The organism is Dyadobacter sp., from assembly GCF_039919315.1.
Lineage (GTDB): Bacteria > Bacteroidota > Bacteroidia > Cytophagales > Spirosomataceae > Dyadobacter.
On the sequence record NZ_JBDSFX010000053.1, the window covers coordinates 1 to 112381 of the forward strand.

A 112381-nucleotide genomic window follows, 5' to 3' on the forward strand; every position below is an offset into this window, starting at 1 on the left:
GGTACAGTTACTGAAAGCGGAACTGGAATGGAAAAAGGCAACAGGATCATTAATTCAAAAATAATCAACACCACAATAATCTATCAAAAGCCATATTATGAAACGTCTTTTTATATTTCTCGGTGTGATCGCCGTCATCGGCCTAACCGCGGCAAAGTTGCTGAGCAACAAGGAGCAAACAGCACAAAAAGTGTACATTCCGCATCCGGATCCAAAAGTAGGTGTTAAGATTGCTGTCGCAGAAATGCGCAAATTGTCACAGGAATCGGCTTTTCTGGGTTCATTTACACCTAACCGTAAGGTAGAGATCCGTCCACAAGCAGGTGGGGAGATTATTCGTCTGACGATCGAGGAAGGACAATTTGTGAGAGCGGGACAGCTGATCGCCAAGCTCGACGACGAGCAATTGAGATATCAGGTGGAAGCATTGCAGGTTACATTGGAAGGCTATCAGAATGACCTGAAAAGATATGAAGTCCTGGTGAAAGGCGATGCAGTTCCGGCGGTGAACCTGGAAAGGACACAGCTGAGCATTCGCAGCACGCAGGCGCAAATTAAGCAACTGAACAAGCAGATCCAGAATACCAATATTGTAGCGCCATTCGGCGGCATTGTTACAGCCAAAATGGTCGAAAAAGGCTCGGTAGTGAGCATAGGAACACCTATGGCTGAAATCACCGACATCTCTTCGCTGAAACTGGTAGTTAACATTCCTGAAAAGTCGGTTAACGAATTTCGCACGGGTAAATCCATTGACATTAAAACGGACGTATATCCTGGTGCTGACCTGAAAGGACGGGTAACAATGGTAGCGGCGGAAGGTGACGATGCGCATAACTATCCGGTAGAAATTACCGTGGCTAATTCACAAAGTCATCCGCTCAAAGCTGGTATGTATGGCTCCATTGCCAACTCGGCAGACGTAAAAGGGGAAGCGCTGGCGGTACCGCGTCAGGCGATCATGGGATCGGCCAAGCAGCCGCAGTTATATGTGGTGGAGAACGGAAAAGCAGTGTTACGTTCAGTAGGGATCGGTTCGACAACGAATGATTTCTATGAAATTACCAAGGGTTTGAAAGCGGGCGACAAGGTTGTAACAAGCGGACAGATCAATTTGCAGGATGGTACCTCCGTCATTGCCCAGTAATTCATTCCAACAGACAGTATTATGAAATTTGTTGAAACCATATTAAAGCGTCCGTCGATGATTATCGTGCTTTTTGCGATACTCTTCATCGGAGGATTGGCATCTTATACGCAGCTCAGCTACGTGCTGCTGCCCGAGTTTTCGGTACCAACCATTACCATTACAACATTATATCCAGGCGCGGCACCCACGGAAGTGGAAGCTGAGGTCAGCAAGAAGATTGAGGATGCGGTGTCCGGCCTGGATAATATTGAAGAGGTTACCTCCAAATCATACGAAAGTGCCTCGCTGGTGATCGTGCAGTTCAAAGCCGGTACCGACATTGACAAGGCATTGGAAGATGCGCAGCGCGATGTGAACAACATGCTGAGCGACTTGCCGGACGACGCGGAAACTCCTTCTTTATCCAAAATATCACCCAGTGACCAGCCGATTATGCAGCTGCTGGCTACATCCAATCTACCTAATGAAGTGTTTTATCAGCAGGTAGAGGACAAGTATCTGCCTGTTCTTCAACAGATTCCGGGAGTTGCCGAGATCAACATCGTAGGTGGTGACCAGCGTGAGATCCGCGTGAACGTGAATAATGATAAGCTCAATTTTTACGGGTTGTCGTTGTTGCAGGTCACGCAGGCGATCAACCAGGCCAATGTGGATTTCCCGACTGGAAAAGTAAAAAGTTCTTCCGAAAATATGACACTGCGGCTGGCAGGTAAATTCGCTTCGCTGGACGACATTCGCAGCCTGGTTATCACTTCGCCTGTCAACGGAAGCCCGATCAGGGTAGGTGACGTGGCTGAAATTACCGATGGGCTTACCGATGCGGAGAGTATCAGTCGGTTCAATGGTGTCAACGGGATTGGTATGTTTATCAAAAAGCAATCCGATGCCAATGCGGTTGAGATCAGTAAATCAGTTCAGGCGAAATTGGCGGCCATTGAGAAAGCCAATGCGAAGGATAAAATCAAATTTGCGATCGCATACGACAGCAGCATTTTTACATTGGAATCGGTGGAAGCCGTTACCCATGACCTGATCATCGCGGTGATTTTGGTAGCCGTGGTGATGTTGCTATTCCTGCACAGTTTCCGGAATGCATTCATTGTAATGGTTTCAGTACCAGCCTCATTGATCGCCGCATTCCTTTTTATGTATGTGATGAGCTACTCGCTCAACCTGATGACATTGCTTGCATTATCATTGGTAATCGGTATCCTGGTCGATGACTCCATTGTAATTTTGGAAAACATCCAGAGACACCTGGAAATGGGTAAAGATCGGTGGCGGGCCACGGTGGACGGTGTTACCGAAATCGGTTTTGCCGCATTGGCTATTACGCTTGTGATTGTGGTTGTATTTGTTCCGATCACGATGGTCAACTCGGTAATCGCGGATTTGCTGCGCCAGTTCTCACTGACAGTGGCATTTGCGACCATGGTCAGTTTGCTGGTAAGTTTCACGCTCACGCCCTGGATGACTTCGAAAATGGCTCGCATTGAGCACCTTGATCCTAAAAATCCTGTACAGGCATTTTTACTATGGTTTGAAAATGGATTGACCAAGCTGACCAAATGGTATCACGGCAGTCTGGAATGGGTACTGAGCCACAAACTGGCATTCTCCGGGATCCTGGTAGCGATATTCGCGATGACAGCCTGGGTAATGGGCCTCGGGATTATTGGCTCGGAATTCGTCGCGGAAGGTGATCAGGGTAAGTTCCTGTTAACCATGAAGCTCGATAAAAGCGCTTCGTTGCAACAGAACAACCTCAATGCGCGAAGTATTGAAGACTACCTGAGGACAAAACCGGAAGTGAAAACCATTTTTGCCAACGTAGGTGGTGCCAGTACCGGGCTGAACAGTTCTGGGCAGGGCGAAACCAATCGTACCGAGCTCACTGTGGAATTGATTCCTGTGGAAGAAAGGAAAAATGCACAACCTACTGAGGATTATATGCTTGCAGTGAGGAAAGAACTGGAACAAAAATTTGCGGGTGTGGAATTTAACTCCGCAGCAGTGGGTATGGTAAACTCCGGTACTGCGCCGATCGAGATTTTCCTGAGCGGCGATAACCTCGACAAGATCCTGGTTTCGGCCAATGACCTTGCCAATCGTCTGAGAAAAACACCGGGAGCCAATGACGTGAATGTATCGGTGGAAGCCGGAAATCCCGAAGTCAGGGTGGATATAGATCGTGAGAAAATGGCGAAGCTGGGACTGGATATTCAGACCGTCGGCGCCACGATGCAGAACGCATTTGCTGGTAATGATGATTCCAAATACCGGGACAGCGGTGAAGATTATGACATCCGTATCATGCTGGATGCATTTGACCGGAAAAATCCTGACGACGTGAAAAGCATTACTTTTTACAGTCCGGCAGCGAAACGCGCGGTACGTCTGGCAGAGTTTGCCGATGTTACATTGAGCACCGGCCCGTCGATCGTGGAACGAAAAAACAGACGTTCATCAGTGACTGTAACCGCCAATACATTAGGAATTGGTTCGGGAACATTGGTGAGCAATATTCAAGCGAGTTTGGTGCAACATCCCCTTCCTTCTGACGTCATTCTGACATGGGGAGGCGATGCCAAAAACCAGAGCGAGGGCTTCGGCTCACTGGGGCTGGCTATGTTGGCGGGATTGATGCTGGTGTACTTTATCATGGTATTGCTTTACGACAGTTTCATTTATCCGTTCGTCGTACTGTTCTCCATTCCGGTTGCCGTGGTAGGAGCGTTGCTGGCGCTGGCATTATCATCCTCAAATATTGGAATTTTTGCCCTGCTGGGTATGCTGATGCTGATCGGGCTTGTAGTTAAAAATGCAATTCTGATCGTTGACTTTGCAAACCAGCAAAAAGAACAGGGCATTCCGTTCCGCAAAGCGATATTGATCGCAGGGGAAGAACGGCTGAGACCGATCCTGATGACGACCATCGCGATGGTGATCGGGATGATACCGATCGCTACGGCGACAGGTGCCGGGGCTGAATGGAAGAACTCGTTAGCCTGGGTTTTGATAGGCGGATTGACCAGTTCTATGCTGCTTACGATCTATCTCGTACCGATGGCATATTATTTGGTTGACAGGTTAGGTGAGAAATGGGCGGCGTTCAGATTGCGCTCACCCAGGGTTCAGGAAAGTGTTGTTGTGGAGTAAATTAAGGAAACGTGCAGTGGGTTAACATCAAAAATTCCTGTTTTGCCTGATAAAAACTAACCAGTCATTGAAGTTTAAAGTTGGTCAGGACTTGACAATTACAGGTCTGGTCTGGGAAATAAGGCAAAACATTTTTTTTCATTTTAACGGTAAAATACAAAATGAAGGGCATTTTTTTGAACTAGTGGGGCGGGTATCGGGTTATCAATAAAATTAAATCCTTTCGTGCCGGGACATGCCCTTTTTTTCGGCCCCGGCTTGACGCTGTTACGACGGATTTTTGCCAACTCAACAAACAGGAAAATGACAATTTTTACATCACTCACGATTTTCTAAAAAACTTAAACCATGGAAAAGAAAGGCTACAATACCAACTGATCCTACTGATCACTCTTAATCAGACACCTGTCTGAGGCCTAGTCGGCACCCCACTAAAAGAGCTCTTGATCCTGACACTAATTATTATGGGTAACAAATTAAAAAAGCGCATCGCCGAATTTAAGGACGCGGCAATTATAAGAGAGAAAGGTCTTTATCCTTATTTCCGGCCAATCGAGTCCGGACAGGACACAGAGGTCATCATCAACGGCAAGCCAGTCCTGATGTTTGGATCCAATTCGTACCTAGGATTAACTTCCCATCCTTACATCGTTGAAGCATCACAACGGGCCATTCAGAAATACGGCAGCGGATGCGCGGGCTCACGTTTCCTGAACGGTACATTAGATATACACGAAGAACTGGAAAGAAGGCTAGCGGCTTACACAGGAAAAGAAGCATCTGTTCTTTTCAGTACCGGCTATCAGGCCAACCTGGGTGCATTGTCCAGCCTGACAGGCCGCAATGATTACCTGATCCTGGATGAAAGCGACCACGCTTCTATCATTGATGGCAGCCGTCTTTCATTTTCCAAAGTGATCAAATACGCTCACAACGACATGAAGGACCTCAGAAAGAAACTGAGCCTTTTGCCGGAAGAATCTGTGAAGCTGATCGCTACGGACGGGATTTTCAGTATGGAAGGTGATATCGTCAAACTTCCCGAGCTGAATGCCATTGCAGCAGAATTTGATGCTTCGGTACTCGTTGACGACGCGCACAGCCTGGGCGTGATCGGAAAGAATGGTGCCGGAACTGCTTCCTATTTTGGGCTGACCGAATCGACAGACCTGATCATGGGCACATTCAGTAAGTCGCTGGCTTCTCTCGGCGGATTTATCGCCGGTGATGCGCAGACGATTGATTATCTGAAACACCGCGCACGCTCATTAATGTTCAGCGCGAGCATGACACCCGCGGCAGTAGGAAGTACATTGGCTGCATTGGATATCATTGAATCAGAACCTCATCATATCGAACGCCTTTGGGCCAATACCAGATATGCAAAGGAATTGCTGCTCGTGAATGGTTTCGACCTGGGCAAAACAGAAAGTCCGATTTTGCCGGTTTACATCCGCGACAATGAAAAGACATTCCTGATGACCAAGCTTTTACAAGAAGACGGCGTATTTGTGAACCCGGTGGTTTCTCCGGCCGTTCGTCCCGAGCATTCCCTGATCCGTTTCTCATTAATGGCGACGCATACCTTCGGTCAGATCGAAGAAGCCGTTGACAAAATGGCCAAAATATATCGTCAAATCTGTCCAGAAGCTGTTACTGAAAAACTATGAAGCGAATTATCCCCGTAAACTCTCCCAAGGAACTGAAATTATTCATCGATTTCCCGCATGATCTTTATCAGAACGACAAAAATTATGTTCCGGAATTGTTCATTGCCCAACAGGATATGCTTACACCAAGCAAACATCCATTTTATGAACATTCGGTGGTTCAGACTTTCTTGGCATACGACGGGGATAAGATTGTAGGGAGGATAGCAGCCATTTTTAACCGGAACCACAATGCCTTCACAGGCAGGAACGATGGGTTTTTTGGTTTTTTTGACACCATTAACGACCAGGAAACGGTTAATCTGCTGATTGGAGCGGCTGTTTCGTGGGTAAAGGAACACGGGGCCGGATCATTAATGGGCCCGGTAAACTTGTCAACCAATGACACCTGTGGTTTACTGATCGATGGTTTCGACAGGCCTGCCATGGCGATGATGGGTTATAATGCGCCTTATTATCAGCAATTGCTTGAAAATACAGGGCTTGTTAAGAAGACGGACCTGCTGGCGTATGAGATCAATGTCAATACGGCGAATGATAAGTCGGTAAGGCTGATCGACGCGCTGGAAGGAAGGTTGGAGCGCAGCGGTATTGTGATCCGCAAGATCAATCTCAAAGATTTTAAGAATGAGGTGATCAAGATCAGGGAAGTTTATAACAAGGCCTGGGACAAGAACCTCGGTTTTGTACCAATGACAGAAAAGGAGTTTGATTACCTGGCGAAGGACCTGAAAATGATCCTGGACCCGAACTTCTGCCTGGTTGCTGAAAAGGATGGAGAGCTGGTAGGGTTTGTTTTGGGGATACCTGATATCAACCAGATCCTGATCAAGATCAAGCGGGGACGTTTGTTGCCGACCGGGCTCTTCAAGTTGCTTTTTGGTAAAAAGAACATTACCCGTATCCGCGTACTGACATTGGGTGTGATTGAAGGATACCGCAAAATGGGCATTGAGGCCTGTTTGTACGGTCATATCATCAAAAACACTTATGGTACCAAAATCACCGGAGGAGAGTGTTCATGGATGCTGGAAGAGAATTACCTGATGAACCACGCCATTGAGCAGATCAATGGAAAGCTGTACAAACGGTACAGATTGTTTGAAAAACCAATATGAAAGAATGTGTATTCATCACAGGGGCCAGTGGGTTCATAGGTTACCATCTGGTAGCGACCGCGCTCAAAGCAGGTATGGAAGTACATGCAGCGGTGAGGCCGTCCAGTGATCTGGCCTTTTTGAAACAGCTTCAAAAAGAGGCAGAACCCGGCACCCTGGTGTTTGAGAATATAGATTTCAGTTCAAAAGAATCTTTAAAATCGTTGCTGGAAAAAGGGGGCTATACCTACATCATCCATGCAGCAGGCGTAACGAAGGCAAAAAATGCTGCAGCATATAACCTCGTGAATGCCGAATACTCGCTCAATCTGGCGCAGGCAGCCATGTCGTCTGATATTCCACTAAGGCGGTTTGTGCTCCTGAGCAGTTTGGCGGCCATTGGCCCGCTGGCCTATGCCGAGGAGCAGCCTATCACGGAGAGCACTTTCCCCATTCCGGTGACGGATTACGGAAGAAGCAAGTTACTGGCAGAACAATACCTCGAAACCGTGAGTGGCTTGCCACTCAGCATTATCCGCCCGACAGCGGTATACGGTCCCGGCGAAAAGGATTTGTTTGTGCTTTTCAAAACACTCAGCAAAGGCCTCGACGCATACATTGGCAACGGCCCGCAGCGACTGAGTTTTGTATATGTAAAAGACCTTGTAGCCGCTACCATGGCTGCATTGACCGAAAGTCAAAAAGAAGTGACGGTGTACAACATCTCCGATGGAAATGCTTACGACCGTTACGCACTGGCTGACCGTTTCAGGGAAATCAGCGGAAGGCATATTTTTCGCACCCACCTGCCGATGGCACTGGTAAAACTGATAGCGGGATTTCTGGATTTTGTTTATGGATTTTCATCAACAACACCGGTACTGAACAAAGAGAAGCTGAAAGAACTGACAGCCTCCAACTGGATATGCAGCATTGACGCTGCGAGGAACAACCTGCAATACCGGCCGCAATATGATCTGCGACAAGGGCTTACGGAAACCCTGATCTGGTACAAAGAGAATAAATGGCTTTAAATTAAATGTGACCTTTTTGATCATGAGCCGGAGTTCCGGTGCAAATGATGAGACCAAACAAAGGGGCAGCAGGAAACACGTTATGAAAAAATGAAAACATTAATGAAGTCGGTATGGTTAAAGTTCTTGGTGATCCTGTGTGTAGCACAGATCGGATCGGGAGCGGCCATAGCGCAGACCACAACTATCAAAGGAACTATTACAGATGCGAAGACCGGTGAAACCCTGCCTTTCGTATCTATTCTGATACCCGGAACCACCATGGGAACCGCTTCCGATTCGGAAGGACGTTATGCTATGACTTTACGGGAAGATCACTCCACCATTAAATTCACCTACGTCGGCTACCTCAGCATTGAAAAACCGATTGAACCAGGGAAAAACCAGGTGCTTAATATCAAAATGTCAGTTGACGCTTCGATGTTGAAAGAGGTAACCATTAAAGGAAGGGGACGATACAGAAACAAGGATAATCCTGCTGTACAGCTGATCCGTGAAGTGATTGACCATAAGGACCAGAACAAAATGGCCAGCAATGAATTCGTGGAATATGAGCAGTACGAGAAGATTTCGTTTGCGCTGAGCAACCTTTCGGATAATTTCAAGGAAAAACGGATTTTCAGGAATTATCAGTTTTTGTTCCAGGACCAGGATTCCACTGCCATGGGTGGCAAAAATATTTTGCCTGCCTACATTCAGGAAAAACTGTCACAGGTTTATTTCCGCAAAAGCCCTTATTCGAAAAAACAATGGGTACTGGCCAACAGACGCGCCGAATTTGATGCCAAGTTTATCGATAATGATGGTCTGAGCGCTTATTTCAACAGGTTGTATGAAGATATTAACCTGTACGAAAACGATGTGTCGATCGCTACCAACTTATTGTTGAGCCCGATCGCTAACACGGCACCCACTTTTTACAAATACTTTATCAGGGATACCATCAAAACGAGTACGCCCTGGCTGGTAGAACTTGGATTTGTTCCCCGTAACAAAACAGACATGCTTTTTGAAGGCAAGCTGTTTATTACATTGGACGGTAACTACGGTGTTCAAAACGCGTATCTGACAGTCAATAAGGACATTAACCTCAATTTCATGCGTGACCTCGAAGCACGTCTGGAATATGAAAAAGGCCCGGACGGACGCTACCACCCGATTAAGACTACATTGGGAATGGAGTTTGCATTGGGCGAGAAAAATGCTGGTTTCTATGGTCAGCGCGTAGTGAATTTCAAAAACTACCTGATCAACCAAACCCGCCCGGACAGCGTTTACAATGGTCCGCGTGAGGAAATCGTGTTTAATCCTGAGGTGAAAACCGGCGAATCGTACTGGAATAGCGTAAGGCATATTCCACTGGAAAGAATGGAGCTGGATATCTACAAAAACGTAGATACACTGCAAACGATCCCGTCATTCCGCCGTACGATGGACATTGCGACCTTGTTTTTATCGGGTTACAAATCCTTTGGGAAAGTAGAAGTTGGTCCGGTCAATACATTTTACAGCTTCAACCCGATTGAAGGTTTTAGGCTTCGTTTTGGAGGAAGGACTACTACGGATTTCAGCAAACGCGTTTATTTCGAAACTTATGCGGCCTATGGTTTCAAGGACCGTAAATGGAAGTACTTTTTGAGTGGTACCTATTCATTCAACAACAAATCTGTTTACCATTTTCCATTGAACTATATCCGGGCGAGTTTTCAGCGCGATACTAAAATTCCTGGCCAGGATTTACAATTTGTTCAGGAAGATAACTTCCTGCTTTCGTTCAAAAGAGGCGATAACAACCGCTGGCTTTACAATGACATTTACAAACTGGAATACGTCCGCGAATTCGAAAGTCGCTTGTCTTACAAAATTGGTTTTACCCAATGGAGACAAACTCCCGCAGGCGTGCTCCGCTACGAGAACTTTGACAGAGACAGTGCCTTGCAAAATGTAGGCGGGCTGAGCAATACTGAGGCGAATTTTGAGCTGCGTTATGCGCCGCACGAGCAGTACTACCAGGGAAAATTGTACCGGACGCCGATCATTAACAAGTACCCGATCTTCACATTGCGTTACAATGCAGGTTTGAAAGGGGTTTTCGAAGGCCAAAACAAGTATCACAATGTTGCCCTTAATATTTCAAAACGCGTGTACCTGTCACAGTTTGGCTATGCCGACGTGACGACCGAGGGTAGTTATATTTTTGGTAAAAACATATTGTTCCCGTTGCTGTCCATTCACCGTGCCAACCAGACCTATGCTTACCAGCTGAACTCATATAACCTGATGAACTTCCTGGAATTCGTGAGTGATCATTATGCCAGCCTGGATGTGCAGTACTATATGAATGGTTTTATTTTCAATAAAATACCATTGCTGAAAAAGTTGAAACTGCGCGAGGTTTTCAGTTTCAAAGGACTAGTGGGAGGCTTGCGTGATGAGAACAATCCGGCATTGAATCCGTCACTGTTCCGCTTTCCGGTGGATGCGGATGGCAAGCCGATCAGCTATACTTTATCGCGGGAGCCATACATTGAAGGTAGCGTGGGGGTAGCGAACATTTTCAAGCTGCTTCGTGTGGATCTGGTCAAACGTTTCACATACCTGGACAACCCGAATGTTTCGGAATGGGGAATTCGGGCGAGGTTCAGGCTTGATTTTTAAGAGAGAAGCTAAAACACCAATTATATATGAATTATGCAATCATAGCGGCAGGAGAGGGTTCCAGATTGGCCAAGGAGGGTTTCACACTTCCCAAACCAATGGTAAGCCTCTACGGAGAGATGCTGATAGACAGGCTGATCGGGATTTTTATGCGTAATAATGCAGAAAGGATCAAGATCATCATCAACGAAGATTCGGCGAGTCTGGAAAGTCATTTGTCTGAACTGAGCCGGACTATGCCGATTGACATTGTAAAAAAATCTACGCCGAGTTCATTGCATAGTGTTTACGAGCTTTTGAAAACAGACCCTGAACTGGATTCAGTTTGCCTGACCACCACGGATACCGTTTTCAAAGAGGAGGAATTCAGCGCATTCATTTCAAAGTTTGAACAAAACCAGCAAATGGAAGGGCAAATGGCGGTTACGTCATTCATTGATGACGAAAGCCCATTGTTCGTGACAGTGGATGAAGAGAACCTGATTACTGCTTTTACCGACGACAATAGCACACATACGCCATTTGTTTCCGGTGGAATTTACTGTTTGAGGAAAAAGGCCATTGAAAATGTAAACCGGGCCGTGGAAGACGGACTGAGCAGAATGCGGAATTTTCAGCGGCAATTGCTGGAAAATGGCGTAAAACTCAAAGCATATCCTTTTTCCAAAATTGTGGATGTGGACCATGTGAGTGATATCCGTACAGCGGAACTGTTTTTAAGGCCAGAAAATGCGGCTTTGGAAATGATAACCAACTAATTGACACTAATTAATTAAAAGACCGGAGCGTTTTGCCGGTCGCCAGCGTACATGAATGAATTAGAAATACTGGGCGTTCACCGTAATAAAAAGTTTTCGCCTAACCATATTGGTAATGATGATGCGATTTTTTCTCTGACAGCAAAAGAACTTGAAAAACTAGGGTGCGATGTCACCATTTGCTGCGAAGATGAATTTTTGGCCATGGAGCACGTGGAGTATAAAAAAGTGTTCACCATGGCCCGTCAGAAAGAGGTGGTTGCCAAGTTGCAAGTATTGGAAAAGAATGGTGTCCAGGTTTTGAACTCAGCATTCGGCATTGAAAACTGTTTCAGAACCAACCTGACCAATGCATTGAATTTGAACAATATCCCGGTTGCGGAAAGTTACATTGTTCCTACGAGTTATCAGGATGATGAAGTTTTTGATAAAATAACAGGCAAGGGTTACTGGATCAAGCGCGGAGATTTTCATGCGATCCATAAAGAAGACGTTTCCTTTGCTGTTTCCAAATCGGAAGCGAAAGAGATATTGAGGGAGTATGCATTGCGTGACATTCCCGACGCGGTGATTTCCAAACACCTGATCGGCGACCTGGTGAAGTTTTACGGAGTGCGTGGTACTGACTTTTTCTTTTGGTTTTATCCCTATGATAACAACCATCATAAATATTCAGAATACCAGGACATCAATGGTGAATCGGTTTATTACCCGTTTGATGCATTGAAACTGAAAGATGTGGCGACAGATGCAGCTGGTTTTGTAGGGATTGAAATATATGGTGGAGATGCGATTGTCGGCAAAGACGGGAAGTTCAGGATCATCGATTTGAATGATTGGCCAAGTTTTGCACCTTGCCGCGACCAGGCAGCCGGCCATATTGCAGGCATGCTATATCAGAAATTTACAAGCGCTAATTAATGGACACAGCCAGCACCGGAAATACAGTCACAAAAGAAGCAGAAAAAGAGGTTTCTGCATTCGAAAGTTCGCTCAAATCCAACGACACGGAGGAGCAGATCGACATTTGGTTTTATCGCCCGATAGGGTATCAAATTGCCTTGTTTTGCGCTAAAATTGGTTTGCGGCCTAATCCTGTGACCATAATCAGCATATTTTTTGGTGTGGCAGCTGGGATTTTGTTTTACTACCAGGAATTGTGGATCAATGTGATCGGAATGCTTTTGCTGGTTTTTGCCAATTCGCTGGATAGTGCCGACGGACAGCTGGCCAGGATGACGAATGATAAAAGCAGGCTGGGAAGGATTCTGGACGGAGCGGCAGGCGATTTCTGGTTCATAGCGATCCACATTGCGATCTGTTTGAGAAGCCAGAATGAAGGATGGAGCGCATGGATATGGGTGCCCGGGGTACTGGCAGGTGCATCGCACGTAGTACAATCGGCGATGGCGGATTACTATCGGAATGTGCATTTGTTTTTCATCAAAGGAACATCTGGCAGCGAGCTGGATAATAGCGCGGAACTTCAAAAGGAATACGATAGCCTGAGCTGGTCGAAGAATTTTGGAATGAAATTCATCGCCCGTACTTATTTGAACTATACCAAATTACAGGAAAGCTTTTCACCCAACCTGCAAAAATTGCTGGCGGTGGTGAGAGGAAAGTACAAGAATGGATTACCGCAGACATTGGTGACCGATTTTCGTGCGCAAAACAAGCCGCTGATGAAGTATACCAACATTGTACAGTTCAACACCCGGGTGCTTTTTTTGTTCCTATGGCTGTTTTTGGACCAGTCGTGGATCTATTTTTTCTTTGACATGTTTGTCCTCAACCCGATCCTTGTATATATGATCGTGAACCAGGAAAAAGTGAGCCGTTATTTTTATCAGCAGATTTCAACTGACAAAACGAATGGGTACCAAGGCGTATAAAGCCCTTTTCATGGTGATCGGCATCATTTCACTGGGCTATATGATTTATAGCACAGGGCTGACCGTGATTTGGGAAAACGTTCAGAAAACTGGCATTTGGTTCGTTCCGGTGATGGGTAGCTGGCTTTTAATTTATATACTCAATGCATTCGCTTTCCGGGCGATCATTCGCGAACCTGAGTTACCAGAAAGCAACCTGTCATTTTGGGCGGTACTAAGGCTCACCATTTCGGGATATGCGATCAATTACATTACGCCATTTGTGGCGCTGGGTGGAGAGCCCTACCGGATTCTGGAATTGAAACCTGCGCTGGGGATACAAAAAGCAACATCGTCGGTGCTGCTATACAGCTTAATGCACATGTTTTCGCATGTGTTGTTCTGGCTGGCTTCGATCTTGCTGATTGTCGCGGTGGTTCCTTTGAGCAATGTAATGCTGGCGGGATGCGGCGTATTACTGGTTACCGGGCTCGTTTTGGGGTACTGGTTTATTAATGTGTATAAAAAAGGATTTACGGTCAGCACATTCCGTTTGCTTGAAAAAGTCCCTTTTATCAAAACCAGGGCGCGTGAGTTTGCATTGAAAAATGCTGAAAACCTGTACGAAGTGGACGAGCAGATCAGGGTACTGTATGCCGAACGAAGAAATGTGTTTTATGCTTCTTTGTTTTACGAGTTTTTGGCCAGGACGATTGGCTGTCTTGAAATTTTCTTCACAGCACATGCCATTGGTTTGGAAATGAGTTTGTCGCAATCGCTGATTGTAAGCTCAGGTTCATCATTATTTGCCAATCTGATCTTCTTTTTCCCCATGCAGCTGGGTACCCGCGAGGGCGGACTGGCGCTGGCTTTGAGAAGTGTAGGCTTGCCAGCGGCACAGGGGATTTTTATAGGAATAGTGCTCAGGATCAGGGAGATCGTGTGGATCATCATTGGTTTAGCATTGATTACTAAGAAAGTGAAGGTGAAGGAGGAGGTGGTTTTGCAGTGAGCTTTCGGCAGTCGGCTTTCGGCTGTCAGCTTTAATATTTGGATTAGTAAATTTTAAGAACTTAATAAATGTCTGACGGCTGACGGCCGACAGCCGAAGTACAAATGACAAAAGGAATTCTACTTGATTACGGCGGTACAATTGATACCAACGGCCTGCATTGGGCCAATGTGTTGTGGGAAAGCTACCAGCATAATCAGGTGAATGTGGACAGGGATGCGTTCGCAAATGCATATAAGTTCGGAGAGCGGGCATTGGCCATCCAGCCGATCATTGAGCCGCATCACGTTTTCTATGATGTTTTGTTCCTGAAAGTTGAGCAGCAATTCGCTTTTTTGAAAGAGAACGGACACCAGGTAAATGATGCTGCGATTGAAGCAATTGCGAATGAATGTAACCTTTTTGCACGCACTACTGTTGAAAAAGCTGCGCCGGTTTTAGCACAACTGTCGCAAAGTTACCCTCTCGTGATGGTTTCCAATTTTTATGGAAACATTCAGAACGTTTTGAAGGATTTTGGCATTGCCCATTACTTTCAGGCTGTGGTTGAATCTGCTGTCGTCGGTGTCCGGAAACCCGATCCGCAAATTTACAAGCTGGGAATTGATTCGCTCGGCTTTCTTCCTGAGGAATGCGTGGTGATCGGGGATTCTTATTCCAAAGACATTTTACCCGCAAAAGCATTGGGCTGCAAAGCATTATGGCTTAATGTGAAAGGCTGGGAAGATGCCGCTGACCACGAGCAGAAAGTTTCGGTTGCAGATGTTGAGATCACAGATTTTAACCAGACGCCGGACGCAATAAGAAGTCTGGATTAGTTGTCAACTTTTGTCATGGCAAGAAGGGCTATGATGAAATTAAATTAAAAAATTACCATGTACGACATTTGCACCATAGGGCACATTACACTGGATAAGGTAGTTACGGCCCAATCTGTCAAATACATGCCCGGCGGTACCTCGTTTTATTTTTCAAAAGCGCTCAGGCAATTTGACCTGAAATATATGCTGGTGACGGCATTGGCGGAGGAGGAAAGTCATATCGTAGCAGGTTTGAGAGACGAGAACATTGAGGTTTTTTCTCAAAACAGCCCCTATACCGTTTACTTCGAAAATATTTACAGTGCCAATCAGGACCACCGTGAACAGAATGTGCTGCACAAAGCCGCCCCATTCACAGTAGCGCAAATGCCCGCGATTGACGCCAAGATATTTCACCTCGGCCCGTTGCTTTCGGATGATATCGCTGTCGATCTGTTAAAATCACTCGCTTCCAAAGGAATGGTTTCACTGGATATTCAGGGATACCTGCGATATGTGAAGGACAAAAAGGTGTTTTACGAAGACTGGGCTAATAAAAAAGAAGCCTTGCAACATGTTTCCATTCTCAAAGCGAATGAATTTGAAATGGAGGTAGTAACAGGCACCAGCGATGTACGCGAAGGCGCACAGTACCTGGCCGACCTGGGAGTGAAAGAAGTGATCATTACGCTTGGCAGCAAAGGTTCATTGATCTTCAAAGACAACCATTTTTTCCGGATACCGGCTTTTAAGCCATCGGCAGTAGTGGATGCGACAGGTTGTGGCGATACCTATATGGCCGGATACCTGAGTAAAAAAGTAGCGGGAGCAGGTGTGCAGGAAGCGGGCGAATTCGGTGCGGCCATGGCTACATTGAAAATCCAGTCTTCCGGACCATTTTCGGGGGATACCGGAATGGTGGAAGAAGTGCTCCGGTATGGTGAATGTGACAGAGAAGTGATTGCCCAGGCAATTTATTTATAGACGCTTACAACAGTTATGAGATACGTAGTCAGCATGTTAATGGCATTGTGCCTGTTGCTTGTTTCGTATTCAGGTAGTTTTTCTTTGGATAAAAAATCGAGTGGAACGGTAGCAGAGCCAGACGAATTTCCGATACCGAAGAATGTCCCCGGATTGCTTTTTTATATTCAGCGTGACCCGAATACGAATACAATAGTTTACCAGCTTAACTTCGATCAGCAGGGCCGGTTAAGTGAGAAGAATCCTGTAAATACGTTCTGGATCCGTTATCCGGAAGGAGGAGGCCGGAAGGAGCTTAACTACCTGCAGCGGAAATTTGCTTATGGGATTAATTCCAAAGCAATCGGTAATGCAACGTATGAGCTCAGGTCTGTCGCTTACTCCAAGATGCCGCTGTATCTGCGCAGAGACAACAAGAATGAGTACCATGTTTATGCCAACATCGACAAAAAGGAGTGTATCCTCAGCCGGGTTTTTATCCGGATCGATGGTGGGACATTTTGGTCGCCCAATGTTTTATATATAGAACTGAAAGGCACTGAAACAGCCACGGGTAAAACCGTTATTCAACGTATAAAACCTTCGTGACATGGCTTGATGTTGGTGTTTCATTCTTCGTTTCGTACCGGTGATCATAGAAATCGTCGGTTATCGGGGTAAGTGGTATGATTTTATACCAAGGTTATGAGCTGCCTATGCTATCTTGTGCTCGGACAAATCTCACTCAATTTAACCTACTAACTTATGAAGAATGTTGGAAACGCTACTCAGGACCAGGTATTCAAGGACGAAATCATGAAAGTGTCCGATTTTAAATTCGGAACAACAGTGGTAAACGTCTTTGACGACATGGTGAGCAGATCAGTACCGTTTTACAATGAAACCCAGCGGATGCTGGCGGAAATTGCGGCTGATCATGTGAATGAAGGAAGTTTCGTGTACGATTTGGGTTGCTCTACAGGAACCACGCTCATTGAGGTGGACAAGCTGATACCCTCCGACATCCGGTTTATCGGCATCGACGAGTCAAAGGAAATGTTGGACAAATGTGATCTGAAGTTGCAAGAAGCTGGTTTTGCCCGCCCTTACGATCTCATACCCGCAGACTTGCATCAGGAAGAACTTCCGATCCACAATGCCTCGGTAGTGATTTTGTGCCTGACACTTCAGTTTGTACGTCCGCTTTACCGGGAGCGGCTGCTGCGTAACATTTACAATGGTCTGAATCCTGGCGGCGTGCTGCTGCTCGTGGAAAAAGTGCTGGCCGAAAGCAGTGTTTTTAATCGTGATTTTATCAAATACTATTACAACTACAAACGCCGCAATCATTACAGCGAAATGGAGATCTCGCAGAAACGCGAGGCGCTTGAAAATGTACTGATTCCCTATAAGTTATCTGAAAATATGCTCCTGTTGAAAGAAACAGGCTTCGCCGATTGCGAGGTATTTTTCAAATGGTATAATTTTTCAGGAATGATAGCTTACAAAAAATCATGATCACGATCGGTAATTTCTTTTTCACATATAGGAACATCTTATTCATAGTCCTGTATCTGTTGCTTTTTATACCCTCTCCAATGCTTTTCAGTCCGGAAGTATTTGGCGAGAAATATTATCTTTTTCCAATCATCCTGGGTTTGGCGGTCACTTTTGCCGGTGAGCTTATCCGTGGCATTACCATTGGGCTGGCCTACATTATCCGGGGTGGCAAGGACAGGAAAGTGTACGCCGAAAAGCTGGTGACTGAGGGTATTTTCAGGCATTGCCGGAACCCGCTTTATGTAGGGAATATACTCATGCTGCTCGGTGTAGGAATTTTGTCCAACTCGTTGATTTATGTAGCGATCGTGATGCCTTTGTTCCTTTTTATTTATCAAACCATCGTGCTGGCAGAGGAAAATTTCCTGCGCAACAAGTTTGGCGTGGATTTTGACAACTACTGCAAACGCGTAAATCGCTGGCTGATCAATTTTAATGGTCTTTCGGAAACATTCAGCGGTATGCAGTTCAATTACAAACGCTGGATCTTGAAAGAGTATAATACATTGCTGGTCTGGCTGATAGGAATTTTTGCTCTATTGCTGTTCACGTACCCGCAGGTCGTACCGGACGTAAATTCCAGAAATACTTTGTTTGGCGTGATCGTGGTTTTCTTGCTGTTGGTATACGGCTATATCAAATATCTAAAAAAGTCAGGGAAGATGACCGATAGCATGGCCTGAAACCTCAAACAACCCCCTATATTAATTAACTAAATTATGAAAATCGTAATCATTGGAGGAGGATTCGCCGGTGTAAACCTGGCGCTTGATCTTGCAAAAAGCAGCCAGTTCGAGGTGACGCTGGTGGATAAAAATAATTATAATTTTTTCCCGCCGCTGATTTACCAGGTAGCTACGGCCTTCCTAGAACCTTCCAGTATCAGTTATCCGTTCCGCAAGCTTTTTTCGGGAAAAGAAAACCTTCACTTCCGTTTGGGAGAATTATTGAAGGTAATTCCAGGCGAAAATAAGATTGTGCTGGATAATGGTGAAATGGATTACGATTTTTTGGTTTTTGCAACCGGGGCGGAGACCAATTTCTTTGGCATGGAGAATGTGAAAAGGAACGCCACACCCATGAAAACCCTGGAAGACGCGATTGGCATGCGGAACAAGATGCTCATGCAAATGGAAAAAGCCACGCTGACCGAAGATCCTGCGGAAGTTAAAAAACTGCTGACCGTCGTCATTGCCGGAGGCGGGCCAACAGGAGTGGAGATATCAGGCATGTTTGCAGAAATGCGCAATGGTATCCTGCGGAAAGAGTACCCCGAGCTGGCGGGTAAAGGAAGTGAAATTTACCTCGTGGACGGTGGCGACGCATTGCTATCACCCATGAGCGTCAAATCACAGAAGGATACCTACGAAGCGCTTCGCAAGCTGGGTGTCAAGATAAAGCTGAATACGCACGTAGCCGATTTTGTGGATGATAAAGTGTTCTTCTCGGAAGGGGACTCTATTGAAAGCAAAACGCTGATATGGGCGGCCGGCGTCACAGGCAAAGTATTTGAAGGTATTCCGCCGGAAGCGTACGGACGAGGAAGAAGGCTGATCGTAGACGCGTATAACAAAGTAGCTGGCTCTTACAACATTTACGCAATAGGCGATGCCAGCCTACAGACGACGGATGCAAATTTCCCGAATGGCCATCCGCAGGTGGCACAGGTTGCCATCCAGCAGGGCAAAAACCTGGCAAGGAATTTCGAGCTCGTGGCCGAGCATTTACCATTGAAGCCATTTGCTTACCACGATAAAGGTTCGATGGCTATCATTGGACGCGCCAAAGCCGTGGTCGATATGCCTTCGCCGAAGCTGCATTTCAAAGGAGTTATTGCCTGGCTTGCCTGGTTGTTCATTCACCTTGTTTCGCTGATCAACCACCGCAACAGGATGAAGACGCTGTATAACTGGATGATCGCTTATTTCACAAAGGATCAGTCGCTCAGGATGATCATTAAGCCGTCGGTCACCCAGGAGAAAGTCGAATCGGTTTAAAAGTATTCAATTTCAACGTTTAAGGTTGGGAGTTTGATAAAAAACACCCAATTTTAATTGCCGGTAAGCTACCAGTCAACACCGGTAGCTTACCGGCCTATACATATATTCCATGGAACCGATCACTATTGATGTTACACAAAACACACCATACGGTCTCCAGAAAATTGACTCTTCAATTTCTTTCGGAAAATTTATAGATTTTCTGGAAGGTAAAATAGATCAGGAACAAACGGTCAAAAGGACCTTTTTCTCGATGGCTCTCGAAAGACTGAAAGCCAATCCGGCATTTGAATCGGAAATAGAACTATCCGACATCAGCCAGTTTCAGGAAGAATTAGGGTTGATCTACGGCATGCTAATGCCGCCCATTGCTGACGAGAAGGACGTTTTCTGGGCTATGAGTGCCCCACTTACCCCTGTTGTATTTTACGGTACTACCGGTTTTTACAACCTCGTGACTGAAAACGAGACAAGGTGCATTAAATGCGACCTGATCGAGGACCAGGGCGTAAATATCAAGCAGAAAACCAAGATGCTGTACTCCTTTATTCTGGAACGCCTCTATCATTTTCCGCCATTGCACCAGAATGATATGATCATCACATTAAAGGATGATGTGTCAGGAATGCAGAAGTACTATCGCCTCAATCTCGACAACCGTTTCTGTGATGTGTACGCGAAAGGCAGCCTGCCTGAGCTGGATCTCGATTCGATTCGGGCGGATATGCAGGAATCTTTCGATATTGACACATTCACGACGCTGCTTCCGCATTCCTTGTTCAGGTTTGAGGGATTTTCACTGATAACCCTTACGGATGTTACCGCGGAACATGCAGTTGAAAATATCAAAAACACGATCCTGGATCGCGCTTCCTATGATCCCAAAACGTATTTCAACTACGTCGCCGGTGCATTGAAAATGGTCGTGGAAAACCCGCGCATTGATTTCGGCCTGATGGCCGTGCTGCGGGTCAATAATAAGCTTGTGTTCGACCGGAGCAGTATGCTTTTCAGCAAGCTGATGTCGGCGGCCACCGAGAGTGATATGGCGGAGGAAACCTACCTGAATATGGCAAACCATTATTTTCAGTCCCCGAAGCCATTGCTGATGCGTAGCCTGGGCTCCGAGGATGAGAACAAGCAGGATTTTATCAGGATACTGAAAAACGACGGGGTTGAATCCTATGCATTGCTGCCGGTTTACTACGATAATAAAGTCGTTGGCGTGCTGGAAGTGTATTCCAAGGAGCAAAAGGCCATTGACGAGAGGGTACTTGCCAAGCTGGATGTAGCATTGCCGTTGGTCGCTCAGATCATGAAAAACCACATTGACGAGTTCAATGCCGAAATTGAAAATGTGATCAGGGAGAAATTTACCTCTTTGCAGCCCGCCGTACAATGGCGGTTTCGCGAGACTGCCTGGCACTACCTCAGAGATAAATCGGTGAACCCGCAATCTGCCTCCATTGAAAATATCCATTTCAAAAATGTGTATCCGCTTTACGGCGCAATCGACATACGGAATTCCACGTTGGAGAGGAACAGCGCACTCAGGGATGATTTACAATTACAATTCAACTTATTGATAGAAACCTTTACTTTCCTGAAACAAAAACTGGGATTCGGGCTGGCCGATGAAATGATCTACAAATGCAAGAAATGGATTGCAGAAATAGGCGACGATTCCACGGACAATGATGAAATGAAAGTGAGGGATTTTCTGGAAAATGAAGCACATCCTTTTTTGCAGCATTTCAAGGAAGACAGTTTGCAGCGGGCCGTTTTTGGAAATGGTACCGCTGATCCTGCCGAAAAATTACTGAGGGATAATATCGATAAATATTTCGCGATCATCGATGAGCAAAATGGCGCTGCTTACACCAACAGGCGTGCATTGGAAGCGTCCATGCAGAAGATTAATTCGGCTGTCAATCTCTATCTGGACCTGTTCAGAAAGGAAATTCAGCAATCCTACCCCTGTTATTTCGAAAAATTCAGGACGGATGGCATTGAATATGACATTTACATTGGTCAGTCTATTGAACCGGAAAAAAAATTCAGCGAGCTTTATCTGAAAAATATCAGACTGTGGCAGCTTACCTCCATGGCGGCGATCGCGAGGATCACCCATTCGCTTATTCCGCAGATGGAGAAACCATTGGAAACCACGCAGTTAATATTCATTCATTCCAGTAGCATCGACATTAGTTTCAGGGATGATGAACGACGTTTTGATGTGGAAGGTGCCTACAATATAAGGTACCAGGTGATTAAAAAGCGCATCGATAAGGTACACATTAAAGGTACCGGTGAGCGCCTGACCCAGCCGGGTAAAATTGCATTGGTATATTTCAATAGTAAATCTGCCGAAGAATATGTAGGCTATATCCGGTATTTGCAGGAAAAAAATACTTTAATGAATGATCTTGAATTCCTGGATCTTGAAGAATTGCAGGGTGTAAGTGGTTTGAAAGCGCTGAGAATAAGTGTGAACCTGGATTCGGAATGGAGTTAATAGCAGCGTAACGAAGCGTTTATAATATATAATTGACCTTTCTATGAACTATAACCATCGGCTCGACAAAGTAAAGCACCACGTCCATCACTTTTTTGGAACCAAATCATTGGCGCAGTTGAGCTATCACAACCTCGTTCATACCGAGGCGGTAGTTTCCAATGCAGTGAAAATCGCCAATCATTACCGGTTGGAGGACAGGGAGACTTTTATTGTCGTGACCTCGGCCTGGTTTCATGATACGGGATATAGCAGCGGTGAGGCGGCAGGCCATGAAAAGAGAGGTGCCGAAATGGCGGAGGCGTTTTTGAGGTCTGATGAGATTGATGAAACGGTTATTGACGAGGTAAAAGGCTGCATTATGGCCACTATCTGGCCACAAAAGCCGGAGAATTTCCTGCAGCAGATCATGTGCGACGCCGACCTGTTTCATTTTGGAACACCGGAATTCGCTGACTGGAACAAGCTCGTGCGCAAAGAAGCCGAACAACGATCCGGTAAAAAAATTGACAAATCGGACTGGCGAAAGAGTACCATCAGGTTACTTGAAACCCATACTTTCCAGACTGATTACTGCCGTGACTTGCTGGATAAGCAGAAACAGAAGAATCTGGACAAACTGAGAGAAAAAGACCTCGAAGTGGTGGCCGAGAAGGAAAAAGAACGAGAAGAAGAGATCATAACATTGCCTGTCAGAGAAGAAGGCGTGTCCTTCCCTGAAATGGCCGAGGGGAAAAAGGTCAAAGCGGACAGGCCGGACAAGGGAATTGAAACCATGTTCAGGATCAGTTCCAATAACCACCAAAGATTGAGTGATATGGCTGATAATAAAGCACATATCATGATCACGACCACATCTATCATTATTTCAGTTTTGCTGAGTGTGCTCGTCAGGAAGCTGGAAGACAACACCTACCTGATCATTCCGACGATGTTGCTGCTCACCATTTGTATGATCACCATGGTGTTTTCCATTCTCTCCACCAGGCCTACCATTCCGCACGGAACATTCACGCAGGAGGACATTGATACCAAGAATGTCAACCTGCTTTTCTTTGGTAATTTTTACAGAATGTCTTTCACTGACTATTCCAATGGCATGCAGCGCATGATGAATGACCGGGAGTTTTTATACGGAAGCTTAACCAAGGATGTTTATTCTCAGGGTGTTGTGCTGGGCCGTAAGTATCGGCTGCTCCGGATAGCGTATAATGTTTTTATGTTTGGTATTGTGGTATCCGTGGTCGCATTCGTCATTGCCTCCGTCCTTTTTGAACATTAACCGTCGGCTATGGAAGCGTTCCGTTATTTTAATCGTGATATCAGCTGGCTTACTTTTAATGAACGGGTGCTGCTAGAAGCGGGAAATGTGACTGTTCCATTGATGGAGCGGATCAGGTTTCTTTCCATTTACTCTTCCAATCTGGATGAATTTTACCGGGTACGCATGCCCTACCTGCAAAAAAGCATGCTGGTGGATGGCGAAATAAGCGTCTACGAAAAGGCCCAGGCGATCATTAATAAGCAACAGGACCGGTTTGGAGAAATACTGGGCGGAACTGTCATTCCTGAGCTCTCCAAGCTGGGTTTTCTATTTTGTTATAAAGAACCCGTCCCCGAATCAGTTGCCGCGCAAACGGTCCGGTACTTTTACGCGCAGGTGGCGGGATTTCTTCAACCCGTGTTTCTGAGTGGGGATACCCAGTTTTTTCCCGAGAACAACATGCTCTACCTGGTGGTGATCATGAAGTTCCCACCAGACGAAGAACAGGTAGCATTGGTCAATATTCCTACGGCTCATCTCGATCGGTTTCTGAAAGTGACCGAGGGCAATGAAAACTACATTGTTTTCCTGGAAGACATTATCAAATACAATCTCAAAAACCTCTTTCCCGGCGCGACGGAAATTCAATCTTACAATATCAAAATAACCAGGGACGCTGAACTGGATTTGCTGGACGAAGACGGCGAGGATGTTACCGAAAAATTTGAAAAACAGCTCAGCAAGCGGGACTACGGCCTGGCGACGCGGTTGCTATTCCAACCCGGGCTTCCGGTACGCCATTTGCAGCAGGTTATCAATGTGTTTGACCTCAAAAGGGCGTCGGTTGTAGAGGGAGGACGTTATCATAATCTCAAAGACCTCGCATCATTACCGGTCAATTCGCCAGCTATTTCCTACCCGGCCTGGCCTGCGGTGCAGGGTATTGAAGGAGTGGATTTGAACACCACCCTGTTTGAAGCATTGGTTGATAGAGATTTGATGGTTCATGCACCATACCAGACTTACGACACGATTTTGCGGTTTTTTAATGAGGCTGCGATCCATCCCGCGGTGGAGGAGATTTATACGACCATGTACCGGGTTGCCCACGATTCCAAAATTGCCCACGCACTGATCAGCGCCGCCCGAAACGGCAAAAAGGTGACGGTACTGGTGGAATTGAAGGCGCGGTTTGATGAAGCCAACAACATTCGCTGGGCTAAAAAGATGAAATCCGCTGGTGTGAGGATCATGCACAGCATTAACACATTAAAAGTACACGCCAAGCTCGCTTTGGTCAAAAGGCAGCACACAAGCCATCCCTACCTTGGCCTGCTGGCGACCGGGAACCTTAATGAAGGTACCGCACGCTTTTATACCGACCACATTTTGCTGACGGCGCATCAGCCGATGTTGAAAGAAGCAGAACAGCTTTTTGGGTTTTTGAGAAAAAAGAAAAAGGCAGAAAAGACAGACGTTCTTACCTTCCGTCACTTGCTCGTAGCGCAGTTTAACCTGAAAGCGATGTTTCTGGAACTGCTCGATCGTGAAATTGAACATGCGAAAAACGGGTTACCCAGCGGCGTGACCATTAAGCTGAACAACCTGGAAGAAGAGGTATTGATCAACAAATTGTACGAAGCCTCCAATGCTGGCGTGAAGATCAATCTGATCGTCAGGAGTATTTGCAGGCTTGTTCCTGGTGTTCCCGGCCAGAGTGAGAACATTACCGTCAAACGTATTGTAGACCGTTATCTGGAACATGGGCGTGTGTTTGTATTTTTGAACAAAGGCGAGCACGAGGTATTTATGGGCTCGGCCGACTGGATGAACCGGAACATTTATCGTAGAATTGAGGTTTGTTTTCCGATCTACAATGAGAAATTAAAGAAGCAGCTCATGGAAATCCTGTCTATTCAATGGGCAGATACGGCAAAGGCAGTACTGATTGACAGTGAGTTAAATAATGTTACACTACCCAGCACTGCGGCAAGCATCCGGTCGCAGGAGGCTATTTACAAGTTTTTGTCGGAGACGGTACCGGATTTTAAACCGACCATTTAAATGAAAAGAAAACACTTGCTATTGAATTCGCTTGCATTCCTGGTTATGCTGGGCATTTCGCTAGACAGCTGCAACTCCACGCAAAAGGAGGAGGTTATTTACAAGGATTACGACCTGAGCAAGCCTGAAAAATTTAATATGCCGGAAAGCTTGTTCGAGATTTCGGGTCTCACGTTTGTGGATGGCAAGGCCGACACCGTATATGCCATACAGGACGAAGAAGGCAAGCTGTTCAGACTGGCGTGGGACATACCGAAACAACTACATACGAAATTTGGCAAAAAAGGGGATTATGAGGATGTAGCCATCATGAATGACCAGGCCTATATCCTGAAAAGCAATGGTGCCATCTATGCATTGCCGATGTCGGAGACCGTGTTCGAAGAGGCCGACGTAGTGAAGGAACTGAAAGGATTGCTGCCAAAAGGGGAATATGAAGGAATGTATGCCGATGCCGAGACCGGCGAATTGTATGTCATTTGTAAAAATTGCGCAGAGGACGATTCCAAAAGCAGTGTCACGGGCTATATATTCAAGCCTAGCCAGGATACTACCGGAGTGCCGCGCACCGGTGTGCCGCGTACATTCTCGATCAACGTAAATCAGATCAAAGCGATCACTGGTAAGGTTGCGAGAGGTTTCCGGCCGTCGGGTCTGGCGAAAAATCCGCTGACTAAGGAATGGTATATTATCTCTGCAGTGAACAAGCTGATGGTGGTTACGGATAGCCAATGGAAGGTAAAAGATGCATTTCCGCTGAATGGTAATATGTTTATACAGCCCGAAGGCATTGCCTTTGACAAAGCAGGCAATTTGTATATTTCCAATGAAGGAGACGATCTGTTCAGTGGAAATATTCTTAAATTCAAAAAAATAAAATAACGTTACGATCCTGTTACACGCACCTCATGCTTCTTGCCATATGAGGAGGGTTATCTATTCAACGATATGAATGCACATCTCCGATTCTTACTATTGGTCATTTTTGGGATTGGGGTTACTTCCTGCGCCAGTTATAAAACGCATTTTTCTAAGGAAGGCGCGCAATGGCAGGCATCGTCACCCGATCCAAACCTGGAACTGAAGCATACCATGTACCTGATCGGAGATGCGGGAAACGATAAGCCGGAAAGCCGCGCCCCTGTGTTGGAATATCTCAAAATCAAGCTGGCGACCGAGTCGAAAAACAGTTCTGCGCTGTTTTTGGGGGATAATATTTACGAATATGGCATGCCGCCGTCCGAGGATTCGTTGAACAGAGGAGTTGCGGAATACCGAATCAATTCGCAGCTGGAAACACTGGAACATTTTAAGGGACGGCCATTTTTTATCCCAGGAAATCACGACTGGCGTGGTTGGGGCGTGAAAGGATTGAAAAGACAGGAAAAATACATTGATAAATATCTCAATGAGCGTCGCGGGAAAACGGATAAGGAGGACTATGAAAATTACTTTCTGCCGCTGGATGGTTGCTCAGGCCCCGAGGTGGTTGAAATGAATGATAATGTGGTTGTGATCGTGGCGGATTCGCAGTGGTGGCTGACCGATTGGGACCGCGATTCGAAGATCAATGATGGCTGCGAAATCAAGAACCGGGAGCAGTTCAAATTTGTGTGGGAGAATGTGATCAGGAAGTACCGTAACAAAAATGTCGTGATCGCCATGCACCACCCGCCTTACACGTACGGCCCGCACGGGGGGAAATTTACAGTGAAGCAGCACATTTTTCCGCTGACCGAAATGAACCCGAAATTGTACATTCCACTGCCGGTAATAGGCAGTCTGAGCGCACTGTTCCGCGCCACGATCGGTTCCCGCCAGGATGTTGCCAACAAACATTATAAAGACCTCCGTACAGCTGTACTCGCCGGTGCTAAGAAAAACGGAAAATTCATTTTTGCCAGCGGCCATGAACATGCGTTGCAATTCATCGAAAATGACGGACAGGAGTTTATAGTTAGTGGCAGCGGCTCCAAAAAGAGTCCGGTAAGTCTGGGAAAAGGCTCATTGTATTCCTCATCGGCCCTCGGCTATTCCACGCTCAGCTTTTATGCAGGCGGTGAAACGTGGGTCAAATTCTGGGAAGTAAACCCGGATGGCAAGGATGTGAAACTGGTTTTTCAGCGGAAGATCAAAGACAAACAGGAGGCGGAAATACCGGATCCGACCATTGCATTTACAGAATATAACCAGCATAGCGACTCCACAAGCCGTTTTGTGACGAGCAATGTGATCAAACCGATCGGTGGTTTACACCGGTTTTTGTTCGGAGAGCACAACCGCCCACTTTATCTTGAAAAATATCCATTCCCGGTACTCGACCTTACTACTTGGAAAGGTGGTGTGGTTCCTGTGAAACAAGGTGGCGGTAACCAGACTAATTCGCTGAGATTGCGGGACAATGATGGCAAGGAATATTCACTGCGCGGCCTTACCAAAGATGTAAGCCGTTTCTTGCCATTTCCATTCAATCAAATGATCGCGGCCAAGTATCTAGTGGAGGATAACTTCCTTTCTACCAATTCATTTGCGCCATTATCGATGCCCACGCTGGCGGGAGCAGTGAATGTGTACCATACCAATCCGAGGCTATATTATGTTCCGGCCCAGCCAGGGTTGGCCACTTTTAATGCATTGTTTGGCGGTACGATGAACCTGCTGGAAGAACGTCCTGACGGTAAAAAGTGGAAGAAAGCAGATTTTTTTGGTAATCCCGACAAGATCGTGAGCACGCCGGAACTGGTGGAAGAACTGCTTGAAAACAGTAAAAATATCGTGGACGAGGCATGGGCGATCCGTACCAGGCTGTTTGATTTTGTGATTGGAGACTGGGACCGCCATGATGACCAATGGGCCTGGTCGTCGGTGAAGCAAAAGGATGGTACTGTACTTTACAGGCCCATCCCACGTGACAGGGACCAAGCTTTTTCCAAATACGACGGCTTACTGACCGGCGTAGCCAGACTAACATTGCCTTTCCTTCGCCAGCTTCAAAGTTTCAGTCCGGAGATACAGAGTATGAAATGGACGACGTGGAGTGCACGGCTTTTTGACCGCACATTTCTGAACGAATTGAGCTGGGAGCAATGGGAGGAGCAGGCTAAATTGATCCAGAAAAACCTGACAGATGACGTGATCGCCAAATCCTTCGCAGACTGGCCGCAAAAAGCACGTGAAATATCCTCGCCGGAACTGATCAAAAACATCCGTTCTCGCCGCGACGACCTCATTAAGATTGCCAAAGCACATTACGAGTTTGTGAGTGAGTCTGTCAATGTGATTGGTACTGAGGAGGAGGAGCGTTTTCTGATCGAGCGGCTGGACAACAACCGGACGAGTGTGACGGTATTTGAAACGGGCAAAGACGGCAAGATCAAACATCAGAACTACCACCGGATTTTCGATGGAAATGTTACCAAATCCATCAATGTGTACGGTAATGGTGATTCGGATGAGTTTATTGTCAAAGGTGATGTTGATAAGGGCATTAAGCTCCGGCTGATCGGCGGACTTGGTAAGGACGTGTTTACGGATAGCGCCCGGGTTACTTCCGGCGGCAAAAAGACGTTGATTTACGACGATCTTAAAAATAATACGATTAATCCAGGCCCGGATACGAAAGACAAAAGGACAAACTTATATCGATTCAATGTATACGACCGGAGAAGCGCGGACAGTAATTACGACATTACCATGCCCTTCCCCAACATTGGCGCAAACCCGGACGATGGTTTCATCATTGGGGGTAATGTGAATATGACCAAGTATGGTTTTAAAAAGGAGCCGTACGCGTCCGCGCAGAGTTTTGGCGGTAGCTATGCGTTCAGTACCAGGGGTTTCAAAGTCAACTACACGGGTGATTTTATCAATGCCTTCAAGAAGTTTGACTTCTATTTAGACACTTACTATCGTGGCCCGACCTATGCATTCAACTACGCGGGATTGGGGAACACCTCTGAGAGGACTGTGGACGATGCTGATTTTTACCGGGTCAGGCAGTCTATTCTGCACGTTTATCCAGCCATTAAAAAACGTTTCGGTGGTAACAGTGGGTTCATCACATTAGGCCCGGTTTTCGAGATATCTGACGTGCAGGCTACTGCGGGCAGGTTTATTACCAGCAAGGAGAACGGATTGGGCGACGATATTTTTAAAACCAAATATTTTAGCGGGGCGAAGTTTATGTTTGATTTCAACAGCGTTGACAATATCTTTCAGCCGCATTCAGGTATCCGTTTTCACACCGGTGTCAACTGGACGTCTGATCTGAACAGCAAAAACAACTTCGCTTCTTTACGTGCCCAGTTTGCTTTTTATAACAGTCTGGATCAGAACGAAAACTTTGTACTGGCGTCTCAGATCGGTACCGGTATTAATTTCGGAAAAGGGTACCAGTTCTTTCAAATGCCCACCATTGGCGGAAAGCAGGGACTAAGGGGTTATCGCACAGAAAGATTTTACGGGAAATCCAGCATTTGGCATGATACCGACCTCCGGGTGAAGATTGGCAGCAGCTACAACCCTACATTACCATTGACTTACGGCGTGTTCGGCAGCTTCGACTACGGACGCGTCTGGTATGGCGATGATGATCCTTCCAAAAACTGGCATTATGACTATGGCGGGGGAATCTGGCTGGCACCGGTCGACATTCTGACATTTTCCGTGGGGGTATTTATTCCGAGAGAAAAAAGCGAAGAAAAGCCCCGTATCGCTTTGCAGATCGGCTTCTGGTTCTAATCCAGGTCATGTTATTTTTCCAGAATACTCAGGTTACCGCTTCCTTCGAGGTAGCAGGCCTTTACTTTTTTGGGATCGTCAATGCCTTTTTCTCTGAGATAGCTCGCCAGATCTTCTTCCGAAATGAATTCCCGTCTCATATTTTTGAACTGAAATTCGCCGTCCTTAATCAGGATTTTTGGGTTGGCCTGAAAAAAACTACTGAACATTTTCGACTGATAACCCAGGTAGTCAATCGCCAGGTCCCAGAAGACGAGCGTGCCCACCAGTACAATGCCTTCCGTGATGCTCTTATAGTCACCTGCCATGGCATTCTGCGCCGCATCACCGATCAGTATAATGAGCAGAATGTCGCTCACGCTGAATTGGCCCGTTCCCCGCCGGAAAAACCTGAGCAGCAAAAAAATAGACCAGTATGTTAATGTTCCCCTGATAAATACTTCAAGCAGTGAAATATTAGGCGTCCACATGTCGTGCCAGTTGATGTCAAGGATTTTTTCCATAATGAAAAGGATTAATAGTAAGTCAGTAAGATTACTTAATAATCATAAAGCTATTCATTATTGAACAGAATCTTTTGCTGACTTTTTCCTTTGCTGATGGTCATAAATTCAGCCCTGATCAATTAAATATCGGCATAAGCCTGGAAAATATTGAAAAAAAAAGAGCCCAAAAGCTAGATGTTCAGCGTGCTTAATAGTAGTAATTCTACGATCACTACAAAAAAATAATTTTTGATTACGGCTTTTATTCGTTAGAATAGTAGCAAAAAGGAAAATTTTGTAAACACTATATCGCTACGGGTGATTAAGAAGTTTTGAATGAAGAACGATAAGGAGGTTGGTTTGGAGGAAACTGGACGGGTCTCGCCGGAAATTATATACCAGGATCTGTTTGAATACAACCCGCAGCCAATGTGGGTTTATGACGTGGAAAGTTACCGGATACTCGATGTCAATGAAGCGGCGATAAGGCATTATGGGTATACCAAGGAAGAATTTTTGATTCTGACCATCAAAGATTTGCGTCCTGAAAAGGACATTCCTATTATTACCGCGGCCGTTGAAATCGTGAAGAAACACGAACGCTTGTTCACCTCAGGGGTGTACAGACATCAGAAAAAGAATGGCGAAATCATCCAGGTAAGGATCCAGGGGAATATTATTTACATCAATGGACGGAAAGCAGAGCTGATACTGGTGACGGATATTACCGCGCTGATCGTTGCCGAGACTGAAAAACAAGTCTCGAATGAGAAATTTAAAGCGATATTTCAACAGACCAGCGATGCCATTTTGCTTGGCGACGATCAGGGATATTGCATTGATTTTAATCAGGCAGCAGTTGACATGTTCGGGTACTCATCAGCAGAACTGAAAAAGGTCAATTTGAATGAGCTGCTGATCTTGTCTGACGGTATAGCGTTTGCTCGGCTATGGCAGAACTTCCTCAACGGTGACATTCTCAACGGCGTGATGAAGCTCAGAAAAAAAGATGGCTCTGTTATTTTCGGTGATTTTAATGCCAAACCGCACATTTTACCAAACGTTCATCTCAGCGTGATAACGGATGTGACGGAGCGCATGGAGAAAAAAATAGAGCTCATTGCGAGTGAGAGGCGTTTTAAGGCGCTGGTGCAAGAGGGCGCCGATCTGATCGCCATTCTGGATATTGAGGGTAATTATATGTTTGTCAGTGAGAGTAGCGCACGGATTTTAGGTATTCCGCCGGAAGAATTTATCGGTAAAAATGCCTTTGATTATATTCATCCGGAGGATAGAGAGCAGGTGCAGGTATTATTTTCGACCATCACCGAGCAAAAGCAGATCCGGACAGAGCCATTCCGCTTTATTGATTCAAATGGTGAGTACAGGTGGATCACTACCATTGCAACTAACCTGACGGATGATCCGGCTGTGAGAGGCATCGTGACCAATTCCAGGGACATTACCGACACAGTAACGAAGTCGCAGGATCTGGAAAGAAGTAACGAGCTTTACAGATTGCAGAATGAAAAACTGAAAGAAATCGCATGGACTCAGTCGCATATTGTACGGGCACCCTTAGCGCGGCTCATGGGACTGATTGATTTACTCCAGATAGGGGAATGTGGCGATCTTGGGAAGGAAGGAGTACTTACACACATCAAAAGTTCGGCAGATGAATTGGATAGGGTAGTAAAAGATATTGTCCATAAAGCAGACTAAATCCAATGTCAATGAGTTCGGAATTGAAAATACTTTTAGTGGACGACGATAAGATCATGCTGTTTCTCCACGAAATGTTCCTGAAAAAGACTGGCGTACTGTGCGAAACGGTACTCTGCTACAATGGCCAGGAAGCCCTCGATTTTCTGGACACCCAGCAATCTACTCAGACCACCTTTTTGGTTTTGCTGGATATCAATATGCCTGTCATGAATGGATGGGAATTTCTGAGCTCGATCCGAGACCGGCCCCATTTGCCGCCCGTGCACATTGTGATGGTGAGTTCCGCTACTGAACAATCGGAACGGGAGCGGGCTTTCTCGTTTACCCACGTGATCGATTACCAGGCCAAACCGCTCACGATCGATAGCTGCAAAAAGATCATCGGAGCCGAACAGGTTCGCGGTTTTTTTGACGACATCGTATTTGATTAAACCCGTTACTAATAAGACGTTGTACAAATTAGAGGGCCTTATGCGTAAAGCCGCCACGGTTGATTATATTTAATTCCTTTTTGAGTTACATACTATACGAAAACCACCTCTTTGAAGAACGTCCCCAACACGGAACCATTTGAAAAGCTATGGCTGCGGGAGGCTGAGACGAAATCGCGACTGGCGAACAGGCTTTTTTGCATCACTTTTCTGATCTGTAATCCAGCGTCGTCGATCCCGTTTTACCTTGCCGGAGACCCGTTTTTTTACAATCTGTTTCGTACCCATCTGGTATCGGGCATTTTTATTATTGCACTGATGATCCTGAATTTTAAAAAGATTATTTCCGGTCAGCAAATGAGTTTTTACACCTACGCGATCCTGATCTTTTTCTACGCCTATCTGCTATCGTTTCCGCACCTATCATATGTTCAATCCTGCCTGAACCTCACGCTGGCGATCATTTTCGCGGGACTGGTTCTCAGGTGGCCGCTGAAATATGCGCTGATCATCTCAGGCCTTAGCTTAACGCTTTTTCCTATATCTATCTATTTTTTTAGTGATATTACGCTGAGCACTTTTTTCATACAGGGTGCCATGTTTTTAACGATTGCCAATTTACTGTTCCCGTTTATCGTCAGGGTGAGCTACCAGAAAGACAAACGGGAATTTTATTTCCGATATGCGTTGCAGGCGCATAATGAAGAGCTTGAAAAACAAAAAACGATCGCCGAGAATGTCACGAAGGCCAAGTCGAATTTTTTGTCAATGATGAGCCATGAGATCAGGACGCCGCTGAATGGGATTGTTGGAATAGTGCATTTAATGATGCTGGAAGAGACCGAGAAAAAAAAGGAGAATGAACTGCTTCATACACTCAAATTTTCTGCGGATCATCTCATGGCAGTCGTGAACGAGGTGCTCGATTTCAACAAGATCAATTCCAATCACGTGGTTTTGGACCCAGTACCATTTGATCCCGGCCTGCTTTTTGAAAACCTTCGGAAAACATTCGTTCCCAAAGCCAATGAGAAAGGGATTGAACTGATTTTTGACATTGACCCAGACCTGCCTTCGCAGCTCAATGCGGATACAGTCCGGCTGAACCAGGTCATTACCAACCTGATCCATAACGCTATCAAATTCACTGCTACCGGCTCTGTCAAATTTGTGGTGAAGGTAGCAGGTAAAGACGACGAGCGCATTTGGCTTGATTTTGAGGTGATAGATACCGGTATTGGCATACCGGCCGAAGAACAAAGTTCGATATTCGAGATCTTTGCACAAGCCAAGCCTACCGGCCAGCGAGAAAACCTGGGTACCGGTCTCGGTCTGGCGATTACGAAGGAGTTGCTCCGGCTTTTTGGTGGTGAAATTGCGCTCAAAAGCGAGGTAGGAAAAGGCTCGGTTTTTTCATTTCAACTCAACATGCCTTATCAGGATAAAATAGAACAGGTTATGATAGTACCGGAAAAAGAAATGGTCCCCGCGACTTTCCCTCATTTGAAAGTATTGGTTGCCGATGATAACAAGACGAACCTGTTGTTGGCGACATTGCTTTTGCAACGTAGAAACATTCTTTTTGATACTGCAAGCAATGGCCAGGAAGCCTTTGAAATGTTCCAGAAGAATAGCTACGGCCTCATTTTAATGGACCTGAGAATGCCGGTAATGGACGGCTTTGAGAGTACTGCCCTGATTCGGCAGGTGAATCAGCAGATACCCATCGTCGCATTGACCGCCTCGGCATTCGAAGATGAGCGGGAACGCGCCCTGGCCAATGGTTTTACAGGCTACCTCATCAAGCCATTTGTACCCGAAGATTTTTACAATTACATTTTTTCGTTTCTCAACAGCCAGGCATCCAATGCGGTTTGATGTGTTAATGTCACCAAAATGGAGATTACTTTTCAGATTCTGAAAGGCTAAGGAAAGAGGTTTTAATGGCTTGGTGGTGTTCCCAGTCGTTCTTTACGAATATAGAACCTATTCCCAGACCTGCCAGGTCAGAATCGTATTTTGAAACTCCAAACTCCACAATGTTTAATGCTTCTTTAAACCAAAGATCAAACAGCCTGTGTCGGCATTTGTCGCGGCCTTTGTGGGTATCGCAAATAACAATGATCCCTTGTACAGAAGTGCTTTTCAGGGAATCTGCCAATAAATATTGAATTGTTTTTTTCACCCTGGGATCAATCTGTTTAGCCAGGCCAAATCGTTCGTCCTTTGATAAAAGACGAGCTTCACCTGCAATGCCAACCGGCCCGAAGGTGAAGCTCAATATGTGATGATCGAATTCTGGATGATCTGGAAAATATCCCTCAGATGTGCTGAAATAGGCTTCGTATGCGATGTGCTGATCAGTGATGAACTCATACTTCAATGAGCCTATCTTAACTACATTATACTGGTGTGACGAATTTGATTCCTCTGGCATGTACCTCTTCGATGGATATTTCTCCGTTGAAAAAACGTTCAGTTATGTCCTTATCGTCGAGCATTTTCCTTACTGCTTCTTTCTTACTGAGTTTTTTAGCACCATAGGCAGCTTCTGCCACTGGTGCACTTGCCGTTTTGTTCATGGTCTCTTAGTAAACTGGTTGAGTTGTGGGCCTTATATTTCCACAACATACAAATATATAAAATTCGTTTCTCAACTGAAAAAACCTGGTTAATTGTTGAATTCACACTTCTCTGACTAAAATAATATTTATTAATTCATTCGTTATATATTTTCTTAACTTTGATTTTTGACAAGGGAAACAAAGTTCGGACGGCTGCATGATAATTGGTGGAACTTCCTCTCAACTTAGGGATATCCGGCTCTGGAAAGAGCTGATTCAGGGTGACGACCAGGCATTGGGTCAGCTGATGCACTTGCACTACAAGGCGCTGGTGAATTACGGATATAAGTTTGTGAAAGATGATGAATTTGTGAAAGACTGTATCCAGGATATTTTTATCGATCTGTGGAACAGCCGGACGCGCGTGGTCGAGCCTGATCATGTCAAAGCCTACTTATTCGTATCCCTTCGCCGCAAAATTTTCCGTAACCGTCGCAAACTCAGGTTAACTGAGGAAAGCAATACTGCATTGAATGATGACAGCCAGTTTCCAGTGGAATTTTCACCTGAATGGTGGCTGATCGAAGAAGAAACATTGTCCCACAAAACCAGGCTCGTCGCCGAAAAACTGAATGCACTTCCGGTGCGCCAGCGGGAGGTGATCTATCTCAAATATTACCAGGAATTGAGCCGGGAAGAAATTTCAGATATCCTGTCCATTACTCCTCAAACCGTCTCCAATTTACTCCAACTGGCTTACTCCACGCTGCGAAAACACCTGGATTTGTCCTCCATCAGCCTTTTTTTATTTATTTTATGCTCTTGAATGTCAAGTAGTTAAAAATAGAGTTATAAAAATTTCAAAAAAAAATATAAATATCATGGTATCTGTCTGGCTATTCCGGTATCTCGGTAATAACAGCACATATGCCCCCCATGATGAATTATCGTAAGTATAAGGCAACCGATTTTGTAACTGACCCCTATTTCCGTTCATGGGTAATAGAGCAGGATCAGGATGCAGCGAGTTTCTGGGTAGACTGGCTCAATGATAACCCCGACAAAAAGGAAGAGGTGGATGAAGCGCGCGCGTTTTTGTATGTACTGGCCGAAAAACGGGATCAAACCAATGATGCCGAGATTAGGGACCGGGTGGAGGCCACGTTGAGGATGATTCAGGATCAGGTGGAAGAGACGGACACATTGCCGGTTCGGAAACTCTGGTACCTGCGTTACGCACGCATTGCGGCTATGGTTACGCTGGCGCTGGGGCTAGGCTGGTTTGTAAGCCAGTACCGGCAGGGCGGATTGCCGGGACAAAAGCCAGTTTCGAGCAGGTACTACGCGGAATCGGGCATTGTGCATTACAATGATACTCCGAAGCCGGTTACCATTGTTTTGGAGGATAGTAGTACGGTGATTTTGCAACCTGAAAGTGAATTGGAATACCCCAAAACTTTTGAAAAAGACAAAAGAGAAGTGCATTTGAAAGGCGAAGCTTTCTTCCAGATCACACGCAATCCTAACAGGCCATTCCTGGTACTGACGGACGAGCTCGTAACGCAAGTATTGGGTACGAGCTTTACGGTCAAGTCATTTGAGAAAGATAGAAATGCCTCTGTATCAGTTAAAACGGGTAGGGTGTCTGTTTATTCAAAGCTGGAAGAGCAGTCGGCGAAAGAGTCATTATCCAAAGAAATAAAAGGCGTGGTGCTAAAACCTAACCAGCAGGTCCTGTTCGATAAAGAGGAATCAAGATTAGTAAAAGTGATCGTTAACAGCCCGCAGCGCATTTCTGATATTCCGGTTACTGCGCTGTTATTCGATGAAATTCCTGTTAAAAATGTTTTCAGGACGCTGGAAACGGAATATGGTATTGAGATAATTTTTAATGAAGAAGCGCTCTCGGCCTGTCTGCTTACTGCCAATCTTTCGGGATTGCCCATGTATGAGCAGCTGGACCTGATCTGTAAAATCATCAAAGCCCGGTATGAAATGATCGACGGGCAGGTGGTTATTTATAGTGACGGGTGTAAATGATTTTGTACAGAACTTAAACCACCATTAAAACCAGCGAGATATGAAAAAATAATTACGTCATGAACATAAAAAAAGCCAATGATGGTTGCGACATCACCGGCTTTCCAAATGCCCCACCTTGTAATACCCTCCGAATGCACGGAAAGGGTCCAGTGAGTTTTTTGCCCCAATCTTTCATTAGAACAAAAAGTGTTTAAAGTTATGCCCGGAATTTATTTTCTCAAAACAATTGTGTGGGATACTATGAAATTATCCTTATTACAGTTATGCATCGCGGTGGTATTCACGGGAGTGACGTTTAGTCATGACCGTTTATCGGCCCAGGAATTATTGGAGAGGCGGATCACGCTCAAAATAGAGGACAAGAGCCTGAAAAACGTGCTGTCTTCCATTGAACGGACTTCTGAAATCAAATTTATATATAACCCTAACGAGATCAGGTCGTCGGCCAAAGTGAATTTTAATGCCTCGAATGAGCCGCTGGCGGACGCATTGAATAAACTTTTTCGTCCCTTGGCAATCCGTTATGAGGTTGCAGGTAAGCAGGTTATGCTTTTTAAGGAAAATAAAAGCTCCTTTACCGAAGACACTGTTGAGCCGGAAAGCAATGTGGCTACCGAATCCACCGAGGCAGCAGTACTGGCTGGGGTAAAAGGCAAGGTATCCGACGAAAAAGGCGACGGTTTGCCTGGTGTAAGCGTGGTCGTGAAAGGCACACAACGCGGTACTACTACCAATTCAGCCGGTGTTTACGATCTTGAACTTGGCTCGGGAGACAACACGCTGATCTTTTCATTTGTGGGTTATCTGTCTCAGGAAGTGACTGTTGGATCAAGATCTGTAATCGACATTGCCCTCAAAGTCGATACCAAAGCATTGGAGGAAGTGGTCGTAGTAGGTTATGGTGAAATGAAACGCGCCGACCTGACCACTGCTCAAACCTCTGTAACAGCCAAGGACATTGCCAGAACGACGAATACCACTTTGGAACAAGCCATTCAAGGTCGCTCTGCGGGTGTGTATGTGACCCAGAACTCAGGCCAGCCTGGCGGGGGGATCTCGGTGAATATCCGCGGCGTAAACTCGATCAGCGGAAGTAATGAACCCTTATATGTAGTCGATGGAGTTCAGATCCAGGGACAGTCGGTTTCGTTCGGGCAGCAGAGCTCATCGAACCCGCTGGCAGGTTTGAATCCTGCTGATATTGAGTCGATTGAAGTATTGCAGGGGCCTTCTGCTACCGCCATTTATGGTTCCAGGGCTACGAATGGGGTCCTTTTGGTAACTACAAAAAGAGGTAAATCAGGCGATACTAAAATCTCATACGGATATCAATATAGCGTGCAGACGCCGCCTCCATCATTGAAAGTGATGGACCTGAAACAATATGCGCAGATGGTAGGCGAGTATCACCAGCTTGCCGGAGGCGATACACCCACTGAATTCCTGGACCCGTCACTGCTGGGCAAAGGAACAGACTGGCAGAAAGAGCTTTTTAAAAATGCCCCGATGAACAAGCATCAGCTCAGCCTGAGCGGGGGAAATGATAAGACAACTTACTATTTATCAGGAGAATATCTGAAACAGGAAGGTGTGGCGCTGGGTTCGGGATTTAACCGGTATGCATTCAGATTGAACCTGGACAACAAGCCGAGGGAATGGGCGACGATCGGAGCAAACCTGAGCTTTAACCAAACCAATGATAACCTGACCACCAGCCAGGAGAATGTGATTTCCAGTGCATTGCAGCTGACGCCGCAAGTACCTGTCAAAAACATAGACGGTACCTGGGGCGGTGGTGATGAAAACAACGGAGCGAACCAGTTTGCACCCGTTAACCCGATCGCCATTGCCAATTTGACTACGAATAAGCTGGTTCGAAGGCAGTTGTTGGGTGGTATCAATGTAGGTGTGAAAATAATGCCGGGATTGAATTTGCGGACTTCATTCAATACAAACCTGGGTTTTTCAAACTCGTCTTACTATGTGCCCACTTACAAGATCGGCTGGGCGCAGAATGTGACGGCATCGTATAACAATGGATCAGGCGTGAATACGTATTGGAACTGGAACCAGTTGCTGGAATATAACAAGCAGTTTGGCAAGCACAGCATTAATGTCATGCTGAGCCATGAGTCGCAGGAGTCGTCCTGGAAGAACCTGGGCGGTACCAGAACAGGTTTTTTAACCAACGACATTCTCGACCTGGCTGCGGGTGATGCATTAACAGCCAGCAATTCAGGAGGTTCGGGCGACTGGGCCATGGAATCATACCTGGGCAGGCTGAACTATAACTACGGCGACAAGTACATTGTGATGGGAACTGTGAGACGCGACGGTTCTGCCAATTTCGGAGCGGACAACAAATGGGGATTCTTCCCGTCAGTGTCTGCCGCGTGGCGGGTTTCGCAGGAAGCGTTTTTCCAGGTACCTGCTATCAGCGAGTTGAAACTGAGATTTGAAACAGGTATTACCGGAAACCAGGGCAGCGGAGGGATTTATTCACCAATGGGTACGGGTACTACACCAACGACAACCGGTTTCTTGCCAACCAAATACAGCAATGCAGGTTTGAAATGGGAGGAAACCAAAACCAATAACTTCGGTATCAACCTGGCACTTTTCGAAAACCGCATTCAGTTTGAATTTGACTATTATATTAAAAATACGGACAACCTGTTGATGGAGAAGCCATTACCATGGTATATGGGAACCAATGGTAATGGAGCGGTGGGTTCGCCGACTGTGAACATTGGTGCGCTGCAAAACAAAGGATGGGGTTTCACGGTGAATACCGTCAATATCAACAAGGGCGGGTTCAAATGGGAGTCCAACCTGAACCTTTCCAGTTTCAAAACCAAGATCAAGTCATTCTATTCCGACGCGGCTTTTGTAGACCGTACTTCGTGGTGGATGGCCGACTGGACACAGCGATCGGAAGTGGGAAAAGCACCATGGTTGTTCCGTGGATATGTGGAGGAAGGTATATTCCAATCCGTTGCTGAGATCGAGAGCAGCGCATTGCCTGTGGATAACAATGGTGTAAAACTGCCGGTTAATGTCAATAATATTTGGGTCGGTGATGTGAAATTCAAGGATATCAATGGCGACGGCATTATCAATGAAAATGACCAGACGGTGATCGGAAATCCTTGGCCGAAGTTGTTTTCAGGATTTACAAATACATTTTCCTACAAAGGCTTCGACCTGAGCGTTTTGCTGACAAGTACCTATGGTAATGATGTTTACAACTATCTCGGCAAACTGAATACCAATGCAAGCAACATCAATTTGAGCCGTAACCTACTGGTACATGCTATGGATTATGCCAAACCGATTACTAAGGATGACGGTACTGTAGGGTTGTCCAACCCCGGCACCGATGTGGCGCGGATCTCGAATGGTCCGAATGGCAACTTCGCGAGACATACCGATAAATGGGTGGAGGACGGTTCCTTTATCAGACTGAAAAATGTGTCGCTGACTTATAACCTGCCGGTATCGCTGGTATCGCGCCAGAAAGTGATCAGAGGGGCGAGATTTACGGTAGGTGCGCAAAACCTGGCCACTATTACGGGTTACTCAGGTTTTGACCCGGAGGTAGGTGCCTATGTATCACGTGATGCGAGCGCTTCCAATCAGGCCATCGGCCTCGACTACGGACGGTATCCTTTGACACCGGTTTACACATTCAGTTTAGGCTTGGATTTCTAAAAACTATCGAGATGAAAAGTTATCAAAAAATATATACCTGGTTTGCAATCATACTGCCGGTTGCATTGCTGTCGGCCTGTTCGGAAGACTTCCTGGAAAGACCTCCGAAAGACGCTATTGTAGACGCCGGATTTTACCAGACCAACGACCAGGTGCTGGCGAGTACCGCATTGCTTTACAGCAAGGTATGGTTCGATTACAATGACAAAGCTTCTTACAACCTGGGCGATTTTCGGGCTGGTACTGCATTTTCAGCATGGAATGACAGAGGGAATGTATTGTTCAATACTACCGGCAACACGCCTGAGAATGGCTCGTCATGGCGATCGTTCTTTATCGTGGTAGGGCAGTCCAACCTGGCCATCCAGAACATTAATAAATACGCAGGACCAGCAGTTACGCCGGAGATAAAGAAACATGCGATTGCCGAAGCGAGGTTTATGCGGGCATTGGCCTACCGTTTTCTGGTCATGAATTGGGGCGCAGTTCCGATCATTGAAAACAACCTGACACTGCTCTCAGACACCACGGTACAAAGAAATACGCCTGAAAGCGTTTGGAAATTCATTACCAGCGAAATGCGCCAGGTAGCCGAAGACCTGCCTGAAACACCGGTAAGGCCGGGCCGCATTACTAAATGGTCGGCAGAAGGAATGCTGGCCAGGTTCTACCTCACGCGTTCAGGGGTGGAGGCAAAAGGCTCAGGCACCCGTAACCAAGCATTTCTGGATAGTGCCAAATACTATGCCGAAAGGGTTATCACCACGAGTGGCGCTTCATTGGCAGGCAAGTATAGCGACCTGTTCCTATATCCTTACGACAACAATCCCGAGTCATTATTCTCATTGCAATGGGTGTATTCTCCCGGTGCCTGGGGGACGCAAAATTCTACGCCAGCATACCTCGCATACAGTTCCGACATTGCCAATGGCGACGGCTGGGGAGGCGACAAAAGCGCGACATTCTGGATGATGAAGCAGTATGACGGCATCAAGCAAACTTCTGAGACTGTATTGCAGGGACGGACTTTGGACCAAAGATTAAAAGCAACGTTCATGCTACCGGGAGCGAGTTATCCTGAAATCACCCAGACAATTCCGGGAGGTACGCAAAAACTGGTTTTTCCATTCACCGGATCTGACAATAATTTTCTTTCGATCAAAAAATACATTACCGGAAAGGCAGCTGATGTGGGCGGACAGGCCGCTCAGCAAAACTATGGGAATGATACCTACATGCTGCGTCTGGCTGAAATGTACCTGGTATATGCAGAAGCTGTGCTGGGCAATGCAACCTCGACGAGCGACGCGAAAGCATTGGCATACTACAATAAGGTCCATACCCGTGCCGGTCTGTCACCAGTTACAGGTGCGCTTACTTTTGATATGATATTCAAGGAGCGGATCGTAGAATTTGCGATAGAAGGAATGGCATGGTACGACCTCGTGAGTCTGCATTACTACAATGCCGCCAAGGCTTATGCGATCCTGAATGAGCAGGACAGAGGGCTTTTCTTCACCAAACCTGATCAATTCCCTAATCCTACTTCCTGGACATTTACCAAAACTTCCTGGGTAGCGGTGACGGACAGGATGATCAATGCAAACAGTGGCAATTTCCTGCTGCCGATTCCTTCTGCGGAGCTGAGCCAGGCGCCAAACCTGCAAAAGCCTGCCGTTGATTATTATTCCAAGTAACCCAATAATGGTCATTACAAATGCAAAATCACATGAAATTCATACATAAGTCAATGCTGTTGCTGGTCGTAACCATTGCCCTGGCAGCTGTGAGTATGTCTTGCCAGGAAGAGGACCTTCCGAACAATGGCGAGCCGAGTATCAAATATGTCCGCATTACCGATCCAGCCTCCGGTGACTCGCTGCTGGTGAGCGCGGGCCAGGGCAGCCTGATCGCGATCGTGGGGGAAAATTTACAAGGAGCGACGGAGATTTGGTTCAATGATCAGAAAGCAATTTTGACACCAACCTACATCACCAATAAGACCATTCTGGTAAGCGTTCCTACCTTGATTCCGGCGGTGATCGACAACAAAATGAAGATCATTTTTTCCAATGGCAAAACATTGGAACATACTTTCCAGGTAAAGATCAGCGAGCCGCTTATTTCGGGTATGCTCAGTGAATATGTACCTGAGGGAGGCGTGGCCACGATACGCGGAGATTACTTTTACGAACCATTGACGGTCACTTTTGCCGGTGGTAAAAAGGGGACGATCGTTTCCCTGAAAGACCAGGAAATACAGGTAACCGTTCCCGAAGGCGTGCAGCCAGGACAGATCACTGTCACTACCAACTTTGGAGAAACGAAATCAGACTTTTGGTTTGCCGATAACCGGAACATCTTCCTGAGCAGCGATCCGTTTACAGGCTGGTGGAATGCCGCCTACGTGGTTACCAAGCCAGCCGCAGGCGACCCGGTTGCTATTAATGGCAATTATATCCGGGTCAAAAAAGCCATCGCAGGCTGGAACTGGATGGAAGTGGCAGGCGGGCCACCGGATGCAATGGGTGCGATCAGCAAGAATATTCCTGATGAAGCGATATTGAAACCGGCTGACTATAACCTGAAATTTGAAGTAAATACAGTGAAGCCTTACAACAACAATGTGCTGAAAATCAGTGCCGGGCTGAGTACGGGCTTTGATGATACGCCTTATCAATGGTTGCCGCCTTACGATACCAAGGGGGAATGGCGAACAGTGGTCATTCCGTTTGAAGAAGTAGCGGGAAGCTACAAAGCGAAGCTGGAAGTGAACAAGAATGGGTACTATACCAGGCTGTTGTTCCACGGCGGTGGCGATCTGGATGCCGATATTTCGTTCGATAATTTCAGGATCGTACCCAAATCACTTCGTAAATAATCATTCAAAAGCGCTGTAAAAATGAAGATATTAATATTGAACAGGAGACTACTCTCTCTGATATGCATGATCCTGTCCGTCACTTTCATTACCGCTTGTAATGATGATGACGACGAAGTAAATTCCTCCGAGGTTCAATTGCTGAGCTTCGGGCCTTCGGGTGTGAAGCCGGGCGAGGAGATCAGTTTTATCGGGAACAATCTGGATAAAGTAACTTCCATAGAACTCACCGGTGCGAGCGTACCCAGTTCTGCATTTATAAAAAAGACGGCAGAACTGATCACGATTACAGTTCCAAAGGAAACCGAGGAAGGACTGGTCACATTGAAAACCACTGCGGGAGACATTGTTTCCAAAACAATATTGAGCTTCGAGGTGCCTGTGATCATTAAAACCGTAACTGCCGAGGCCAAGCCGGGCACTAATGTGACCATTACCGGGGAATTTTTGAACTGGGTAACAGGCGTAAGGTTCGCGCAGGATACTACCGTGACCAAGTTCGTGAGCCAAACATTGACCGAACTCGTGGTGACCGTACCTGTGAATGCGCAAACAGGCGCGCTCGTGTTGTACTCCGGAGGAACTGAGCCATTGAGCACTGAAACGGAAAAAGCGCTGGTCGTTACTTTACCTGCCATTGCGACTTTGGCCCCTAACCCTGCTGTGAAAGGCAAAAACCTGACGATCACAGGAACCAACCTGGATCTGGCGGAAGGCGTGCTGTTTACCGGATCGGCTGCGGCTGTAACCAAATTCGTGAGTAAATCGGCCACGCAGATCGTGGTGACGGTACCAGCGGACGCGGCCAAAGGGAAAGTATCATTGGTAACCTACTCCAAAGTAGAGGTGCCGTCGAAGGATGAATTGAAATTGTAGAGTGCCGTTTAGTTAACCACTTCATTGACAAGCTAAGGCTAGCGGAACATCGGTTTCGCTGGCTTTTTTTTTGTTTGAATGCAAAGGTATTTTCGTGAATTTTTGAATGTAAATTGGGATTTCAAAAACCTGAACCCATGAAACGCAGAAAACTTATAAAAAGCCTTTCCTCCATTCCCTTGCTGGGCGCATTACCATTCCTTTCTAAAAATGCCGAGGCTACTTCTGTGCGTAAAAAGAGAGATATTATTGAAGAACTCGGCATCCGGACATTCATCAATGCAGCGGGGACGCTGACTTATATGTCGGGCTGCATTATGCAGGAAGAGGTAGTGGAGACGATAGAAAATACTTCGAAACATTTTTGCATGATCGACGAAGTGCAGGATAAGGTAGGCGAGAAGATCGCCAAACTCGTACATTCCGAAGCTGCTATGGTGACCTGCGGGGCATTTTCAGCCATGACTCTCGGCCTGGCCGGCGTGCTGACCGGAACCGATGTCAGAAAAGTGGAACAGCTCCCGCATATTGAGGGTACGGGTATGAAATCAGAGGTGATTTGTCAGAAATCTCATAATGAACGTTACAATCATGCTTTTTTGAACACAGGTTGTACGGTAGTTGAGGTTGAAACCATAGACGATGTGGAAAGGGCGATCAGCGAAAAAACGGCGCTCCTTCATTTCCTGAACATTACTGCAAACCTGGGGCAGGTCAAGCATGAACACTGGGTTGCATTGGGCAAAAAGTACAACATCCCTACCTCTATAGACATCGCAGCTGACGTTCCTCCTGTTTCAAATCTTTGGAAATTCAATGAAATGGGTTTCGATATGGTTTTTATTTCCGGTGGAAAAGCCATGCGCGGTCCGCAGAGTGCGGGAATTTTGATGGGAAAGAAAAATATCATCGAAGCCGCCCGCCTGAACTCCCCTCCGCGGGGATTTACGGTTGCTCGCGGGCTTAAAGTGAACAAGGAAGAAATCCTCGGCATGTATGTCGCGCTGGAAAAATTCATTGCGGGTGATCATGAGAGAAAGTGGAAAGAGTGGGAATCTCAGGTAGCGCATATTGAAAATGCTGTGAAGGATTTGTCCGGCATTACCACACAAGTATCCATTCCCGAATTGGGAAACATCACGCCGACATTGACAATCAGCTGGGACGATAGCATCGTGAAATTGACAGGTCGGGAAATGCGGGACCGGCTACGAAACGGCAGTCCGTCCATAGAAGCAGGTTTTTCAGGATTGCCCTTATATCACTACCAGGCTGGCTCCGATTCCATAGACCCGACCGTAGCGGAGACCTTGAAAGGAGTAAACCTCGTAAGGGTAACCGCATGGATGCTCCAACCCGGAGAATTCAGGGTCGTTGCAAAAAGGATCAAAACAGAATTAGTGCTCGCAGGTGCAAGCTGAAAAAATGGAAGGAAGTTGAGTAGTAGGCTCCGGTCAGGCAGCGATTTGATTACCAACGGAAGATCGTAAGTCTTCTATCTGGTGCTGCAAAAGCCAGTTGCGGAAATCGGTAACATTCTGAGGCTCATAATGTACAATACGGCCGTCCGTTAGCATGATCGTAAATACTTCATGAGCATGGATGTACTTTCGTAGTTGAACAATACAGAATTCAAATCCAGGGAAATAATAGTTTGTTTGCATGCGTTTTCAGGGTTTGCAAAGGATTTTGATCATGTTTTTTGCTACATTTCAATATGTTAGCAACATGTAACTGGCAAAAAATATGCCTCTTTAACTACCTGGAACGTTTAAGCAGAGTCTTAGCTTGTAGTTGAGTATGGGGATCTTCGTAGCGAAATTTCTACAAAAAAATCGGATTTGGAACCGACGGGTCTAAGTTACTATTATTTTTATAAATGATAGCATTTAGCTAGATTTGAGATTTGTAGAATTAATTTATGTTATTGCAATTATACCATACGAATTGCTCTTGAAGAGGCTTTTTATCATCCTACTTTTTATTTTTTGGACGTCAGAAAATGTGTTGGCCCAAGCTGGCTACACGGTTTCTCATTTTACTGATGACAATGGTTTGCCGCAGAACAGTGTGAAAGGTCTGGCGCCCGACAACGACGGGTATATCTGGCTGGCGACTGAAAATGGCCTCGCCCGTTTTGACGGTCATCGTTTCTATAACATCGAGAAATCTGCGCTGGGAATCACCAGCAACCGTTTTTATCTTTTGATGCCTTCGTTGCAAGCCGATGGTACGGATGCAAAGGATCAACGAAACACGCTTGTGTATGCCGCGACGGATGCCGGTGAATATGCGAGGATTGGGAACGGGACGGCATTTTATGATTCAGCGTATACCAACGGAAGGATGAAGCGGCTCCCATTTATGCGAAATGGTGCCAGCAACACTTTCCTGGCCAGCGGTTTACCTACTTTCATGAGCAACATTGCAAAGCCGGAACACTACGTCATTCCCGTCGGATATGGAAACAGCAATGCGTATGTGATCGACAGTACATCCGTATCGTTTTACAATGACCAGCAGCGACTCTACAAAGTACCTTTCGCCGATCAATCCTTTTGGACATTCTTCACAATGGGCCGTCTGCTTTACCATATGGATGATGACGGTTTCATTGCCAAAGTCACCGGTAACGGTGTTTCGAAGGTTGGCATTTCCGGGGACCTGATCAGGGATAATGGCTATGACACTCAATTGACCGGGCTTACGTTATACTGGAACATTGCCAGCGATCAGGTTTGTTTTTATTTTCGCAAGAAACTGTATTCCGTTGATAATGAGCGGAATGGCAGGTTGGCAACCAAACTGATATTGCAGGATTTTGACCTGGAAGAATTGAATATACAAACAGTTCACCGGGACGCTACGAACGGGACAATTTTCATGGGCAGTATTTCGGATGGTTTTTATGTCCTGACAAAACATTCATTTGAGACGCTGCGGCACCAGGGAAAGGACATGGACAATGTGTTTTACGCGCAGCTGGATTATGGCAAAAACGCAGTCATGACGCCGACCGGGGTTATTTTGGAAAAAGACCCGGTAACCGGAAAGACCTTCTCCGGCAAACTGCCTTTTTTGGAAAAAATCAATCCGAATGATAAACGAACGCTTTTGAGAGATAAGGCGGGTTATATCTGGGTCAAGGCGGGGGACAAATTGTATCAGCTGGACATTGCTAATGAGAAAGTGATCCATGTATGGAGTTTTAGTGAAGAGGTCAAGCATATTTTTCAGGATAGCCGCGGCAACATCTGGATTGGTCTTGCCGAAAAAGGAGTGTACCTCATCGATCTCTCGCAACCAGACTTCAAACCAAGGCACATTCAGGATGACATCAGGGTAACGTATTTTGAACAGGATCGGGCTGGAAAAGTGCTAGCCGGAACCATCAACGGACTTTACACATTTGATGCCGACGGTCATAAGAATGGCTTGGTACCCGGCACGGAGGACCTGTACATCAAAAGTATGTTCGTTGATCGTGGTGATCGTCTCTGGATGGTGGTCAATCAGGAAGGGCTGGTTTTATACGAACATAAAAAATTGATCAGCTTTCCGCTCGACAAAAACAGGTACCTGGGCAGTCCGCATTGCATTGTGGATGATACCAAAGGGTTTTTCTGGATACCAACAGATAAAGGGTTATTCCAGGTAGCGATCGAAGATTTGCTGAACTATGCCAAATCGCCGGTTTCGGAGCTCTTCTATATGTATCATGCAAAGGGCGACGGACTGCTGACGAACGAGTTCAATGGAGGTTGCCAGCCTTGCTCGGCGAGAATAGATAATGGCTACATTTCGCTTCCTTCGTTGAATGGACTGGTCTGGTTCAAGCCTGAGCAGATTACAGCCAATGTTCCGGCAGGCCGCATTGTTTTAGACCGCATACAGGTGAACAATAGCTTTCTGGCCACTACCGGGGATACATTAACGTTGCCCGGAGAACCCGTCCAGACCAAATTTTACTTTTCAACGCCCTACTACGGCAATTCCAATAACCTGAGCTTATCCTATGCATTACTGAAAGAAGGGCATGCTGTCACACCAGCGGACTGGATTCCGATTTTAGGCCCCGATTTTAGCATTACATTTGCCAACCTGGATCCTGGGGCGCACAAGCTCATTGTGAGGAAAATGAATGGTTTTGGTAAAAACAATTACACCATCCGCACGATCTTGGTGATAGTTCCACCACTATGGTACCAAACCTGGTGGGTAAGGGTGCTGTTCCTGATCGGTGCGGTGCTCATTATCTATCTTTACAATACTTTAAGGCTTAGAAACATTTCAAACGAAAATGCGCGACTGGAAGAAATCGTGGCAAAACGTACCGAGCGCCTCAACCGCGCGCTGAGCGACATTGAAGAATCCAAAACCGAAATGAGCCGACAGATACACATGCTGTCGAGGTTGCTGGCTTCGATCACCCACGACATTCAATCCCCGCTTAACTACATTATGCTTACCTCCGGCGCGATACCTGCCATGGTGCAACGCGGCGAGCTGAATGAGGTGACCGAAATAGGACAGGTGATTTCCAATTCTTCGCAACGGATGAGCGATCTGCTGCGTGGATTGCTGGATTACATTAAGCTGCATGTTTACGGAAACAGTGTGCAGTTTGAAGATGTTAACCTCCGGATCCTTGTAGAAAACAAATACCAGATCTTTCAAAATGTCATTGAGCTCAACGGGAACCAGTTTTTGAACGAAATACCGGACCATCTCACCGTTTCTTCCGACTACCAGATGCTGGCCATCATGATCCATAACCTCATTGATAACGCAACCAAATTTACATGCAAAGGCGTGATCCGGGTTTTTTCTGAAATGAATGAGCAGGGCCAGGTCAGGCTGATGATTGCCAACACAGGAGAGGGGATATCCGATGAACTGATGGAGGTGATCAATGCTGCGGTAACGGAGGAGGCTGACGACGTGATGAGGCCTTTCGGACGAAAAACGGGGCTGGGGTTGCTGATCGTTAAAGAAATAGCGGAGCTGATACACGTTAAACTCTCATTGACCCGATCGCCCGAAACCTGTTTTGTAATGACGTTTCCATCCATGTAACTTTAAGGCATGGGAAATCAGCAAAAACAATTCGTGATGGGCATGCTGGCTTATGCCTCGCAGAGAGATTTGTCAGCAGAAAAATTGTGCCGACTGTCGGATATAGACCTTTCCACGTTAATGGAAAGCGAATATTCCAATTTCTCGACCAAGCAGCTCAACGATTTATGGATGAATGCGTGCCATTTAAGTAGCGATCCGCATTTCGGGTTACATCTGGGGAATCGGTACAGCTTGCGGCACTCGGTATTGTGGGCGAGATCGTAAAAAGCAGCACTACCGTGGGACAGGCCATTACCCAGGCAGCATCACTTACGGGGCTGATCACGGATATGTTTGCGATGGAGGTGGAGCAAGGGAAAAGTGACTTTACGATCCGTCTGATACCTGTGGAACCAAAGCGGAAGGACGCGCCGGTTGCTTTTGAGCAAACGCTACACTTCTTTATGGTATTCGTCATTCACGAGCTGGACGGATTGATACTCGCCAAAATCCAACCCAAAGCAGTACATTTTCCATCTTCGGCCATTGATTCGAAGGAACTGGAAAGGGTACTAAGATGCCGGCCTGTCAAAAAAAGAGAGGAGTATGCCATTACTTTTGACAATAAATATTGGGACCTCCCCATTCTCACAGCGAATTACGAATTACAAAAAAGCCTTCTTGAAAAAGTAGCGACAATCATCGGAAAAGACGCTGCGACAGAAACGTACCAGTCGAAGATCTACCAGCATTTGTTGAAAAACGCCTATCTTGGCATTGTCCCACTGGAAGAGATCGCGGCGAATTTCAATGTCAGCACACGCAGCCTTCAACGGAAATTAAAGGAAGAGAATGTCACGTACCAGGAGCTGGCAGACCAGGTACGCAAGTCGCTGGCTATCCATTACCTCGATTCCGGAAGCTACTATGTGAAGGAAATCTCCTACATGCTGGGCTACAATGAGCTGAGCGCTTTTTCCAGAGCCTTCAAGAGATGGACAGGTACGACACCAGCGTTGTATCAGAAGCAGGCGTAGCTTTTCGCAAAAGGCCCTAAGGGCTCGCGTGCAAGCCTTACTTCCTGTACGACGAGATCTTGGCGTACAATTCTGCCGGGCTGAAAGGTTTGCTGACATAATCATTCATGCCGACGGTGAATGCGATGTCCTTAATGTCGAGCATGGCTGATGCTGTGAGCGCAATGATCGGAAGCTCCGCGTATTTGGCTTCCGGCAATTGCCGGATTCTCAGAGTAGCCTCATAGCCATCCATTTCGGGCATTTGCAAGTCCATCAGTACCAAGTCGTAATCATTCTCCTGCACTTTCTGAAGAGCGATCAGGCCATTTTCTGCTACGTCATATTCTACCTCCCATTGTTTCATGAAATTCTTCATCAGAAAGACATTGATCGCGTTGTCTTCCACAATGAGAAGCTTCATTCCTTTCAGGCTGAATGTATTTTTAGAGATACCGTTTGTGTGCTCTCCGAGCGGTTTTTGGCCCACCTTAAAAGGCATGCTAAAATAAAAAACGGAGCCTTTTCCCTGCTCGCTCGTCACGTGGATGCTGATTTGCTGTAATTCCAGCAGTTTTTTGGTGATAGTAAGCCCCAGGCCGGAGCCGCCGTATTTTCGGGTCGTATCAGAAGTGGCCTGTGTGAAGCTGTCAAATATATTTTCAAGCTTTTCCTTAGGAATACCTATACCGGTATCTTCCACTTTGAAATCAATAGTAACCGTCTCATTTTCACGTTTTGAGATGGAGGCAGAAATGGTCACCTTACCCTTTTCGGTAAACTTAACGGCATTGCTCACCAGGTTGGTTAATATCTGACCGAGCCGTACGGGATCGCCTATCACCACCATGTTGAGATCTATATCAACGATCAGTTTGAGGTTGATCCCCTTTTCATTCGCTTTTTGCAGCACGCCAGAGCGAATATTTTCAAGTAAAAGAAGGATATTGAAATCCACCTCTTCAAACTCGATTTTGCCAGCTTCAATTTTACTGAAATCGAGAATGTCGTTGATCAGGACGAGCAGGTTTTCTGCGGAGAATTTGAGAATGTTCAGAAATTCCATTTGCTCAGGTTTCGGGTCCTGCTGCAAAAGAAGGTGTGTAAAGCCGATCACCGCATTCATGGGTGTACGGATTTCATGACTCATCGTGGAAAGAAACTGCGACTTGGCGACCGCAGCCATTTCAGCCTCTTCCTTTGCTTTGATCAGTTCTGCCTCAGTTTTTTTGTGTGTATCAATGTCCATGATCGCACCATACAGCTTCACAACCCTTCCGGCTTGATCCAAAAAAGGCTTTCCTATGGCATGGATAAACTTGATTTTACCGTCGGGCAGTACGATCCGCAGGTCAAAACTTGCCGGGTTGAGGTGGTTGATCGCGTCCTTAATGTGTGATTTGTAGAGGTGCAGATCATCCGGGTGGATCATCTTGGAAAACAGCTCCGTGTCAGGGCCGCCGCTGTCGGGTTCCAGGCCGAATATCCTGAAAGCCTCATCGGACCAGTAATTTTGCCCGGTAATGAGGTCAGCCTCCCAGCTACCTGAGTGGGTAAGCTGCTGCGATTCTGCCAGCATGGCTTCATTGCGGCGGATCACCTCTTCGGCGCGTTTTCTGTGGCTGATATCGTGCCATACCACCAGCAGTATTTTTTTGTTACTGATCAGTACCGGGTTCAAAGTAACCTCTACAGGAAACTCCTCCCCATTCATTTTTTTATGGATCCATTCAAACCGGTTGTACCCCGTTTCGTAGGCTATCCGATCCATTTCGGAAGCTTTTTCCGCGGATGTTCTGCCATCGGGCTGATACTCGGGAGAGAATCTGGCAGGGTGAATGGACAACAGCTCGCTCTTGTTTTTGCAGAGCAGCATCTTTACGGCCGCCTCATTACAATCCACAATACCGGTTTCATCCAGCAGCAAATGAGCGTCGGTTGAATATTGAAAGATAACGCTCAGCTTTTCCTCCACGATCTTTCGCTCCGTCAGGTCCTGCAACACACCGTCCAGCCTTGGGAGCTGGTCCTGATCTATTTTCTGATCGTGTATATCCGAAATCGAACCAACCATACGTTCGGGTTTGCCATTTTCAAACTTGGCTGTACCTCTGCATTCGAAGTGACGATAACCGTTTTTCTTGGTTTTAAGTCTCACCCTGACCAGGTAGGGCACATTGTTTTCCAACTGCGCTTTGATCGCCTCGGTCACAATGATGCGGTCGTCGGGATGAACAAACTTCTCGGTAAATACCCCGTAGCCGGGAGTTATTTCTCCTGGCTCGTACCCCAGCAGTTCGAAAAGACGGTCGGACCAAACCTGTTTTCCGGTCTGAATCTCCCAATCCCATATTCCGGCGTTGACGCCGGAAATAACCATCTCTAAAGACGCGGGTGCAAATTGGGATTTCATTGGAAATCAGTTGGATTTATTTCTTTAAATTTAGTATAAATTCGAGTTTCTCATCATCAAATCGGTGCAAGGATTTTACTTCCTGATACATTAAATATAAAAAATTATTTTTCGGTTAAATCGTCTTCTCCGATTGTCATGAAAATATGTTTCTTGAAAAAATATTTGCGTGTTAATTTTTAATAAGTTTATTTTGTCTATCATATTTATAGACTATATGATTTTGTCAGATTAACCACCAGTCAGGCAAAACATGATTTCAAAATTCTTACCGTACCTATGAAAGCGAAAGATTTACTTCTCCTTCCGAATGTTTACGCCGGCAAGATGGTGGTTACCGTTTGTTCCCGCCCCATGCCCCCCCGTCGTTCCTGTTGTTGACCCCGCAAGAAGTCAGTATTCAGGTTATCCCGAATTTTAAGGACTGATTCCGAGCCTATGCGCTGTCTTTTCGACCGTGTTTCGTAGGTGATCGTTTGTATAGGCCGTTCATTTGCCACTCCGGAAGCGGGGCTGACATGTTGCGTATATATACGATGGTTATCACATTATCCATCCTGCATTATCCATCCTATTGCTCATTAATAATGATTAAGAAAATTTACTACCTGATTATTTTATCAGGTTCGCTGCTATTCGGCGCTGACTATGCCAGAGCCCAGGACGTCATATCCGGCGTTGTCAAGGACGAATCAGGACAGACCTTGCCCGGTGCCACAGTTGTGGAGAAAGGATCTGCCAGATACGCGCTGACGGACGTGGACGGCAAGTTCAGCATCGCTGCTGCCAAAGAATTTCCATTTACATTACAAATCAACATCACAGGGTTCCAGCAGCAGGAAATTGAGATCTACGAGCTCACTACCGAGGCTGTAGAAATAATCTTGAAGACGGCCAACGTGCTCGATGAAGTGGTGGTAATCGGTTATGGTGAACAAAAAAGGAAAGACATTACCGGTTCGGTAGCTTCGGTGCCGATTGAAATAAAAAGCCAGCCGGTCGCCTCCGTGGAGCGTTTGTTACAAGGCTCAGTAGCGGGAGCCGTGGTTACGCAAACTTCCGGCCAGCCGGGCGGAGGCGTCAGCGTACAGATCCGCGGGAACAACTCCATTACCGCCGGTAGCGATCCATTGTACGTCATCGACGGTTTTCCGATCAACAATGATTACTCGGTAGCAGATGCTGGTGTAACGGACGGTTCGAAAATCAACCCGCTGTCTTCCATTAGTACGGCAGATATTGAGAATATCGACGTTTTGAAAGATGCCTCTGCGACTGCAATTTACGGATCTCGCGGTGCGAATGGCGTTGTGATTATTACCACCAAAAGTGGTACTAAAAACAAGTCTTCTGTCAACTATGACGCCTATTATGGAACTCAGCAGGTTTTAAGAACGATTCCATTACTTAATGCGGCTCAATGGTGGCAATTAAGGAAAGATGCAGCTGTCAATTCCGGCAAAACGGCTTCCATTCCGAGCGTAACAGGTTACTCACTGGACACGACCGGTGCCGGTACCGACTGGCAGGACGCAGCATTCAGAAAAGCGTCCATTCAAAGCCATAACCTGTCCATTCTCTCAGGATCAGACAAAACCAAGCTGGCGTTTTCAGGTAATTATTTCAAACAAAATGGTATCCTGCAAAACACCAATTTCAGACGTTTATCAGCACGCGTCAATCTGGATCACCAGTATAATGACCGTTTCCGCATTTTTACGAGCCTATCGGCCAGTAATACCAAGGCTAATGTAGCTCCTACGGCCATTGTAGGCAATTTGTTGCAAACTCCGCCGGCGCTACCGGTTTACCAGAATGATGGTTCGTTTGTGATCAACAGCCCATTCGAATCGGCGTTGCAAAACCCGATCAACTCTCTTTACAACCAATTAAACGAAACCATTACGAACCGTTTTCTGGGTAACATTTCCGGCGAGTACACCATTGCTGACGGCTTAAAAGCGAAGATTTTGGTCGGTGCGGACATCATTGGTAATAAGCAAAACCGTTACCTGCCAAGTACCACGGCAGAAGGTCAGGCTTTGAGCGGAGATGCAATAGTAGGTTCAGTATTTACCAGTAACTGGCTGAATGAGAACACGATCAGCTATGACAAGGAAATCAATGAAAAGAATAAAATCAATGCGGTAGCAGGTTTCACGGCACAGGTTTCCGAAACCAAAGGTGCGGTTGCAGAAGCTGCCGGATTCGCAACCGACGCGTTTGAATACAATAACCTGGCAACCGGTATCACCAACATTGCACCACGTTCGCTGGCTAGCAAATGGGCACTTGCATCGTATCTGGGCAGGATCAACTACATTTTCGACGAGCGTTACCTGTTTACTTTTACATTACGCGCCGATGGATCCTCCCGTTTTGGCGAGGGTAAAAAATGGGGATACTTCCCGTCAGCAGCATTTGGCTGGAATGTCAATGAGGAAAAATTCTTTCAGCAGTTCAAAAAAGTCAGTTTGCTGAAACTGCGTTTGAGCGCGGGAACGACCGGGAATCAGAACATTCCTTCGTACCAGTCACTTTCTCAGCTGAGCTACTTCCGATACAATTTTTCAAACACGACTGTATCAGGTTATGCGCCTAATACGGTTCCCAATGCGAACCTGGGCTGGGAAAAAACATTCCAGGTTGATGCCGGAATTGACTTGGGCTTGTACAAAAACCGTATCAGCATCATTGCCGATTATTATTACAAAAGAACGACCGACCTGCTGCTGACCAGGACTGTACCAGGTACTTCGGGCCTCTCCGATTTCTACAATGGTCAGGCGTCTGTGGTGTACCAGAACATTGGAGAAGTGTCTAACCAGGGATTTGAACTGTATGTCAATTCCCGCAACCTGGAAGGCGCCTTCAAGTGGAATACCATTTTCATTTATTCTAAAAATACCAACAAGATCCTGAGCCTGGGCGACGGCGTAAACCAGATCATTCCGGTTATTTCCAATCCATCCATTGCGAAGGTAGGTTATCCGCTAGGTTCATTCATTGTCTATAAAACGGACGGTATCATTCAACACGGCGAAACGCCGCTTACGCCTCAGCAAAACAAAAGCCCGGGTGGACAGAAGTACCAGGATATCAATGGTGACGGCGTGATCACACAGGCTGGTGACCGGGTTGTGATCTCCAATCAGCCAGGGTTTACAACTGGACTCACCAACACATTCAGCTACAAAGGTTTTGACCTGACAGTTTTCTTCCAGGCGTCCATTGGCGGTAAATTGTACAATGCCAACCGCGCTAACCTCGAACTGGCAACGGGGTATGTGAATGGATCTGACGTGCTGCTGAACCGGTGGTCTGCTACCAACACCAATACCGAGGTAAAAGCCGCATTCCAGGATCCTGCGATCACTATTTCCGACCGGTTTATCGAAGACGCGACTTACTATCGTTTGAAAAACCTGTCATTCGGATACACTTTCCCAAAAACGCTGCTTTCGAAGGCAAGGATCGACAATCTGAGGATTTACGTATCGGCGCAGAACCCGAAAACATGGACCAAATACACCGGTTTCGATCCCGAGGTGAGTTTGAACGGCCAATCGCTGATTAACAAAGGCATTGACCAGGGCGTTTACCCGAATAACAAATCTTACCAGGTCGGATTATCATTAACATTCTGATGAAGCCAACATTAATTCCAATGAAAATGAAAGCATTTAAATATATCGTTCTCGCGATCACCACCATAGCGGCCACTTCCTGCGAAGAGTTCCTGAAAGAGGAGCCGGAAGCTTTTCTCTCAGAAGATCAATATTACAAAACGCAGGCGGATGCTATCAATGCAGTTAATGCCGTTTACTTCTTCCTGAATTCGGGAGGTTCGTCCATTCAGACTCCCTACAATACATTGTTCAACACGGGTATGAACATGGCCAGCGACGACGAAGATCCAGGCCCTGGCGCGACCAACCCGGATGTACGTTCCTTGTCCGTTCAGGCGCATTCGTCGACCAACTTGCGGATTTATGAGCTTTGGCAGCAACATTATGCGGCCATTAAAAAAGCCAATGTTGTTTTGGAAAAAATTCCTGCGATTGACTTTGATAACACCGTAAAAGCCAGACTGATAGGCGAAACGAAATTCCTTCGGGCGTTGTATTATTTCAACCTGGTGCGGCTTTACGGCGACATTCCATTGATTTTGGAATACCAAAAATTCGTGAATGCAGCTGATTACGCCATCGCCAAAACGCCTTCTACGCAGGTCTACGATCAGATTGTGAAGGATTTGACAGAGGCTGCAAGCGTGCTTCCTGCGACTTATGCGTCCCCGAATATAGGTAGAGCGACTGCCGGTGCTGCCAAAGCATTACTTGCGAAAGTATACCTGACCAAAGCTTCGTTGCCATTGAAAGTGTCTGCAAACTACTCGGATGCGGTTAGTAAGGCGGAGGAAGTGCTTTCTTCCGCTGATGGCGGAACCGGGACTTATGGTTATGGTTTGGTCAACAATTATGCGGAAGTTTTTCTTCCGGCTTTTAAAAATAATAAAGAACACATTTTCTCTGCTCAGTTCAAGTCCAATTCTCTGGCGCAGGGAAATAATGAAAGTCCTCGTGCGATACTTTCCGGGATTCCGGGACTGAGCGGGAATTATGCTCATATGGTGCGCTACTATACGGTGGGCACTGATAAGTTTTTCAGTATTTACAAATTGTTTAAACCTACGGATAAGCGTCGGGACGTCACTTTTGTGAGGAATTTCACTAGCCCTACCAATGGACGAAAATATGGATTGAGCATTGCTAATACTGCGGTTCCAAGCGACTCGACACCTTTCTGGAACAAATGGTGGGACCCTAATTCTACTGCGGTAACCAACCAGTCGGCTGCTAATGTGCCGATCATTCGTTACTCCGAGCTGCTCTTGATCCATGCGGAGGCCGAAAATGAGGTCAATGGCCCGACTGACAAAGCTTACAAATCACTGAACAAAGTCCGTAACCGTGCAGGTTTGCCCAATTTGACTGCTGGTATCACCAAAGACCAGTTCCGGGATTCATTGTACCTCGACCGTCGTTTGGAACTGGTTTACGAGTACCAGCGCTGGTTTGATCTGATCCGTCAGCGTGACGCGGCTTATAACGGCACTTTTGTGAAGAACCTGCATAAAGTCGGGAAGACCAATGCTGCACCGAAGCACGCATTTTACCCGATCCCGCAGTCAGAAATTGATAACAATGCATTGCTGAAACAAAACCCGCTTTGGGAATAATAGCTTTCCTGTGATAGGATCATGATTGATTCGTTGAAAAAAATAGTTGCCTTCCTGGTATGGATAGTCGCGGTGCTTGTGTATCCGGCTGTCCATGCGCAGGACCAATCCCAAAAACCCAATATCATCCTCATTCTGGCCGACGATTTGGGTTTTTCGGATCTAGGTAGTTTTGGCTCTGAAATCAAAACACCTAACCTGGATAAACTAGCGGCGAATGGTTTGCGGTTAACACAGTTCTACAACAGCGGTAGATGCTGCCCTTCCCGAGCCTCCCTTTTAACGGGACTTTATCCGCATCAGGCTGGGGTAGGGGATATGGTTCAGGACAAAGGTGCGTCGGCATATCAGGGCTACCTGAGTGAAAACAGTGTGACGATTGCTCAATTATTGAAAACGGCAGGTTATCATACGATTGTTTCAGGCAAATGGCACGTTGGTCTGGTACCATCCGCACTGGCCCACAATCGTGGTTTTGATCATTCATTTACATTACAAAACAATGGCAGCAGTTATTTCAACTCCGAACCACTTTATAACGACGGCCGGAAGGTAACATTCCTGCTCAATGGGAAGGAAATTCACCGGCAGGATTCGTCGAAGTACCTTACCCAGGCCATTACCGATTTTGCGATTCAATCATTGGATCAAGTGAAAAACGATACTAATCCCTTTTTCCTTTATCTGGCCTATAATGCGCCGCATTGGCCGATACAGGCATTGCCGGAAGACATTACCCGCTACAAAGGCAAGTATCTGCAAGGCTGGGACTCGGTGAGGGCGGCCAGATTTCAAAAACAGATAGAGCTGGGTATTATTTCAAAAGAGTGGACCCTTTCGGACCGGTATGAAAATGCGCCCGACTGGAACACGCTATCGAATGCTGAAAAGGAACATTGGGACACCCGTATGGCCATTTATGCCGCTATGGTAGACCGGATGGATCATAGCATAGGCGAAGTCCTGGCCAAACTAAAACAGCTCAAAAAGGACGAGAATACATTAATCCTCTTCATTTCGGATAACGGCGGAAGTGGCGATACTGTGAAACAATGGGACTATGTGACCCAAAAAAACGGAGAGCCAGGCTCGGTGGCATCTATCGACAGCTACGATCCGCCCTGGGGCAATGTCAGCAACACACCATTCAAGTTATTCAAGAAAAATACACATGAAGGCGGAGTCGCATCACCATTCATCGCCTACTTTCCGGGAACTGTGAAACCGGGTACAATAAGCCACCAGGTAGCGCACCTCACCGACATTATGCCAACTTTCCTGGATTTGGCCGGGATCAAATATCCATCGGAATTCAATGGTAAACGACTAGTAGCCGCGGAGGGAATTTCATTGAAAAATTTGTTCAAAAACCCTCAGTTAACAAAGCCAAAGACTATTTTCTGGGAACATGAAGGCAGCCGGGCGGTGCGGCAAAATGACTGGAAACTTGTGGCGGAAATTAATCAGCCGTGGGAGTTATACAATTTGAAGAAAGACCGCACGGAGACGCACAATCTGGCAAATCAATACCCGGAAAAAGTATTGGAACTACAAAAGGAATATCTGGAATGGTCGCGGAAAGTGGGTGTGGTGGATTGGAATACGATCAAGTGAAAGTTTTAAAACGCAGGAATTTCAAAGTATTGATCATCATAAATTATCGATTATGAAAAGAATAATATTACGTTTCAACCGCTGGGCACTGGCCGCATTTACATTGTGGTCAGCAAGCGCAATTGCCCAGCATGCACCTACTCAGCCTTATCAGGGGAAAATTGGGAAGACAGTTGCAGACACGCAGCAGTCGTGGCCGGAAAAGAAAAAAGCACCCAAAGGCGCGCCGAATGTGGTTTGGATTTTGCTGGACGACATAGGTTATGGAGCAGTGAGCACATTCGGTGGACTCATTAATACGCCTACACTGGACAGTCTCGCCAATAATGGTTTACGATATACCAATTTCCATACGACCGCGATTTGCGCACCAACCCGCGCGGCATTACTCACGGGACGCAACCAGCATTCGGCGCATATGGGATTATTCCCTGAAACTGCGATCGGTACGCCAGGTTACGACGCGATTATGCCTTTTGAAAAAGCGACCATTGCGGAAATCCTGAAAGACAATGGGTACAACACGTTTGCATTAGGAAAATGGCACATTACGCCGCTGGCCGATCTTACACCGTCCGGGCCATTTAACCGCTGGCCAACCGGACGAGGGTTTGAACAGTTTTACGGATTCCCATCCCGCGGCAGCATTGACCAGTGGCACCCCGAGCTATGGGAAGGTACCCATCGTGAACCGGATCGTCAGGATGGCAAGCATTTCAATGAATTACTGGCCAATCGGGCGATCAGGTATTTGTCCGGACAAAAATCAGGCAACCCTGACAAGCCATTTTTCCTTTACATCGCTACCGGTGCAGGCCATGCGCCACATCAGGTTGCAAAGCAATGGTCGGACAAGTACAAAGGGAAATTTGACGGTGGCTGGGACGAGTACCGCGAAAAGGTGCTTGCCAATCAGATCAAACTGGGTGTAGTACCAAAAAACACGAAATTGACAGACCGTAATGCGGGAATCAAGGCTTGGAATACGCTTTCGGCGGACGAGAAGAAGCTATACGCACGGTTTATGGAAACCTATGCGGGATTCCTGGAATATACAGATTACGAAATTGGTCGGGTGATCAAGCATATCAAAGATTCCGGGCAACTGGATAATACTTTGGTGATCGTTTCGGTGGGCGATAATGGAGCAAGTAAGGAAGGAACATTTGTAGGGACGGTCAATAATTTCGGCGCGGAATTGCCGGAGGAACAAAGGCTTAAAAAGAACCTGGAACAGATTGACCTGATCGGTACCGAGTTTTCAAAAGTGAATTATCCACTGGGATGGGCGGCTGCCACCAATGTTCCGTTTCGGCAATGGAAGCAGGATGCGAATGCTGAGGGCGGCACGCATAATCCTTTAATCGTTTTTTATCCAAAAGGCATTCAGGAAAAAGGGGGGATTAGGAACCAGTACGGTCACGTGATTGATATTTTGCCTACTACTTTGGAACTGACGAACATCAAGGCGCCGACGGCTGTGAATGGTATCAAACAAGATCCGATTGAGGGTACAAGCCTGGTTTATAGCTTAAATGACGCTGCCGCTAAAAATCGTCACCTTGTTCAGTATTATGAGATCAAAGGTTCAAGATCGATCTACAAAGACGGCTGGAAAGCTGGCGCATTGCACGTGAGAGGCCAGGAGTTTGAGAAAGACAAATGGGAGCTTTATAACCTGACTGAGGATTTTAATGAAGCCAATGATCTTGCCACTACCCAGCCTGCCAAGTTGAAAAAGCTGCGGGCATTGTTTGAAAGCGAGGCTACGAAGTATAATGTGTACCCGTTGAAAGACGGTACTGAGCCTTTTACTTTGCCAACGGCTTATAATGATGTGGACAAAGTCGTGCTCTATCCCGGCCAGTCTACGATCATTGACATTGGCAGTCCGTTTGCGCTGAAACGTTCATTTTCCCTGGTAGCGGATGTGGAAAATCTGGGAGTAGAAACGGAAGGTGTGTTATTGTCACGCGGAGGCAGCGTGGGCGGTCTGAGCTTTTTTATTCAAAACCATAAGTTGCAGTTTGTCTATGCGGTTGGCGATGGGACGAAATATACGGCAAGTTCCGAAAATACCACGCTTCCGATCGGCAAGGCGGAATTGAAAGTCAGTGTGAAATATGATCAGAATGGTACGGGGTTGATCAGTTTGTATGCCAATAATATCAAAGTAGGCGAGACCTCTATTGGAAAAACTTCGGACGCATTGTACCTGCATGAAGGAGTGAATGTCGGTTTTGACGACCTGACACCGGTAGGGGATACCTATAAAGTGCCTTTTACCTATACGGGCAAAATCACTAAGGTGACTATTGATCTGGACCAGGACCAGCAGGCGCAATTGCGGACTGGGAAATGATTGTCAGGACACCGCAATAGAGGAATGTCAAATCGCATGATGTTACATGTCTGACGGCATTTTAAAATAAAATGTCACATTTAATACACCTAAATCGCGTAGCGACGTACCATCGATACCAAACGGACCAACAATTCGAATGAACAAACAACTGGTAACAATCTTCTTAGCAATATTCATTTTCGGCGAAATCAATGCGCAGGATCGTCCGAACATCCTGTGGATTGTAAGCGAGGATAATACCACGATGCTAGGCAGTTACGGCGACAAATTCGCGACTACGCCTAACCTGGACAAATTTGCTTCCGAAAGCATCCGGTACAAAAATGCATTCTCGACCGCACCGGTGTGTGCGCCTTCGCGTAACACATTGATCACAGGCATGTACCCGCCTTCCCTAGGCACAGAACATATGCGGAGCGAATATCCGGTACCTGATTTTGTGAGATTCTTTCCCAGGTATTTGCGGGAAGCAGGTTACTATACGACCAACAATGCCAAAAAAGATTACAACACGGACGATCAGTCTGCGGAAGCGTGGGACGAATCGAGCAACAAGGCTACTTACAAAAACCGCAAGCCCGGTCAGCCTTTTTTCGCTGTTTTTAATCTGAATGTTTCGCATGAAAGTTCATTGCACGAGCCCGTGGCATCATTACATCACGACCCAGAGAAAGTGGTTTTGCCGCCTTACCATCCGGCCACTCCCGAGCTGAAACACGATTGGGCGCAGTACTACGACAAGCTGGAAGAAATGGACCGGCAGTTTGCGCAGCTTTTGAAGGAATTGCAGGATGAAGGCCTGGCCGAAAACACGATTGTTTTTTACTATGCAGATAATGGTGGCGTGCTGGCTCGTAGCAAGCGGTTTATGTACGAATCAGGTCTGCATGTACCATTGATCATTCATCTACCTCCAAAGTATGCTCATTTAGCTAAGGAAAAACAAGGGACGGTGTCGGACAGGCTGGTCACTTTTCTGGACTTCGCGCCTACGGTTTTGAGTCTTACGGATATCAAAGTTCCTGACTATATGCAAGGCGGTGCTTTTTTAGGGAAACAGCAGAAACCGGAATCAGAGTATGCGTATGGCTTTCGCGGCAGAATGGACGAGCGGATTGACATGTCGAGATCGGTTCGTGATAAGAAATATCGTTACATCCGGAATTATTTGCCCAATAAAATTTACGGTCAGTACCTGGAATATCTGTGGCGTGCGCCGTCGGTGAAATCCTGGGAGGATGCTTACAAAGCGGGAAAACTGAATGCTGATCAGTCGAAATTCTGGGAGGCGAAGCCTGCCGAGGAGCTATTCGATGTGGATGCTGACCCGCATAACATTCGTAACCTTGCCGGTGACGCGAAGTATAAGTCGGAACTCGTGCGCATGCGAAAAGCGAATGATCAATGGGTTCGAAAATTGAAAGATGTAGGGTTTATCCCGGAAGCAATACTTTATGAAATCGCGAAGGAAACACCGCTGTACGATTATGCAAGAAGCGGCCAATACGATCTGGAAAAGATCATTGCCACGGCTGACATTGCGTCTTCACGAAATCCTGCGCATTCAAAAGAATTGATTAAAAGGCTCACCGACAATGATCCAGCGGTAAGATACTGGGCGGCGACCGGCCTGGCTGTCTTGAACGATGGTTCAGCGAAAGATTTGTTGAAAAAGTGCCTGAGTGACTCGGAGGCTGCTGTTCGGATTGCGGCAGCAGAAGCATTATATGTAACAAACACCGACAAACCGGGCGCGGTAGCAGCGTTAACAGAAGCTTTGAAAAGCGACAATCCTTATGTTCGCCTGCAGGCATTAAACATTTTGGATTTGATCGGTCAGGACGCAAAACCGGCGCTGGAACTGGTCAAGAAAATAGCAGATCAGAAGGCTGAAATGTTTGATTATGATATTCGTGCGGCGAAGGTGCTTTTGGAGAATTTAGGGAAGAGTGAATAACTATTGCTTAGACTTTTCATGAAATCCAGTCCAATCTACTTTTTCGAGAATTTCCGTCATACGCCGGTTCTTTTCCTTGAAGAAAGGATCCTCGGCTAATCGTGCAAATAGGGCCTCATTAATTTCAGGAAAAGAATCATCTGGGGTAACCTTCCCTATTAATTCCTTGCTTGCTTTTTGCGATTTTTCTTTTGTGGGCGGCATAATGTGTGTGACTTAAAGAATTTAATTTACGAATTTGAATGAATACGGCTCGTATGGCCAATGAGTTTCGTTAGAAATACCTACTTCTACGATTTTTCAGAAATCTGGGACCAATCTACCTTTGACAACGCTTCCTCGGCTTCCTGATGTTTTCTCTTGAAGAATGGTGACTGAGCCATAATTTCAAAGAGTGTCTCGTCGGAGAGATGAGAAGGATCACTGGAAGAAAATGGAACGTCAATTTCTTTCATTTCTTTGGGGGGAGTTTCTTTAATAGAAGGCATAGTGTTGTCGATTGGTTCATTCAAATTTAACCTATTTTTTACATTTGATCAAGATCCTATCATATCCGGTCCCCAGAGCATATTCTTCAATGCGATCTTTAATAACGCCCATTATCTCGAATGATTTGCACAACTCCTCAAAATTTGAGTTTATAGCTCTCTGGTAAAGATTAGTCCTTTGATTTCGCCCAAGCTCGAAAGATTTTTTATCCATAAATCCGGAAAAGGACAAAATTGCAGTTTTATTTTCATGCATGAATTCGATGGCGATCTTTGCGACGGTAGCGATAACTTTTGGCATATCACCATTGTTACTCCTGGAACTGTCGTCAATCATCCATTGTCCGTTGATAATTCGAAAATCACCGAATGCTAGGTTGTAGATTTCCTGATCCGGGAGGTTAGTGAATTCGCTTAAAATTCTGACAATTGATACTGATTTCGTTATGTTTCCATAGGTGCCTTCACTAACAAAAGAGTAAAGGTTGCCATCGCCGGATTTGCGATAAGAGTAAGATTCTTTGTTCATTAGGTTATGATATAGTATGTGTTCTGAAGAGAGTAAAGGAATTTCAGTCTCTGATCTAATCTTGCTATTCTTTAATATTTAGCTCAACAACAAAAAAATCTCCCTCAAATTGCTTCGAAGGGAGATTCTCAAATGGTATCCTCTTATTAAAAAATAAACTTGGTACTCAAAAAATTCGAGCTGTCTTCGTGCACTATTTCATTGATCATCAGCTTGTTGGCTTCGTTCATTTTGAATGCGACCAGCGAGCGGATCGAGAAGGCGCGGATGGCGTCGGCGACGGATAATGTCCCTTCGGCGCTGTCTTTGCGGCCCGTGAATGGGAACACATCGGGTCCGCGCTGACATTGAGTATTGATGTTCACGCGGCTCACCTGATTTACTAATGGGTCTATCAGCGAGGCTACTTCGTCGGCGTTGTTACTGAAAATACTAACCTGCTGTCCGTGCGTTGATTCGATCAAAAACTCGATCGTTTCTTCCAGGTCGTCGAATGGTACCACGGGCACGATCGGGCCGAATTGCTCTTCGTGGTACAGCTTCATTTTGCTGTTGACCGGATACACAACCGCCGGATAGAAAAACGAACCTTCTGATTTACCGCCGTTTTCGTTCACCACTTCGGCTCCGTGCGCGAGTGCGTCGGAGATACATCCGTTGAGATATTCAATTTTATTGGTTTCGGGAAGCGGGGTAAGCGATACGCCTTTTTCCCACGGCATCCCAAATTTCAATTCTGAAACAGCTGCATTGAATTGTTTCAAAAATGCGTCGGCCACACTCCGGTGTACCCAAATGATCTTCAAAGCCGTGCAACGCTGACCATTAAACGAAAGTGAGCCGGTAATGATCTCTTTCACAGCCAGACTGATATCGGCGTGCGGCGTAACGATCGCGGCATTCTTCGCATCCAATCCGAGTACCGCCCGCAGACGGTTTACTTTCGGGTGAGATTTTTTCAATTCATTGGCAACCTTGCTGGAACCGATCAGCGTCAGTACATTGATTTTGCCCGACTGCATCAGTCCCGGAACAATGGCGTTACCACGACCGTAAATGATGTTGACAACACCTTTTGGAAAACTGTCACGGAATGCCTCCTGCAATGGGTAATGCAGTAAAGTACCGAATTTCGGAGGTTTGAAAAGAATCGTGTTGCCCATGATCAGCGCGGGGATCAGGGTCGTGAATGTTTCGTTGAGCGGGTAATTGAATGGGCCCATACAAAGGACAACGCCCAATGGCGAGCGCCTTACCTGTGCTGCGATGCCATCCACAATGTCGAAACCGGACGAATCTCTGTCCAGGTTTTTCAGCGAGTCAATGGTCGCGTAAATGTATTCCACGGTACGGTCAAATTCCTTCACAGAATCCGCAAAAGACTTGCCAATCTCCCACATAATGAGCTTGACAATGATGTCTTTCTGCTCAATCATTTTACCAGTAAATTGCTCTACACAATGAATCCTTTCGGCTACTCCCATGGTAGGCCATTCACCCCGACCATTATTGTAAGCTGCTACCGCTGCATCCAGTGACTGCTCTGCTTCTGCGGCTGTGCAAACCGGGTAGCTGCCGATCAGCTTACGTTCGAGGCCTGCCTCTGTTCGCACAGAGATCGGTGAAAACACTTCGTGGACGGGGCCATCCCAGGACTTCATCTCTCCATTGCTGAGGTACTCGCGCTGATGGATCAGTGAGGGCAGGCTGAATTCTGCCGGAATGTCTTTTTCTTCAACAAAGATGTTCTTTAACGTGGAGTTGAAATCCATTGATTCAGATTTTTTGTGGATAAAGAATAAAATAAAAAGCGCACTGGGGTAATGACGAAGTTTTTGACTTATATCCTTAGTAACAACTCAAAATTTACGCAAGTTTTCAGTTCAGACGTTATTTCTTTTCGACATTTTAAAGAACCTGGTCATCAGAAAAATGGAGGCTAATGTAAGCCCCATGATCAATCCAAGCCACATTCCGGAAGCGCCCATGCCGAAATGAAAGGCCAGCACATATCCAAAAGGAATACCGATCACCCAATAGGCTATACCGATCAGGATGGTGGGTGTTTTGACGTCCTTGATTCCCCTCAATAATCCCGCACCGATCGCCTGAGTGCTGTCGGAAATCTGGAAAACAGCTGCAAAAAGCAATAGCAATGCGGCTAATGCCATTACTTCTGAATTGTCATTGAATGCTTTGGGAAGCTGAAACCTGAAAACCGCAAAAGCAATCGCACAAAGTGTTCCGTAAATGAGGGCGGTAAGTAAGGTACTTTTTCCGATGACAAATATTTTTTGCCAGTCGCCGCGACCGAGCGCATTACTCACCCGTATGGAACCTGCCTGCGCGAGTCCCATTGAAACCATAAATGTAAACGACGCGCTGCTCAGTGCGATCTGATGCGCAGCCTGCGCCACCGCTCCCAATGTGCCGATAATGATACCGGAAACGGCGAATGCACCAGCTTCCATACCGATCTGCAAGCTGCTCGGTACGCCGATATGCAGGAGTTCGCGCCATGTCTGGGCTTTCAATTTCCATTGATTACGGCCTACGGCGATGTATTTTTCAAAAGTTTTGTGACGCAGCACGACATAACCCAATGCGAGGAACATACAGCTTCTGGTGATCAGCGTTGCCCAGCCTGCGCCTTCCAGTTCGAGCCGTGGGAAGCCCCAGTTGCCGTATATCAGCAGCCAGTTGAGCAGAATGTTGAGTGGCATTCCCGCCAAGGAGAAAATCATGGCGGTACGGGTATGTTCCAGACCATCGGCAAACTGTTTGAGGGTCATGAAAAGCAGCATGGGGATAATGGAGAGCCCCATTAGTTTCATGAAAGGCATAGCCAGCGTCACCACTTCGGGATCTTGTCCCAAATGATGCAGCAGGTCTTTACCAAATACGAGCGTTGCCGAAATCGCCAGCGCTGTTAATGTACAAAGGCAAAAGCCATTAAAGAGATAATGTGAAACGAGCTGTGAATCACGGCGCCCGTTGGCCAGCGACACCATTTGCGAAACGGAAATCGTCATACCGATACCGATTACGAATGGAATGTTCATCGCATTGATCACCAATGCTGCGGCAGCAAGCTGCTTGTAGCTGATAGCGCCTACCATCGCGCTGTCGATGAGGTGGAGGGCCATCTGGGCCAGCTCTCCGATAATAATTGGAAATGCTAATTTTAAAGTTTGTGATGCTTCGTTTTTCATGGCGCTGTGAAGAAGTGGCTAAAAAAGGATGCAAAGTTAGACAAATACGGGTCAGAGACAGAATCTTTCGTTTTAATATATCATTATGGTAGAGTAAAATAGGGCCTAAAAGCGGTTTCCTATTGTTAGTAAAACGATTAAAAGACTATTGAAAAAATATTACAAAAACGGGATGGGCATTAAAAAGATAGGGTTGGGGATATTGCTTTTTATGTTTCATAGCCAGCAGCAGGGTTTTGCCCAAAGTCCTGATAAGTTGAAAATCACGGGAAAAATTATTGACAGTCAGACCAGCAGTCCGCTCGGGTATGCGAGTATCAGGCTGTTTCGCAGCGCCGACAGCAGCTTTGTAGCTGGTGCTATTACCGATGAAACGGGAGGGTTTGTGGTGGATATTGTCGCCGGGGGCTACTATGCATTGTCGGAATTCATTGGTTACAAGCCGCTTGTGACGCCTGGTGTAAGATTGACAGCGGCGAATGCTCCGCTCAATCTCGGAACATTGAAAGTGGTACCGTCTGCCAAAACACTGGACGAGGTTACGGTACAGGCGGAAAAAAGCTCAATGGAACTGTCATTAGACAAAAAAATATTCAATGTAGGGAAAGACCTGGCGAATGCGGGGGGTACTGCCGTGGATATCCTGACCAATGTACCGTCGGTGGCGGTGGATGTGGAAGGTAATGTAAGTTTACGGGGAAGTGGTAATGTTCGCATTCTGATCGATGGCAAGCCTTCGGGACTCGTGAGTATCAAAGGTGCGAGCGGGTTGCAGCAATTGCAGGGCAGCATGATCGAGCGCGTGGAGATCATTACAAACCCTTCGGCGCGGTATGAGGCGGAAGGTATGGGCGGGGTGATCAACATTGTTTTGAAAAAGGAAAGAAAAGAGGGTATTAATGGTTCGTTTGACATTATCACGGGACATCCGACTAATTACGGCGCTGCTGCCAATGTGAACTACCGCCGCAAAAACCTGAATTTCTTTATCAATTATACGGTGTCATACCGGAACACGCCGGGCAAGAATTTCGTATACCAGGAGCTGTACCGCAACGATTCTACATTCATCATGGAACGGGACATGCGCAGCAATCTGAAAGGGATGAACAATAGTGCGAGAGGTGGTATTGATTTTTATTTTAATCCAAAAAACATATTAACAGCGTCCTACACCTGGCGGACGAGTAAGGGAAAGCGGTTTTCGACGCTGAATTACAGAGATTATCTTTCCAACCTGAGCAACCTTACTACCATTACAAACCGTACGCAGGACGAAACGGAGACAGAGCCGAATTCTGAATATTCACTTACTTATAAAAAGACATTCAACAGAAAAGGACAGGAGTTTACCGCGGATGTGCGCTATCTGGACAACTGGGAAGATTCGGATCAGTACTATCATGAAAATGTGTTCAAAGCAGATGGCAGCCCGTCGGGTATTCCGCCGCTGTTGCAAAGAGCACTGAACTATGAAACTGAAAAACAGCTGTTGTTTCAGGCGGATTATGTACACCCTTTTGGCAAGAGCGGCAAGTTTGAGGCAGGTGCAAGAAGCAGTTCCCGGGACATGACCAATGATTACGCGGTGACGCAGCAAACGAGCGATGGCGGATGGATCACATTGCCCAACCTGACGAACGACTTTGTTTACGAAGAAAATATCAATGCGGCTTACGGGATCCTGGGTAATAAAACGGGGAAGTTTTCCTACCAGGCAGGTGTGCGTGCGGAATGGACGGGTGTGACCACGGAATTGAAACAAACCAAAGAGGTAAATGCGCGAAAATATGCTAATCTCTTTCCCAGCGTGCACGTTACCTATGATTTTGCCAAACAGAATGCATTTCAGCTGAGTTTCAGCCGTCGTGTGCGCAGACCGCAGTATAACGACCTGACCCCATTTGCGACTTATAGCGATAACCGTAACTATTGGAGTGGTAACCCGGACCTTAACCCAGAATTCACCAACGCCTTTGAATTGGGACACATTAAATATATGTCGAAAGGGTCATTGACATCTTCGATCTATTACAGGCATACCAATGGTAAAATTACGAGTATCCGGAGAGTTCAGGAAGACGGAAGTTCTTACACACGACCTGAAAACCTAGGTACGGAGGATGCTTATGGTGCTGAATTTACCAGCTCATTCACACCGTATCAATGGTGGAAAATGGATGGTAGTCTGAACTTCTTTAGGGCGATCACGGATGGTACCGGGCTGGATGAAAATTTCAAAAGTGATACTTACAGCTGGTTTGTGCGGGCAATGTCGCGGTTCACACTATGGAAAAGTGCTGATGTGCAGCTGAGAGGTAACTACGAGGCTCCGCAACAAACGCCGCAGGGTAGGAGAAAGGCACTGGCAACACTGGACCTTGCCGCAACCAGGGACATCTTGAAAAATAATGGAACGCTAACGCTCAGTGTGATAGACGTTTTTAACTCCCGTCGCTTCCGCTCCATTACTGAGGGGCCTAATTTTTACGCGAGAAACAGCTCCCAGGGGCGCCTGAGGCAGATTAACCTTACGTTTAACTATCGTCTGCACCAGGCGAAAAAGAAACCGAAGGAGGGTGCGGAGGGTGAATTTTAGTGGTTTTGATTTTCTTATAACCTTTTTGTTGCGTATCTTGTTTTTGATTTTACGCCCCCTTCCTATCAAAGCGCTGGTAATGAGTTGATTCATTTGCAATCAATTTTACATTCATCTACTAAGAAATATGCAATCAGGCTATGAGCACAAAACCAAATAGATCAATTTTTCTTGCCGACGACGACGCAGACGATTGCATGTTGTTTCAAGACGCATTGAAAGAGGTGAGTACTACAACGGAACTTACAACTGCGAATGACGGAGTAGAGCTGATCAACCTGATGCAGACCAGTGTTCCCCCTCCCCCGGATGTCATTTTTCTGGATCTGAACATGCCCAGGAAAAATGGTTTTGAATGTCTGGAACAGATTCGCAAAACCAAAGCCTGGGAATCTATTCCGGTGGTCATCTTTTCAACAAGCGGGCAGGAAGAAATGATAAGGAAGGTATATGAGGAGGGAGCCAATTATTTTATCAGAAAACCGGGGTCTTTTCTTAAACTGAAACAGGCGATTAAGCAAATATTGGATATTGACTGGACCAAGCATACTTTTAAGCCGGCTGCTGAAAATTTTTACTGCCAATACTAAACATTGATCCGGTCACTTCTATTTCATATTGTATCATCTTCGAGACGAAAACCAGGTGAGCAATCCTGACGCCAAGGCCTCAGCACGGGCCAATGATAGCGAAAGCAAGTTCAGAAATACGATGAAACAGGCCCCGGTAGGAATAGCTGTCCTGCGAGGTAATGATTTTATTGTGGAAATGGCCAATGATTCCTACTTGCGCGTAGTAGACCGCACAGAGGAGGAAATGGTCGGAAAGTCTCTGTTTACTTCATTGCCGGAGGTAAGGGAGGCTATCGAGCCGATCCTGAAAGAAGTAATGAGAACCGGTGAGCCTTATCATGGCAACGAGTTCGCAATTCACCTCAGCCGGTTTGGCGCAGAACAGCAATGTTATTTCAATTTTGTGTATCAACCTCTTTTTGAAGACGCAATCGAAGCTTCCGGCATTATTGTCGTGGCGACGGAAGTAACACAGCAAGTGCTTTCCCGGCAGGCTTTGCAAAGGAGCGAAAACCAGTTCCGGAATCTGGTAACGCAGTCTCAGTTTGCCAAAGCAATATTCAAAGGGCCAGATTTCGTGATCAGCATAGCCAACGAAAGCATGCTGAAATTGTGGCGCCGCGATCTCGAAGAGGTCGTAGGGAGGAAGCTTTTTGAGGTATTTCCTGAGTTGAATGAACAGAAGTTCTCGGTATTACTGAAAGATGTTTTTGAGCACGGTACGCTGCACCGGGAAAATGAGGCGGTCATATCTGTTGATGGGCCGGGTGGTTTGAGAAAACATTACCTCGATTTTCAATATGCTCCCATGTATGAGGCGGATGGACGGGTGTCGGCTATCATGGTGTCACTCAATGATGTGACCGATAAGGTAAAATTCCGCCAGCAGATCACCGATGCTGTGGACCGGTTGTCGCTTGCAACGGACGGTACCAAGCTGGCCACATGGGATCTCAACATTCAAACCGGTCATATCATTTATTCGGGCAGGTTGGCCGCCATTTTCGGATATGACGAATCCAAAATTCTGAGTCATCCGGAGCTCAGAGATCACATTCATCCGGAAGACAGGGTTTCCATTGTGGAAAAAGCATTTGCGACCGCGCTGGAGACCGGTACCTATTATTATGAGGCAAGGATCATCCATCCTGATCATAGCATTCACTGGATCAGGACGCATGGGAAGATCTTGTATCAGGAGGGGCATGTACCCCACCGGATGCTCGGTACCATGATGGATATTACCGACCGAAAGGAAGCGGAACTCGCCTTGAAAACAAGCGAAGGTAAATTCAGGACATTGGCTGACTCCATGCCGCAGTTTGTCTGGACGGGTGATACGGAAGGCAATCTCAACTATTTTAACAAAGCCGTATTCGACTACACGGGTTTTACAGCTGAACAGATCGCCACCAATGGCTGGCTGCAATTCATTCACCCGGACGAAAGGATCGAGAACATCCGGCGCTGGTATCATGCTATTCAAGATGGTATGGATTTTGTGATCGAACATCGCTTTCGAAGGGCAGACGGAGAGTACCGCTGGCAGCTGAGCAGGGCAATACCCCAGCGCAACCCGGAAGGGAGCATTCAGATGTGGGTAGGGACCAGTACGGACATTCATGACAGCAAAATGTTCATTGATCAGCTCGAATCGCAGGTTCAGCTTCGAACAAAGGAACTCACTATTGCAAACAATGAATTGGTGAAGACCAATATGGAGCTCGCGCAGTTTGCTTACGTGGCCAGTCATGACTTGCAGGAGCCGCTTCGCAAGATCCAGACTTTTGCTACGCGCATCCTGGAAACCGAAGTCAGTAATCTCTCGGATAGGGGCAAGGATTATTTTAAAAGAATGCAGTCGTCTTCTACCAGAATGCAGCAGCTGATTGTTGACCTGCTGGCATTTTCACGTGCTAACGCGGTTGAAAAACATTTTGAAAGCACCGATCTCAATGGGGTTTTACAAAATGTAAAAGACCAGCTCAGCGACTTGATCCAGCAAAAGAATGCATTGATCGTCAGCGATGAATTACCAGTGGTCAATGTCATCGTGTATCAGTTCGAGCAATTGTTCATGAACCTGATCGCGAATTCATTGAAATTCACGAAACCAGATACCCAGCCTGTTATTCATATCCGGACGGGCCTCATTGCCGGTCAGTTGATACCGCTCATTGAAGCAGATCACCAAATAACTTACCAGTTCGTGTCATTTTCGGACAATGGAATTGGTTTCGAATCACACTTTAAAGACAGGATTTTTCAGGTATTTCAGCGGCTTCACAACCGGAGCGCCTACGAAGGAACGGGTATTGGATTGGCTATTTGTAAGAAAATCGTTGAAAATCACAAAGGCCTGATTGATGCAGTGGGTAAGCCTGATATCGGCGCTACTTTTATCATTTACCTTCCTGTTGAATAAAGGAATTCAATTCGCTGGCGACTCAGACTGGGAACGTTTGGTCTGGTAAGTAATGCTGATACCGATTAGAATGATGATACCTCCCAGGATCATCTGTAATGTGATTTTTTCACCAATAAATGCCCACGCAAACAGCCCGGTCACTACGGCCTGGCTCAATAAACTGAGCGATACTCTTTTTGCATCCATTTTCTTGACTGCATAACTGATCGTAAGCCAGCCAAGTAACTGACATATCAATCCCTGAATTACAAAAACACCCCAGATCGTCGGTTGAAAATCCCAGAGCGGTTCATTCATAAAAATACAGATCAATAGCAGATATAAACTGGAAACGGCCATGCTGACTACCATGAAACTGATGATATCAATCCGGTTCAGTACTGTTTTGCTGATCAGCATGTACGACGCGTAAAGCATACCTGACAAAATGGCGAGCATAAATCCTTTATCGAATTGCATCTCCGCAAATGCATCAAGTCCGATTAGAATAACCATTCCTATTAATGCAACCAAAGTCCCAATCCAAAAGCGGGGTTTAGGTTTATCAGGCAAAAAGAAAAAAGTACCCACGCCAACCCAAACCGGAGACAGATTGGTCAGTAAGGTAGCCTGTGTTGCATTGGAATATTGAATCGATACATTCCAGACCGCAATGTCGGTAGCGAAAATGATGCCGCACATGAAAATCGGAAACCACAACGCTTTGGCTGGTACCGTAAATTTTTTGGTAATAAATAAATAGGGCAGCAGAAAGAGAAGACCGAAAAACATCCTGTAAAATGCCGAAGTGATTCCCGAAACCGGTGCCCATTTTACCAAAACAGGAAAAATGCTGATACTAATGATTCCGATAATCAGGGCAATGCGGGGATTTGGCATAAATCAGATAAATTCAAGGCAAAGATAAGGATTCGTCAAAGCTATTATATGAAGGAAATCGACCAGTTTTTCATGAACAAACCCGAGCCGACCAGAAGTTGTCTGACGGCGCTGAGGCACATTGTCTTGAAATTTGATGCAAGCGTTGCTGAAATCTGGCGATATTCCATGCCTTTTTACACTTTTGAAGGCAAACGATTTTGCTACTTATGGGTGGAAAAGAAAACCGGCCAACCCTATGTAGGCATTGTGGACGGGAAACTCATTGCGCATCCGTTTCTAGTAGCCGAGAAACGGACGCGCATGAAGATCATACCGATCGATCCGGCTCAGGATCTGCCTCTGGAAATGATTTATGAAATATTCGAAATGGCGATCAATGCTGCCAAGCGTTAATCAATGTGTCTTTAATGTCGGTTTCGCACGGTCATACTGGATCGGCCACACGATGTCCTCACCCAGCTGATGTGCCGCATGCAGCGGTAAATACGGATCGCGAAGCATTTCACGCGCCATAATGATCAGGTCAGCTTCACCGTTTTTAAGAATATCTTCTGCCTGTTGAGCGGTAGTAATGAGGCCCACCGAGCCGGTTAATGAGCCGGTTTCTTTTTTAATTTGGGCAGAAAACGGAACCTGATAGGACGGTCCGATCGGAATTTTAGCGTACGAAACCAGTCCCCCAGAGGATACATCAATGAATGCGATATCCTTGGTTTTGAGAATTTCGGCAAGCCGAACAGACTGATCAGCATCCCAGCCGCCTTCTGCCCAGTCAGTGGCCGAAATGCGGACGACAAGCGGCAAATCTTCGGGCCATACCGAGTGAACAGCTTCGATGATTTCCAATAGTAGACGGATTCGGTTTTCAAAGCTTCCGCCATATTCGTCGCTACGCTGGTTGCTGAGGGGTGACATAAACTGATGCACCAGGTAACCATGGGCTGCATGTACCTCAATCACCTTAAACCCAGCCTGCAATGCTCGTACAGCAGCCAGTTTGAAATCTTCAATTACTTTATTTATACCTTCCAGATCAAGTTCAAGTGGCACATCGTCCTTGTCAGAAAAGGCAATAGCGGATGCGCTCACTGCTTTCCAGCCGCCTTCCTCCACCGGTACATGCCCGCGACCTTTCCATGCAGGATAGGTACTGGCCTTGCGCCCGGCGTGTGCAAGCTGGATGCCCGGAACCGCACCCTGGGCCGTAATGAAGTCAGTGATTTGTTTCAGTTTTTCAATATGTTCGTCCTTCCAAATACCCAGGTCCTGGGGGGAAATCCGCCCTTCCGGAGATATTGCGGTGGCTTCTGTGATCAGCAGCCCTGCCCCACCCACAGCCCTGCTACCCAGGTGAACCAGGTGCCAGTCGTTGGCGAAGCCGTCCACGGACGAGTATTGGCACATAGGAGAAACGACCAGCCTGTTTTTTAAGGTAATACCTTTTAATGTGATTGGACTGAATAATTGGGATGCCATTGGATGATATTTTATAATAAATTAATTTTCTTCAATGACTTTAACGCGGCCTACTTCGCCGGATTCAAGCCTTACTTTAATGCCGTGCGTATGTTTCGGGGCGCTGGTTAGAATGTCTTTGACAATGCCATGGGTAAGTGTGCCGCTGCGCTGATCTTTTTTCAAAACAATGGCGACCGGAAGCCCTGGCTTAATATGCTTCCTTTCCATGCCGGATAATGTAGTCATGAGGTACTTTAAGTTTTTGCTGCTTTTATTTTTTGTAAAATTTTGATCTCATCAATGGTAATGGTGCTGATCAGTTCGAAAAGGCCGTTAATGGTTTTTACGTCGGAAAGCATTTTCCTGGCCGGCGACTGGTCAGCCTTTTCAATGCCTAGTTCTTTGATCTCTTTTTTTCTTTTGGTCAATAACTCAATAAGACGGTGATTTTGCGGCAGGGATTCACGGGTAATTTCAAAACTATTACCTGTTTTTCCTTCAATGACATCGGTAGCAGCCAGCAGTTGCCGGTCTATCTGCCGGATCATCATCTCAAATTCCACCGAAAAGTCAGAATATTCGAGACCCTGAGCGTAGGTAGAGAGCGACGCAATGTACGAAGTCAACATATGGCTGGTGGCGACAAACTGATGGTACTCCTCCATATTCAGCTGCTGACGTTTCGGCTCTGAAAGCATTTTCTGAAAATTGTCGGACAGGTTGGCCATCGCAATGATCGCGTCTTTACGCAAAAGTTTCAACTGGTTAATGTCCAGGTCCTTACCGGCGAATTTTCCAGCCACAATGTCGAAATACTTTCGATTCGCATTCAAAGCATCCTTAATGTACTGGTTGATTTGAGAATGTTCCCACACGGGCAGCACATAAGATGAAATCAGGTATGCGATGATCGAACCAATGATCGTATCCGTAACCCTCTCCTGTAAAACCGCCGTAATGTGCTGTGGGTTCAGAAAATTGAACGAAAGGATCACATATAACGTGATCGACGTGGACGCAATGAAGTAATTGATCTTTAAAAAACTGTAAGCCAATATCATTGCCAGCATCATCAGAATGAACAATGCCGTGTTATCATGGATGAGGTACAGGAAGAGAAATCCGGTGGTCACGCCCAGTATCGTTCCTCCGATACGGTACAGGTTACGCTGCTTGGTGATGCTGAAAGCTGGTTTCAGGATCACCGCAATGGTAAGAAGTATCCAGTAGCCATGCCCTAATTCAAAAAACAAGGAAGCAATGTAACCTACCAGCAACCCAACCGTCACACGGACCGCATGTCGGAAATGACTGGATTTCAGCGAAAGGTTATCCAGCAAAATCCGCGGATGGTACTCCTGTTTAGGGATAAAGTTTTCAGTTTCAACGGTCAGTACATAACCTTTGCTCAGGTCAGCATCATAGGACGTAGCGCGATGCAGTTTTTTAACACGCTCGGTCACATCCTGTAAACTGTTGAGTATCTGACGCAGCATGATAAAATCTTCCATATTATCATGGGTCATTGTGTATTCCCGCATTCTCTCAAATGCCTGCTGACATTTGTTGAAAGCTTCATCCAGATCATGTTTGGGCGAAGAGGGAAAACCACTTTGAACGGCCAGGCCGATCTGCTGGATTTCCGCAGCCAGCCAGGTAATGTAGGTTCCGAAAAGCCTCAACACTTTGGTATGGTCGAATGCTCGGTGCAGGTTCGTATAATTCTGCTGAGAGTTCAGGATTCTTTCGAAAAGGTCAATACTATCCAGAAACATGAGCATCAGTATCCGGCTTTTGTTAGTGGATTCTGAGACAATTTCCCTGGTTTTAAATAGAATTTCCCGCAGGTTTTCATGGTTTTCCCGAAGTATGACCTGCTGATGTATCATGCGGTTAAACAACTCATCATAATCAGGATTCGCGAAATAATAACCTGCTTTGATGGACAAGAGCTTGCCCAGTTCAGCGAAATTCTCTCCCAAAAGCTGCTGTATTAGTTTGTATGGCAGCAGCTTTTCCAGTACCATAAAAAGTGCGAAATACCAGATCCCGCCAGCTGCGAATATGGCGGCGGTACGCAGTACCATATCTCCACTCAGGTGATCGTCGATATTAAAGACAAAAACCAGCAGCGAAATGAGCCCAATACTGTTCACACGGTTACCATACACGCCTACCAGGGAAAAAAGCATCCCGAAGACAATGATCTCAATGAAAATGACAAAGTGAATATGCCGGAGATAGCCGGTAATGCAAGCAACGACAAAGCAGGTGGCGATAGCGATCAGCAGGGAATTACGTCTCCTTTGGTAAGGGCCGGGATTGTCGGTGCCGCCTATAAGCAATGTGCCCAGCGGAAATGCGATCATCTCGCTGAGAATACCATAATGTTGAAAAATAAGGCTGGGAATGACAGTTCCCAGGGTTAATCTGACACCGGTTGATAAATAATGGCTGGAAATAAACTTCTTAAACTCGTCGAGGTAATTCATGCTTACTGGTTTCTTGATAACATTATCTTATATATTAATTTGATTATCAAGCAAGATTGCGGTCTATTTTAATGGTTAACAAAAACTTGTTCCAACTGGATTCATGCTACGCTCGAAAGATGTAAATTTTTTGAAGAAAAACAAATTTGGTTTGTCGGGTAGGGTTAAGGATGAAGAACAGCGGAAGTTGTGGAGTATGGTTTTCGGGGTAGAATATTTCGATCCGCTCTCAGATACCATGAAGCAATCACCTCTGGATATACACAACGGGTCATTGCATCGTTAGCTGATAACTTCACTTTTGAATCCTTTCAGGCGAAACTGGATTTCGACGATCAACTGAAAAAGGAAGTCCATACGGACATGTTAGCTGCTCTACAACAACGAATTAACGAGCTCGCTGACCTGGAAAAGCATAGCAGAGAGAAATCTTCATTTCAGCTCGTGGGAGCTTTATTCGATTTGCCATTCAAACAGGTTTAATCTTTCCACAGATTATTGAATGGAACCTAACTGAAAACGCAATTACATGTATTGATCCGATTAAGGGAAATCCCCACCTGGTCGTAAAGCAAGCTGACGTTTTAGAGATATACCAAATTCATGCCATTACCCAATTGAGATGAGATTTGTAATCTAAGAGTAGTAATGGTTGAAAAGCAATACTAAAAAGTTTATTTCTCAGAACCTTACCGAAAAATAATTTGCACTTTGATTTCCGACGTTGCGAGATCGTTAATATCCTGGGTCCATGGGTTCAAGTCTTTCAACTTGGCGCTGTCTACGTTGGCTATAAAAATTTCTATATGTTCAGTATAATTATTCGAATTTAAATTAAAATTATTTAGTGGTAGTGTATAAGGGCTTCTATTAGTTACTTTTCGGTCACAACTAACCAAAGTGCTATGAGAAAGATTTTTACGAAGCGATTTATTTGCCTTGTCATCACTTGTTTAGTGACGTTTAGTATCAGTTATGCGAATCCTAAAATTGATCCAATCAAGTTTACCCTGTCTACCGACGCCACAACAATTTCTTTAAACCAAGAATTTGAAATCAAAATTACCGCCAGCTACCAGGCAGTTAATCCTAACCTAGTGTTCGTATTCAAAGGTGCTACATCTTTCAGAATAAAAGTCGCATTTCCAGAGGGGTTCCGACAAACCGGGGGTACATATGCTGACTATATTGGCACGGAGTTGTCGTCCTCAAAACAGACAGTATCCTACACTTTGAAAGGTAAATTCATATCGCCATCGTCCGACGGAACTTTCTTGTTACTTCGAAGCAATCAAAACGCAAACAGTCAAAGTGATTTTATTCTGGCTGGCCGTCTTGGATTTACAACATTTAGCCCTTCCGATAGTGCGATAGAACCGTCAACAGCTAGAATAGCAGTCATTACTCAGGAATATATTCCATATATGACAATAGCCGAATTCAATCTCGGAGAAGCTGATTCCTCAAAGGTGATTTATATTAATGAAGGTAAAAAATCAGGAATATTTTTAAGAGACGATACTACGCCGACCACTGACCTCGGCTCTTTGGTGCTCGTGTATGGAACCAAGAGGTATAAAAGAAAACATGACAGGATATTCTTCCCGGAATGGTGGGGAGCAGTGGGCGATGGAGTTGCAGATGATCAAAGTCAACTTCAAGCAGCTTCCATTGCAGCTGGTGCCTTGAAAGCTGAATTAAAACTTAATTTTTCGTATGCAATATTTAGTCCTTTGACATTGCATTCCGACGTATCTGGATCAGGCACGATTTGGACGAGATCCACCGGTGAAGTGTTTATTGGAAAAGATGCATTAACAATTAAAGATATTAAGATTAACGGAAAATTGTCAGGAACTGTAAGTGGCAAAGGCTTGTCAGCGCAAAATAAGGCGAGAATAACCCTAGATAATATAAGGGTTACTAATGTAAGGGGTGTCGGTATCTGGGGCGATGGGGTGAACTATATAAAAGTCATAAACTGTACGACGGATAGCACGATGACTCATTTTGGTGATGGAATTTATGTTGGACAGGCAATAAACCCAATTATTTCAAATAATCACTGTACTCACTTTGGTCGGATTGGGATCGTTTGTGAAGGGGAACCAGCAACTCCTACTATGGACGCGATTGTGACAGGAAATATATGTACCGACGCAATTATGAGTGACGACTTTAAAAACTATCCAAACGCTGGTATATGGATGGAGAACACAGCGGGAGCTACTTGCAGTGAGAATGTGGTTGGCAATCTTTTTGCACGAGGAATTGTTATCACGCCTGCAGTTGAGAATGACGTCCAGCATCATTACATTATAAATAACAATAAAATTTTCAATGTCGTTGACGGCGGAACAAATATTGGCCGCGGCATTGCCATTGCGAGAGGAGAAAAACAGGTGTTCGATATTTCAGGGAACATTTTAACAGATTGCAAGAGGGGTATCGAAGTCTCGTATGTAGCATCCGCCAACATTAGGGGAAATACTTTCTCTAGGAAAAATCAACCTGCAAGCTGGTTTGATATGAATATTTACCTAATTCCGTCGATATCTTCGTGGACTTCGGAATTCGCGATAAGCAATTGCGTTAACAATGTAAACTCAACGGCTGCTCTACCCGTGTTCGTTAATTACGTCGCTAATCAAAAAGCAAATATCTCTATATCGAATTGTATTGGAAATTTTGCCTTTGCGAATTATACCTATCCAATCACAGGAAATGTTAGTGTGAAGGGCACTTTGATGGATTACACTTTGATTACTGGCTCTTCTTCCTATTTGAGCTATGTAACAGGGAAAAGTTCGTTTGAGGATTGCGACTTGATTTTGCCTGCCAATGGTCAGTTGTTTACATCAGGCTCCGAATTAGCCATAAATAGCAGCCGGGTTAGCTCCGCATCGCCAGCGCTATTGGTGTTTTGGGATACAGGATCAACGAAAATGCGAGTATCAAATAGCAATTTTACCAATGTGAGGTTTCACGATATCAAAAAGACAGACCACGAATTCTATTTATATAATTCGATGTTTGAGGGCTATGACGCTACGCAAGGCTTATTTTCAGCCGCTACCGCCTTAACGATATCAAAGCTGGAAGTTGATGGTTGCACTTTTTCTAAAACCATTATAGTACAGCCAATTCAATTTAAAGGCGTGACAGATGCTCGGATGGGCAATAATTCCTATATATCAGCTAGTCTCACTAAAAATTTCATCCCTGTTTGGCAAAGTCGAACACTCCCGGTCGGAACGACTGTCGAGCGACCTGCTGTCACGCAAATAGGTTATAAGTATTTTGATACAACTTTAAGCAAAGAAATCTACTGGGATGGCGTGGAATGGGTGATTATCACAACTGCTCCGAGTTTTCTTTCCAATCTGACATCTACTGCACCCACAACAAAAGCCGCTCTAAACACGAGCTTTGGCACATTGAAAGCTGGAAGCGTAGTTACGTATCAGAATGCAACGAATGCATTGATGACGGGGAGGGAATTTCGAAAACTTTCAGACGGAGCGTCTTCAGATTGGGTGATTTCAGTTTGGGCAACAGGGGAAAAGGCTTTAATGCTGTAGTGCTTTGTAGCTTGACTTTGAGAATAAGATGTTGATTAAATATGCAACGCTCCCGGTAGTCGCTTTACGGGAGCATTAGGTTGTTCAACATCAAGCTGCTACCATTACTTTGTAGACTGAGCTCAAATCTAATAATGTCACTTATGAAAACTACACTAAAACTGTTTGGAGTTTTAATCCTAGTATTGTTTCAATCCTGTGCAGTAGTTGACCACGCGCCGAAGCCCACCGGGTCAGCTATGTTTTATCGTCTCGGGACTCGTGGGTTTGCGTTGGACATATTTGTCGACGGTGTGAAGGTTGGAAGTTTTTCTTCATTTGCAAGAATCTTGATACCGAATTGTGGTGATGAAAACGCTTTCACAGTAGATAATTTAACTGAGGGAAGTCATAAGTATGAAGCAAGAGAGACCGGAACGCCTAATCCTGTAATATTGAAGGGTTCGGTAACTGTGGTAGTAGATCAATGCACCAAGGAACTATTGGTTTATGACTGGTGGGGTGGGTAGATGCGCTCGTACCGGTTAATAAGTTGAGTTAGTAAGTGGTATTTTTTCTTGGTATCTAACAACAATCTTCTGATTTCTGCCTCCAACCATGAACGCAAGCAATTTGGATATTGACTTGGCATCGATAAATCGCCTGAGCAATTTTTTGGAAAACTTCACCAGCGACCCTGATGAGGCTTTAAACTTATCTTCTGTTCAGAAGGAAAACCTTAAAGCGATTGAAGGAGATCTCACTGCGCTGATTGAATACATTCGAGTCGAAAAATCCAAGAGTTTTTTATCAACAGCAGAGTTACACATGAAATGGGTGGGAGGCGTCATTCCGTTAGGAAACTTTTTACTGCAACGACGACAGTATTTCATCGACGTTCTTCCCAGTTACATCGAACATTATATCAAAATAAGTAAGGAGTTGTTGTTTGATAAGAAACTGTCTGACTTGACAGGAAGGGAATTCAATATCTATCTTCAGATTATAGGCGTACTTAGGATCGAGCCAAATTATTAATGGAAAATTACGGGTATAGTGCTTTATAGTGCCATTCTTGATTACTAGGCTTTATAGTTCATTCTTGATTACTAGTCGGAATGTGCCTAGCAGGGATGGCGCTAGTGTTGACGTTGACAATTGGCGCGTAACAAATCTTTAATTTCAATCGTTTCGTGGCTTTTGAGAAATTGTATTTTTTGAAGAAAACGGTTACGTAAGCCACGTCTACATGTCGAATATTTGAAATAGAAATATATCTGCGTGGTAATCAAAATAATTGTATAAAAAAATTCATATCTCAGAAAGACGAGTAGCTTTTAAAAGTCTAATGCTTATTCGTCGTACAATCATCAAAGCATTCAACTGGAAGTATTTAGATCGCAGCATAGAACTGTTTTTCAGACACTTAATCGCTGAGCAGGAAAGTGTCTGGGGCGGGAAAAAATCTGCACAATGCGATAGTTTTTCTACAAAAAATAATTTTGCGCATATGTTTTATAATTTCCAAGATTCGATTTAACTTACCGTTAAATAAGAATTTGACGCAGGATATGTCGATCACGCGTATATTAGAATTGCATTTTAACCCTTCCAATTTACCACCGATCATTCTTAAATGTACTTTGGCATAAATATTAACTTCTCTCTGACTACAGGACGAGGGAATTTCGTTTTAATGATGTAAAGACACCGATATTCTTTATTTAACCCCCCCCCTCTTGACTGAATCATGACCGACCTCAAAAGCTACGAAAGAATCGTAAATGAATTAGTGATAAACAAAAGCACTGATGTGTCCTACACCAACGGCGCCGAAAATTCTACCATTGTTATGGAGAATCTATTTCTCGCGGCGGCGAAGGAGGTAATAATTTTGACAGGATCTTTTCATAAAGATGTTTGCGATGATGTTGAACAGAGATTCGTCTTCTCGCTGAAAAGATTTTTATTAGGAAGGGGAAAGATTTCAGTCGTCATGAATGACTACAATCCTGTAATCCATGAGCCAAACAGTGTTCTGAGTATTTTAAGGCAATATGCCTGCACGCCCGGCTATGAAGCGAACATTCAAGTTCGAACAACATCAGAGGAAGTGGTCTTCGGAAATTTTAATGTCCATTTCATGGTCGCTGACGATTCTATGTACCGGTTAGAGTACGACACTAGAAGTTACCTGTCTGAATTTTGCTTTAATGATGCAAACACATCCAATGTCCTGCGACAGAGGTTTGATCTTTTATTTAAAGCAGCAACGCCATTCCGGCTACAAGAAATGGAACTGGCATAATTAGCTTTCTAAACCTATCCTATATCGCAATAACTTCTATCTTAACATGTTTGACGGTATCCAGGAGACTATGGATATTGACAGGTGCAACTCGATTTTCGAGTTATTCTCCGCCTTCAATTTCGCATATGCTATACTTTCCACCCCCAATGGCCAAATTGTAACTACAAAGGACGAGCAGACAGTGCAATCAAAAGATTCCAATTCATTTGTGGATATGGTTGACTACCATTTGGTTAAGCCGTTTGCTGTTCTGAATGATACCTTCGAGAAACAACGGCTTGACATTCATCACTTGAAAAGTGAAATCTTGGCAAGAAAGGACATTGCAATACAATCCGGGAATGAAAAACAGGAGTTACAATGCAACGGAATGATCAAACGCGTTGATGGACAAAATTACGCCTATGAAATTTGTAAAGACAGTGCGGAAAATGAAAAAAGGCTTGCAAAAGACAAAATTGACAACAAATTCCCATACATAAGTTTTTTGTTGGCTCTTTTTTGCATTTCCGTCCTTGTGTTAGCGACAAGTCAGTCCCCTCACAAGCATGTAACTCTGTTACTAGTAGATATATCTCTTTATGTCTGCTATAAAAAGATCAAATCGTCGCTTGCCGCCAAAAAGGCATTTACGTATTGGGATATATCATTTAGCTATTTGTGCTTTCTTTCGGTTTGCGTTATTGTACATTTCACAGTAGGTTTTTTTGTTCCAAAGCCGATTATCGACACCATCAATTACTATGAGACCGCGTTTTATTTGAAGAGAATGTTAGTATTCACAAATGTGATCATTCCTTTTTCCCATTTCGGATATTATTTACTCTCATTTAAGAACAAAACTCGTGATATTGAAAAGACGTCTCGAGAGCAGTTGAAGTTGATTGAGGAAATGAAGAAGAACGTTAGAAAGGAACTGGATGCAATGAAAATTGAAAAGCAGTTTTAATTGACGCATAAACGTAGTCGTAACATTACCTCAACTAGTATGCTTGATAGTTATCAAGCGGAGCAAAGGCTTCTGCCTGCGTGTTGTTAAGTCGATAAGGGTATTCTTCCCTAATGACCAGATCTAAGTCTATCTTGGGATTGTTTGCAAATAATGGGGTTGTGGCTGTGTAGGCAGTGGAATTCAAGTTTCAGTGTTTATCACGAGACCGCACGTTTTAAAAAATGCTGCGCTGAAGCAGTGTTTCCTTCAAATGAACCCACTGCACAAACTAGCTGAGTTGTGTCTTTATGGATATTAAATAGAGTCTTATTTTTATTCCGGGTATACAATGAATACGATTGAGATGTAGTTATCACGAATATTCATTCGACGAGATCCACTGTGAATTTCATTGTGATAACTTGCTTCTCACCAACAAAATGCCTTCATTTAGCCCACAAAGGGCACTTTTTCAGATACTAAGAACTCGTCGAGGTAATTCATGAAAAGGAATCAACGGTAGCTATTACAATACTACTATTTTAATTTTACAAGCAGCAAAAGCCGTACCATTTTTTGCCATAATTTAGGGGCGTTTCTGAACGTTGGAGACTGGGATGCAGTTCTGTTTAAAAGCTGTTGCCCGTTAAGTGAAATTAAATATTGAAAAAGCATATTAAACGAAATGCGCGGGTCATGCGCTATGTGATTTATAAAGAGACCCTTGTCGACTTTAAGGATCATTTCTGGACATTTGTAGGCTCATTTCTGGGGATTGGTATTATCGGGTTTTTGAATGAAAAAAGTTTTACAGATTCTGATAACCTGTTTCTGATCGGATCATTCGGGGCATCGTCGGTTCTGATATATGGCATTGTCAACAGCCCACTTGCACAACCTCGAAATCTGATAGGCGGGCATGTGATCTGCGCGCTGGTTGGTGTGACGGTTCATAAGTTCTTCCCGGATCAGATTTGGCTTTCATCGGCTTTTGCGGTCTCACTATCCATTGTGCTCATGCAGGTAACCAAAACGCTGCACCCGCCGGGCGGTGCTACGGCATTGATTGCCAACATCGGCTCCGAAAAAATCAAGAGCCTGGGTTATATGTATGTATTGAGTCCGGTGCTGACGGGTGTCTTGATTTTATTGGCAGTTGCGATCGTCATTAACAAATGGGCCGCCCACCGGAAATATCCGGCCAATAGAAACTGGTACAAAGTTTGGGAGCGAAAATATCGATAAAAACATTTGTTACTGCTTTAATATCATCATGTCATGCTGATTCTGAACTTTGACCCATTTCCTACTTTCGAGACAGAGCGTCTTGTATTTCACTCATTGTCTGTGCAGCATGCTGAAAAAATGTACCAGCTCAGGGGCAACGAGCTAGCCATGAAGTACATCGGAAAGCCTGCAATGAAATCGGAGGCAGAGGCGGTTGAATTGATTGAGGCTTATAATAAAAATTTACGGGAAAGGACCGCCATCACCTGGGGGATCTCATATAAAGATGCACCAGGATTGATCGGTACCATTGGCTATCACAAAACGGATCCTTTAAATTACAGAGCGGAAATAGGGTACATGATCCATCCCGATCATTGGTTCAAAGGAATTATGAGTGAAGCTTTGAAAAAAGTGCTTGATCATGGACTCAATGAAATTGGGTTCCACAGCATCGAAGCAAAGATAAATCCTGAAAATGACCAGTCGAGGAATATACTTCTAAAACACAACTTTGTGAAGGAAGCCCATTTCAGGGAAAGCCTATTTGAAAACGGCTCGTTTCATGACACAGAAGTATATTCGCTGATAGCCAGTTGAATTACTAGTAGTTAATGCAAAAGAGCCACCCGATCAATCAGGCAGCTCTTTTGCATTTTATATTATTTATGTCTTAGTCGTCAGAACCGATTTTGGCAATTGCTTTGTCAATCATGTACAATCCCTGTCCCTCTTCGCCGATTACATCAAACAGTTCAATGGCACGACGTGCATTGTCCTCTTCTTCTGTTTGCTCACTTACAAACCATTGCAGGAAGTTTTCAGTTGCGTAATCTTCTTCTTTGCGGGTTTGCGTAACAATACGGTTAATGGATTGGGTAACAGCAATTTCACTTTGAAGCGCCGTCTCGAACACGTTTCTTAATGTAGCGAATTCCTGTTTCACAGCTGGAACTTCCGGAGACACGGCCGTACCGCCCACGAACATCAGGTAGTTGAAAATCTTCACCATGTGTTCTCTTTCTTCCCCCGACTGCTTCATGAAATATTTGGCGCTATTTCTAAACCCGTTACGGTCACACCAGGAGGCCATCGCGAGATATTTAGCCGAAGCTTCCGCTTCCATTTTAACCTGGCTGTTCAAAAGTATTTCTATTTCCTCTTTGAGGGAAGTCCGTTGCCTTAATAAATCTCTCATGGTCTTTGCTTGCTCTAATGTATATTAACAAGTACAAATATCATGCGAAAGTTTATCATTCCAAACAGAATTTGAAATTTGGAACTGGTCTAATATGATCTTAATGAGCTATTTAGACTAGTTCTGAATCCTTGAAAAGAAGTTGGTGTAAAAGGGAATTGAGTTCGATAGAGAAATGGGTGCCGTTCACGAGTTCTCTTAATTGAATGAGCTCGCAAAGGGTCAGTTTCTGATAAATGTTCAGCTGAGGAGCCTCAACGAATTCATAATCAGACTCATCGGAGAGGTCAAAAATTTTGCTGTGAATGTCGATGCTGTTGATAAACCGGCGAAAATTCAGAAAATCCTGAATTCTAAAAGTCGCTTGCATCTCACCAAAATGAAGAATAATTTTTGAAGTTAAATCACACTGAACGCTAAAACCTTTAACGGTACGGAACAACTCATTTGGGGTATTCACTGACAGCAATATTTGAATCGTGGAAATTGTTACACAAAGATAGATTCAAACTTTTTTCCAAACAAGTTTATTTGTAAGCAATCTAATTAAATGGGGCGACTTTAAATCTCTAAGCGGATTGTAAATTACGGCCTTTGTCAAAATGCCTTATGCGTGATCTATCGACTGTTTTTTCGGCATGCCACATTTCATAATTTTTTTGCAGGTTGATCCAGAATTGGGCCGTATTTCCAAAGGCTTCCGACAGTTTTACCGCGAGCTCGGGAGTTATTCTTGCCTGTTCATTTACAATAGCAGATAATGAGCTGCTGCTTATACCCAATCCCAGCGCTACTTCTGTGATCGTTAAACCACGTTCGAGAATGTACTCTTCTTTTAATATTTCACCCGGATGTACAGGCGGTAACTTTCTCTTTATCATGGTATTAATGATAATCTATGTAGTCAACATCGTAAACATCCCCATCTTGAAAACGAAATATGATCCGGAAATTTGGAGAAATTTTTATGAACCAAAACTGTTCCAAATCTCCGGATAACTTGTGTATTCCTGAACCCATTTGCTTAACGTCGTCCAGCGAAGACAAAGCTTCTAACTGATCTAGAATCCTCGTAATTTCCTCAAATACGCTGCGGCAGTTTCGAACCATTGCCTTCTTCATAAAAGTAGAGCAGGCCTTTATGCCGGATGGAAATGATCATGAAGTGATAGTGTGTAAAAAATCCAAAAATAACCCCTAATTCCCCGCAGCCTTCGCCCAGTTGTCTCTTAAAGTCACCGTTCTGTTGAAAACCAGTTTCGCGGCATTGCTATCAGGATCTTTTGCGAAATAACCTTTGCGTAAAAACTGGAACGATTCGCCTTCGTTGGCTTCTGCCAATGCAGGTTCCGCGTAACCAGTGATCACATGTAAAGAATCCGGATTGATATAATCTTTGAAATCCCCTTCTTCGGAAGACACATCTTCCACAGAGAAAAGACGATCATACAACCGAACTTCCACTTCCAGCGCATGGGAGGCGGAAACCCAGTGCAATGTCCCCTTCACATTAATTCCGGTCGCGTCCTGGCCACTTTTGCTATTTTCAATATATGAGCAGCGAACTTCGGTAATTTCACCGTTTTCGTCTTTTACAAAATCATCGCATTGAATGATGTACGCACCTTTTAACCTTACCATTTTACCTGGCGCCAGCCTGAAATATTTCTTGGAAGGCACTTCCATAAAATCCTCTTTTTCAATATATAGCTCTTTCGTAAAAGGAATTTCACGAACACCGGTAGCAATGTCTTCGGGATTGTTTTCACTATGGCACATTTCAGTGACGCCTTCCGGGAAGTTGGTGATCACCACTTTCAATGGATCCAGTACCACCATTCTTCTGAGTGCTTTTCTGTTCAGATCTTCACGTACACAGAATTCCAGCAAACCTACGTCGATCATATTCTCCCGGCGAGCAACACCTATCCGCTCGCAAAAATCACGGATACTTTCGGGCGTATAGCCTCTTCTTCTCAAACCACTGATCGTAGGCATCCGCGGATCGTCCCAACCTTTTACATGCTTTTCCTGAACCAGTTGCAGCAGTTTTCTTTTGCTGGTCACCGTGTAATTCAGATTGCGGCGGGCAAATTCGTATTGATGCGAAGGATATATTTCGAGCGTTGCGATGATCCAGTCGTATAATTCCCGGTGCGGTGCAAACTCTAATGTACAGATTGAATGGGTAACGGTTTCGATGGCATCACTTTGTCCATGGGCAAAATCGTACATAGGGTAAATGCACCATTTGTTGCCCGTACGATGGTGATGTGCGTGCTTGATCCGGTACAAAATCGGGTCGCGCATCAGCATATTCATGTGAGCCATATCTATTTTGGCACGAAGCGTACGGCTTCCATCAGGAAATGCCCCGCTTTTCATTTGTTCGAAAAGTGCAAGATTCTCTTCTATGGTACGACTGCGGAAAGGGTTGTCTTTTCCAGGTTCCGTCGGTGTACCTTTCAAAGCGGCGATTTCTTCTGAAGTCGAATCATCCACATAGGCTAATCCTTTGGAAATTAGCTGGATAGCAAAATCATAAAGTGTGTCGAAATAATCGGATGCATATAATTCGTGCTCCCATTCGAAACCCATCCAGCGGATATCATTTTTAATGCTTTCAACGTACTCAGTATCCTCGGTAACCGGGTTGGTATCGTCGAAACGCAGATTGGTATAACCCGGAAATTTCTTGGTCAGACCGAAATTCAGGCAAATGCTGGATGCATGCCCAATATGCAGGTAACCATTCGGCTCTGGTGGAAAGCGTGTTATGATTTGAGTATATTTTCCTGATTGCAAATCCGCTTCCACGATCTCCTCAATAAAATTCAGGCTTTTCTCTTCTTTTTTCTCTTCCGTAATCATACTAAAATGAAATTATCCAATCTTCAAAGTTAACTTTCTTCGGCACAAATTCCGCAATCCTGTTCCTGAAATCGCAAATCTGTCTGGTTTCCTCTATTTTTGCAGCATGCGGTATTTTCTGGAATTCAGTTACAAAGGAACAGCCTACAACGGCTGGCAAAAACAAAACAATGCGCTCGGTGTTCAGCAAGTGCTGGAAGAAGCATTGGCCAAGGTATTCCGAATGCCCATTGAACTCACAGGCAGCAGTCGAACCGATACAGGCGTACATGCAGAACAACAATTTGCGCATTTTGATTTAGAAGACGCAATAGCAGACTACGAATTGCTGATTTATAAGCTGAATGGGCTGATTCCCAGAGATATTGGTGTCAAAAATATATTCCTTGTTCGCGATGATATCAACGCGCGCTTTGCGGCCACGCACCGCAAGTATGAATACCGCATCACCAAGAGAAAAAATCCGTTTTTGATCGATAAGGCTTTTTTATTGAGGGCGGAGCTGGACATTAATGCGATGAATGAGGCAGCGGCTTTATTGTTAAAGTACAATGACTTCGAAAGTTTTAGTAAGATCCATACCAGTGTCAATAATTTCCGCTGCACCATTACCGAAGCAGTTTGGAAGGACTCGGACGAGCTGCTCGTTTTTCACATTCAGGCCAATCGTTTCCTGCGGGGAATGGTGCGGGCATTGGTAGGGACTTTGCTAGATGTAGGAAAAGGCAAGAACTCTATCGGAGATTTTGAACAGATTATTTTATCAAAAAACAGAAAAGTAGCAGGGGTACAAGCTCCGGCGGAAGGACTTTTTTTAGTGGAAGTTGGTTATCCCGAATCTCTGATCAATCCGGCTTAAATTCCCGTAGCTTTTTCAGGATGCTTTCAATCTGCCAGTCACCAAACCCGTAAATACCTTCCCGGGCGGAGAATTCCTGAAAGATGGTTTTGAAGTCGTTGGTATTTTTCTGCGCAATAATGTCTTTTAATACCTTTTCAGGCCTGCCGGATAGGTTATCTTCTGAATAACGATCCAAATGTGCTTGGACAACTTCATTTAGAAAAGGAAAATTAGGAGCCTCTGCATTTCCCAATTTTTCCAGCTCGACGCGGTTTTGCGTCTTATAAGCCTTCCAAAGATCAGCTAGCAACTTAATTTCAGTAGTTGAAAGTCTGCTTCTTTCCTGGTATGCCGTCGCCAAGTCGTTTCTATCCAATGCTCCGAATCCACGCCAATCCGGTTTTCCGTCTTTAAGCAGCGGTTTGACAACATTAACCCTGAGTGTATCCGAAATACCGAGCAAAAGTGATATACAAAACCAAAGGTTAATCTGGCAAAACAAATCTTCTTCAAACCATAAATTCACTTCTGAACCGTCCGGGATCGATGTGATTTTGTTGAATTCTGTCACGACGTCGTCGAAGTATACTGCTTGCTCTTCATCATATTCCGTTGCGATGAAGGCGGCGCGGGTTTGCCAAAACTCGTCCAGGGTATCGCCTGTCACCGGTCCGTCGACCAGGCATTCGCGGGCTACGATTATTTCACCGGATAAAATGTTTTCCGGAAAGAAATCAAGCAATGCGTCACCATTTAAAATATGAAAGGTATTGGGCATGTTTTCTATCTAAATAATTGAATAACAATGAGCTACTTTAAATCGAACGGGTTGTTGTTTCATTGTTGACCAAGCGATAAATTCCCAAAGGGTTATCGTTTTTTAATTCGTCTGGTAATAGCGAGTCTGGCCAGCCCTGGTAGGATTGCGGACGGACAAATCTTAAAATGGAGTGTCGGCCAACTGACGTGAAGCGTGCATCCGCTGTGGCGGGAAATGGTCCGCCGTGATGCATGGAAGGGCAAACTTCGACTCCCGTCGGCACAGCATTCATGATAAACCTGCCCGATATTTTGCCCAAATGCTGCACAAGGGCAGGGTAGGAGCTCACTTCATTTTCCAAAGCCATCAGCGACGATGTGAGTTGTCCTTTTAAATGCGAAACTGCTTCCAGCAACTCAGTGGTGTCCTGGCAGACGACCAGCAAAGAAAATGGCCCGAAAACCTCCTCATGTAATTTTGGATTTGCGATAAAATCTTTTCCTGAAACCCTCCCAATGGATGGTTGCCCTTGATTCTCCCCTGCTGATATATTTTCCGAAACTGCAAGCTGAGTTACATTTTCCTGAGCAAAAGCATGGTCTCTGAGCTTGTAGTAATTTTTACAAATTCCCGCGGTGAGCATGGTCGATGACGCGGTATTTAAGATTTCTGTTTGATAAGAATTTTCAAAAATAGCCAGCCCTTCCGTTTCAGTTACAAACACTAAACCAGGATTTGTACAGAACTGTCCGGCTCCCAAACTCACCGATCCCGCTAATGTTTTACCGAATTCTGCACCGTGATTTTTGAGATAGGAAGGCAAAATAATGATCGGATTAACGCTGCCCATTTCTGCAAAAACGGAGATCGGTTCTTCACGTTCCTGGGCCAGTTTATAGAGTGCCATTCCACCTTTGAATGATCCGGTAAATCCGACTGCCTTAGCCGCAGGGTGCTTCACCAGCGCCGTTCCTACTTCGAAACCGTCATCATAGAGCATTGAAAAAACACCTTCGGGCATACCTGTACGCTGGGCAGCCTTAACCACCGCCTGCGCGGTAAGGTCACTCACACCCGGATGTGCCGCATGTGCTTTGACGATAATTGGATTGCCAGCAGCCAGCGCAGGCCCCGAATCCACTCCGGCAACGGAATACGCAAAAGGAAAGTTACTAGACCCAAATATGATCACTGGCCCGATCGGTACCAGCATTTTCCGAATGTCCGGCTTTGGAACGGGCGCACGATCTGGTAATGCAGTATCAATAGAGGCGTCCACCCATGAACCTTCACGAATGAGTTCAGCAAACTGGGTGAGCTGGTTAATCGTTCGTGCCCGTTCGCCTTGCAACCTGGCGATCGGCAATCCGGTTTCCTGGGTGGCACGTTCCAATAATTCGTCTCCTAGTGCCAGAATCTCTTCGGTAATAGCTATTAAGAAATCAGCCCGTTTGGAAGCAGATACTAGTGAGTATTCTCCAAATGCTTTTTCGGCAAGCTGCATCGTTTTCTCAACCTCCTGCAAAGTAGCTGCATGAAATTGCTCCGGCAGATACGAATCCGACACCGGAACATATGATTGAAAAGTACGGTCGTTTGCGGCAGAAAGCGAATAGCCGATATAATTTTTACCTTGAATAGCCATGATGAAAATGAATGTTTATGCAGTATATCACCTTTAAAAACAAAAGTTTGTGCTAATCCAGAGACAGGCACAAACTGAAAATGCTATAAGTATGAATCGTTCTAATTTTCAGACCAAACGTCCGATGATATCGTCAACTGAAATCCCTTCGGCTTCGGCTTTGAAATTTCTGATGATCCTGTGACGAAGGACCGGCAATGCTACTGCTTTTACGTCCTCAATGTCCGGTGAATATTTCCCTGATAGCAACGCATTGCATTTGGCGGCAAGAATAAGGGCCTGCGAAGCGCGCGGCCCTGCTCCCCATTCCAGGTAATCGCTGGTTTCTTTTGCTGCAAGACCGGCAGCAGGTCTGGTTTTGTGCACCAGTTTTACGGCGTATTCTATTACATGGTCAGTAACCGGGACGCGGCGGACGAGATGCTGGAAATCCATGATCTCCTCTGCACTTACCACCTTTTGAACCTGGTACCGAACATCATTGGTTGTATTTTTTACAATATTGACCTCTTCGGCGTACGAAGGATAGTCGAGCTGGATCATGAACATAAAACGGTCCAGCTGTGCCTCGGGCAGGGGGTAGGTACCTTCCTGCTCAATCGGGTTTTGGGTCGCCAGCACAAAGAATGGCCTGTCCAGTGTATGCTTCACACCTGCTATGGTGACGGAATATTCCTGCATGGCTTCCAGCAATGCGGACTGCGTTTTGGGAGGTGTCCGGTTGATCTCATCTGCCAGGATAATGTTTGCGAACACCGGTCCTTTGATAAATTTGAAGTTTCTATTCTGATCCAATGTTTCGGAACCCAGAATATCGGACGGCATTAAATCGGGCGTGAACTGTATCCGGTTAAAATTCAGGTCTAGCGAGGAGGCAATAGTTTGAATTAAAAGCGTTTTCGCCAGTCCGGGAACCCCAACCAGCAGACAGTGTCCCTGGCAGAAAATAGCGGTAAGCAAACTTTTAACAACTTCATCCTGTCCGATTATCACATTCCCGATTTCACTACGGATTTTCTCGTAAGCCACTTTCATAGCTTCGGCAGCCTCAACGTCCGATGAATACTTCACAATATGTTAGATTAGATTTTCAAATATCATTCGCCGAGGCGAGCCCCAGTACCTTGCAATTTTTATATTCAGGTTCAATACTAATAAACACATCGCCCTGCGCTTTCTTAAACCACTCTTCCAATGCATTGTTCCGCTTATTACTTAGTACGATCTGCGCCAGTTTTTCGTAGTCATCATGCAGGTTAGCGGTATGGGGTTCTGATTTACTTTTATACCAAATGATACGCATTGCGCTGCTTCCGTCTTCCAAACGGTAAGAAACCGGCTGGCTCAGGTCGCCCACTTTCATGGTATCAATCGCAAAATACAGAGCCGGATCCATGGATGCATCCAATGTAAGTCTTCCCAGTCCGGTATTTCGGTCCTGAATCAAACCACCCGATTCAGCAGTTTCCTTGTCCTCAGAATTGTCAAGAGCGGCTTTCGCGAATTTCAGTGTATCTATTTTGATCAATGTCCTCAAACTGTCCAGCGAACGTATGGCCTGGGTCATGTCGGTTCCTTTGTTATAATCAGGTCTTAGCAAAATGTGTCTTGCATGGTACTCTGCTCCCCGTGTTTCAACCAGTTTGATCAAGTGAAAGCCAAATTGAGATTCGACAATGTTAGACAATTCACCCGGTTTCAATGCCAATGCGGCTCCTTCAAATTCTGGTACCATCGCTCCACGCTTGGCGAAATTCAGGTCGCCACCATTTTTAGCAGATCCCAAATCCTCCGAATAAACCTGGGCCAATGTGGCAAAATCTTCTCCTTTTTCCGCACGTTCTTTCAGATCCAGCAATTGTTGGCGCAATTTGTCTTTTTGCTCACGGGTTACTGTTCCTTTTTTAACAATGTGGCCGATCTCTACTTCGGAAGGAATGTAAGGAAGGCTGTCTTTGGGGATGGAGTTGAAAAACTTACGAACGTCGCTAGGTGTGATTTTTACATTACCTGATATCGTACGCTGCATTTTTTCTACGATCTTTTGCTCCTTCACCTGCGTCCGAAGTTCAGTTTTCAGGTTATCAATACTTTTACCGTAAGCCTCTACAATGTTCTTTTCGGATCCGAAACGCTGGATCATGTAACCCATTTTAGCATCCAGCTCGCCGTCTACTTCTTTGTCTTCCACCACTACCGAGTCAATCTCAGCTTTTGCAAGAAGCATTTTGTTGATAATAAGCGATTCCAGCAACTGGCATTTTTCTGGTGCTGTACGGCCATCTGCTTTGTACTGGTTGTACATCTCTTCCAAGTCCGAATTCAGAATGTAGTGGTTGTCCACCCGTGCAATAATTTTATCCAGACTAACACCCTGCTGCCCCTGACCATTACTTATCAGACTGAAAAACAGTGAAAATACCGTAATCAGCTGAGTCGCAATTAATTTATTTATTTTCATATGATTGTTTTGTTCCTGAGGAAAACTTCGGGTTTTACTTTTTAACTACTAAAAAATGAAAACGGTTTTTGTTTATAAAATGCTAAAATACTGCTAACGCTTAATTTTATCTAATTCTGCGGGGTTGACTTTTACAGGGAATTTCTGTTGAAGGCGTGCAAGCCACTGTTTCTCCAACTCTTTCTGATAATCATTGATCACACTTCCCCGTGCTTCTGCGAATGTTTTACCTCTTGGAGGTTCGATTTTTCTTACGTTAGTCCAATACACTATGTTATTATCGGTAACCGTCTGCTCTCCCGCCTGCCATTTGAACCTGCTGAATTGTGGATGCTCTTTGGTAAAATAGCCATCCTGGATCATAACGGTCTTCCCGGTTTCTGAATTATATACTTTCTCTACATCCTTTCTGGACTCACTGTAAAACTGAAAACCGACGCGTCTGTTGCGCTCAGGCTCAGCCGCCTGCCTGAATGAACCATAGTCTTTTTCAATGATACGCAAAATAGGGATGTTTCGTGCATTTAAATATTTAACAACATTCCTGATCCGGGTCGCGGAGGTTAGTTCACTTTCGTCCGTGGATCTGTAACCGGCAATTTCAACGATATATTCCGGGTTCTTTTCCATCACGATATACAGGTCTGTCAGAGCGTCGATCTGTTCATTGCCAATTTCTGCACTGTTGAGATCGAAGAGAATTTCCCGGGATTTTCTTTCCAGCTTGTAAGGACTGGTTGTCAATGTTTTTTTGATTGCATTAACCGTTTGAGTGTCCTTGGCTGAAATAATGGTCGCCAATGCGCGTTCCGAGTAGTTGTAACGGCTTTTGTTACGGTTGTAAAAACTTTGCTGCCCTGTCGAATCGGAGAGCGAGCGCTGCCATACATTTTCTTCCATCATTTGCGAAAGCAAAACACCTTCGCGGATTTCATTCATCAGACTTTTGAACTCTGGATTACTGTCTTCCAGGTGATCCTTTTCGTAATCAAAAAGGCTTTCTGTGAGGTAATCGTTGTAATATCTGCGGATAATGACTGCGGGAGATGCGTCTTTTCCTTTGGGTGCCTGCTTCCTTTTGACGTAGTTCAGGAAAGTAAGCGCGTCAAATGGTTTTTGTTCGATTTTGAACAACGTTGTGGCTGACCAATCTGCCGAAACTGCCCGCATATGATCCCATTTGCCAGTTCTGAGGGTGCTGTCAGCTAATGCAGCAACAGCGCTCCATTGATCAGCAAACTCCTGGACCGCGTACTTTTCTCTCAGTCTCTTAGCATTCACCTGTTCAATCACCTTTCCACGGGAATCGGTTACTACTTTTTTTCTGAGAGAAGGCGCCATTACCAAAAATGTTTCTACCATTTTCTTCTCGACCAGTCGAACGATGTGCCATCCGTACATCGTCAGCACCGGTTTGGAATATGCATTTACTTTGGCCAAGGCGAATGATGCTTCTTCGATCTCCGGGACCATCTGGCCAGTGCCAAACATAGGAAGCAACCCATTATTTCTTCTCGACTGTTTGTCGTCGGAGTAGCTTTCTACGACATCCGTCCATTCTTCACCGTCCTGTAAATGTTCGTAAGCCTCATTGATCCTGGTCTTTGCCGACTCTTTTTGTGCTTCGGTTGCGCTGGAATCCACCTGCACCATCACATGTGCGATCTGCACCATACCCCGGCTTGGCCGGCGGTCAGCAACTCGGATCAGGTGATATCCGGCTTTGGTACGGACTGGCTGCGATATTTTTCCCACCGGTAAAGTATAAGCGGCTGATTCAATGGGATATAATGTTTGAAAAGCGGTAAAATAACCCAGGTCTCCTTTGGTAGTTTTAGCGGCGGGGTCTTTCGAAAACCGCATCGCCATATCTCCAAAATCTGACCCTTCTTCAAGCCTGCCCCGTAAAGCAATGGCGGCACGGTAAGCTTCCAATGTGTCGGAGGGAGAAGCATCTTCGGAAACGCCTATCAGAATGTGTGATGCACGGACTTCTTGTTTCAACCGGGTATAGGCTTCATTAGCTAGTTTTTCAACCAGGACCTTGTCTACCAAATGGTTTTTGGCAAGTTGCTCGCGGTAGGAAGTGATTTCTTCTTTATAATCGGTAGTTGTATCCTTTCCGTCTTCTTTTGCCTGCAGTACCTTTATTTTGATATCTGTATAAAGAGCTAAATATTCTTCGGGCGTAAGTGCTTTGGCGGAGTCAGAAGCGAATTTGTTCTTATTGTAAGCGTCCTCATATTCGTCAATGGAGAATGTTTCATTTCCTATTTCCAGTAAAGGCCGGGCTTCTGTGACAACTTTCTGTGGAGGAGCCGTGGTTTTGCAAGAACTGACAATGAAAATGGCAAGCAGACAAATATTAAACGTGGTTTTAAACATATTTCTGGATTCGTATTCGTAAAGACTACCAAGGGTGACTTTATCTAACCCTAATAGCGCTCAAATATTGTAAAGCCAGCAAAGTTAGGCTCTTTCCGTACAGTACAAAAAATAACTTGCAGGTACGTGATTTGTTATTTGAAATTTTCCCAAAAAATGCTTTCAGACTAGGGCGAATTCGCCCCAGCTGTTTTTACGCAAATTGTGACCGTTTTGTTACCGGAAGTTTATTTGGACTTTTTTGGCACTTCTTGACGAAATACTATTTCTATATCCTTACAAATAAGCATATTCGATTATTGGGGCACAATTTTTGAGCAAATCTGATACCGAACTTTAATTTCAGGTATATGGAAGATGTGAGAGGAAATGAAATCGTTCAAATGATCGGAGCATTATGGAACGAGCAGAAAAACAGGGAACTTCTTTATCTGGAAGCATTGAGAAAGGATAGCATGGGACCGTTCCGACGGCTACTAAGCCAGGGACACGTCAGTGCTGTGTTGTTTCAAAAGGAGATTAAGTCTATTTATGACTATTTCAAATGCTTCCTCACCGACAGGGAATTAGGAGAAACAAATCAGATTGCGAACAAGGTATCATTACAGAGTTTGCGAAATGCAGATGATAAGGAACAAGTAGCGGGGTGTCTGAAAAAAATCGAGGAGGCTACTTTACAACTTTACCAAAAGCTCCGTGTTCATCTGGAAAAAGACTCGGAGACCAGAATGGTACTGGACGAACACCTGGTCCGGATCTCCGAATTTTATGAGTCACTATGCAAGTTGGAACGTGGCAACAAGCGTACTATCAGCCTCCATGCTGCAGCCTGACCAGCAAACTCCTCTTTTAAATTTCATAAAGTTCTATTGGCAGGTCATCAGGATCTGAAAAGAAGGTAAATTTTTTACCTGTGAATTCGTCTGTCCTGATGGGTTCGGGAAAGACATCCTTCTCGTTCAGAGCAGTAATGCATTCTTGCACATTCGCCACCTGAAATGCAATGTGCCTCAACCCGCAGGATTCGGGGCGGGAAGGACGCTTGGGCGGATTCGGAAATGAGAACAGTTCAATGCAGTATTGCCCGTTCAGCGACAAGTCCAGCTTATAGGATTCCCTTTCCGATCGCAGCACTTCCCGATCGATTTTAAAACCCAGGATTTTAGTGTAAAAATGCTTTGATTTTTCGTAATCAGAACAAATGATCGCGATATGATGTATGGACTGTAGAAATTGCATTGGATTATATTTTAAGTAAAAATAGCTTCCAAATATAGCCCACTGACCTCAAATCTTGATAAATATCTTTTTCTTATACATCCAGTAAAGGATCCACCACTCCACCAGAAGGATAATGCCCCCGCTGATCAGTGACTTGTATCCCTCGCCCAAAAGCATATCATAGTTAGGGCTTATATTGATCCTGAAGGACTGATCGATGAAGCTGTCGATCGTATGTGCGATGATGTAGGCAGCAATAGAATTGGTACCGATGACTACTAAGGGAAAGAAGAGTGACTTCTTGTCTTTTACATCGGCTATGAAATAAAATGCAGCTAGTAAGAGAAAGCACCAACCTCCGCTGAACAATGTCCAAGCAGGTGTCCAGATCCTCTTAACAATCGGATTGATCCCTCCAAGATTCAGTATGACAGCCAGTACCAGTAGGGTTACACCGGTAATGACAAATCTTTTGATCACCCACGAAGAAGATATTGCGGATTTGAGCCACTTTCCGGCAATAAGACCCAGGATCATGGTCCCGAGTGTAGGAATGAAACTCAACGTGCTATAACCTCCACCATTGAAATGAAACGGTTTTTCGCGCGGGAACAGGTTCAAAAACCAGCGGTCGAATGCCCAGGCTAGATTCGTATTTTTATTCCAGTGTGCTGCGAAACCTTTCAGATTATGTTCCCAATCAGCCGTGATGCCGGTTTCCGACCAATCGAAATAAGGGCCGGGAGTGGGATATAGGGCAAAAGCTAGTCCGTATAAAAACAGTATCAGGATGAATGAGCTCCATTGAATGCGTTCGGTAGCAAAGCCCAGCGCGAATAGTATCGGATAGCCTAAACCAATCTGCGATAAGGTGTCTTCAAAAGTGAAATTGGTCTGTGAAGCGTGCATGGATCTCAGAAAAACCCCCAGTAGGACCAGTACCAGCGACCGGCGAATGGTATGCATCCACATGACCGAAGTACTTTGCTGCTTGCTGGCGCGGCTGGCCATCGAATAAGGCAATGCGACACCCACCAGGAAGGAAAAGGAAGGCTGGATCATATCATGCAGCGAGCATCCAACCCATGACACGTGGCTTTGATGAAAATCGAGAAAAGCCCAGAACGCGCTTTGCGGAAATGACTCGGCGACTTGCCCAAAGCGGAGCACTTCGGCCATCATGAGGAACATCACGAATCCACGGTAAGCATCCACGGAAGAAACGCGCTGCGGGGGGGCGATAAAGTCTTTCAATATTTTAACGGATTAGTTATGGAGCGTATCTGCCAAGGTTTAAGAATGGCAAATCGGGGTTACATCCAGATAAAGAAAAAACCCCGCCGGATTTACCCAGCGAGGTTTTCATTATCCATTACAGTCACTAATAGTCAGGTCTCGTCATTTATTGTCATGTAATGTAGTAAGACCTTCAACATTGACAACGCCTGACTATCAATGACTAATCCCTACAACAAATGACTATCGAAGACCATTTTAACTATACATTCATTTTCTTCAATTCCTTCACCGCATGATCCGCAGCGCGGGCAGTCATCGCCATATAGGTTAGGGAAGGGTTCACGCATGATGCGGAAGTCATAAATGCTCCGTCAGTAACATACACGTTTTCAGCGCCCCAAACCTGGTTGTGCTTATTCAAAACAGATGTTTTTGGATCATTACCCATACGTGCCGTTCCCATTTCGTGTATACCGATCCCGGGATGTTTAGAGTCGTCGATGTATGGTGAAACGTTTTTCAGACCTGCTGCTTCCAGCATTTCAGCTGCGTCGTTCATCATATCGATACGCATTTTTCTTTCATTCTCACCATAGGCTGCATCAAAAACAACAATTGGAAGACCCCATTTGTCCTTTTTGGTTGGGTGTAACGTAAACCTGTTCTTCTCGTCGGCAATCATCTCGCCAAAGCCCTGAATGTTCATATTCCATCCCCCTGGCTCTGAAAGGCTCTTCTTGAAGTCAGCACCGAAGCCTTCCGTTCCTACGCCACGTCCCCAGCTTTCACGGCTTGCACCGCCCTGATACCCGAAACCTCGGATGTAATCACGTTTGTCGTCGCCCCAGTTCCGGTAACGAGGAATGTAAATACCATTCGCACGACGGCCAAAGTAATATTTATCTTCAAAACCATCTACATCACCTCTCGCACCTACTGCCAAATGGTGGTCCATAATGTTACGTCCCAACTGGTCGCTTTCGTTACCCAGCCCATTCGGGAAGCGTTTCGACTTGGAATTCATTAATATAGAAGCTGATGCAATCGCGGAAGCATTCATGAAGATGATCTTCGCGTAGTATTCTTTCGTTTCAAGTGTATTTTGGTTGATCACCCGTACACCTGTCACTTTGCCAGCTTTATCATCATATATCACTTCCGAAACAATCGAATCGGGCACCAATGTAAGGTTACCTGTTCTTTGCGCTGCCGGAAGCGTAGCCGATTGCGTGCTGAAATAAGCTCCGTACGGGCAGCCGCGCATACACATGTTACGGAACTGGCATGCAGCGCGACCAAGCTCTGTATGGAATGCCTGCGGTTGCGTCAAATGGGCTGCACGTCCCATAATAATGTGGCGGCCCGCAAATTTTTTCTCAATATCACCTTTAAACTGCTTTTCAACGCAGTTCATCTGCATGGGTGGCAGGTAGTTTCCGTCAGGAAGTACATCCAGGCCATCCTTGGCGCCGCTGATACCTGCAAATTTTTCAACGTAATCGTACCAAGGCGCGATATCTGCATAACGGATAGGCCAGTCTACTGCGATACCGTCCTTTGCATTGGCTTCGAAGTCTACCGGGTTGAGGCGATAGCTCTGGCGTCCCCACAAAAGCGAGCGGCCACCCACGTGGTATGCCCGTATCCAGTCAAACTTACGGGTCTCGTCGTACGAGTTTTCCTTGTCGTTTTCGAACAGGTAGCGATGCTCCTCATTGGCGGTATAGCCTGTACGCATACCAGCCCAATATTGTTCTTTGGCGATCGTCGTTACCCTTCCTCTGTGTTCAAATTCCCAGGGGGCCAGGGTGGAAGTTTTATAGTCGGTAATGTGTTTAATGTCACGTCCTCTTTCGAGCATGACCACTTTTAAGCCTTTTTCAGTAAGTTCTTTGGCCGCCCAGCCACCACTAATCCCCGATCCAACCACGATTGCGTCATACGTGGTTTGTTTCGCTGCTTTTATGTTTAAATTCATGATGAATATTTTTCGATTTGAAAGACTCGGCCATTTGAACAGCCATTAAAACAATTCCAGCTTTCCGCTGCTTATTACATGGCCCAGGCTTTTTGGCCAGGTTTGTAATCAATACAGCCATCGTAACGGCCTGGTACCGGCACATATTCGAGTGCCAGCGTAGCGCCGGGTTCTGATGTGAAATAGCCCAGGAGAGTCAATTCTTTTACCAACCGGAAAAACGGCACACTTGCGTCTGTATACTCTTTTCCTGCTTCTGTATATTTTTTCTTCTCCTTATCCGCGCTGACCAGTTCGGTAGCGGCAGTCTTTTCCAGTTCTTTCAGAATAGCGGTTTGTTGTTGCGGCGTTGCTTTAAGAAAATCCTTTTTCTCCAGTTCCTCCAGTCCTTTGTTGAAACCTTCCTGATCCTTCGCTTCGTAGCAGTCTTTCAGCATTTTCTCAATAAACTCGCCCACCTTTGCATCTTTTGCTCCCGGAGTATCCGTTTTTGGAATAATGATCTCCGCAACCTCCGAAACCAGTGCCTTGCGGTCTGCGGAAAAAGGAAAAGTCAGTGCTGAGGAAGTTTCGGTTGCTGATTTACAGCCTTCCAAAAAAGCCAGCATGGTAGGGGCCGAGAGTGTGCCACCCATTAAAAGTGCCACACGACCAAGGGCATCACGTCTTTTCATTGGTTATACTATATAGGTTAACAATCCAAAGTGTAATAATACATTTGATAAATGCAATTTTAAACAACCAGGCTAATTTATGAAATATTCTCTGTTTTCGGTTTGTTAGAATAATTCTATATAAATAGAATGCGAGGTATTTGCTTCGTTTTCAGCAGGCTATATCAAATTAAATTAGCATTAATATTGTGATATATTACCCTGCACCAGCGGCGTCGATTGTTTGGAAAAACGACTTACAGCACCATTAAATTGCAACCGCGGATATCAGAATTATCAAAACGGCCCATGACATAGAAGGTACCTGCTTTCTCACCGTACCGGCCCAGGTCCTGTGTTTCTATAAATGAGCAGCTATCCAGGTTAGCCAGATCGATCACATTAATACCGCCGGTTTTGGTTCTGTTGATATTGTGGTCAAAAACTGAAAAAGGGTCGTTGATGTCCCGCAGCAGAATGCGCATCGTGTAGCCCGGAGCGAACAGGCCGGAGCCATGGGAGTAACCTTGTGAAAGAAGCTCCGTCATCCCGTACTCAGAGTGGATGTGCTGTACCGAAAAGTTACTCGTCAGAATGTCGTGCACTTCTTCGCGAAGCAGCTCTTGCCGGCGTCCCTTCATCCCGCCTGTATCCATCACAGTGAGTTGTCGCATATCTTTCAAAAACGACAGGTCGTAGCTGCTTTCTGCCAGATCCAGCAGCGCAAATGTCACGCCCAGCAAAAGCACCTTTCTGCCATCGGGGTTTTTGGACAAATATTTCAGCCTTTGGAGCATCTCATCGATGTTATTCAGGTAGAAACCAGAGAATTCTGAGCCGCTTTCATCAATAAAATGTTGCATCATATACACCAGTGAAGAGTTGTTTCGTTCAAGATACGAGGGTAGGAGAGCGAGTATGTGGAAGCGGTTCAGGTCACTATAATTCTGCTGAAAAATACGGTGCGAAACTGCCTTGTAGAGCGCGGCGTCGAAGAGGTGGTGGTGGCTGGTATTTTGTCCCGTGGTACCGCTGCTTTGAAAAACCGCTGAGGCAGCAGCAGGTTCACCAGTCCGTATTGTGTGATTTTTGAAAAATTGTATCGGCAAAAAAGGGATCTTCGTAAGGCCTTTTATTCGCCGCGGATCCATGTTAAGGTGACGGATATATTGATTATAAACAGGATTGTATTCAGCCTGGTATCTGAAAATCTTTAATGCAAGATCCTCGAAATCTGCCGGTTCAAAATCAATAATCCGGTTCCTGAGAGCGGCCCGGATTTCAGCAATCGATTTGTTGTTTTGAAGTTCCAATACTGTTACTTTCGTATAAATTAAGTGCAAAGTTAAAAATTGAAGTGATATGAAGCTGAAAGTTTCCTTGTTCCTGATCTTGGCAGTTGCGTCAGCCGGTTGTGTTGATATCCCTGATTTTGACGATACACCGAAAATATATTATAACGGAATTGATCAGTACACGGAAACGGATACGGTTTCGGGTAAGGTTCAAAAAACAGAATACGTAACTATTACCGTTGATTTTGAAGATGGGGATGGAGACCTTGGTGCGTCGGCAGAAGACCTTAATTCGAAAGATACTACCAACAACTCGTTTGTGAAACGGTATGAAAAAGTGCCGGGATGGGGCTTGCCAGCCAATTACGAACTGGTAACCATGCGCATGAACAAGGATAGCTCCTGGTCCGAGACTGTGCTGCCAGGTGATACATTCAAGTTTTTCCCAATCTTAAAACCTGACGGTAAACCAGGCCCTATCAAAGGGAAACTGGATCTGGTGGTTAATTACCGTTATCTTACCTCTGCGGTACTTTCGAAATTGAGGTTCAAAGTTCGGATTATAGACCGGGCATTTCATATTAGTAATCAGATAGAGATACCTGTGATAGACGCAGTTACGGTTCCGGTTTATGAATAAATAGCAAGAGTTTAATGGAAATGCCCGGACTGCTTTTACAGCTCCGGGCATTTTTTATTCAATGATCGAAGCATTCAGCACGATCCTGAAAATGGTGCCTTTGCCTACTTCCGAACTTTTGACGAAGAGTTTTCCGGAGTGATAATTTTCGATGATCCGTTTGGCGAGCGTCAGGCCCAATCCCCAGCCTCTTTTCTTGGTACTGAACCCCGGATTGAAAATCTTGTTCATATTCGCCTTCGTCATCCCTTTTCCGGTGTCTGAAATGTCAATCCACATTTCTTTGGTTTGCGGAGGTGCCTGCAATGTGACATTGATCTCACCAATACCGCCCATAGCATCCACTGCATTCTTACAAATATTTTCAATCACCCATTCAAACAGGTTTTTATTCAGTAAAGCCGTCTGTTCGTCCGCAAGTTCGTTGTACACCGTAAATTTGACTTTGGACGATACCCTTCTTTCCAGGTAACGTATAAAATTCGTGATGATTTCGGCAATGGGTTCCTCCTTTAATGTAGGTATAGAGCCAATGTTGGAGAAACGGGTTGTGATCATTTCAAGCCTGATGACGTCTTTTTCAATTTCTTCCGCGATAGAAGGGTCAATGGTCGGGTCACTGCGGAAATATTCAACCCATGCCATTAATGATGACAATGGAGTTCCCAGCTGGTGGGCCGTTTCCTTCGCTAATCCCACCCATACCCTGTTTTGCTCTGCTTTCCGGGCAGAACTGAAAGCGAGATAGGCGAGGTAACCGATCAAAAGCATGACTGAAAGCTGTAAAAATGGGTAGTACCGCAGCTGGGTCAGCAAAAAGGAGTTACTGTAATAAATATAGCCCGTTCTGCCTTTGCCAAGCTCTACCGGAATGGCAGGATGTTCGAGTTTCATCGCCGCCAGTTTTTCCTGAATAATCCGCTCTCTCTCCTGAGGATTTATTTTTGCGGGAAATTCAATGTTAATAGTTTGGTTCGCCAGATTGTTTTCATTGACATAAATCGCAGGGATTTGGTAAAAGTTAACGGCGTCCTGGATGACCTGATAAACCACATTGAAGTTTTCGTCAAACGGGCTGTTGAATACATATCGCAACCCTTCCGCGTAAAGTTGTACCTCCCGTTCTTCCCGCTGTTCGAGTTCCTCCACCAGTTCATTAGTGTAAAAGAGCGACCCAATGCTCAATAGCATCAGTATTACGCCGATTATGTATTTATAAAAGCTCTTCTGATCGTAGGTATCCATCAGCGAACGGCGTAACCGCTGACTGTTCAGAATGGCCGTGGGATGCAGACGAAAACGTGGTTTTTGCTTGGAAGTGTCGCTAATCATGTAGTGACCAGGCAACCCTCTGCCCGGAGTTTACGTTATGTACTACAAATAACGTAAAATAATTGTGCTTAGTGGATTTGACAGGAGCATAACTTCCGGCGGTTATGCCGTTCAGTAAATTGGAAAAGAACATTTTTTACTAAAAATAGGCATACAGGGTCCTGGTGCCAAATTGCTATTATTTATATAATTTCTAAATAGATGCCGGAGCTTTCTTTCACTTTTCTATTGAGGTTTTGTGCCGTATTTTTGTCGAATCGAATCAGACGTAGTGATGTATAATCAGTTTAAATCTATAAGTTTATCACATCGGAATGCTCCTCTAGCTATCAGGGAACAACTTGCATTGAATGAGGCGGAAGCAAAGGGCATCATGCTTCGTCTTAAGGATTTCTTCGATGTTTCCGATGTTCTTGCTGTATCTACCTGCAACCGCACGGAAATCTACTATTCCTCCGCATCCGATTGGAATGAAGATATAATCAAGCTGCTTTTAATCGAAAAAGGAATTTCTGACACAGAATCCTTTATCAACTATTTCGAGAAATTTTCAGAAGGTGAAGCAGCTGTTCAGCATCTGTTTCAGGTGGCGACCGGCTTACAATCTCAGGTTGTAGGTGACATGCAGATCCCTAACCAGATCAAGCATGCTTATCAATGGTCAGCCGATCTGAATATGGCAGGGCCGTTTCTACACCGTTTGCTGCATACCATATTCTTCGCCAACAAACGTGTTGCCCAGGAGACTTTCTTCCGCGACGGGGCTGCATCAGTTTCATACGCCGCTGTTGAATTGCTGGAAGGCCTTACGCCAAACCCAAAAGTGCTGATAGTAGGATTAGGAGAAATAGGAACGGATGTGTGCCGGAACCTGGCTCAAAAGCGCGACGTAGAGGTTACGCTCATCAACCGCACCAAAAGCAAAGCAGAAAAACTGGGTACTGAACTAGGTTTCAGAGTGGCTGATTTTTTTGACATTGAAGCTGAAATTTCAAAAGCCGATATCATTGTTTCATCCATTGCCCGTGACGAGCCGTTTTTTACAAAAGAAATGATGGTCAGGTTGCGCGGAATGTCCTTCAAATATTTTATTGATCTTTCGGTTCCGCGCAGTGTGTCGCCGGAAGTAGAAGAAATACCGGGCGTAGTACTTTACACCATTGATTCTATCCGTTCCAAAGCGGATGAGGCTTTGCACCGCCGCCTGGATGCCGTTCCGCATGTGAGAGAGATTATTGATGAAGCGGTATTAGAATTTAATGACTGGTCGCGTGAAATGATCGTTTCTCCTACCATTCAAAAACTCAAAGGCGCGCTGGAGCAGATCAGAAAGGAAGAGCTTACCCGCTTTACCAAAAACTTGTCAGACTCAGAACTTGAAAAGGTTGAGAGAATTACCACCAGCATGATGCAAAAGATCCTTAAACTGCCGGTACTTCAATTGAAGGCTGCTTGTAAAAGGGGTGAAGCAGAAACATTAATCGACGTACTCAATGATTTGTTCAACCTGGAAAAGGAAAAAGCAGATCATTAACATATAACTAAATTAGTAAAACCGACTCTCTGGATTCTTCCGGAGAGTTTTTTATTTTTTAAGATCCCATAAAAAAGAGAGGATGGCTTTTGCCATCCTCTCTATGTATTACCTTACCCTCCACAATAATTAATTGTAATCTTTACTTTGGCTTGATCATTTAGCTAGACCATTCACCTCAGTTATATTTTTAAATTCTAAATCTCGACAGAACGGTCATATACACAAGCGCACAAGCACTCTATTTACACATACGATTCCCGGATCGATTTGGATGCCAGGAGCAAAGATATTTTTTACCCTGGCTTCCAGTCATTAGTCTTTCATTTGCATTAATTCAATAAAAATCGAATCGAAAAGTGATTTTTATTGAACAATTCGAATAGAGTGCTTTGAGATATTTTTTCAAAAAAGAAACTCTTTCGAACAATTTTATAACCCTGAACCCAGCGCAAAGCCTTTCACAGAACCTGCAAAATCAGATACCTTGGTCGCTGCTCCCGTTGTGAGGTTAATGGTGTATAGGCCGGTATTGCCGCCAACGGTCAATAGCGCATAGGCTGTTCCTGTTTTGTTTCCAATGTCGAAACCATTTGCAGCGTCGATATCTATACCAAGCGAACCTATTTTTTCCAGACCTCCGCTGTTGGGTGGATTTTGCTTGTAAAGCGTATTGGATTCGCTATCAAGGTCGTAAAGTACAGTTGCTGTACTTCCTATGAAGCTGTTCGTATATGCTGCACCTGTAATAAACGGCATTCCGGGTCCGGGAATGATATTTAGCATACCATCAATAGTGGTCAAACCATTACTAACGTTGATCCTCAAATTCTGACCGGTATTGGTAACGATACGTAACCTGTCAGCAACCGGGTTGAAGTCCACACCAAAGCGGGTTCCCGATATTTTGAAGTTAGGATCACCGATGTCGTGCAGTTCAGTCAGAAACCTTGCGGCACCACTTGCAAGGTCAATCGTATAAAGTTTACCATCAGAACCAAGGGCATGAAGTCTGCCATCGGCTGGGCGAATATCAATTCCTTCAATAGTAACAGCCATTGGTAGGCCGGTTATGGCTTTTTCGACACGAGTACCTGCATTCATCGGGTTAAAAATGAGCAGTTTGTTGGAACCGTCGACAGCATAGGCCACCGGGCTCGTAGGCATCGCAATGCCGATAATTTTACCGGAAGGAAGATTTCCTATTTTGGTAAGAGAACCGTTGGAAAGATTGACTTCTACCAGTTGCCACACACCATTATGAAGAACAGATGCAATGGCGAAATTAGAGCCAGAGGCGATGTCAAAGCCACCAATGTCGCTGATATCCATACCCAAAGGCCCCACTTCCTTCAAAACACCATCATTGGGGGGCATTTGAAGAAACAATTTGTCCACGTCTGGGTCAATGTCATAAAGCTGAGTAGTAGTAGCGCCTGCAAAGTTATTCGTGTAGGCTGCTGCGGCTACTTTCACGTCGTTGTAACCTTTCAGATAACCATCTATGGCCACCACGGCATTGGTTTCCGGATGAATTCTCAGATTCTGTGCTGTGTTGGATACCAGCCGTATACGGTCCACGGTAGGATTGAAGTCAAAACCTACTACCTCCGGGCCCGAAATGCCCGGATTGAATGGTACCGGGCTTATTGCCATTGCGCGACCAGGATTCATGTCGGCACGCAGGTTGATGGTGTAAATGTGGTTTTTATTACCGACCGCATAAAGCTGTCCGGTAGCCGGCCGAAAATCGATGGCCAATAATGTTTCGTTTGGATCTTCCAGTCCAGCTTGAATTTTAAGAGTGCGGATTGGAGTGCCGGGATTTTGTACACTTAATTCATAAATCGTGTTGTTGTTTGCTAATGCGTAAAAAACCTGATCAGCCTGGGTTCTCAATGAAACTGGCTGAGGCTGCTGCTGCTCATCTACAAGGCTTTGTTCTGTACAAGCCTGATTAAGAATGGCTAAACCAATAATAAATAAGGGAGCTTTAAGGCTGAGCCGGAAAACCTTAGAAATCTTCATAACCGTTGGATTTAAGTGTGACATCGGATTGACATCTCACTTACGCTCAGGCCCCGGTTTTGGATTGATGGCTATTAATTAAATTTTAATCCCAGAAAGATCGATTTTAATTTTATTTTAATGCTATCGCTGCGAACTATTCTTTACCAATGAGCTCGATCATTTTATCCAGATTTAGGCTTCTTGCAGATGCGTCGAAAATTTCGCGGTATACACCATTCTTTTCATAAAGTTCGATATGAGTCCCGTGTTCGGTGATGTGCCCTTTCTTCATAACATATATTTCATCAGCATCAAGGATCTGAGACAGGCTATGGGAGATGATGACTACGGTACGGTCCTTTTTGATTGCGTCCAGACTGTTCTTGATCTGCTCCGTCGCGATCGCGTCCAAACTGGCGGTAGGTTCGTCAAGAAAAATAATCGGTGGGTTTTTCAGGAAGAGCCGGGCAATGGCTATACGTTGCTGCTGGCCTCCCGAGAGCATTTGTGCATCAGTCTCATATTTGGCTGGCAGCTCCATAATTTGCTCATGGAGATACGCTTGTTTCGCCGCGGCTTCCAGTTCGTCCTGTGTGGCATCCATTTGACCGTAACGAATATTTTCCGCGATAGAGCCTTTAAAAATGTGATTTTTTTGAAGGACCATTCCAATGGAATTACGCAGAGAGGGCAGGTCATAATCTTTCAATGGCAGGCCATCCAATGTAAGTGTTCCAGAATCGGGCGCATAAAAACCGATCAGGAGATTGATCAATGTGCTTTTCCCTGCACCTGATAGACCCACCAGCGCGGTTGTCTGGCCGGATTTGATAGCGACGTCAATGTTAAATAACGCTTTGGTTCCGTTGGGATAAGCGAAGGAAACGTTGCTCAGCTGATAATCGCCTTTCAGGCTGGGAGGAACTGTTT

86 protein-coding genes and 1 pseudogene are annotated in these 112381 nt (G+C 45.4%); 55 read left to right on the forward strand and 32 right to left on the reverse strand.

Translation table 11 applies throughout. The features are described 5' to 3' along the window. Positions 1–97: 97 nt before the first annotated feature. The 21 genes from ABIO93_RS14385 (at position 98) to ABIO93_RS14485 (ending at position 30318) form a co-directional block, all read left to right on the forward strand. A complete protein-coding gene (locus tag ABIO93_RS14385) occupies positions 98–1147 on the forward strand; it encodes an efflux RND transporter periplasmic adaptor subunit (protein WP_348068784.1) in 1050 nt (349 codons plus the stop codon). Positions 1148–1168: 21 nt separating this feature from the next. Then, a complete protein-coding gene (locus ABIO93_RS14390) occupies positions 1169–4309 on the forward strand; it encodes an efflux RND transporter permease subunit (RefSeq protein WP_348068786.1) in 3141 nt (1046 codons plus the stop codon). Positions 4310–4773: 464 nt separating this feature from the next. Further along, positions 4774–5979, forward strand: a complete 1206-nt coding sequence (locus tag ABIO93_RS14395) for a pyridoxal phosphate-dependent aminotransferase family protein (RefSeq protein WP_348068788.1) — start codon at positions 4774–4776, stop codon at positions 5977–5979. Next, the gene (locus tag ABIO93_RS14400; RefSeq protein ID WP_348068790.1) at positions 5976–7097 is read left to right on the forward strand and encodes a hypothetical protein; all 1122 of its coding nucleotides are present in this window, start codon (positions 5976–5978) and stop codon (positions 7095–7097) included. The genes ABIO93_RS14395 and ABIO93_RS14400 overlap by 4 nt, the downstream gene beginning before the upstream one ends. Further along, positions 7094–8110: an NAD-dependent epimerase/dehydratase family protein gene (locus ABIO93_RS14405; RefSeq protein ID WP_348068792.1), complete on the forward strand. Its 1017-nt coding sequence runs from the start codon at positions 7094–7096 to the stop codon at positions 8108–8110. The genes ABIO93_RS14400 and ABIO93_RS14405 overlap by 4 nt, the downstream gene beginning before the upstream one ends. Positions 8111–8200: 90 nt before the next feature. Then, positions 8201–10768 carry a DUF5686 family protein gene (locus ABIO93_RS14410; protein ID WP_348068794.1) on the forward strand — a complete coding sequence of 856 codons (2568 nt, stop codon included), beginning with the start codon at positions 8201–8203 and terminating at the stop codon, positions 10766–10768. Between the two features lie 26 nt (positions 10769–10794). After that, positions 10795–11526, forward strand: coding sequence for a sugar phosphate nucleotidyltransferase (locus ABIO93_RS14415; RefSeq protein WP_348068796.1), 732 nt, complete (start codon positions 10795–10797; stop codon positions 11524–11526). Between the two features lie 51 nt (positions 11527–11577). Beyond that, complete coding sequence (locus ABIO93_RS14420; protein WP_348068798.1) at positions 11578–12447, forward strand: hypothetical protein; 870 nt, start codon at positions 11578–11580, stop codon at positions 12445–12447. Continuing rightward, entirely contained in the window at positions 12447–13421 is a 975-nt protein-coding gene (locus ABIO93_RS14425; protein ID WP_348068800.1) for a CDP-alcohol phosphatidyltransferase family protein, read from the forward strand. Before ABIO93_RS14420 ends, ABIO93_RS14425 begins: the two co-directional genes overlap by 1 nt. Then, a complete protein-coding gene (locus ABIO93_RS14430; RefSeq protein ID WP_348068802.1) occupies positions 13402–14412 on the forward strand; it encodes a lysylphosphatidylglycerol synthase transmembrane domain-containing protein in 1011 nt (336 codons plus the stop codon). The genes ABIO93_RS14425 and ABIO93_RS14430 overlap by 20 nt, the downstream gene beginning before the upstream one ends. A 104-nt stretch (positions 14413–14516) precedes the next feature. Then, positions 14517–15230 (forward strand): HAD family hydrolase, encoded by a 714-nt coding sequence (locus tag ABIO93_RS14435; RefSeq protein WP_348068804.1) that lies wholly within the window; start codon positions 14517–14519, stop codon positions 15228–15230. A gap of 57 nt (positions 15231–15287) precedes the next feature. After that, positions 15288–16196: a PfkB family carbohydrate kinase gene (locus tag ABIO93_RS14440; RefSeq protein ID WP_348068806.1), complete on the forward strand. Its 909-nt coding sequence runs from the start codon at positions 15288–15290 to the stop codon at positions 16194–16196. Positions 16197–16211: 15 nt separating this feature from the next. Continuing rightward, positions 16212–16784, forward strand: a complete 573-nt coding sequence (locus tag ABIO93_RS14445) for a DUF4833 domain-containing protein (protein WP_348068808.1) — start codon at positions 16212–16214, stop codon at positions 16782–16784. Between the two features lie 156 nt (positions 16785–16940). Then, positions 16941–17693, forward strand: a complete 753-nt coding sequence (cmoA, locus tag ABIO93_RS14450; RefSeq protein ID WP_348068810.1) for a carboxy-S-adenosyl-L-methionine synthase CmoA — start codon at positions 16941–16943, stop codon at positions 17691–17693. Beyond that, positions 17690–18418 carry an isoprenylcysteine carboxylmethyltransferase family protein gene (locus tag ABIO93_RS14455; RefSeq protein WP_348068812.1) on the forward strand — a complete coding sequence of 243 codons (729 nt, stop codon included), beginning with the start codon at positions 17690–17692 and terminating at the stop codon, positions 18416–18418. Before cmoA ends, ABIO93_RS14455 begins: the two co-directional genes overlap by 4 nt. 36 nt (positions 18419–18454) lie before the next feature. After that, a complete protein-coding gene (locus tag ABIO93_RS14460; protein ID WP_348068814.1) occupies positions 18455–19732 on the forward strand; it encodes an NAD(P)/FAD-dependent oxidoreductase in 1278 nt (425 codons plus the stop codon). Positions 19733–19844: 112 nt separating this feature from the next. After that, complete coding sequence (locus ABIO93_RS14465) at positions 19845–22250, forward strand: GAF domain-containing protein (protein WP_348068816.1); 2406 nt, start codon at positions 19845–19847, stop codon at positions 22248–22250. A 43-nt stretch (positions 22251–22293) separates the two neighbouring features. Next, positions 22294–23532: a Pycsar system effector family protein gene (locus ABIO93_RS14470; protein WP_348068818.1), complete on the forward strand. Its 1239-nt coding sequence runs from the start codon at positions 22294–22296 to the stop codon at positions 23530–23532. 9 nt (positions 23533–23541) lie between these two features. Next, entirely contained in the window at positions 23542–25578 is a 2037-nt protein-coding gene (gene ppk1 / locus ABIO93_RS14475) for a polyphosphate kinase 1 (protein WP_348068820.1), read from the forward strand. Beyond that, positions 25579–26460: an SdiA-regulated domain-containing protein gene (locus tag ABIO93_RS14480; protein WP_348068822.1), complete on the forward strand. Its 882-nt coding sequence runs from the start codon at positions 25579–25581 to the stop codon at positions 26458–26460. A 66-nt stretch (positions 26461–26526) separates the two neighbouring features. Then, a complete protein-coding gene (locus tag ABIO93_RS14485; RefSeq protein ID WP_348068824.1) occupies positions 26527–30318 on the forward strand; it encodes a metallophosphoesterase in 3792 nt (1263 codons plus the stop codon). 11 nt (positions 30319–30329) lie between these two features. On the opposite strand, the gene ABIO93_RS14490 is transcribed toward ABIO93_RS14485, so the two are convergent. Further along, positions 30330–30821 (reverse strand): YetF domain-containing protein, encoded by a 492-nt coding sequence (locus tag ABIO93_RS14490; protein ID WP_348068826.1) that lies wholly within the window; start codon positions 30819–30821, stop codon positions 30330–30332. Between the two features lie 318 nt (positions 30822–31139). Here ABIO93_RS14490 and ABIO93_RS14495 point away from each other — a divergent pair, with 318 nt between their 5' ends. The 3 genes from ABIO93_RS14495 to ABIO93_RS14505 all read left to right on the forward strand — a co-directional run bounded on the left by ABIO93_RS14495 (position 31140) and on the right by ABIO93_RS14505 (position 34837). Continuing rightward, positions 31140–32525, forward strand: coding sequence for a PAS domain-containing protein (locus ABIO93_RS14495; protein ID WP_348068828.1), 1386 nt, complete (start codon positions 31140–31142; stop codon positions 32523–32525). Between the two features lie 11 nt (positions 32526–32536). After that, on the forward strand, positions 32537–32959 hold the full coding sequence (locus ABIO93_RS14500) for a response regulator (RefSeq protein ID WP_348068830.1): 423 nt from the start codon (positions 32537–32539) through the stop codon (positions 32957–32959). Positions 32960–33070: 111 nt separating this feature from the next. Then, on the forward strand, positions 33071–34837 hold the full coding sequence (locus tag ABIO93_RS14505) for a response regulator (protein ID WP_348068832.1): 1767 nt from the start codon (positions 33071–33073) through the stop codon (positions 34835–34837). Between the two features lie 25 nt (positions 34838–34862). Here ABIO93_RS14505 and ABIO93_RS14510 read toward each other — a convergent pair whose 3' ends face one another. Both ABIO93_RS14510 and ABIO93_RS14515 read right to left on the reverse strand, forming a co-directional pair. Further along, positions 34863–35396 carry a DUF6169 family protein gene (locus tag ABIO93_RS14510; protein ID WP_348068834.1) on the reverse strand — a complete coding sequence of 178 codons (534 nt, stop codon included), beginning with the start codon at positions 35394–35396 and terminating at the stop codon, positions 34863–34865. Beyond that, the gene (locus ABIO93_RS14515) at positions 35362–35541 is read right to left on the reverse strand and encodes a hypothetical protein (RefSeq protein ID WP_348068836.1); all 180 of its coding nucleotides are present in this window, start codon (positions 35539–35541) and stop codon (positions 35362–35364) included. The genes ABIO93_RS14510 and ABIO93_RS14515 overlap by 35 nt, the downstream gene beginning before the upstream one ends. A gap of 199 nt (positions 35542–35740) precedes the next feature. Here ABIO93_RS14515 and ABIO93_RS14520 point away from each other — a divergent pair, with 199 nt between their 5' ends. From ABIO93_RS14520 to ABIO93_RS14550, 7 genes are all read left to right on the forward strand, one after another. Then, positions 35741–36349, forward strand: a complete 609-nt coding sequence (locus tag ABIO93_RS14520) for a sigma-70 family RNA polymerase sigma factor (protein WP_348068838.1) — start codon at positions 35741–35743, stop codon at positions 36347–36349. Between the two features lie 110 nt (positions 36350–36459). Continuing rightward, the gene (locus ABIO93_RS14525; RefSeq protein WP_348068840.1) at positions 36460–37563 is read left to right on the forward strand and encodes a FecR domain-containing protein; all 1104 of its coding nucleotides are present in this window, start codon (positions 36460–36462) and stop codon (positions 37561–37563) included. 243 nt (positions 37564–37806) lie between these two features. Next, positions 37807–41277: a TonB-dependent receptor gene (locus tag ABIO93_RS14530; protein WP_348068842.1), complete on the forward strand. Its 3471-nt coding sequence runs from the start codon at positions 37807–37809 to the stop codon at positions 41275–41277. Positions 41278–41288: 11 nt separating this feature from the next. Further along, the gene (locus ABIO93_RS14535; RefSeq protein WP_348068844.1) at positions 41289–42974 is read left to right on the forward strand and encodes a RagB/SusD family nutrient uptake outer membrane protein; all 1686 of its coding nucleotides are present in this window, start codon (positions 41289–41291) and stop codon (positions 42972–42974) included. A gap of 32 nt (positions 42975–43006) precedes the next feature. Continuing rightward, on the forward strand, positions 43007–44158 hold the full coding sequence (locus tag ABIO93_RS14540) for a glycan-binding surface protein (RefSeq protein WP_348068846.1): 1152 nt from the start codon (positions 43007–43009) through the stop codon (positions 44156–44158). Positions 44159–44179: 21 nt separating this feature from the next. Next, the gene (locus ABIO93_RS14545) at positions 44180–45034 is read left to right on the forward strand and encodes an IPT/TIG domain-containing protein (RefSeq protein WP_348068848.1); all 855 of its coding nucleotides are present in this window, start codon (positions 44180–44182) and stop codon (positions 45032–45034) included. A gap of 137 nt (positions 45035–45171) precedes the next feature. Then, positions 45172–46455 (forward strand): aminotransferase class V-fold PLP-dependent enzyme, encoded by a 1284-nt coding sequence (locus ABIO93_RS14550; RefSeq protein WP_348068850.1) that lies wholly within the window; start codon positions 45172–45174, stop codon positions 46453–46455. Between the two features lie 33 nt (positions 46456–46488). Here the strand turns inward: ABIO93_RS14550 and ABIO93_RS14555 are convergent, their stop codons facing one another. Further along, entirely contained in the window at positions 46489–46698 is a 210-nt protein-coding gene (locus ABIO93_RS14555; RefSeq protein ID WP_348068852.1) for a hypothetical protein, read from the reverse strand. Between the two features lie 340 nt (positions 46699–47038). Between ABIO93_RS14555 and ABIO93_RS14560 the strand changes: the two genes are divergently transcribed. The 3 genes and pseudogenes from ABIO93_RS14560 to ABIO93_RS14570 all read left to right on the forward strand — a co-directional run bounded on the left by ABIO93_RS14560 (position 47039) and on the right by ABIO93_RS14570 (position 51129). Then, positions 47039–50110, forward strand: a complete 3072-nt coding sequence (locus ABIO93_RS14560; RefSeq protein WP_348068854.1) for a two-component regulator propeller domain-containing protein — start codon at positions 47039–47041, stop codon at positions 50108–50110. 120 nt (positions 50111–50230) lie between these two features. Then, positions 50231–51063 (forward strand): annotated as a pseudogene (locus ABIO93_RS14565) (AraC family transcriptional regulator ligand-binding domain-containing protein); the annotation flags it as partial. Beyond that, positions 51040–51129 (forward strand): AraC family transcriptional regulator, encoded by a 90-nt coding sequence (locus ABIO93_RS14570; RefSeq protein ID WP_348068945.1) that lies wholly within the window; start codon positions 51040–51042, stop codon positions 51127–51129. The pseudogene ABIO93_RS14565 and the gene ABIO93_RS14570, both read left to right, overlap by 24 nt. 37 nt (positions 51130–51166) lie before the next feature. Here ABIO93_RS14570 and ABIO93_RS14575 read toward each other — a convergent pair whose 3' ends face one another. After that, positions 51167–53521 (reverse strand): PAS domain-containing protein, encoded by a 2355-nt coding sequence (locus ABIO93_RS14575; RefSeq protein ID WP_348068856.1) that lies wholly within the window; start codon positions 53519–53521, stop codon positions 51167–51169. Between the two features lie 587 nt (positions 53522–54108). Here ABIO93_RS14575 and ABIO93_RS14580 point away from each other — a divergent pair. From ABIO93_RS14580 to ABIO93_RS14600, 5 genes are all read left to right on the forward strand, one after another. Then, a complete protein-coding gene (locus tag ABIO93_RS14580) occupies positions 54109–57168 on the forward strand; it encodes a TonB-dependent receptor (RefSeq protein ID WP_348068858.1) in 3060 nt (1019 codons plus the stop codon). 26 nt (positions 57169–57194) lie between these two features. Further along, complete coding sequence (locus tag ABIO93_RS14585; protein WP_348068860.1) at positions 57195–58763, forward strand: RagB/SusD family nutrient uptake outer membrane protein; 1569 nt, start codon at positions 57195–57197, stop codon at positions 58761–58763. A gap of 21 nt (positions 58764–58784) precedes the next feature. Beyond that, on the forward strand, positions 58785–60377 hold the full coding sequence (locus ABIO93_RS14590) for an arylsulfatase (protein ID WP_348068862.1): 1593 nt from the start codon (positions 58785–58787) through the stop codon (positions 60375–60377). Between the two features lie 52 nt (positions 60378–60429). Next, positions 60430–62739, forward strand: coding sequence for an arylsulfatase (locus ABIO93_RS14595; RefSeq protein ID WP_348068864.1), 2310 nt, complete (start codon positions 60430–60432; stop codon positions 62737–62739). 139 nt (positions 62740–62878) lie between these two features. After that, entirely contained in the window at positions 62879–64699 is a 1821-nt protein-coding gene (locus ABIO93_RS14600) for a sulfatase-like hydrolase/transferase (protein WP_348068866.1), read from the forward strand. Here ABIO93_RS14600 and ABIO93_RS14605 read toward each other — a convergent pair whose 3' ends face one another. From ABIO93_RS14605 to ABIO93_RS14625, 5 genes are all read right to left on the reverse strand, one after another. Further along, on the reverse strand, positions 64700–64903 hold the full coding sequence (locus ABIO93_RS14605) for a hypothetical protein (RefSeq protein WP_348068868.1): 204 nt from the start codon (positions 64901–64903) through the stop codon (positions 64700–64702). 86 nt (positions 64904–64989) lie between these two features. Next, positions 64990–65187 (reverse strand): hypothetical protein, encoded by a 198-nt coding sequence (locus tag ABIO93_RS14610; protein WP_348068870.1) that lies wholly within the window; start codon positions 65185–65187, stop codon positions 64990–64992. A gap of 31 nt (positions 65188–65218) precedes the next feature. Beyond that, entirely contained in the window at positions 65219–65716 is a 498-nt protein-coding gene (locus ABIO93_RS14615) for a hypothetical protein (RefSeq protein ID WP_348068872.1), read from the reverse strand. 146 nt (positions 65717–65862) lie between these two features. After that, complete coding sequence (locus tag ABIO93_RS14620) at positions 65863–67488, reverse strand: NADP-dependent glyceraldehyde-3-phosphate dehydrogenase (protein ID WP_348068874.1); 1626 nt, start codon at positions 67486–67488, stop codon at positions 65863–65865. 111 nt (positions 67489–67599) lie between these two features. After that, positions 67600–68928 carry an MATE family efflux transporter gene (locus tag ABIO93_RS14625; protein WP_348068876.1) on the reverse strand — a complete coding sequence of 443 codons (1329 nt, stop codon included), beginning with the start codon at positions 68926–68928 and terminating at the stop codon, positions 67600–67602. A gap of 211 nt (positions 68929–69139) precedes the next feature. Between ABIO93_RS14625 and ABIO93_RS14630 the strand changes: the two genes are divergently transcribed. The 3 genes from ABIO93_RS14630 (at position 69140) to ABIO93_RS14640 (ending at position 74524) form a co-directional block, all read left to right on the forward strand. Continuing rightward, on the forward strand, positions 69140–71527 hold the full coding sequence (locus ABIO93_RS14630; RefSeq protein ID WP_348068947.1) for a TonB-dependent receptor: 2388 nt from the start codon (positions 69140–69142) through the stop codon (positions 71525–71527). Between the two features lie 140 nt (positions 71528–71667). Beyond that, positions 71668–72117 (forward strand): response regulator, encoded by a 450-nt coding sequence (locus tag ABIO93_RS14635; protein WP_348068878.1) that lies wholly within the window; start codon positions 71668–71670, stop codon positions 72115–72117. Between the two features lie 28 nt (positions 72118–72145). Further along, positions 72146–74524, forward strand: a complete 2379-nt coding sequence (locus ABIO93_RS14640) for a PAS domain S-box protein (RefSeq protein WP_348068880.1) — start codon at positions 72146–72148, stop codon at positions 74522–74524. A 6-nt stretch (positions 74525–74530) separates the two neighbouring features. Here the strand turns inward: ABIO93_RS14640 and ABIO93_RS14645 are convergent, their stop codons facing one another. Further along, the gene (locus ABIO93_RS14645; protein ID WP_348068882.1) at positions 74531–75406 is read right to left on the reverse strand and encodes a DMT family transporter; all 876 of its coding nucleotides are present in this window, start codon (positions 75404–75406) and stop codon (positions 74531–74533) included. A 48-nt stretch (positions 75407–75454) separates the two neighbouring features. Here ABIO93_RS14645 and ABIO93_RS14650 point away from each other — a divergent pair, with 48 nt between their 5' ends. Then, positions 75455–75802, forward strand: coding sequence for a DUF1801 domain-containing protein (locus ABIO93_RS14650; protein ID WP_348068884.1), 348 nt, complete (start codon positions 75455–75457; stop codon positions 75800–75802). Here ABIO93_RS14650 and ABIO93_RS14655 read toward each other — a convergent pair whose 3' ends face one another. The 3 genes from ABIO93_RS14655 to ABIO93_RS14665 are packed head-to-tail and all read right to left on the reverse strand — an operon-like array spanning position 75803 to position 79359. Then, positions 75803–76885 carry an NADH:flavin oxidoreductase/NADH oxidase gene (locus tag ABIO93_RS14655; protein ID WP_348068886.1) on the reverse strand — a complete coding sequence of 361 codons (1083 nt, stop codon included), beginning with the start codon at positions 76883–76885 and terminating at the stop codon, positions 75803–75805. It abuts the gene before it with no gap. A gap of 21 nt (positions 76886–76906) precedes the next feature. Next, positions 76907–77113 (reverse strand): YwbE family protein, encoded by a 207-nt coding sequence (locus tag ABIO93_RS14660; RefSeq protein WP_348068888.1) that lies wholly within the window; start codon positions 77111–77113, stop codon positions 76907–76909. A gap of 8 nt (positions 77114–77121) precedes the next feature. Next, on the reverse strand, positions 77122–79359 hold the full coding sequence (locus ABIO93_RS14665; RefSeq protein ID WP_348068890.1) for an FUSC family membrane protein: 2238 nt from the start codon (positions 79357–79359) through the stop codon (positions 77122–77124). 103 nt (positions 79360–79462) lie between these two features. On the opposite strand from ABIO93_RS14665, the gene ABIO93_RS14670 reads away from it, so the two are divergent. The 8 genes from ABIO93_RS14670 (at position 79463) to ABIO93_RS14705 (ending at position 87988) form a co-directional block, all read left to right on the forward strand. After that, the gene (locus tag ABIO93_RS14670; protein ID WP_348068892.1) at positions 79463–79645 is read left to right on the forward strand and encodes a hypothetical protein; all 183 of its coding nucleotides are present in this window, start codon (positions 79463–79465) and stop codon (positions 79643–79645) included. A 619-nt stretch (positions 79646–80264) separates the two neighbouring features. After that, a complete protein-coding gene (locus tag ABIO93_RS14675; RefSeq protein WP_348068894.1) occupies positions 80265–82940 on the forward strand; it encodes a right-handed parallel beta-helix repeat-containing protein in 2676 nt (891 codons plus the stop codon). Positions 82941–83179: 239 nt separating this feature from the next. Continuing rightward, positions 83180–83449, forward strand: a complete 270-nt coding sequence (locus tag ABIO93_RS14680) for a hypothetical protein (protein WP_348068896.1) — start codon at positions 83180–83182, stop codon at positions 83447–83449. An 88-nt stretch (positions 83450–83537) separates the two neighbouring features. Further along, positions 83538–83957, forward strand: a complete 420-nt coding sequence (locus ABIO93_RS14685; protein WP_348068898.1) for a hypothetical protein — start codon at positions 83538–83540, stop codon at positions 83955–83957. A 712-nt stretch (positions 83958–84669) separates the two neighbouring features. Next, complete coding sequence (locus tag ABIO93_RS14690) at positions 84670–85227, forward strand: hypothetical protein (RefSeq protein WP_348068900.1); 558 nt, start codon at positions 84670–84672, stop codon at positions 85225–85227. 211 nt (positions 85228–85438) lie between these two features. After that, positions 85439–86179, forward strand: coding sequence for a hypothetical protein (locus tag ABIO93_RS14695; protein WP_348068902.1), 741 nt, complete (start codon positions 85439–85441; stop codon positions 86177–86179). Between the two features lie 642 nt (positions 86180–86821). After that, the gene (locus ABIO93_RS14700; RefSeq protein WP_348068949.1) at positions 86822–87406 is read left to right on the forward strand and encodes an HPP family protein; all 585 of its coding nucleotides are present in this window, start codon (positions 86822–86824) and stop codon (positions 87404–87406) included. A gap of 33 nt (positions 87407–87439) precedes the next feature. Beyond that, a complete protein-coding gene (locus tag ABIO93_RS14705) occupies positions 87440–87988 on the forward strand; it encodes a GNAT family N-acetyltransferase (protein ID WP_348068904.1) in 549 nt (182 codons plus the stop codon). A 73-nt stretch (positions 87989–88061) separates the two neighbouring features. On the opposite strand, the gene ABIO93_RS14710 is transcribed toward ABIO93_RS14705, so the two are convergent. The 5 genes from ABIO93_RS14710 to ABIO93_RS14730 all read right to left on the reverse strand — a co-directional run bounded on the left by ABIO93_RS14710 (position 88062) and on the right by ABIO93_RS14730 (position 91457). Further along, the gene (locus tag ABIO93_RS14710; protein ID WP_348068906.1) at positions 88062–88586 is read right to left on the reverse strand and encodes a ferritin; all 525 of its coding nucleotides are present in this window, start codon (positions 88584–88586) and stop codon (positions 88062–88064) included. Positions 88587–88698: 112 nt separating this feature from the next. Beyond that, entirely contained in the window at positions 88699–88956 is a 258-nt protein-coding gene (locus tag ABIO93_RS14715) for a hypothetical protein (RefSeq protein ID WP_348068908.1), read from the reverse strand. A gap of 199 nt (positions 88957–89155) precedes the next feature. Next, positions 89156–89467 carry a HigA family addiction module antitoxin gene (locus tag ABIO93_RS14720; protein ID WP_348068910.1) on the reverse strand — a complete coding sequence of 104 codons (312 nt, stop codon included), beginning with the start codon at positions 89465–89467 and terminating at the stop codon, positions 89156–89158. A 4-nt stretch (positions 89468–89471) separates the two neighbouring features. Continuing rightward, a complete protein-coding gene (locus tag ABIO93_RS14725) occupies positions 89472–89708 on the reverse strand; it encodes a type II toxin-antitoxin system RelE/ParE family toxin (RefSeq protein ID WP_348068912.1) in 237 nt (78 codons plus the stop codon). 75 nt (positions 89709–89783) lie between these two features. After that, positions 89784–91457: a glutamine--tRNA ligase/YqeY domain fusion protein gene (locus ABIO93_RS14730; protein ID WP_348068913.1), complete on the reverse strand. Its 1674-nt coding sequence runs from the start codon at positions 91455–91457 to the stop codon at positions 89784–89786. Between the two features lie 106 nt (positions 91458–91563). Here ABIO93_RS14730 and truA point away from each other — a divergent pair, with 106 nt between their 5' ends. Continuing rightward, positions 91564–92316, forward strand: a complete 753-nt coding sequence (gene truA, locus ABIO93_RS14735) for a tRNA pseudouridine(38-40) synthase TruA (RefSeq protein ID WP_348068915.1) — start codon at positions 91564–91566, stop codon at positions 92314–92316. Here the strand turns inward: truA and ABIO93_RS14740 are convergent. The 5 genes from ABIO93_RS14740 to ABIO93_RS14760 all read right to left on the reverse strand — a co-directional run bounded on the left by ABIO93_RS14740 (position 92303) and on the right by ABIO93_RS14760 (position 99549). Next, on the reverse strand, positions 92303–93076 hold the full coding sequence (locus ABIO93_RS14740) for a DUF1835 domain-containing protein (protein WP_348068917.1): 774 nt from the start codon (positions 93074–93076) through the stop codon (positions 92303–92305). The two genes, truA and ABIO93_RS14740, sit on opposite strands and share 14 nt — an antisense overlap. A 37-nt stretch (positions 93077–93113) precedes the next feature. Continuing rightward, positions 93114–94703: an aldehyde dehydrogenase (NADP(+)) gene (locus ABIO93_RS14745; RefSeq protein WP_348068919.1), complete on the reverse strand. Its 1590-nt coding sequence runs from the start codon at positions 94701–94703 to the stop codon at positions 93114–93116. 108 nt (positions 94704–94811) lie between these two features. Further along, the gene (locus ABIO93_RS14750) at positions 94812–95774 is read right to left on the reverse strand and encodes a MoxR family ATPase (protein WP_348068921.1); all 963 of its coding nucleotides are present in this window, start codon (positions 95772–95774) and stop codon (positions 94812–94814) included. A gap of 19 nt (positions 95775–95793) precedes the next feature. Next, positions 95794–97164: a peptidylprolyl isomerase gene (locus ABIO93_RS14755; protein ID WP_348068923.1), complete on the reverse strand. Its 1371-nt coding sequence runs from the start codon at positions 97162–97164 to the stop codon at positions 95794–95796. A 93-nt stretch (positions 97165–97257) separates the two neighbouring features. Next, entirely contained in the window at positions 97258–99549 is a 2292-nt protein-coding gene (locus tag ABIO93_RS14760; RefSeq protein WP_348068925.1) for a peptidylprolyl isomerase, read from the reverse strand. A gap of 350 nt (positions 99550–99899) precedes the next feature. Between ABIO93_RS14760 and ABIO93_RS14765 the strand changes: the two genes are divergently transcribed. Next, on the forward strand, positions 99900–100382 hold the full coding sequence (locus ABIO93_RS14765; protein WP_348068927.1) for a hypothetical protein: 483 nt from the start codon (positions 99900–99902) through the stop codon (positions 100380–100382). Between the two features lie 16 nt (positions 100383–100398). On the opposite strand, the gene ABIO93_RS14770 is transcribed toward ABIO93_RS14765, so the two are convergent. The 5 genes from ABIO93_RS14770 to ABIO93_RS14790 form a co-directional block, all read right to left on the reverse strand. Next, entirely contained in the window at positions 100399–100788 is a 390-nt protein-coding gene (locus ABIO93_RS14770) for a VOC family protein (RefSeq protein WP_348068929.1), read from the reverse strand. 48 nt (positions 100789–100836) lie between these two features. Then, positions 100837–101985, reverse strand: a complete 1149-nt coding sequence (locus ABIO93_RS14775; RefSeq protein WP_348068951.1) for a DUF5009 domain-containing protein — start codon at positions 101983–101985, stop codon at positions 100837–100839. Positions 101986–102268: 283 nt separating this feature from the next. Next, positions 102269–103987, reverse strand: coding sequence for a GMC family oxidoreductase (locus ABIO93_RS14780; RefSeq protein WP_348068931.1), 1719 nt, complete (start codon positions 103985–103987; stop codon positions 102269–102271). 74 nt (positions 103988–104061) lie between these two features. After that, positions 104062–104661 (reverse strand): gluconate 2-dehydrogenase subunit 3 family protein, encoded by a 600-nt coding sequence (locus ABIO93_RS14785; RefSeq protein WP_348068933.1) that lies wholly within the window; start codon positions 104659–104661, stop codon positions 104062–104064. A gap of 236 nt (positions 104662–104897) precedes the next feature. Next, positions 104898–105953 carry an acyl transferase gene (locus tag ABIO93_RS14790; RefSeq protein ID WP_348068953.1) on the reverse strand — a complete coding sequence of 352 codons (1056 nt, stop codon included), beginning with the start codon at positions 105951–105953 and terminating at the stop codon, positions 104898–104900. A gap of 49 nt (positions 105954–106002) precedes the next feature. Between ABIO93_RS14790 and ABIO93_RS14795 the strand changes: the two genes are divergently transcribed. Continuing rightward, complete coding sequence (locus ABIO93_RS14795) at positions 106003–106575, forward strand: hypothetical protein (protein WP_348068935.1); 573 nt, start codon at positions 106003–106005, stop codon at positions 106573–106575. Positions 106576–106629: 54 nt separating this feature from the next. Here ABIO93_RS14795 and ABIO93_RS14800 read toward each other — a convergent pair whose 3' ends face one another. Continuing rightward, positions 106630–107907, reverse strand: a complete 1278-nt coding sequence (locus ABIO93_RS14800; RefSeq protein ID WP_348068937.1) for a HAMP domain-containing sensor histidine kinase — start codon at positions 107905–107907, stop codon at positions 106630–106632. Between the two features lie 274 nt (positions 107908–108181). Between ABIO93_RS14800 and hemA the strand changes: the two genes are divergently transcribed. After that, on the forward strand, positions 108182–109441 hold the full coding sequence (gene hemA / locus ABIO93_RS14805; RefSeq protein ID WP_348068939.1) for a glutamyl-tRNA reductase: 1260 nt from the start codon (positions 108182–108184) through the stop codon (positions 109439–109441). A 432-nt stretch (positions 109442–109873) separates the two neighbouring features. Here hemA and ABIO93_RS14810 read toward each other — a convergent pair whose 3' ends face one another. Further along, the gene (locus ABIO93_RS14810; protein ID WP_348068941.1) at positions 109874–111469 is read right to left on the reverse strand and encodes a DUF4394 domain-containing protein; all 1596 of its coding nucleotides are present in this window, start codon (positions 111467–111469) and stop codon (positions 109874–109876) included. 136 nt (positions 111470–111605) lie between these two features. Beyond that, on the reverse strand, positions 111606–112381 hold a 776-nt coding region (locus ABIO93_RS14815), incomplete at its 5' end, for an ATP-binding cassette domain-containing protein (protein WP_348068943.1).

Excerpts from the sequence above, each read along its gene's own strand:
- ABIO93_RS14385 (WP_348068784.1), top strand. The coding sequence starts at position 98 with ATGAAACGTCTTTTTATATTTCTCGGTGTGATCGCCGTCATCGGCCTA.
- ABIO93_RS14390 (WP_348068786.1), top strand. The coding sequence starts at position 1,169 with ATGAAATTTGTTGAAACCATATTAAAGCGTCCGTCGATGATTATCGTG.
- ABIO93_RS14395 (WP_348068788.1), top strand. The coding sequence starts at position 4,774 with ATGGGTAACAAATTAAAAAAGCGCATCGCCGAATTTAAGGACGCGGCA.
- ABIO93_RS14400 (WP_348068790.1), top strand. The coding sequence starts at position 5,976 with ATGAAGCGAATTATCCCCGTAAACTCTCCCAAGGAACTGAAATTATTC.
- ABIO93_RS14405 (WP_348068792.1), top strand. The coding sequence starts at position 7,094 with ATGAAAGAATGTGTATTCATCACAGGGGCCAGTGGGTTCATAGGTTAC.
- ABIO93_RS14410 (WP_348068794.1), top strand. The coding sequence starts at position 8,201 with ATGAAAACATTAATGAAGTCGGTATGGTTAAAGTTCTTGGTGATCCTG.
- ABIO93_RS14415 (WP_348068796.1), top strand. The coding sequence starts at position 10,795 with ATGAATTATGCAATCATAGCGGCAGGAGAGGGTTCCAGATTGGCCAAG.
- ABIO93_RS14420 (WP_348068798.1), top strand. The coding sequence starts at position 11,578 with ATGAATGAATTAGAAATACTGGGCGTTCACCGTAATAAAAAGTTTTCG.
- ABIO93_RS14425 (WP_348068800.1), top strand. The coding sequence starts at position 12,447 with ATGGACACAGCCAGCACCGGAAATACAGTCACAAAAGAAGCAGAAAAA.
- ABIO93_RS14430 (WP_348068802.1), top strand. The coding sequence starts at position 13,402 with ATGGGTACCAAGGCGTATAAAGCCCTTTTCATGGTGATCGGCATCATT.
- ABIO93_RS14435 (WP_348068804.1), top strand. The coding sequence starts at position 14,517 with ATGACAAAAGGAATTCTACTTGATTACGGCGGTACAATTGATACCAAC.
- ABIO93_RS14440 (WP_348068806.1), top strand. The coding sequence starts at position 15,288 with ATGTACGACATTTGCACCATAGGGCACATTACACTGGATAAGGTAGTT.
- ABIO93_RS14445 (WP_348068808.1), top strand. The coding sequence starts at position 16,212 with ATGAGATACGTAGTCAGCATGTTAATGGCATTGTGCCTGTTGCTTGTT.
- cmoA (WP_348068810.1), top strand. The coding sequence starts at position 16,941 with ATGAAGAATGTTGGAAACGCTACTCAGGACCAGGTATTCAAGGACGAA.
- ABIO93_RS14455 (WP_348068812.1), top strand. The coding sequence starts at position 17,690 with ATGATCACGATCGGTAATTTCTTTTTCACATATAGGAACATCTTATTC.
- ABIO93_RS14460 (WP_348068814.1), top strand. The coding sequence starts at position 18,455 with ATGAAAATCGTAATCATTGGAGGAGGATTCGCCGGTGTAAACCTGGCG.
- ABIO93_RS14465 (WP_348068816.1), top strand. The coding sequence starts at position 19,845 with ATGGAACCGATCACTATTGATGTTACACAAAACACACCATACGGTCTC.
- ABIO93_RS14470 (WP_348068818.1), top strand. The coding sequence starts at position 22,294 with ATGAACTATAACCATCGGCTCGACAAAGTAAAGCACCACGTCCATCAC.
- ppk1 (WP_348068820.1), top strand. The coding sequence starts at position 23,542 with ATGGAAGCGTTCCGTTATTTTAATCGTGATATCAGCTGGCTTACTTTT.
- ABIO93_RS14480 (WP_348068822.1), top strand. The coding sequence starts at position 25,579 with ATGAAAAGAAAACACTTGCTATTGAATTCGCTTGCATTCCTGGTTATG.
- ABIO93_RS14485 (WP_348068824.1), top strand. The coding sequence starts at position 26,527 with ATGAATGCACATCTCCGATTCTTACTATTGGTCATTTTTGGGATTGGG.
- ABIO93_RS14490 (WP_348068826.1), bottom strand. The coding sequence starts at position 30,821 with ATGGAAAAAATCCTTGACATCAACTGGCACGACATGTGGACGCCTAAT.
- ABIO93_RS14495 (WP_348068828.1), top strand. The coding sequence starts at position 31,140 with ATGAAGAACGATAAGGAGGTTGGTTTGGAGGAAACTGGACGGGTCTCG.
- ABIO93_RS14500 (WP_348068830.1), top strand. The coding sequence starts at position 32,537 with ATGAGTTCGGAATTGAAAATACTTTTAGTGGACGACGATAAGATCATG.
- ABIO93_RS14510 (WP_348068834.1), bottom strand. The coding sequence starts at position 35,396 with ATGCCAGAGGAATCAAATTCGTCACACCAGTATAATGTAGTTAAGATA.
- ABIO93_RS14515 (WP_348068836.1), bottom strand. The coding sequence starts at position 35,541 with ATGAACAAAACGGCAAGTGCACCAGTGGCAGAAGCTGCCTATGGTGCT.
- ABIO93_RS14520 (WP_348068838.1), top strand. The coding sequence starts at position 35,741 with ATGATAATTGGTGGAACTTCCTCTCAACTTAGGGATATCCGGCTCTGG.
- ABIO93_RS14525 (WP_348068840.1), top strand. The coding sequence starts at position 36,460 with ATGATGAATTATCGTAAGTATAAGGCAACCGATTTTGTAACTGACCCC.
- ABIO93_RS14530 (WP_348068842.1), top strand. The coding sequence starts at position 37,807 with ATGAAATTATCCTTATTACAGTTATGCATCGCGGTGGTATTCACGGGA.
- ABIO93_RS14535 (WP_348068844.1), top strand. The coding sequence starts at position 41,289 with ATGAAAAGTTATCAAAAAATATATACCTGGTTTGCAATCATACTGCCG.
- ABIO93_RS14540 (WP_348068846.1), top strand. The coding sequence starts at position 43,007 with ATGAAATTCATACATAAGTCAATGCTGTTGCTGGTCGTAACCATTGCC.
- ABIO93_RS14545 (WP_348068848.1), top strand. The coding sequence starts at position 44,180 with ATGAAGATATTAATATTGAACAGGAGACTACTCTCTCTGATATGCATG.
- ABIO93_RS14550 (WP_348068850.1), top strand. The coding sequence starts at position 45,172 with ATGAAACGCAGAAAACTTATAAAAAGCCTTTCCTCCATTCCCTTGCTG.
- ABIO93_RS14555 (WP_348068852.1), bottom strand. The coding sequence starts at position 46,698 with ATGCAAACAAACTATTATTTCCCTGGATTTGAATTCTGTATTGTTCAA.
- ABIO93_RS14570 (WP_348068945.1), top strand. The coding sequence starts at position 51,040 with ATGCTGGGCTACAATGAGCTGAGCGCTTTTTCCAGAGCCTTCAAGAGA.
- ABIO93_RS14575 (WP_348068856.1), bottom strand. The coding sequence starts at position 53,521 with ATGAAATCCCAATTTGCACCCGCGTCTTTAGAGATGGTTATTTCCGGC.
- ABIO93_RS14580 (WP_348068858.1), top strand. The coding sequence starts at position 54,109 with ATGATTAAGAAAATTTACTACCTGATTATTTTATCAGGTTCGCTGCTA.
- ABIO93_RS14585 (WP_348068860.1), top strand. The coding sequence starts at position 57,195 with ATGAAAGCATTTAAATATATCGTTCTCGCGATCACCACCATAGCGGCC.
- ABIO93_RS14590 (WP_348068862.1), top strand. The coding sequence starts at position 58,785 with ATGATTGATTCGTTGAAAAAAATAGTTGCCTTCCTGGTATGGATAGTC.
- ABIO93_RS14595 (WP_348068864.1), top strand. The coding sequence starts at position 60,430 with ATGAAAAGAATAATATTACGTTTCAACCGCTGGGCACTGGCCGCATTT.
- ABIO93_RS14600 (WP_348068866.1), top strand. The coding sequence starts at position 62,879 with ATGAACAAACAACTGGTAACAATCTTCTTAGCAATATTCATTTTCGGC.
- ABIO93_RS14605 (WP_348068868.1), bottom strand. The coding sequence starts at position 64,903 with ATGCCGCCCACAAAAGAAAAATCGCAAAAAGCAAGCAAGGAATTAATA.
- ABIO93_RS14610 (WP_348068870.1), bottom strand. The coding sequence starts at position 65,187 with ATGCCTTCTATTAAAGAAACTCCCCCCAAAGAAATGAAAGAAATTGAC.
- ABIO93_RS14615 (WP_348068872.1), bottom strand. The coding sequence starts at position 65,716 with ATGAACAAAGAATCTTACTCTTATCGCAAATCCGGCGATGGCAACCTT.
- ABIO93_RS14620 (WP_348068874.1), bottom strand. The coding sequence starts at position 67,488 with ATGGATTTCAACTCCACGTTAAAGAACATCTTTGTTGAAGAAAAAGAC.
- ABIO93_RS14625 (WP_348068876.1), bottom strand. The coding sequence starts at position 68,928 with ATGAAAAACGAAGCATCACAAACTTTAAAATTAGCATTTCCAATTATT.
- ABIO93_RS14630 (WP_348068947.1), top strand. The coding sequence starts at position 69,140 with ATGTTTCATAGCCAGCAGCAGGGTTTTGCCCAAAGTCCTGATAAGTTG.
- ABIO93_RS14635 (WP_348068878.1), top strand. The coding sequence starts at position 71,668 with ATGAGCACAAAACCAAATAGATCAATTTTTCTTGCCGACGACGACGCA.
- ABIO93_RS14645 (WP_348068882.1), bottom strand. The coding sequence starts at position 75,406 with ATGCCAAATCCCCGCATTGCCCTGATTATCGGAATCATTAGTATCAGC.
- ABIO93_RS14650 (WP_348068884.1), top strand. The coding sequence starts at position 75,455 with ATGAAGGAAATCGACCAGTTTTTCATGAACAAACCCGAGCCGACCAGA.
- ABIO93_RS14655 (WP_348068886.1), bottom strand. The coding sequence starts at position 76,885 with ATGGCATCCCAATTATTCAGTCCAATCACATTAAAAGGTATTACCTTA.
- ABIO93_RS14660 (WP_348068888.1), bottom strand. The coding sequence starts at position 77,113 with ATGACTACATTATCCGGCATGGAAAGGAAGCATATTAAGCCAGGGCTT.
- ABIO93_RS14665 (WP_348068890.1), bottom strand. The coding sequence starts at position 79,359 with ATGAATTACCTCGACGAGTTTAAGAAGTTTATTTCCAGCCATTATTTA.
- ABIO93_RS14670 (WP_348068892.1), top strand. The coding sequence starts at position 79,463 with ATGCTACGCTCGAAAGATGTAAATTTTTTGAAGAAAAACAAATTTGGT.
- ABIO93_RS14675 (WP_348068894.1), top strand. The coding sequence starts at position 80,265 with ATGAGAAAGATTTTTACGAAGCGATTTATTTGCCTTGTCATCACTTGT.
- ABIO93_RS14680 (WP_348068896.1), top strand. The coding sequence starts at position 83,180 with ATGTTTTATCGTCTCGGGACTCGTGGGTTTGCGTTGGACATATTTGTC.
- ABIO93_RS14685 (WP_348068898.1), top strand. The coding sequence starts at position 83,538 with ATGAACGCAAGCAATTTGGATATTGACTTGGCATCGATAAATCGCCTG.
- ABIO93_RS14690 (WP_348068900.1), top strand. The coding sequence starts at position 84,670 with ATGACCGACCTCAAAAGCTACGAAAGAATCGTAAATGAATTAGTGATA.
- ABIO93_RS14705 (WP_348068904.1), top strand. The coding sequence starts at position 87,440 with ATGCTGATTCTGAACTTTGACCCATTTCCTACTTTCGAGACAGAGCGT.
- ABIO93_RS14710 (WP_348068906.1), bottom strand. The coding sequence starts at position 88,586 with ATGAGAGATTTATTAAGGCAACGGACTTCCCTCAAAGAGGAAATAGAA.
- ABIO93_RS14715 (WP_348068908.1), bottom strand. The coding sequence starts at position 88,956 with ATGCAAGCGACTTTTAGAATTCAGGATTTTCTGAATTTTCGCCGGTTT.
- ABIO93_RS14720 (WP_348068910.1), bottom strand. The coding sequence starts at position 89,467 with ATGATAAAGAGAAAGTTACCGCCTGTACATCCGGGTGAAATATTAAAA.
- ABIO93_RS14725 (WP_348068912.1), bottom strand. The coding sequence starts at position 89,708 with ATGAAGAAGGCAATGGTTCGAAACTGCCGCAGCGTATTTGAGGAAATT.
- ABIO93_RS14730 (WP_348068913.1), bottom strand. The coding sequence starts at position 91,457 with ATGATTACGGAAGAGAAAAAAGAAGAGAAAAGCCTGAATTTTATTGAG.
- truA (WP_348068915.1), top strand. The coding sequence starts at position 91,564 with ATGCGGTATTTTCTGGAATTCAGTTACAAAGGAACAGCCTACAACGGC.
- ABIO93_RS14740 (WP_348068917.1), bottom strand. The coding sequence starts at position 93,076 with ATGCCCAATACCTTTCATATTTTAAATGGTGACGCATTGCTTGATTTC.
- ABIO93_RS14745 (WP_348068919.1), bottom strand. The coding sequence starts at position 94,703 with ATGGCTATTCAAGGTAAAAATTATATCGGCTATTCGCTTTCTGCCGCA.
- ABIO93_RS14755 (WP_348068923.1), bottom strand. The coding sequence starts at position 97,164 with ATGAAAATAAATAAATTAATTGCGACTCAGCTGATTACGGTATTTTCA.
- ABIO93_RS14760 (WP_348068925.1), bottom strand. The coding sequence starts at position 99,549 with ATGTTTAAAACCACGTTTAATATTTGTCTGCTTGCCATTTTCATTGTC.
- ABIO93_RS14765 (WP_348068927.1), top strand. The coding sequence starts at position 99,900 with ATGGAAGATGTGAGAGGAAATGAAATCGTTCAAATGATCGGAGCATTA.
- ABIO93_RS14770 (WP_348068929.1), bottom strand. The coding sequence starts at position 100,788 with ATGCAATTTCTACAGTCCATACATCATATCGCGATCATTTGTTCTGAT.
- ABIO93_RS14780 (WP_348068931.1), bottom strand. The coding sequence starts at position 103,987 with ATGAATTTAAACATAAAAGCAGCGAAACAAACCACGTATGACGCAATC.
- ABIO93_RS14785 (WP_348068933.1), bottom strand. The coding sequence starts at position 104,661 with ATGAAAAGACGTGATGCCCTTGGTCGTGTGGCACTTTTAATGGGTGGC.
- ABIO93_RS14795 (WP_348068935.1), top strand. The coding sequence starts at position 106,003 with ATGAAGCTGAAAGTTTCCTTGTTCCTGATCTTGGCAGTTGCGTCAGCC.
- ABIO93_RS14800 (WP_348068937.1), bottom strand. The coding sequence starts at position 107,907 with ATGATTAGCGACACTTCCAAGCAAAAACCACGTTTTCGTCTGCATCCC.
- hemA (WP_348068939.1), top strand. The coding sequence starts at position 108,182 with ATGTATAATCAGTTTAAATCTATAAGTTTATCACATCGGAATGCTCCT.
- ABIO93_RS14810 (WP_348068941.1), bottom strand. The coding sequence starts at position 111,469 with ATGAAGATTTCTAAGGTTTTCCGGCTCAGCCTTAAAGCTCCCTTATTT.